The organism is Stieleria maiorica, from assembly GCF_008035925.1.
GTDB lineage: Bacteria > Planctomycetota > Planctomycetia > Pirellulales > Pirellulaceae > Stieleria > Stieleria maiorica.
This window is the reverse complement of sequence record NZ_CP036264.1, coordinates 1,506,095-1,621,437: the sequence shown is the minus strand read 5'-3', so window position 1 is coordinate 1,621,437 and position 115,343 is coordinate 1,506,095. Positions and strand designations below refer to the sequence as shown.

General features: G+C 60.3%; 72 protein-coding genes and 5 tRNA genes (2 of these 77 running past the window's edge). 48 read left to right on the top strand and 29 right to left on the bottom strand.

Annotated features, from left to right (window positions below; all coding sequences use genetic code 11):
* Window positions 1-3,659: the 3' portion of a CRTAC1 family protein gene (locus Mal15_RS05315; RefSeq protein ID WP_167546644.1), read on the top strand. Its footprint begins 235 nt before the window's first position; only the last 3,659 of its 3,894 coding nucleotides appear in the window; the start codon falls outside the window, past its left edge; the stop codon is at window positions 3,657-3,659.
* A gap of 47 nt (window positions 3,660-3,706) precedes the next feature.
* Window positions 3,707-4,012, top strand: a complete 306-nt coding sequence (locus tag Mal15_RS05310) for a flagellar basal body-associated FliL family protein (RefSeq protein ID WP_147866811.1) — start codon at window positions 3,707-3,709, stop codon at window positions 4,010-4,012.
* Window positions 4,013-4,158: 146 nt separating this feature from the next.
* Here Mal15_RS05310 and surE read toward each other — a convergent pair whose 3' ends face one another.
* Entirely contained in the window at window positions 4,159-4,920 is a 762-nt protein-coding gene (surE, locus tag Mal15_RS05305) for a 5'/3'-nucleotidase SurE (RefSeq protein ID WP_147866810.1), read from the bottom strand.
* Window positions 4,921-5,333: 413 nt separating this feature from the next.
* Between surE and guaA the strand changes: the two genes are divergently transcribed.
* The 5 genes from guaA (at window position 5,334) to Mal15_RS05275 (ending at window position 14,420) form a co-directional block, all read left to right on the top strand.
* A complete protein-coding gene (gene guaA, locus Mal15_RS05295) occupies window positions 5,334-6,947 on the top strand; it encodes a glutamine-hydrolyzing GMP synthase (protein WP_147866808.1) in 1,614 nt (537 codons plus the stop codon).
* A gap of 18 nt (window positions 6,948-6,965) precedes the next feature.
* Complete coding sequence (gene ettA, locus Mal15_RS05290; protein ID WP_147866807.1) at window positions 6,966-8,642, top strand: energy-dependent translational throttle protein EttA; 1,677 nt, start codon at window positions 6,966-6,968, stop codon at window positions 8,640-8,642.
* An 88-nt stretch (window positions 8,643-8,730) separates the two neighbouring features.
* Entirely contained in the window at window positions 8,731-8,994 is a 264-nt protein-coding gene (locus tag Mal15_RS05285) for an RNA polymerase subunit sigma (protein WP_147866806.1), read from the top strand.
* A 90-nt stretch (window positions 8,995-9,084) separates the two neighbouring features.
* The gene (locus tag Mal15_RS05280) at window positions 9,085-13,227 is read left to right on the top strand and encodes a hypothetical protein (protein WP_147866805.1); all 4,143 of its coding nucleotides are present in this window, start codon (window positions 9,085-9,087) and stop codon (window positions 13,225-13,227) included.
* 467 nt (window positions 13,228-13,694) lie between these two features.
* The gene (locus Mal15_RS05275; protein WP_147866804.1) at window positions 13,695-14,420 is read left to right on the top strand and encodes a hypothetical protein; all 726 of its coding nucleotides are present in this window, start codon (window positions 13,695-13,697) and stop codon (window positions 14,418-14,420) included.
* A gap of 70 nt (window positions 14,421-14,490) precedes the next feature.
* Here the strand turns inward: Mal15_RS05275 and Mal15_RS05270 are convergent, their stop codons facing one another.
* Complete coding sequence (locus Mal15_RS05270) at window positions 14,491-15,480, bottom strand: peptidoglycan-binding domain-containing protein (protein ID WP_147866803.1); 990 nt, start codon at window positions 15,478-15,480, stop codon at window positions 14,491-14,493.
* A gap of 446 nt (window positions 15,481-15,926) precedes the next feature.
* Here Mal15_RS05270 and Mal15_RS05265 point away from each other — a divergent pair, with 446 nt between their 5' ends.
* From Mal15_RS05265 to Mal15_RS05235, 7 genes are all read left to right on the top strand, one after another.
* On the top strand, window positions 15,927-17,459 hold the full coding sequence (locus tag Mal15_RS05265; protein WP_147866802.1) for a rhamnulokinase: 1,533 nt from the start codon (window positions 15,927-15,929) through the stop codon (window positions 17,457-17,459).
* Window positions 17,460-17,774: 315 nt separating this feature from the next.
* Entirely contained in the window at window positions 17,775-18,371 is a 597-nt protein-coding gene (locus Mal15_RS05260; protein WP_147866801.1) for a 5-formyltetrahydrofolate cyclo-ligase, read from the top strand.
* Window positions 18,372-18,472: 101 nt separating this feature from the next.
* The gene (locus Mal15_RS05255; protein WP_147871853.1) at window positions 18,473-19,486 is read left to right on the top strand and encodes a ketoacyl-ACP synthase III; all 1,014 of its coding nucleotides are present in this window, start codon (window positions 18,473-18,475) and stop codon (window positions 19,484-19,486) included.
* Between the two features lie 86 nt (window positions 19,487-19,572).
* Window positions 19,573-20,133, top strand: a complete 561-nt coding sequence (locus tag Mal15_RS05250) for a YqgE/AlgH family protein (RefSeq protein ID WP_147866800.1) — start codon at window positions 19,573-19,575, stop codon at window positions 20,131-20,133.
* A gap of 13 nt (window positions 20,134-20,146) precedes the next feature.
* Complete coding sequence (locus Mal15_RS05245) at window positions 20,147-20,932, top strand: metallophosphoesterase family protein (RefSeq protein WP_147866799.1); 786 nt, start codon at window positions 20,147-20,149, stop codon at window positions 20,930-20,932.
* Window positions 20,929-22,377, top strand: coding sequence for a sensor histidine kinase (locus Mal15_RS05240; RefSeq protein WP_167546643.1), 1,449 nt, complete (start codon window positions 20,929-20,931; stop codon window positions 22,375-22,377). Before Mal15_RS05245 ends, Mal15_RS05240 begins: the two co-directional genes overlap by 4 nt.
* A gap of 183 nt (window positions 22,378-22,560) precedes the next feature.
* A complete protein-coding gene (locus Mal15_RS05235; RefSeq protein WP_147866797.1) occupies window positions 22,561-23,250 on the top strand; it encodes a response regulator in 690 nt (229 codons plus the stop codon).
* Between the two features lie 13 nt (window positions 23,251-23,263).
* Here Mal15_RS05235 and Mal15_RS05230 read toward each other — a convergent pair whose 3' ends face one another.
* Complete coding sequence (locus tag Mal15_RS05230; protein ID WP_147866796.1) at window positions 23,264-24,151, bottom strand: AraC family transcriptional regulator; 888 nt, start codon at window positions 24,149-24,151, stop codon at window positions 23,264-23,266.
* Between the two features lie 259 nt (window positions 24,152-24,410).
* Here Mal15_RS05230 and Mal15_RS05225 point away from each other — a divergent pair, with 259 nt between their 5' ends.
* From Mal15_RS05225 to Mal15_RS05215, 3 genes are all read left to right on the top strand, one after another.
* Window positions 24,411-25,637, top strand: a complete 1,227-nt coding sequence (locus Mal15_RS05225; RefSeq protein ID WP_147866795.1) for a DUF1559 domain-containing protein — start codon at window positions 24,411-24,413, stop codon at window positions 25,635-25,637.
* A 102-nt stretch (window positions 25,638-25,739) separates the two neighbouring features.
* Window positions 25,740-25,940: a lipoprotein gene (locus Mal15_RS05220; RefSeq protein WP_147866794.1), complete on the top strand. Its 201-nt coding sequence runs from the start codon at window positions 25,740-25,742 to the stop codon at window positions 25,938-25,940.
* 52 nt (window positions 25,941-25,992) lie between these two features.
* Complete coding sequence (locus Mal15_RS05215) at window positions 25,993-28,995, top strand: FG-GAP-like repeat-containing protein (protein ID WP_147866793.1); 3,003 nt, start codon at window positions 25,993-25,995, stop codon at window positions 28,993-28,995.
* A 205-nt stretch (window positions 28,996-29,200) separates the two neighbouring features.
* On the opposite strand, the gene Mal15_RS05210 is transcribed toward Mal15_RS05215, so the two are convergent.
* From Mal15_RS05210 to Mal15_RS05160, 11 genes are all read right to left on the bottom strand, one after another.
* Window positions 29,201-30,754 (bottom strand): DUF1559 family PulG-like putative transporter, encoded by a 1,554-nt coding sequence (locus Mal15_RS05210; protein WP_147866792.1) that lies wholly within the window; start codon window positions 30,752-30,754, stop codon window positions 29,201-29,203.
* A complete protein-coding gene (locus Mal15_RS05205; RefSeq protein ID WP_147866791.1) occupies window positions 30,754-32,247 on the bottom strand; it encodes a hypothetical protein in 1,494 nt (497 codons plus the stop codon). The genes Mal15_RS05210 and Mal15_RS05205 overlap by 1 nt, the downstream gene beginning before the upstream one ends.
* Before the next feature lie 34 nt (window positions 32,248-32,281).
* The gene (locus tag Mal15_RS05200; RefSeq protein WP_147866790.1) at window positions 32,282-32,890 is read right to left on the bottom strand and encodes a hypothetical protein; all 609 of its coding nucleotides are present in this window, start codon (window positions 32,888-32,890) and stop codon (window positions 32,282-32,284) included.
* 6 nt (window positions 32,891-32,896) lie between these two features.
* Entirely contained in the window at window positions 32,897-33,409 is a 513-nt protein-coding gene (locus Mal15_RS05195) for an RNA polymerase sigma factor (RefSeq protein WP_147866789.1), read from the bottom strand.
* A 271-nt stretch (window positions 33,410-33,680) separates the two neighbouring features.
* Window positions 33,681-34,931, bottom strand: a complete 1,251-nt coding sequence (locus tag Mal15_RS05190; protein ID WP_147866788.1) for an HD-GYP domain-containing protein — start codon at window positions 34,929-34,931, stop codon at window positions 33,681-33,683.
* Window positions 34,932-35,126: 195 nt separating this feature from the next.
* Complete coding sequence (locus Mal15_RS05185) at window positions 35,127-36,746, bottom strand: outer membrane protein assembly factor BamB family protein (protein ID WP_167546642.1); 1,620 nt, start codon at window positions 36,744-36,746, stop codon at window positions 35,127-35,129.
* Between the two features lie 163 nt (window positions 36,747-36,909).
* A complete protein-coding gene (locus Mal15_RS05180; protein WP_147866786.1) occupies window positions 36,910-38,238 on the bottom strand; it encodes a hypothetical protein in 1,329 nt (442 codons plus the stop codon).
* Between the two features lie 127 nt (window positions 38,239-38,365).
* Window positions 38,366-39,142 (bottom strand): hypothetical protein, encoded by a 777-nt coding sequence (locus Mal15_RS05175; protein ID WP_147866785.1) that lies wholly within the window; start codon window positions 39,140-39,142, stop codon window positions 38,366-38,368.
* 7 nt (window positions 39,143-39,149) lie between these two features.
* Complete coding sequence (gene xseA / locus Mal15_RS05170; protein ID WP_167546641.1) at window positions 39,150-40,382, bottom strand: exodeoxyribonuclease VII large subunit; 1,233 nt, start codon at window positions 40,380-40,382, stop codon at window positions 39,150-39,152.
* A complete protein-coding gene (dapF, locus tag Mal15_RS05165) occupies window positions 40,379-41,233 on the bottom strand; it encodes a diaminopimelate epimerase (protein ID WP_147866783.1) in 855 nt (284 codons plus the stop codon). The genes xseA and dapF overlap by 4 nt, the downstream gene beginning before the upstream one ends.
* Window positions 41,234-41,377: 144 nt before the next feature.
* Window positions 41,378-42,055, bottom strand: a complete 678-nt coding sequence (locus Mal15_RS05160; RefSeq protein ID WP_233903289.1) for a TVP38/TMEM64 family protein — start codon at window positions 42,053-42,055, stop codon at window positions 41,378-41,380.
* Window positions 42,056-42,731: 676 nt separating this feature from the next.
* Here Mal15_RS05160 and Mal15_RS05155 point away from each other — a divergent pair.
* Complete coding sequence (locus tag Mal15_RS05155; protein ID WP_147866782.1) at window positions 42,732-43,580, top strand: DUF547 domain-containing protein; 849 nt, start codon at window positions 42,732-42,734, stop codon at window positions 43,578-43,580.
* Between the two features lie 141 nt (window positions 43,581-43,721).
* Here the strand turns inward: Mal15_RS05155 and Mal15_RS05150 are convergent, their stop codons facing one another.
* A complete protein-coding gene (locus Mal15_RS05150; protein ID WP_147866781.1) occupies window positions 43,722-44,705 on the bottom strand; it encodes a D-2-hydroxyacid dehydrogenase in 984 nt (327 codons plus the stop codon).
* A 262-nt stretch (window positions 44,706-44,967) separates the two neighbouring features.
* Here Mal15_RS05150 and Mal15_RS05145 point away from each other — a divergent pair, with 262 nt between their 5' ends.
* From Mal15_RS05145 to rplK, 15 genes are all read left to right on the top strand, one after another.
* On the top strand, window positions 44,968-48,069 hold the full coding sequence (locus tag Mal15_RS05145; RefSeq protein WP_147866780.1) for a PSD1 and planctomycete cytochrome C domain-containing protein: 3,102 nt from the start codon (window positions 44,968-44,970) through the stop codon (window positions 48,067-48,069).
* A gap of 3 nt (window positions 48,070-48,072) precedes the next feature.
* Window positions 48,073-49,479 (top strand): DUF1501 domain-containing protein, encoded by a 1,407-nt coding sequence (locus Mal15_RS05140; protein WP_147866779.1) that lies wholly within the window; start codon window positions 48,073-48,075, stop codon window positions 49,477-49,479.
* A gap of 99 nt (window positions 49,480-49,578) precedes the next feature.
* Window positions 49,579-50,559, top strand: coding sequence for a dihydrodipicolinate synthase family protein (locus tag Mal15_RS05135; RefSeq protein WP_147866778.1), 981 nt, complete (start codon window positions 49,579-49,581; stop codon window positions 50,557-50,559).
* A 64-nt stretch (window positions 50,560-50,623) separates the two neighbouring features.
* On the top strand, window positions 50,624-51,565 hold the full coding sequence (locus Mal15_RS05130; RefSeq protein ID WP_147866777.1) for a hypothetical protein: 942 nt from the start codon (window positions 50,624-50,626) through the stop codon (window positions 51,563-51,565).
* Window positions 51,562-52,389: a TrmH family RNA methyltransferase gene (locus Mal15_RS05125; RefSeq protein ID WP_147866776.1), complete on the top strand. Its 828-nt coding sequence runs from the start codon at window positions 51,562-51,564 to the stop codon at window positions 52,387-52,389. The genes Mal15_RS05130 and Mal15_RS05125 overlap by 4 nt, the downstream gene beginning before the upstream one ends.
* A gap of 238 nt (window positions 52,390-52,627) precedes the next feature.
* Complete coding sequence (locus tag Mal15_RS05120) at window positions 52,628-53,389, top strand: MBL fold metallo-hydrolase (protein ID WP_233903288.1); 762 nt, start codon at window positions 52,628-52,630, stop codon at window positions 53,387-53,389.
* A 270-nt stretch (window positions 53,390-53,659) separates the two neighbouring features.
* Window positions 53,660-53,732 (top strand) — tRNA-Thr (locus Mal15_RS05115).
* Between the two features lie 233 nt (window positions 53,733-53,965).
* A tRNA-Tyr gene (locus Mal15_RS05110) sits at window positions 53,966-54,047 on the top strand.
* 61 nt (window positions 54,048-54,108) lie between these two features.
* Window positions 54,109-54,179, top strand: a tRNA-Gly gene (locus tag Mal15_RS05105).
* Window positions 54,180-54,188: 9 nt separating this feature from the next.
* Window positions 54,189-54,260, top strand: a tRNA-Thr gene (locus tag Mal15_RS05100).
* 341 nt (window positions 54,261-54,601) lie between these two features.
* Window positions 54,602-55,798, top strand: a complete 1,197-nt coding sequence (gene tuf, locus Mal15_RS05095; RefSeq protein WP_147866775.1) for an elongation factor Tu — start codon at window positions 54,602-54,604, stop codon at window positions 55,796-55,798.
* 137 nt (window positions 55,799-55,935) lie between these two features.
* A tRNA-Trp gene (locus tag Mal15_RS05090) sits at window positions 55,936-56,008 on the top strand.
* 157 nt (window positions 56,009-56,165) lie between these two features.
* Window positions 56,166-56,624 (top strand): preprotein translocase subunit SecE, encoded by a 459-nt coding sequence (gene secE / locus Mal15_RS05085; RefSeq protein WP_147866774.1) that lies wholly within the window; start codon window positions 56,166-56,168, stop codon window positions 56,622-56,624.
* Between the two features lie 107 nt (window positions 56,625-56,731).
* Complete coding sequence (nusG, locus tag Mal15_RS05080; protein WP_233903287.1) at window positions 56,732-57,484, top strand: transcription termination/antitermination protein NusG; 753 nt, start codon at window positions 56,732-56,734, stop codon at window positions 57,482-57,484.
* Between the two features lie 55 nt (window positions 57,485-57,539).
* The gene (rplK, locus tag Mal15_RS05075; protein WP_147866773.1) at window positions 57,540-57,965 is read left to right on the top strand and encodes a 50S ribosomal protein L11; all 426 of its coding nucleotides are present in this window, start codon (window positions 57,540-57,542) and stop codon (window positions 57,963-57,965) included.
* A gap of 82 nt (window positions 57,966-58,047) precedes the next feature.
* Here rplK and clpB read toward each other — a convergent pair whose 3' ends face one another.
* Together clpB and dnaK are read right to left on the bottom strand one after the other, a co-directional pair.
* Window positions 58,048-60,693: an ATP-dependent chaperone ClpB gene (gene clpB / locus Mal15_RS05070; RefSeq protein ID WP_147866772.1), complete on the bottom strand. Its 2,646-nt coding sequence runs from the start codon at window positions 60,691-60,693 to the stop codon at window positions 58,048-58,050.
* A 131-nt stretch (window positions 60,694-60,824) separates the two neighbouring features.
* On the bottom strand, window positions 60,825-62,762 hold the full coding sequence (gene dnaK / locus Mal15_RS05065) for a molecular chaperone DnaK (RefSeq protein WP_147866771.1): 1,938 nt from the start codon (window positions 62,760-62,762) through the stop codon (window positions 60,825-60,827).
* Window positions 62,763-63,250: 488 nt separating this feature from the next.
* Between dnaK and Mal15_RS05060 the strand changes: the two genes are divergently transcribed.
* The 3 genes from Mal15_RS05060 to Mal15_RS05050 all read left to right on the top strand — a co-directional run bounded on the left by Mal15_RS05060 (window position 63,251) and on the right by Mal15_RS05050 (window position 67,540).
* On the top strand, window positions 63,251-63,919 hold the full coding sequence (locus Mal15_RS05060; protein ID WP_147866770.1) for an RNA polymerase sigma factor: 669 nt from the start codon (window positions 63,251-63,253) through the stop codon (window positions 63,917-63,919).
* Window positions 63,919-65,463 (top strand): serine/threonine protein kinase, encoded by a 1,545-nt coding sequence (locus Mal15_RS05055; protein WP_167546640.1) that lies wholly within the window; start codon window positions 63,919-63,921, stop codon window positions 65,461-65,463. The genes Mal15_RS05060 and Mal15_RS05055 overlap by 1 nt, the downstream gene beginning before the upstream one ends.
* 280 nt (window positions 65,464-65,743) lie before the next feature.
* On the top strand, window positions 65,744-67,540 hold the full coding sequence (locus tag Mal15_RS05050) for a hypothetical protein (protein ID WP_147866768.1): 1,797 nt from the start codon (window positions 65,744-65,746) through the stop codon (window positions 67,538-67,540).
* 172 nt (window positions 67,541-67,712) lie between these two features.
* Here Mal15_RS05050 and Mal15_RS05045 read toward each other — a convergent pair whose 3' ends face one another.
* Both Mal15_RS05045 and Mal15_RS05040 read right to left on the bottom strand, forming a co-directional pair.
* Complete coding sequence (locus Mal15_RS05045) at window positions 67,713-69,170, bottom strand: sulfatase family protein (RefSeq protein ID WP_147866767.1); 1,458 nt, start codon at window positions 69,168-69,170, stop codon at window positions 67,713-67,715.
* Between the two features lie 119 nt (window positions 69,171-69,289).
* Window positions 69,290-70,579, bottom strand: coding sequence for a hypothetical protein (locus Mal15_RS05040; RefSeq protein ID WP_147866766.1), 1,290 nt, complete (start codon window positions 70,577-70,579; stop codon window positions 69,290-69,292).
* 280 nt (window positions 70,580-70,859) lie between these two features.
* On the opposite strand from Mal15_RS05040, the gene Mal15_RS05035 reads away from it, so the two are divergent.
* The 3 genes from Mal15_RS05035 to feoB all read left to right on the top strand — a co-directional run bounded on the left by Mal15_RS05035 (window position 70,860) and on the right by feoB (window position 75,018).
* Window positions 70,860-72,260 carry a dicarboxylate/amino acid:cation symporter gene (locus Mal15_RS05035; RefSeq protein WP_147866765.1) on the top strand — a complete coding sequence of 467 codons (1,401 nt, stop codon included), beginning with the start codon at window positions 70,860-70,862 and terminating at the stop codon, window positions 72,258-72,260.
* Window positions 72,261-72,564: 304 nt separating this feature from the next.
* Complete coding sequence (locus tag Mal15_RS05030) at window positions 72,565-72,864, top strand: FeoA family protein (protein ID WP_147866764.1); 300 nt, start codon at window positions 72,565-72,567, stop codon at window positions 72,862-72,864.
* Between the two features lie 39 nt (window positions 72,865-72,903).
* Window positions 72,904-75,018 (top strand): ferrous iron transporter B, encoded by a 2,115-nt coding sequence (feoB, locus tag Mal15_RS05025; RefSeq protein ID WP_147866763.1) that lies wholly within the window; start codon window positions 72,904-72,906, stop codon window positions 75,016-75,018.
* A 73-nt stretch (window positions 75,019-75,091) separates the two neighbouring features.
* Here the strand turns inward: feoB and Mal15_RS05020 are convergent, their stop codons facing one another.
* From Mal15_RS05020 to Mal15_RS05005, 4 genes are all read right to left on the bottom strand, one after another.
* Window positions 75,092-76,168, bottom strand: coding sequence for an HD domain-containing phosphohydrolase (locus tag Mal15_RS05020; protein WP_167546639.1), 1,077 nt, complete (start codon window positions 76,166-76,168; stop codon window positions 75,092-75,094).
* 265 nt (window positions 76,169-76,433) lie between these two features.
* Window positions 76,434-78,599 (bottom strand): HlyD family efflux transporter periplasmic adaptor subunit, encoded by a 2,166-nt coding sequence (locus Mal15_RS05015; RefSeq protein WP_147866761.1) that lies wholly within the window; start codon window positions 78,597-78,599, stop codon window positions 76,434-76,436.
* A gap of 5 nt (window positions 78,600-78,604) precedes the next feature.
* Window positions 78,605-80,551, bottom strand: a complete 1,947-nt coding sequence (locus Mal15_RS05010) for an efflux RND transporter periplasmic adaptor subunit (protein ID WP_147866760.1) — start codon at window positions 80,549-80,551, stop codon at window positions 78,605-78,607.
* A gap of 6 nt (window positions 80,552-80,557) precedes the next feature.
* A complete protein-coding gene (locus Mal15_RS05005) occupies window positions 80,558-81,391 on the bottom strand; it encodes an efflux RND transporter periplasmic adaptor subunit (RefSeq protein WP_147866759.1) in 834 nt (277 codons plus the stop codon).
* A 468-nt stretch (window positions 81,392-81,859) separates the two neighbouring features.
* On the opposite strand from Mal15_RS05005, the gene Mal15_RS05000 reads away from it, so the two are divergent.
* Window positions 81,860-82,489: a transposase gene (locus tag Mal15_RS05000; protein WP_147866758.1), complete on the top strand. Its 630-nt coding sequence runs from the start codon at window positions 81,860-81,862 to the stop codon at window positions 82,487-82,489.
* A 171-nt stretch (window positions 82,490-82,660) separates the two neighbouring features.
* Here Mal15_RS05000 and Mal15_RS04995 read toward each other — a convergent pair whose 3' ends face one another.
* Window positions 82,661-84,583, bottom strand: coding sequence for a TolC family protein (locus Mal15_RS04995; protein ID WP_167546638.1), 1,923 nt, complete (start codon window positions 84,581-84,583; stop codon window positions 82,661-82,663).
* Window positions 84,584-84,895: 312 nt separating this feature from the next.
* Between Mal15_RS04995 and Mal15_RS04990 the strand changes: the two genes are divergently transcribed.
* The 5 genes from Mal15_RS04990 to Mal15_RS04970 all read left to right on the top strand — a co-directional run bounded on the left by Mal15_RS04990 (window position 84,896) and on the right by Mal15_RS04970 (window position 100,798).
* Complete coding sequence (locus Mal15_RS04990) at window positions 84,896-95,014, top strand: DUF4347 domain-containing protein (RefSeq protein ID WP_147866756.1); 10,119 nt, start codon at window positions 84,896-84,898, stop codon at window positions 95,012-95,014.
* Window positions 95,011-97,965 (top strand): ATP-binding protein, encoded by a 2,955-nt coding sequence (locus Mal15_RS04985; protein ID WP_147866755.1) that lies wholly within the window; start codon window positions 95,011-95,013, stop codon window positions 97,963-97,965. Before Mal15_RS04990 ends, Mal15_RS04985 begins: the two co-directional genes overlap by 4 nt.
* Window positions 97,966-98,178: 213 nt before the next feature.
* Window positions 98,179-98,664, top strand: coding sequence for a CBS domain-containing protein (locus tag Mal15_RS04980; RefSeq protein WP_233903286.1), 486 nt, complete (start codon window positions 98,179-98,181; stop codon window positions 98,662-98,664).
* 195 nt (window positions 98,665-98,859) lie between these two features.
* Window positions 98,860-99,117 (top strand): DUF4404 family protein, encoded by a 258-nt coding sequence (locus tag Mal15_RS04975; RefSeq protein ID WP_147866753.1) that lies wholly within the window; start codon window positions 98,860-98,862, stop codon window positions 99,115-99,117.
* A 148-nt stretch (window positions 99,118-99,265) separates the two neighbouring features.
* Complete coding sequence (locus tag Mal15_RS04970) at window positions 99,266-100,798, top strand: sulfatase family protein (protein WP_147866752.1); 1,533 nt, start codon at window positions 99,266-99,268, stop codon at window positions 100,796-100,798.
* Window positions 100,799-100,800: 2 nt separating this feature from the next.
* Here the strand turns inward: Mal15_RS04970 and Mal15_RS04965 are convergent, their stop codons facing one another.
* From Mal15_RS04965 to Mal15_RS04955, 3 genes are all read right to left on the bottom strand, one after another.
* The gene (locus Mal15_RS04965; RefSeq protein ID WP_147866751.1) at window positions 100,801-101,403 is read right to left on the bottom strand and encodes a hypothetical protein; all 603 of its coding nucleotides are present in this window, start codon (window positions 101,401-101,403) and stop codon (window positions 100,801-100,803) included.
* Between the two features lie 63 nt (window positions 101,404-101,466).
* Window positions 101,467-102,576 (bottom strand): AAA family ATPase, encoded by a 1,110-nt coding sequence (locus tag Mal15_RS04960; RefSeq protein WP_233903522.1) that lies wholly within the window; start codon window positions 102,574-102,576, stop codon window positions 101,467-101,469.
* 16 nt (window positions 102,577-102,592) lie between these two features.
* Entirely contained in the window at window positions 102,593-107,815 is a 5,223-nt protein-coding gene (locus Mal15_RS04955) for a vWA domain-containing protein (RefSeq protein WP_147866749.1), read from the bottom strand.
* Window positions 107,816-108,600: 785 nt separating this feature from the next.
* On the opposite strand from Mal15_RS04955, the gene Mal15_RS04950 reads away from it, so the two are divergent.
* Window positions 108,601-110,910: a redoxin domain-containing protein gene (locus Mal15_RS04950; RefSeq protein ID WP_147866748.1), complete on the top strand. Its 2,310-nt coding sequence runs from the start codon at window positions 108,601-108,603 to the stop codon at window positions 110,908-110,910.
* 118 nt (window positions 110,911-111,028) lie between these two features.
* On the opposite strand, the gene Mal15_RS04945 is transcribed toward Mal15_RS04950, so the two are convergent.
* Window positions 111,029-112,843 (bottom strand): phospho-sugar mutase, encoded by a 1,815-nt coding sequence (locus Mal15_RS04945; protein WP_147866747.1) that lies wholly within the window; start codon window positions 112,841-112,843, stop codon window positions 111,029-111,031.
* Between the two features lie 183 nt (window positions 112,844-113,026).
* Between Mal15_RS04945 and glmM the strand changes: the two genes are divergently transcribed.
* Window positions 113,027-114,367 (top strand): phosphoglucosamine mutase, encoded by a 1,341-nt coding sequence (gene glmM / locus Mal15_RS04940; protein WP_147866746.1) that lies wholly within the window; start codon window positions 113,027-113,029, stop codon window positions 114,365-114,367.
* 140 nt (window positions 114,368-114,507) lie between these two features.
* Here the strand turns inward: glmM and Mal15_RS33925 are convergent, their stop codons facing one another.
* Window positions 114,508-114,918, bottom strand: a complete 411-nt coding sequence (locus tag Mal15_RS33925; protein ID WP_167546636.1) for a ComEA family DNA-binding protein — start codon at window positions 114,916-114,918, stop codon at window positions 114,508-114,510.
* A 367-nt stretch (window positions 114,919-115,285) separates the two neighbouring features.
* Between Mal15_RS33925 and nadC the strand changes: the two genes are divergently transcribed.
* A protein-coding gene (gene nadC, locus Mal15_RS04930; protein WP_147866744.1) for a carboxylating nicotinate-nucleotide diphosphorylase crosses the window boundary here: on the top strand, window positions 115,286-115,343 show its beginning. The gene runs 872 nt beyond the window's last position; the window shows 58 of its 930 coding nt (coding positions 1-58); the start codon lies at window positions 115,286-115,288; the stop codon falls past the right edge of the window.

Genomic DNA, 115,343 nt, shown 5'->3' with positions numbered 1-115,343 from the left:
TGGAACCCGATCAGGCCGAACAGCTGTGGGCGGAACTTCGAACTCAGTTCGCCCAGGACCCCTCGGTGGCACTCAACCGCGCGCTCAATGCCGTGCTGGCGGTCGACATGCTGACCGCCGCCGCGACCGATTCGGTAAAGACCAGCGAGGAAAAATCCGCCGCCCGTGCACTGCTACCCGACGCCATCGAAGCGGCACGAAAGGCGATCGACCAGTACCAGGAAAACTCCGGCGATGCAGTCACCAAACTGTGGCTGGATAGCCGCATCGATGCCCACGAAGCCACGCTGCTGGGCGCAACGCTTAGCAAGTCGCTGCGCCGCGACCTGTTCACGCGGCTGACGCAAGCGATCGACGGACCGATGGGAGAGGATCCGCGCGCCGTCATCTTGGGCGGCCCGCTGATCGAGCTGTTGGAGAAAATGTCTGACCCCATCGATGGGCTGCCCGACGCGGTGTTGAAACCTGCCGCCAAGTCGCTGCAACGACTTTCCGATCAAAACGAAGACAACCTGTTCCTGGCGCTGCGGGCGCTGCGGTTGGCGATCGACGATCAAGACGCCGCGGCGGCCGAACTGGCGGATCGCACGTGGCGCTTGGCCAAAGCGGTCGAGCCGACGTTGGCCGCGTACACCAAACCGATCGGGCTGTCGCCAGAGGATCTGGTGGATCGGATTCGTGATGCGGTCGGCGCCGGAGACTGGGCCAAGGCTGATCAGTCGTCGGTGTTGTGGTCCAACGTCTTGAACCCGCTGGAAATCGTGCGGACCGACCGACGCCGCACGTCACCGCACCCGCTGGACCGATTGAACTTTGACACCGTCCGCGAACTGAGCAGCGAAATCGCGACCGCCAAGCCGATCACCGGCGACACCTCGGGAATCTCGTTCGCCTTCGAAACGATCACTGACGGGGCGATGGTCTTGCCGTTGGATGCCGATCTGGACCTACGGATCGATCTGGCCACCGTCTCCTCCGACGGACAACTGCAACTGTTTCTGCGTCAAGACGACACCTGGGAATCGGTCGCGGACCTCAAGCTGGACGCGGTACCGAGCGGGCTGGCAGCCGCCGATCTATTCATGGTCGACAGCAGCGATTCGGACCGTATCAAACGCAGCCAGCCGGCCGACCAGGACGACGATGCGGAAGAGGGCACGGCACGGGACGAGGTCTCGCCAAAACGGCACGACACTTTGCCAACGCTGATCGCGTACGGACCGCAGGGCGTGCAATTGGTTCAAGTCGACATGCGCAACGAAACCCCGCGCGCCGAGCGTTTGACGTCGGTCGAAAAAGCGACGGGCCTGGAAGAACTGCCGGCGATCGCGGCGGTGACGATGGGAGACCTGGAAGGCGACGGCGATTTGGATCTGATCCTCGCCCCCGTCGATGGCCAAATCCGTGTGATGATCAACCGTGGCAACCGCACGTTCTTTGAGGCTGCGATCGGGACCAGCACGGTGGACGACGATGACCCGATCGCCGACTTGACGATCGCCGACCTGGATCGCGACATCGACCTGGATGTGCTGGCGATTCACGAGTCCGGACGCGTCAGCATGCTGGAGAACCTGCTGCACCTGCAGTTCCGCTTCCGCAACCTGGACGCCGTCCCGCCGCTGCCGGTCGCGGCCGATGATCCGTCGTTGAGCATTGCGGTCGAAGACGTCGACGCCAATGTCGGCTGGGACGTCGTCGCGACGAGCAGCAAACAGTCGTCGATCGCCTTCGGAAACTCGTCCGACATCGGCGTCTGGACGGTTGACCGTGTCGAAACCGGACCGGGGTTCCAGTCGCGGCCCGCGCTGAGCGACTTTGACAACGATTCCTATCTGGAACTGATCGGGACCGGTCAAACACTGAAACTTGGCCCCTGGGGCATCAACGTGATGGACCCGGCAGCCGAACTGCCTGAGGGTCTGATCGACGCGAAAGCGGTCGACGTTGACAGCGATGGACGGATCGACCTCGTTTCGCTGGGTGCCGATGGCGTCGGCGTCGGGATCAATCAGTCCACCGGCGACGCCCATCAACTCTCGGTCCGCTTCAAAGGCATCGCCGACAACGCGGCGGCCAGCGGACGCGTGAACCACTATGCGATCGGATCCGTTCTGGAGTTGCGTTTCGGACCGCATTATCGCAGCCGCATCGTCCGCGGCCCCGCGACGCACTTCGGCATGGACGGGATCGATTCAGCCGACTCGATCCGTGTCATTATGCCCAACGGTTTAACACAAACGATTCGCGACCCCGAAGTCGATTCGATCATCGAAGAAGAACAAACGCTCAAGGGTTCGTGTCCGTATCTGTACAGCTGGGACGGACAGCGGTTTGCATTCGTCACCGATTGTTTGTGGGCCGCACCGCTGGGGCTGCAGGTCGCCGCCGGCGTGGTCCAGGCCGATCGACCCTGGGAGTACCTGAAGATCGACGGCGATCATGTCCGGCAAAACAAAGACGGCCAGTATGAGCTTCGATTGACCGAGGAATTGTGGGAGGTCGCTTATGTCGACAAGATTGCACTGACGGCGGTCGACCATCCCGCCGATGTCGCGGTCTATTCGAACGAAAAGGTCGGGCCGCCGAGTGTCGCGACGCCGACGATTTTTGCCTTCGACGAAAACGAATTGCATCCGGTCGCCGCCGCCGTCGACACCCAGGCCCGCGACGTGACCGAGTTGCTGACGAAGGCCGACGAACACTACGTTCAAGGGTTTGATCGGCGGATCCGCCAGGGATTATGCCCGCCGCACTGGATCGATTTGGATTTCGGTCAAGCCGTCAAGCAATCGCTGGCCGACCACGATGACGCGTCGATTCACCTGGTGCTACGCGGTTGGATCCTGCCGACCGACACGTCGCTGAACATTCAAATCGACCAGAACCCCGAATTGCCATCGATCGAGTTCCCGTCGGTTTGGGTTCCCGATGCGTCGGCCGAGTCCGGCTGGCAACTAGTGATCCCATTCATGGGCTTCCCCGGCGGTAAGACAAAAACCATCGTCGTCGATGTTTCCGAACACATCCGGCACGACGATCCGCGGATTCGCGTGCGGACGAGCGCGCAAATTTATTGGGACGCCGCGTCGCTGGCGATCCAATCCGCTCCGGCATCCAGTGTCACCCAAGCCGTCGAATTGATCGATGCCGAAGTCGCCTTTCATGGTTTTTCCGAACGCATCAAAGCGGATCACACGCGTCCGGAAACCTACGACTACAGCCAAGCCGACGCCCAGCCGAAATGGCCGCCGCTACGGGGTTCGGTCTCACGCTACGGTGACTGCACCGAGCAGTTGCGACAATGGGACGACTCGATGGTGGTGATCAGCGGCGGCGACGAAATTCGCATGCGGTTTGCCCCGCCGGAGCAGGACGTGCCCGAGGGCTGGAAACGCGACTTTATTCTGCACTGTGTCGGCTGGGACAAAGACGCGGACCTGAATACCCTGACCGGCCAATCGATCGGACCGCTGCCGATTCGCGACATGCGAGGCTATCCCCCGACGGCCCAATCGGCCGAACAATTTGAAGCGGTGGAGCAAAAGAACGCGGATTCACTGCGACGACGCCAATCGTTTCGAGCGTTCTGGAATCGCGGACAACGCCTTGAGAAACCGTTCTTGAGTACCGTCAACGACTCGGTGATTGCGTGGTAGACTCCGGCGACGTTTTTTCTCGACGATCCCGTATCATTCCTCTTTGCATGACCAACCTGCCGAACGACCCCGCCGACGACCAGGAGCGCGGCGCCGCGAAAAACGTGGGGATGCAATCCGCGTTTCGAAGCCTGCTGCTATTCATCATCGTGATGATGCTGCCCGTCATCGGGTTGCTGGTGTTTCTGAATGTGCGCAAGAAAAACCAGGAGGCGGCAGAGAATCAGCCGGATGCGGTGCAAGCCGAACAGGTGGAACCGCTCGCGCCAGCGTCAGTCCCGGTGGTGGGTCGGGGCCAAGAGACAGAGGGCCAAGAGACAGAGGGCCAAGACAGATCGGACGCGGAAGAATGAAAACCCACGGATGGCAAGGCGTCCCCACGGACGTCATCCGGACTGGAATCCGTGGGTATGCTTTGCCATCCGTGGGACTCGTTTAAACATCGCTCCCTTCGCAGGGAGGTGGATCCCCGTTGTTCCCCACGCTCTGGCGAACGTAGCTACAGCTTTAGCCCCCAAGTGGCCATGTCGTCGGTCAGCGAGTGGTTGGTCATGTCGAACTGCAAACTGGTCAGCGTCACGTTGCCTTTGCGTAGTTCGGTGATGTCGGTTTGTTCCCGCGGGGGCTCGTTGGGTTCTTCCCACAGTGCCCAGTAGTAATCGCGTCCACCGGGGTCTTGGCGTTTCTCGTAACGATTTCCGTATTGGGCCAATCCCATCGGCACGATCTGCAGTTCGGCCGGGGACTGTGTGGCGGCGGTGGGGATGTTCAGGTTGAACAGTTTGCCTTTGGAGGAAGGGTGTTTTGCGATCCCGCCGATAATTTTCTTGGCGATCACGGCGGCGGACTGGAAGTCGGCGTCCGGGTCGTATTCCAGCGAGACGGCGACGCTTGTGGTTCCGAAAAACGCGCCTTCGATGGCGGCGGCGACGGTGCCGCTGTACAGCACGTTGATCCCGGCGTTCAGGCCGTTGTTGATGCCGCTGACGACCAGATCGACCGGGTTGTCGCGCAACAATTCGGCGATCGCCAATTTGACACAATCGGCCGGGCTGCCCTCGACCGCCCAGGCCCAGTGACGTCCGTCACGATGAATCGACTTGCCGACCAGAGGGGTCAAAAACGTGATCGAGTGACTGACGCCCGATTGTTCGGTCGCCGGCGCGATCACGATCACCTCCCCGAGATGGCGGAGTTGTTGTTCCAGTGCGGCCAGTCCGGGCGCGAACACACCGTCGTCGTTGGTCAAAAGGATTCGCATGGGAATAATCGAGGTGACATCGTGGCAAAAAAAACAAAGACGCTCGGTCGATCCATCGGCGATACCGACCGATGGTCCGTTGCGGTGTTCTGCCGTCGAAACGGGGGGGCGGCAACCGCAGAACACGCCGAAAGGGCGCCGACGCTCGGTCGATCCGATGGTCTTCTGGGACATCGCCGCGAAACGATAAACACGGTGTCGGCGGTTTAGCCCCTTGGGAATTACCGGTGCATTTTCTACACTCCCGGTTTGGCATTGGCGACTACGGCACTCGCGACAATGTCGATGCGGCCTGGCGGCGGCGGCCGAATCGGCTGCTGCGGAATCCTGTTCGGTCGCCCGGTGCCCCCCTGGCCTCCTGACGCCCCCTACGCCCTGCCACCTCGGCATCCCTTTAATCCATTCACACCTGCATGAGTGTTTCCAGCGCCCACTCGACGGGCAACTCCACCGCTTCAAGCCTTTCCGAGGCCGGGGCTTCGGCACTGACCGACCAACGGATCGTGGTCCTGGATTTCGGTTCGCAGTACGCCCAGTTGATCGCCCGACGCGTTCGCGAGCAGAACGTGTACTGCCAGATCCTGCGGCACGACCTTGCCGCCGAACGGATCGCCGAACTGGCCCCCAAAGGCATCATCCTGTCCGGCGGCCCGTCCAGCGTGTACGAAGACGGCGCGCCACGCTGTGACCCGGAACTGTTCAAGCTGGGGATTCCGGTGCTGGGCATTTGCTACGGATTGCAGGTTGCCTGTGAAGCGTTCGGCGGCAAGGTCACCAACACCTCGCGCCGCGAGTACGGCCACGCGATGTGTGAAATCGTCCAGTCGGGCACGCTGTTCGATGATCTGCCGGGCGAGATCGATGTCTGGATGAGCCACGGCGATCAGATTTCGGCGATCAGCGAGCAATTCGAACCGCTGGCCCGCACCAGCACCTGTCCGTTTGCGGCGATCCGGCACAAGGAGTTGCCGGTTTACGGGATGCAGTTCCACCCCGAAGTCACGCACACGCCTCAGGGCGGCAAGGTGCTGGAAAACTTCGTGCGGCGGATTTGCGGCTGCGAACCGAATTGGCAGCTGAGCGATTTTGCCGACGCGACGGTCCGCCAGATTCGCCAACTGGTCGGCGACCGACGCGTGATCTGTGGGCTCAGCGGCGGCGTGGACTCCTCCGTCGTCGCGGCGTTGTTGTACAAAGCGATCGGGCCCCAGTTGACGTGCATCTTGATCGACAACGGGCTGCTTCGCAAAAACGAACAAACGCTGGTGATCGACGAATTCACCAACCACTTCAAAACCGACCTGCACGTCGTCGACGCCGAAGACCGCTTCCTGGCTTCCCTGGCCGGGATCGTCGAGCCGCAAGAAAAACGTCGGCGGATCGGCCACGATTTTATCGAGTGCTTCAAAAAGGAAGCCGAATCGATCGAGAACGCGCACTTCTTGGCTCAAGGCACGCTGTACCCCGATGTGATCGAAAGCGGTGCCGATCCCGACGGACCGGCCGCGACGATCAAATTGCATCACAACGTCGGGGGGCTGCCGGAAGAACTGGGCTTTGAACTGATCGAACCGCTGCGTGACCTGTTCAAGGACGAAGTGCGTCGGTTGGGTCTGGAACTGGGGCTGCCGGAAAAACTGGTTTGGCGCCACCCGTTCCCCGGCCCCGGGTTGGCCGTCCGATGCTTGGGCGAAGTCACCCGCGACAAACTGATCGTGCTGCGTGCCGCCGATGCGATCGTGATCGAAGAGATCGAAGCCGCCGGGCTGTACCGCGAGACCAGCCAAACGTTCGCGGTCTTGTTGCCCGTCCAAAGCGTCGGTGTCATGGGCGATGCACGCACCTACGACAACGCGATCGCCGTTCGCAGCGTCAACACCGACGACTTCATGACGGCCGACTGGAGCCGGCTGCCGTACGAATTGCTGGCACGCATCAGCACGCGAATCATCAACGAAGTCCAGGGCGTCAATCGAGTCTGCTATGACATCAGCAGCAAACCGCCCGCAACGATCGAATGGGAATAGGATAGGAACCACACAGGCATGGGAAGGCAATACATCTACCAGGTCGAAGACTTGACGAAAAAGCACGGTCAAAAGACGGTGCTCAATGAAGTCAATCTGGCGTTCTACCCCGGTGCAAAGATCGGCGTGCTCGGCCCCAACGGTGCCGGAAAGTCGACGCTGTTGCGGATCATGGCCGGCCAGGACACGGACTTTGACGGCAGCGCCAAGCTGACCAAAGGCTTCACCGTCGGCTACCTGGAACAGGAACCGCCCTTGGACGAATCCAAGACGGTGTTCGAAAACGTCCAAACCGCCGTCGCCGAGCGACGCGCGATCGTCGACCGCTTCAACGAGATCAGCATGCTGCTCGGCGACGTCACCGACGACGACGAAATGCAAAAACTGTGCGACGAAATGGCGTCGCTGCAGGACACGATCGACACCTACAACCTGTGGGAACTGGATCGCCAAGTCGAAATGTCGATGGCGGTGATGAACCTGCCGCCCGGCGACGCCAGCGTGACCAAGTTGTCCGGCGGCGAACGCCGACGCGTCGCCCTGTGCCAACTGCTGATCCGCCAGCCCGATCTGTTGCTGCTGGACGAACCGACCAACCACCTGGATGCCGAATCGGTGTCCTGGCTGGAACAACACCTGGCCAAGTACCCCGGAACCGTCGTTGCCGTGACGCACGACCGCTACTTCCTGGACAACGTGGCCCAGTGGATCTTGGAAATCGACCGCGGCCGCGGCATCCCATTCGAAGGCAACTACACCGCTTGGCTGGAAGCACGCCAAAAGCGGATGCAGTTGGAACAACGCCAAGCCAAGGCGCGCGAGCGAACACTGGCCCACGAATTGGAATGGATCCGGATGAGCCCCAAGGCGCGGCAAGCCAAGAGCAAGGCGCGGATCAAGGCGTACGAGGAACTGGCGGCCGAGAAGTTCGAAGATCGGCCCGACGAGCTGGAGATCCAGATTCCGTCCAATCGTCATTTGGGCGAACTGGTGATCGAAGGCAAGAACATTCACAAGGCCTTCGGCGACAAAGTCCTGATCGACGACCTGTCGTTCCGCTTGCCCGCCGGGGGGATCGTCGGCGTGATCGGACCCAACGGGGCCGGAAAGACGACGCTGTTCAAGATGCTGACCGGACAGGAACCGGCCGACCAGGGTGAATTCCGTGTCGGCGAGACCGTCGATCTGGGCTACGTCGACCAGAGCCGCGATTCGCTGGACGACAACCACACCGTGTTTGAAGAGATCAGCGGCGGAACGGACACGATCGTCCTGGGCGGCCGCAACGTCAACGCGCGGGCCTACGTCTCGCGGTTTAATTTCAAAGGCCCCGACCAGGAAAAGAAGGTCGGCAACCTGTCCGGCGGTGAACGCAACCGAGTCCACTTGGCAAAACTGTTGCGTCGCGGATGCAACGTGCTGCTGCTGGACGAACCGACCAACGACTTGGACGTCGACACTCTGCGTGCCCTGGAGGAAGCGATCATCCACTTCCCGGGCTGTGTCGTGGTGACTTCGCACGACCGCTGGTTCCTTGATCGGCTCGCAACGCATATCCTGGCGTTCGAAGGCGACGGCAAAGTGATGTGGTGCGAAGGCAACTTTGAAGTCTACGAGCGTGGATTGCGAGAACGGATGGGCGAAGATCCCAACGAAATCAAGCAGGCTCGTTACAAGAGCATCCACGCCGGTTAATGTGGATCGCGCAGCACTCGACGCGATCAGCCTGTCAATCACGCCGCCCCCTGCGGCGGTTCAGTTTTTTCTCTAACCCTACCCAGCTATGACTATTCTTCGGATCGGAACCAACGAACAGTACTCGAACAATTGGGACGACGTTTTTGGCGGCAAGAAAAAGAAGGCGACCAAGAAAAAGGCTGCCAAGAAAGCTGCCAAAAAGAAGGCTGCAGCCGATAGCGTGACGGTCAAAAAGTCGACCAAGAAAAAGGCCGCTCAGAAAGCGGCCAAGAAGGTCGCCGCCAAGACGGTGACTGCTAAAAAGACCGCCAAGAAGAGCGTCAAAAAGAAAAAGACGGCCAAAAAGTAATGCCGGCGGCGGCCGGTTTCCGTCGAAAGACTGGCCGCGGTTGGATACCCATGATTCGGTGAGTCGCCCTACGTTTTTCTGTCCCGCCCCATGTCCAATCTTCCTCCACCGGAGTCGATCAGCGATTCGCTCAAGCGGTTGGCGGGGTACCTGAATTTCTCCAGCGGCAGCAGCGATCCAGCGATCGCTGCGCTGTGGAACGAAGCGTATTACCACGCCAGCCAAGGCAATCCTTTGACGGGAACGCCGGCATGGTTGGTCCTGAACAACTGGATCGAACAGACGCTCGTCTCGATGGCCGAGTCGACATCGGCGTTTGCCGAGATCACCCAGGCCCGCGACGTCTCCAGGCTGTTGCTCAGCGAATTGCTGCCGGCCTACATGGACTACCATCGCGACCTGCTGTTCCACCAGGAACCCGAAGTCCTGTTCAACGGGTTCTTTCTGGCCCGGGCCGCCGAATCGCTGCTGCGACTTTACAGCGAACAGCCCCCCGGCGGCGATGATTCCTCGACGGCCGGCTTGGTCCAACAAGCCATCTTGGAATTGAACGACTTCGTCGGCTACCGCCCCGTCGCGGTGCTGGAGAACCGACGCTGCCAGCCCTATCCGAACGAGTTCGTTCGCCCGATCCCGTTGTACGTCCGCGGCGCCGGCGTGTCGGCCGGACCATATTTCGACCTGATCACGCAAACGATTTCGATTCTGCACGACACCGATCCCGATGTTCTGCGCAGTGCTTCGTTTGAATTCGATCAACTGGCCGAACTGGCGCTCGATCCCCGCGCGTATGATTTCGATCATCCGGTCAATCGACGCCCCAATTACCACTTCGGTGGCTGGGACGAACGCAGCGTCAATGCCGAAGGCTACTACGAACGATTCGTGGTGCGACAGGTCACGCTCGATTCGCTGCTCTCTCGGGTGGCCGATCAAAGCCAGGTCGAAGCCGAAGGGGTGTCGCCCGAGGAGCTGATGACCGAAGCGGCGACCGTTCTGGCCGGCACGATTCTGATGGCCAGCGGGATCAGCGGTTGGGGACCGACGGCCTATTCCAGCGACGTCACGTTAAGCACGTTGATGAAGCCGATCGCGGAATACCGCGATGCGTTCTACCTGGATCGGCTTCACAAGTTGACCGGAGACCATCGCGAGCGGTTGGATGCTGAACAGCAAGTCCGGCGTCAGCCCTTTGGCGCCGCGCGCCAGAACTTGAACGCCGCCTTGGCCGAACGTCGTGCCGCACAAGTCCAACATGTGCAACTGGCGCGTCTGTATGCCCGCATGGGCTACCCCGACGCCGCCGGTCGTCAGATCGATGTGGTCCCGGCCGCGTCGGCGCGGATGATCTGCCGGATCGATTGCGAAACCACACTGGGACTGCGGGCGTTGCGGTTCGGCAAGCTGGACGAGGCCATGGAGGTGCCGCAGCGTGTCTACGACCTGATCAAACGGGCCATCCGCTGTGGTGCACTGGCCGACCCCTGGGATCTGATCGGATTCGCAGGCCAATTCAGTTTGCACCCCAGCCCGGAATGCAGCGTTCACGATTCACGCGCCGACGATCTGCTGTACTTGATCGACCAGTTGTTCAGCTACATGGCCAAGGTCTGGAGCGAAGCCGCGGCGCGAAACGATCCCCAAGCTTACAAAGCGATCAGTGCACTTTATCGCGAAGTCGCCGAGTGGTGGCGTCAGTTCGGCGCGCACACCGTCGAATCGCTCGAAGCGGCCGACCCGCTGGAATCCTACGATTCGGCTCGCTTGGTCGCCCAGGCCTTGCGGATCTGGCACGAAGGCGGTGCGGCGGCCGGGGATGTGAAATTCTGGGCGCCGCACGCAGAGTTTTTTGATTCCCCACGCGCTTACTCGCTGGTGATTTCGGCGCTGTTGGAACGCTACGATTTCCTGCCCGCGATGGCACTGCTGATCCATTGGCTGGGCAACGCCAGTGAGATCGGACTGCGCCAGGGCGGTAATTCGCTGCCGCGATTGGCCGAGCGCTGGCTGATGCGACTGCGTGGGCAATTCGATGAAGAATCCGCCGACGCGCCCCAGCACCCCGGATGCGAGCCGTCGCAGATTTGGCCGCTGGCGCGAAAATGCTTCGACTACCTGGAAGCCAACGCCGAAGACTTTTGGTCCGCACCCCGGTTCGAACTCGGTGACAACGCCAAACCGCCGCGCGACTGGGAACGCGAACTGGCCGGCGAAACCGGCGACGACGAAAGCGATCCGGAAGAAGGCGGATTGTATGACGCCGCCTACGACGGTGTTTCCTACCGCGACACCACCGATGACGGAGTCGATGGCGCGGTCTTTGAATACTCCGGCGACGGCAGCCGCGACGAGCTGGAAGCCGAATGGAAACGGCTGGTCGATCGGCTCGCGTTCCTGCAATCGCTGGCACGCATGTGGTCGGTCGCCGCCGACATCGTCATCACCGACGGGCAAGACCGGGACGCCGATCGGGTCAAAGACCAGCTTGTCGCCCTTCGCGGTTGGGCGCAGCGGGCCAAAGAAAACCGCATCGGCTTGCTGGAATTGCTCGACGCCGTCCGCGAGTACAAGATCACTCCCGGAGGCAGCGACAAGGAGTCGATGCGCGACTACGACCGCTCCCGCGTGCTCCGCGATTCGCTGATGGAGCGGATCATCGGGACGGCGGTGGAAATGTCCGACGCGAGGCGGTTGATCTGCGGCGCGATCATCGCCCACGTCGCCAACCACGCCTCGTTGCTCGCCGATTCACCGCAAAACGATGCGTCGACCGATCAGGTGGCCGGCGAAGAAGCGGGGCTGGACGAGATGTCCGCCGATGACGTGCAAGCGGTCAAGCTGTACGCCTCGTTGATCGCCGGCGATGTCGAATCGACTCGCAAGCTGTTCCCCGAATACGTCGACGCGATCAGCCGCGAAAACCTGCTGTACATCCCGATCTCACGCGGCGGCGACCCGGTCAAGATTTACCTGGCACGATTGCGGCAACGCGTGCTGCGTCACCTGATGCACTGGCTGCCACGGCGCGGGCTGGTCAGCGAAGCGTGCCGATTGATCGAAGTGTCGCGGTTGATGGAACAGCAAAACAGCGTCGGGATCGGCGCCGTCACCGAATTTGACAGCTTGTTCCGTGACGGATTCACCGCGCTGGTCGACGCACTGACCGCCGCGGTACGCCAAGACCGCGAGTTCGACGAATTGAACCGCGACGAAACCGCGATCGGCGAAGTCTTGATCCCGTTGGTCGAACGGCTGACCGAAACGATGCTCGGTTCCTGGCTGGCACACAGCCAGACCTTGCGGTTGTCGCCGCTGGAGACCGTCAACGACCGCCAAAGCTGGGATCGATTGGTCGAGTTCATTCGCCGCTACGGCGATCCGATCTTCACCCAGGTGTTCCTGCAACTGGGCAACGTCCGCGCCATCCTGCACCAAGGCGTCGCGGACTGGTTGCAACGCGTGATCGACGAAGACGACGCACAGATCGCTGACATGCAACTGTTCGAAGACTTGCGCAGCGGCAAACTGTCGATGAACCAGGCCAACCGCTGGATCACGCTGGTCTATGAAGCCCTGATCGATCATCACGCCGAATACCAGGATTACAACAGCACGACGACGCAAAGCGACCGCGGCGACCTGGTGTACATGTTCATGGACTTTTTGCGCCTGCGGGCCAGCTATGAACGCATCGCGTGGAACTTAAAACCGGTGATGTGGGCCCATGAAGTGCTGGTCGGAAATGGGCTGGAAAACGCCGCGATGATGTGGCGGCGCAGCTTAAGCGAACGGATCGGCGCCGAAGCGGACAAGTTCGTCACGCGGCTCCGCAAGATGCAAAAAAACTACTCGATGCGGATGCCCACCGTCGCCGACCGGATCCTGGAACGCTTTGTTCAACCGATGACGATCGCGCGGATGCGGGCGCTGGTCAAACCCGCGATGCGGGATGCCGAAGCCGGGCGGGAAAGCCCGCGATTCGTGCTGTTGGAAGAGGAAGCGGAGTTGTTGTCACGAACGCCCACCGGCGCCGGTCTGGATGTCCCGGCGTGGCTGGCGGCACTGGAAGAGGAAGTCGAGCAGCTGGCCAAACGCAGCGCCAGCAGCGAGATCGACCCCGAATCGTTGATGACGATCCCGATCGTCCCGTTAGACGTTGATGACCTGAACGCCCAGCTGGACGTCGCCCAATCCCAAGGCCGCCGCCTGCCACACATGCGGTCCAAAGAGTAACCGTCAAGAGCTCAATCGCAGCTCGCTCCACTCAAACGTAGCTACCTTCGCCAGAAGGTGGATCCCCGGCGTGTCTCAGTAGGTCCCTCAGAAGATCGTGGCAGAATGTTGGTCAAAAAATGAAGAGACCTGTCGGCTCGGAAATCAGCCCGCCCAGCACTGACATTTTTTGACCAACCCATTTTTTGACCCTATTCCCGCTCAACCGTGAACCCGTGCTGCCGCAAAGTCATCGCGGCGGCTGAGCAGCGAGGGGTGATGCTTCTTGCAACGCAGGACCCTGTCCACGCGTACAGACCGCCGTAGCGCGAGATGCGATCGGATTGCGAAGATCGCATTTCAATTTGGTTTGCGGATGATTAAGGTAAGGAGCGAAGCCGGCTCCAAGTTCGCCGGTGCCGCGTCCATGCAGGTCAACGGGCGCTCGCGGTCGCGTCACTCGCTTCGTTTTCCTAGGCATCGCTCCAGTGCTCATCAAGACACCTCAACGTCAGACCACGGTGACGGTCAGCCGGCGAATGCCTTGGTTCCTTGCATTGATCGCCGGTGTCTTTGTGGTGTCGACCGCGGCGGCCCACTTGGTCGTTGGAGCGGGGACGGCGTCGTTGATGGGATTCCGTCAGCTGATCGATGTGGACGCCGAAGGCAATTTGCCGACCTGGTTTTCATCGGCGCTGTTGCACTTTGCGGCACTCATCGCGTGGGCGATCGCATCGGCGGACTCGGCCGAGAATCGGCGCAGCTGGCAGGCGATCGCGTGCCTGTTGTTGCTAATGGGGATCGATGAAGTCGCGTCGGTGCACAATGCGCCCAGTCGAATCGTCGGCGAATTGTTCGGGACACGCAGCGGCATCATGATGAACGCCTGGGTCATCCCCGCAGGCATCCTGTGCCTGGCCGTCGCCATTTCCTTCCTGCGGTTTTTAGTGCGTCAGCCGAGGTGGTTGGCGAGCGGATTGATCCTCGCCTCCGGGCTGTTTGTCTTTGGCGCCCTCGTGCTGGAAATGGCCAGCACTTACGTCGAGTATGAAACGGCGGGTTTCGACTACGACGGGGACGAGCACTACTCGTTGACGTTTGAATTGATCGCGGTCGGCGAAGAGCTCTTTGAGTACGCCGGCGTCATCTTGACGATCGGACTGTTGCTACGACGTGGCCGTGAATTGAATGCGGAAATCGGCTTGGCGGTTTAGTGACGATCGACGGCGCGAAAGGGCCGACGTACAGGGGCAGGTGACCAAGCGTGCTATCGGCCGGTGCCAGCTACAGATGCGGCGGAATGTGCGGCCCGAGCTTGGGTTGGCTTTTGACCAGCCGCGCGCGTCCGAAGTGGACGTGGGACGTAAACACCGCATAGTTGTCCGCGTTTCGCATCCGTTTTTCGTGCGGGATGCTGAAGATCCGATCTCGGTAGCAGTGGTCGCGGATGTACAGAAAGGTTTCATCGTCGATGAAATGAAACAACTCATGCATCAAAATATGGGTGAACTTGTCCATCTTCGGCTTGCCCATCTTTTGACACAGGTAGATGTATGCCGGATCGGACCCCGGACCGCGGTCTTTGGTCTTGGCTTCGGTGCGTGGAACGTACGCGAAGTGGTTTTTCCCAAGCGGATCGATGGTGAAGATCGAGATGCCGACAGGGTTGGAGCCGGTCAGCGGGATCGGAGGGACCTGGAGCGCGGCATAGGCTCGCCGCAGCGTGGTCCGAATGGTGTCCAGTTTGCGAAGCGTCTGGGTGCTGGAAAGTTTGCTGAAATCGAAATACAGATCAGCCAGTTCGTAGTCGCGTTTGGAAGTGAACAAACCATCGCCCAGACGCACATAGTCGATCGCACCTTCGATCGTTCGGCGAGCCTTGAGCGACATTTGATTCAGATCGGGCATCGCAGCGGCAACCCTGGCCAACAGCGTGGCGTTTTGGGCCTTCATGCGATGTTTCGGAATCTCGTTCATCCGCTTGAGCGTCGGGCCGTGCGGGTCGACGCGGCCGTCGCTGCCGGTGCCTTGAAAACGCTGAAAGTCGAGAATCGCCTTGTTGGTCTTCGGCCCGATCCAACCGTCCTCCTCCAGCGCGACCACCGGGCCGCCGTCCTGCGGATCGATCAGATTGAGCAACCGTTGAATGGTGCGAACGTCGTCGCGATGGTTGCGACCGCCCTGTCCCACCGAGGCGCTGATTTTCCACGTCGAGACGCCTGATTCAAAACGATCCTCGACGCACGCGCGACCGGTATTGGCAAGAATCTTCATCGCTCAGCTCATGACGCCTGGTGGAAAGAAGTCAACACAACCGCGTTTGACCACAGTTGATCCACTACTGAACCGGCACTCAATTGTCTCGCACGGGGCGGAAAAACGCGAGCTTTTTTCTCGGTTGAGGACGGGACAGACGCCCAAATCGGTCACCACCGCGTTCAAGGCATGATGTTCTTTCGACGTCGTCGATGTCTCTCGCGCGACAGCCCGGAAGGGCGGTCGAACTGTGGCGCGACGGCCCGGAAGGGCCATCGTACAGGGCCATCGTACAGGGCCATCGTCCAGGGCCATCGTCCATCGGCGGTACCCGGTACTCCGGTCCCGCACGAAGATTTATATTGACCGTGCTCCCCGCCAAGATTTCAGCGTTCCGGCCCCAAGCATTGGAAACTTGAAACTTGAAACCTGAAACATCTAACCTTCTCCACTGAGGCACTCCCATGACTGACACCCCCGTCCACCTTGCCGTTGACTTGGGCGCCTCCAGCGGCCGCGTGATCGCCGGACGGATCGAGGACGGACGGTTGCAGCTTGAAGAGGTGCATCGTTTTGCCAACGACCCGGTGATGATTCAGGATTCGCTGCAGTGGAACGTGCACGGGTTGTGGGCCGAAATTCTGGAAGGGCTGCGGATCGCGAGTTCACGCTTTCGTGTCATCGCTTCGGTCGGCGTCGACACCTGGGGCGTCGACTATGTGTTGGTCGACGAAAACGACCAGATCGCGGCACCGATCCGTCACTACCGCGACGCACGCAACAACGGCATGCTCGAGCGTGCCTTTGAAATCTTGGGCGGCCCGGAGGAAGGGCGGCGGCGGATGTTCCAGGCGACCGGGTTGCAGTTCATGCAGATCAATTCGGTGTTCCAATTGCTTTCGGCCGTCACCCACAACGAACGGTCGCTGGAGATCGCCGACGGCTACCTGATGATGGGCGATTTCTTCCACTGGTTGCTCTCGGGAAAACGCAGCATCGAAGCGACCAACGCCTCGACCAGCCAGATGCTCGATCCCCGGACCGGCAAGTGGCAGATGGAGATGATCGGGGAGTTGGGGATTCCGACACAGTTATTCCGCCCGGTGACGTTGCCGGCGACCGTTCTGGGCAACGTCCAGCCCTCGGTCGCCGAAGCGACAGGGCTGAAGGACGTTCCGGTGGTCTTGCCGGCCACGCACGACACCGCATCGGCCGTGCTGTCGGTGCCGGTCGACTCGTTCGCCCCCGAGCAACCGGATTGGTGTTACATCAGTTCGGGCACGTGGTCGCTGATGGGATGCGAACTGGCCGCTCCCTGCGTCACCGACCTCTGCTCGGAATTGAACTTCACCAACGAAGGCGGCGTCGGCGGCAGCACACGATTACTGAAGAACATCGGCGGCTTGTGGATTTTCCAACAGCTTCGCAAATCGATGCAACGCCGCGGCAACGAGGTGACTTGGGAGTCGATGGTCAGCGAAGCCGAATCGGCGACGCCGTTCCAGTTGTTGATTGATCCGGACCACGCGGATTTCGCGGCACCGACCGACATGCTGGATGCCGTGGACGCCTTTGCGGAAAAGACGGGGCAGGGCAAGCCGCAATCCGACGGAGTCTATTACCGCGCCGCATTGGAAGGGCTGGCGCTGCGGTACCGCGTGTGCTTGGGAATGTTGGAGCAATTGGTCGACAGCGAGATCAAAACCATTCACATCGTCGGCGGCGGAACGATGAACGCCTTGCTGTGTCAGATGACCGCCGACGCATGCAACCGAACCGTGGTCACCGGACCGGTCGAGGCGACCGCGATCGGCAACATTGCGATGCAGATGGTCGGCACCGGGGTGATCGGCAGCGGTAATCCCCAGGACCAAGCGACGGCGGTCTTGCAGGCGCGGAAGTTGGTCCGTGAGAGTTTTGAGCTGAAGACCTACACGCCCCAGAACGCAGACCGCTGGGACGAACCCGCCGCTCGCTTCGTCGCTCTGGCGGATTAACCGCTGATCGATCAGCACCGTTAATTCGTGCTGGCGGTCCCGCGTCTTGGCACGTGCGGAAATCGGGTAAGAGAATTTGGGAGGTAAGAAAATGATGAGATGCACCATCCATTCGATTCGAGTAATTTTCCTACCCCCAAAATTTTCCTACCTCTCTACCCAGCCACCACGTCCTGTCGAGCCGGTGCGAATTGCAACATTCTGCACAGCACAGACTCCGCCTTTGGTGATACGGGGCGTGTGGCAGGAGCCACACCTGCAGTGCGTTCCAAGGCGGAGCCTTGGAACGAGGCTAGCCATGGATGGGGGAAGGACATGAGCTTGTCCCGCAAAGACACGATCCGCCGTGCGGTGGCGCAAGCGCGACGTGCCCAGGACGACAAGCAGCGGCTTAGCGGCCAAGTCACCGAGCGGATCACGTCGATGCGGCAGTACATTGATGCTCGCTGCGTGCTGTGGTACGTGCACGTGCGGGATGAAGTCCGAACGCAGGACGCCCTGCGCGGGATGCTGGTGGAAACCGAGCGGGAGGGAAAAAAGATCGTCGTGCCCTACTGTGTCGGCGACGAGTTGGCACTGTTCCATCTGCGTCGCTGGGAGGATTTATCGGCCGGGGCGTTCGGGATTTTGGAACCGTGTGCCGAGCGACGTGGGCAGGCGGATCGTGCGGTGTCGGTAGAGGAATTGGACTTGATCGTCGTCCCCGGCGTCGCCTTCGACGCCCTTGGGGGGCGGCTAGGGCATGGCCGAGGGTTTTATGACCGTCTGCTTGGCAGCGTCGCGGCGGAGACGGTGCTGGTCGGGGCGGCCTTTGAGTGTCAGATCGTTCCGGAAATGCCGCTGGATCGGCATGACGTCGCGATGGATTATGTGGCCACGCCACAGCGACTGATTTGCTGTCGCAGCGACTGAAATGCCGTCGCGGTGGTCCCCGGGTCCACGCTGGGGCCGAACATTGGTACCCTTTCGGGTCTGACAGTTCTTCTTCTCCTGGCAATTTCAGGATGCCGTCTGTGCCGCACGCCCAAATTGGCCCGATCGCCGTTCATTTACCGGAAAAGGTAGAAACCAACACAGAGCTTCAGCAGGAATTCCCGAAGTGGGATTTGGCTCTGATCGAAGAGAAAACGGGGATCCGCCAGCGCTACATCGCCGCCGAGGGTGAAACATCGAGCGACTTGGCCGTCGCGGCATCACAGAAGCTGTTTGCGGAGCACCGGATCGACCCGGCGAGCATCGATTTTTTGCTGTTTTGCACGCAGACTCCCGATTACCCGCTGCCGACGACCAGCTGTCTGATCCAAGACCGGCTGGGTCTGCCCACACATTGTGGGGCGTTGGATTTCAACCTCGGTTGCAGCGGTTACGTTTACGGGCTGGCGGTCGCCGATGGGTTGATCCAAAGCGGAGTGGCCAAGCGAATCCTGTTTTTGACGGCGGAGACGTACACGAAGTACATCGACCGGTCCGATCGCAGTTTGAGAACGATTTTTGCCGATGGTGCAGCGGCGACACTGGTGACCGCGGGCGATCGGCCCTCATTAAGGGGGTTCAAATTCGGCAGCGACGGCAGCGGTGCGGACATGTTGATCGTCGGCGACGGGGGCGCCCGCCCGGCGGAAGACGCCATTCCACCACGGCACCGCAAACGCTGGAAAAGCCGCCTGTATATGGACGGCCCGAGTTTGATCAACTTCACGGTCGACGCCGTGCCCCAGTTGATCGACCAGATTCTGCAGCAGGAACAGATGACGGACGCCGATATTTCGCAATACTTAATGCATCAGGCGACCTGGAAGATGCTCGACGAACTGCGGCTTCGTTTGGGGCTCAGCGAAGAGCGTCTTCCGATCGAACTGGCCGAGATCGGCAACACCGTCTCGTGCACGCTTCCGATTCTGATCGACCAACTCCGCAAGTCTGGTCGACTGGACCGTGAATCCGTTAACATGCTGATCGGATTTGGCGTCGGTCTGTCATGGGCCGGTTGCCTTTGGCAAGATCTGGCGGGCGGAACGGTGAACTGAATCACGGCGTTGTGACTGTTACCCGAGATGCGATCCTTGCGTGATCCATCCGGCATCGGGTCCGACTGAACAGGTGGCATCCAACCATGGTCGAATTCTTAAGCGGCAAACTGCTGATCGCGTCGCCCTACTTGAACGACCCCAATTTTCTCCGTAGCGTGGTGTTGATCGTCAGCCATGATGACGAGGGGGCGTTCGGGCTGTCACTCAACCGGCCCACCGACCAGCGACTCAGCCAAGTCGTGGAACTGTCGATGCCGCAGGGATCGGTTCGCGAAGACGATCAGATTTACGAAGGCGGCCCGGTCGATGGGCCGCTGCTTGCGCTGCATGATTTGATCGGCATCGGGTCACCGATCGGCGAAGAGTCGTCGGGTTTGTGGCTGACCGGCGAGGAGGACCATTTGCGTTTACTGTTGTCGCGTGTCGATGCCCGGGTCCGTTTCGTCTCGCAGTACTCCGGATGGGGCCCGGGACAACTGGACCACGAAATGCAATGCGGCGGCTGGCTTGTCGGTGCGGCCAATTCGGACATCGTCTTCGACGACCCGGAACAAGTGTGGGAGGCAGCGGTGAAACGTTGTGGCCACGAAGTCCTTTCCTCACTCTCGCCCGGATTACGTTTCAACGATCCGTCGGTGAACTAATGCGGTCGAGCGGATGCGGCGTTTTGTAATCGGAGACATTCATGGATGCGACAAGGCGCTGCGAACTCTGATCGAATGCATCGCGCCTCAGCCGGAAGATGAGTTGATCTTTCTGGGCGATTATGTGGATCGGGGTCCGGACAGCCGCGGCGTGATCGACCAGATCATCGAATTGCAATCGCGTTGTCACGTCATCGCCTTGCGCGGCAATCATGAGATCATGTTGTGCAGCGTCGCCTTCGGCGGTTTGGACGGTGAAATGTGGCTCGCCGCGGGCGGCAAGGCGACGGTGACCAGCTACGGCGGTTCGCTCGATAAGATCCCGACGTCGCACAAAAAGTTTCTTCTGTCGCTGCTTCCACACTATGAAACGCAGGAATCGATTTTTGTGCACGCCTGCTATGACCCGCAACTGCCGATGGAGCAACAGCCCGAAGAACTGCGTTATTGGACCCATCTGACGACGACGCCCGGACCGCACTTTTCCGGCAAAAAAATCTTCGTCGGACACACGCCGCAAGCCAGCGGCATCGTGTTGGACCTAGGATACTTGGTCTGTGTGGACACCTATTGCTTCGGGAACGGTTTCTTGACGGGCATGAACGTCGCGACCAATGAGATCATTCAAGTCGACAAGAAGGGATTCCGGCGACGCGTTCCCGCGGCGGCGTTCCTGCTGTTCGTCGCGGAGTCCTGCAAAACCGTTCATCGATGGATCACCCGCCGCGGCCAGAGCGAGCTTTCGATCCCGGTGAAACCGGTCAACGAGCAAGATCGGGACGACCGAGCCAACGGATGAACAACGCATCACAAGACAGGGCCGGCCAGACGAGCGGCGCGGCGTCGCCGCTGGCGAGTGACACGGCACCGCCGGCCGAAGTCCACGATCGTGCCGGCGGTGTCTCGATCGCTCCGGTTCGTGCGTCAGAAACGGAACTTGAGACGGTCACCTCGGTCACCCGTGCCGGTTTTCGCCCCCGGTCGGGCATGATCGTGATCGGCATGGCGGTCATCGTCGCCATCATTTGGGTGACCACGCTGTTGGATGCCAGCCAGACGGAGACGCTTGTCGCGACCGTGGCAATTTGTTTTCTGGTCGGCACCGCGCTGGTGATCGACAACCTGCTTCGATGGGAGCACGCCGAAAACGCCTACGAAAAACAACGCCTCGCCGCCGACACCTGGAATGCACGATTTCGCAAACTGCATTCCGATTCGACACGTACCAACGCCGTCTTGTCACACATGACCGACGGGATCGTGATGCTGTCCCCCAAGACGGAGATCCTGCTGATCAACGAGGCGGCGACTCGATTGCTCGCGATTCCCGGTGATGGCGTTTACCTGGGCCGCAGGCTGGCCGAACTGGTTCGCGTCCCGGAAATCGTCCACGCCGCCCGACGCACCCAAAGCGACAAGGTCGATCAAAACGTGTCGGTCGAAATCGTGGACGGTTCGATCGTGCGGCCGGTGGCCGTCCGGATCAGCCGGATCCATGACGCCGATCCGCCCCACTTGCTCTTGGTCCTCCGAGACGAAACCGAAGCCCAACGCGTCGAAGCGATCCGCCGCGAATTCATCGCCAACGTGTCGCATGAACTCAAAACGCCGCTGGCGGCCATCAAGGGATACGCCGAAACGGTCGAACTGGCAATCGAAGACGATCCCGAATCGGCCAAGCACTTCATCGCACAGATCGATACCCAGTGTCTGCGACTGGAAGACCTGATCGCCGACATGATGCGACTGGCGCGGGCCCAGTCAGGCAAGAGCACGTTGATGGTCCAGAACATCGACCTGGAAAAAGTGATCCAACAGGCCCTGGCTTCGTTCATGCCCGTCGCTGCGGCCAAACAGATCGAATTGACCGTCCGCCCCAGCGACGCCCCGGTCCACGTCTTGGCCGATGAAGAAGCCGCACTGGCGATCACCCAGAATCTGATCAGCAATGCGATCCGCCACACCGACGCCGGGGGACATGTCACCGTGTCCTGCCGCCGGGCCAACGACGGCTGGACGATGGCCGTCCAAGACGACGGGGTAGGCATCGCGGCTGAGTTTCAGGAGCGAATTTTTGAACGCTTTTACCGGGTCAAACGGGGAAGAAAAGCGCCCGATGGGGGAACGGGGATCGGGCTGGCGATCGTCAAGAACCTGACCCGAGCATTGGGGGGCACTGTGTCGGTGGCCAGCAGCCCTGGAGAGGGGGCGACGTTCGAGGTTTGGCTGCCCAAGTCGAAATGATGACCACGCTCTTCACCAAAGCTTCATCGTGAAAAAGTGCTTCAGTAGGGTGTACTTTTCAGCCAATTTCACCACTATGTCGCTTTGCGAGCCGTCCGACGCAACCCCCGTCGTCAACACGGGAGACGATCGGTCGGCGTCCTTTCGAGAATTGTCCGCATGGATCCAGTCAAGCGCTGAGGCATGTCCACCAACACCAAGGTTTTGGTCGTCGAAGATTACAGCCCGTTAGCGGAGTCGCTCGAGTACCAACTCAAGCGCGCCGGTTACGAAGTCTATCGCGCCAGCGACGGACGTGAGGGCGTCGATCAGGCGAAACTCTATCTTCCCGATCTCGTCATCCTGGACATCGACCTCCCGGTCCTGGGCGGCATCGAGGTTTGCAAACAATTGCGGGCCGACCCGAAGACGCGGGAGGCATTGATTTTGATGTTGACCGCGATGGGCGAAGAATCCGACCAGGTGGTCGGCTTTGCCGTCGGCGCCGATGACTATGTCGTCAAACCGGTCGAAAGCTACAAGGTGCTGCTGCAACGGATCAAAGCGCTGCTGCGTCGACGCGAGCCGATCTTGGATGACCATGAATCGGTCAGCCATCAAAACGTCACCGTCGATCGTCGTCGATTCGTCGTCACCGTCGATGAATCACCACTGAAATTGACCAAAAGCGAGTTCCGATTGCTCGACGCGTTGATCCGACAACCCGGACGCGCCTTCGGACGTAGCGAGCTGGTCGATGCGGCGCTGGGTGAAGACACCGTCGTGTTGGACCGCACCATCGACGTCCACGTCCGCGCCCTTCGCAAGAAGATGGGGATCGCTGCCGACCTGATCGAAACCGTTCGCGGCGTCGGTTACCGGTTTAAAGAGTAGCGTCAACAGGCCGTCAACGCGTTTCCGGCAATGACGAACTTTCGTGTCGACTGACAAGCTTGGACGGCGCGACGCCATACACGCGTTTGAATGCCCTGGAGAATTGAAACGGGTCGGCAAATCCCATCACCTCGGCGACATCCTTGACCTTCATCTGCTCGTGCAACAGCAACTCCGCCGCGTGATGCATGCGCAACCGAATCAAGAACTGATACGCCCCGATCGAAGCGTGTTTCTTGAACAGCCGCGACACATAGATCGGCGTGATCTCACAGGCTTGGGCGACCTCTTCGATGGTGGAAAGATCCAGGTAGTGCTTTTCAATAAATGCGCGGACGTGCTCGTAGGTCTGGAACGATTTCGGGATCGACTTTTCGCCGGTGGTGATCCGTCGCTGGCGAATCTTTAAAAGCAGAATGCGGGTGATCAGCTGACAGATGTCCGCCGAGAAACTTGTATTCTCACCGGCTTCGCGATCGATCTTGTCCCACAGTTCGGTCAACTCTCCGACGCGAGCGGTGATCACCGGCTTGCCGCTAAGCAAGCCGGCCGCGGTGACCAGCGACTGTGCCTCTGACCCCGCGATGTCCAGGTAGTACTTGCGCATCGCGCCGGGCGGTGCATTCTCGATGCGATGCTGGATGCCCGGGCCGTAAGCGAACGCGACGCCACGGGAAAGACGAAACCGCTGGCCTTCCAAGACCAACCAACCATGGCCTTCGGTGACCAATTCGATCCCGAAATAAGGAAACCCGGATCGTTCAACAACGTAGTCCGGCAGCATCCGTTCCACGCCGCCACACACCACCGACAATCGCTCCTCCGGCGGAGGATTCAGATCCAGGTAAAAACGCTTTGACTCCCTCGTTTGGCGCGAGATGAAATCGGGATCGCTTGCCATTGCGAGGCTCCAACGGTTCACAAAAGGCGACCGAATCACCCAAATTAAAAGCCAAAAAACAGGTTAACAAAAGCCATCCCCGGTTGAACTTGGCTATGTGAAGAATTCAACAAGGGACAATATTAGAGCCTTCTACTCGTGCCTGAGCGTCTCATCGCACTCTACTGCCACGGAACACCGTTTCCTCACGATGTCAATTGTAGCGGTGTTGCGATGGACCACACCATCTCATTCCCGCTCGTTTTAGAGGTTTTTCACAATGTCCCGGACATGTTCCCGCAAGGGGTTCACGCTCGTCGAATTGCTGGTGGTGATCGCCATCATCGGCATCCTGGTCGGATTGCTGCTGCCCGCCGTTCAAGCGGCCCGCGAAGCGGCTCGCCGGATGAGTTGCAGCAACAATTTCAAGCAGATCGGAATTGCGATGCACAACTATCACGCCGCCTACAAGAGTCTGCCGATGCACGGTGGCGGTACCACCGACACCATCACCCAGCACATCTGGCGTCCTTCGGAGATTTCAAACAACGGACGGCTGAGCTACCTAGTCGGGTTGACGCCGTTCATGGAGCAGCAAGGGATCTGGAATGACATCTCCAATCCTCTGAACCGCGATTCGCTGGGCAATACGCCCCCCAATCCCAGCGGCAACGGCGGCGCACAAGCGCTTCGCAGCGGCGCCGGATTCTCCCCGATGGGCCCCACCCCGGACGAGATTCTGTACACCCCCTGGGCCAGCGAAATCCCGACGCTTCGATGCCCCAGTGACCCGGGCGTTGGACTGCCGGCGTTGGGGCGAACGAACTATGCCGCGTGCCTGGGCGATTCGGCCGAACGAGCCCACCAGGGCGCGTGGGGCAACGGCACCGCGCCACTTGGCCAGCCCAATCAAACGCTTTCGATCGAAATCACCGGGGCCGCACGTGGGGTCTTCATCACCCACAAGTCCACGAAATTCCGTGACATCCTGGACGGCCTGTCCAACACGATCGCGGCCGGCGAAATCGCGACCGACCTGGGCGACAAAGATACGCGAACGATTGCGACCAACCGCGGTTGGTCCTTTATCCGCAACTTCCCGCCGACCGATTGCGATCCTTTGATCGACCCGGATCGTCCCCGTTTCTGGGCGCCGACCACAGCAACCGTCGGAGCGACAAGTGGCCGCGGCTTCCGCTGGGCCGAGCACATCCCCAACTCGTCCGGCTTCTTCACCGCCTCGCCTCCGAACCATGCGATCTGCACCGAACAAAACTCGGGCAATTCGGGCTGGTACACGGCGTCCAGCCGTCACCAGGGTGGTGCTCACGTCCTGATGGCCGACGGTGCAGTAATCTTCATGACCGATTCGGTCGAGTCGGGTGACCAGAACGCGCTGGGGATCAATGCCTATCGCACACCGGGTGCGAAAAGCCCCTACGGTTTATGGGGAGCACTCGGTACCCGCGCAGCCTACGAGACGATCGAAGAACAGCTGAACCAGTGACCGCTTCGGCTACGATTGCCGCCCGCGCGGCGGGCGGCAATCCTCTTTTTCAGATCCGTTCCGCGATCAATTCCCCACTCTCAAAACCTCACACCACAACTCATGTCAAAACTCTTTTGCTCTCTGATGCTCGCCGCATCATGTTTCCTGCTGGTTGGATGCGGAGACGCCGGCCCCTCAAGCGTCGTCGAAAATGCCCAACAGTCCGACGTCGATGAATACAATCGAATGTTGCAAGAGGAACAGGCTCAAATGAAAGAGGGAATGGAAGCGGCCGCCAAGGAAGGCATCAAAGGCTACTGATCGATCGGTGGGGACGACCGAAAAGAGCTTGTCATGAGGAGTGAGATTCGACATGAAGCCAGGTCTTTTCACACTCTCCGTCGCATTGCTGATTTTGGCGGGCTGTGGCCGGCAGGGCGATTCTGCGTCTGACCAGGATGCAGAATTGCCGGCTGCATCGGCCGCGGAAGTTCCCCGCGATGCCGTGATCGATCGCGCGAAACGCGCCATGGCCGGCGGTGACCTCGCCGCGGCAGAGAAACTTGTCCGCGCCGCGATGTTGCGTGCGCCCGACGATGTCGCAACGCTCCGTTTGGCTGCCGAGATCGCGTTCGCCGACGGGCGTCCCTCGGACACGGCCGCGTTGGTCGCCGAAGCCGCCGTCGCAAACGGTTTCGCCGACGAACAACTGGTCCAAAACGCGGTGCTGGCATACGTGGGAACCGGTCAGTTGTTCGAACTGATCGAGCTGCTCGATCAAGTGGTCGCTGCCTTTCCCCAACGGCACGACACGCGGCGGCTGTTGTTCGATTTCTTGGTCAACGCGGAAGATCACTACCGCGCGGCGCCCCATGGCAGGATTCTGGTTCGCCAGCGCCAGTTTGATCGAGTGTTGCTGTTCTCGCTCGCGACGATCGAACAACGCAACATGGAAACCAATTCGATGGTGGAGTTGCAGAAACGCAATCCGGACGACCCGAGATTGCGAATCGCCGAAGTTCGCTCCAAAGTCGACCGGGGTCAGTGGGACGGAGTCGAAGCGACGCTCCTCCAAATCCTGCGGCACAGCCCCGGCTACCCGCCGGCCCAAATCCTGCTGGGACAGTATCTGGTCTATTCCCATCAGTCCGACCGGATCGCCCAGTGGATCGATTGCGTCACCGAGGCAACGAAAGACCGATGGCAGTACTGGGCCCTGCTCGGTGACGTCGCAAGGCAGCGTGGAAACGAACAACAGGCCGCCAGGGCCTATCTGGAATCCGTACGAAAGAATCCCGATATCGGTGAGGTGCTGGCGAAACTCGCCCGGACGCTGGAGCGACTACGGCGCGAGGATGAATCGGTCGATGCGGCGATGATCGCGGCGATCAATCATCGTGCCGAATTGCTCAGTCGGTTCAGCCAGGAAAAGGAACGGCTGTACAAACTCGGCAATCGATCGGGGGCGATCATGGCCCAGATGTCGCGGACGCTGGTGCAATTGGGGCGGTTGTGGGAAGCGGAGGCGTGGACGGCCTACGCCATGACCATCCCCGACGACGACATCGCCGCCGTCCGCGCGACGCGCCGATCCATCGTCAAGCAACTCACCGCCGACACCTCGTGGCAACGGGAACTCGACCCGCTGCTGGCCACGCTGGATCTGAGCGACTATCCGATGCCCGACACCGACCTGATCGCAAGTTCAAAATCGAATCCGGCCGAGGCTCTGATCCGGCCGTCGGTTAAACCCGTCCTCCGGGACGAGACCGACCGACTGGGCTTGGCCATCGACGATGACGCCCGGCGAAATCGTCACACGTCTGACGGAGTGCCCTTGTATGCGCAGATGGAATCGGGCGGCTGCGCGATTGATTACGACCTCGACGGCTGGTCGGATCTGTACGTCGCCGCCGCAGGCGGAACGCCGGGCGAAACGGATTCGGCAAACAATTCGATGTTTCGCAATCTGGGTGGCCGTTATGCGAACGTGACTGCTGGGACAGACACCAACGACACCGGATTTGCCCAGGGAGTCACGTTCGGCGACGTCAATGAAGACGGATTCCCCGACTTGGTCGTGCTCAACTACGGCCCCGACCGGATCTTCATCAACAACGCCGACGGAACGTTCACGCCCCGCGAGGACTGGTTTTCCAGCGACCGCCAGTCCCCCTGGTCGACCAGCGGGGCGATCGCCGATCTGAACAACGACGGGATCTCGGACTTTGTTTGCTTGAAGTATTGCGCCGGAATGGAACCCGCCACCGTCGCCTGCCAAAAAGAGGACGGAACGGTCAGCCTCTGTCTGCCGACCAAGTTTGCCGCCGATCGTGATGCGTTCTTTCGCGGACGCCCGGGCGGAGGATTTGAGGAGGTCACGGACCGATGGGCGGCGACGCCGGTACAGCCGGGGCGTGGGTTGGGGCTGGTCATCGGTGATCTGGATGCGACCGGCGGAATGGACGTGTTCGTGGCCAATGACATGACCCACAACCACTATTGGACTTTCAACGATCAAGGGGAACTGGACGAATCGGCCACCTTGCGTGGGCTGGCGGTCGATGCCCGTTTTCGCCCTCAAGCGTGCATGGGGATCGCCACCGCGGACTTGGACGCCGACGGCGATGTTGATTTTTTTGTGACGAACTTTGAACAGGAACACAACACGTTCTATGAACAAACCGAACACGGGATTTGGGCCGATCAAACGACACCATGGGGGCTGAGGCAGGTGAGTTATTCACAGCTCGGATTCGGCACCCAGGCCGTCGACTTTGACAACGATTCCAACCTCGAACTGGCGATCACCAACGGGCATGTTTACCAAGACGCGGAACCTCCATCGAGCTACGCGCAACAGATGCAGGTACTTCACCGCGTGTCACACGATCTTTTCGAAGCGTTCGAATTTGATACGTCCGACGGCTACGTTGCCGACGATCACGTCGGCCGAGCGATGTGGACCTTCGACGCCGATCGCGACGGGCGCATGGACCTGGCAATCACGCACCAGCGAGAACCTTTTAAGGTGTTGATGAACCGGACTCCTACGGAGCACCCTTGGGTCCGGTTTCGTCTGGTCGGGGTTGAGGGTGCACGGGATGCCGTCGGCGCATCGATCACCGTCCAAACCGAGCACCTGACGCGTTTCGCCCCCGTGGTCGCCGGTGACGGGTTCTATTGTGCGAACGAACGTGTCACCCACTTCGGACTCGGACCGGATCACCGCCGTGGCGACCCGATCAGCGTTTCGGTCCGCTGGCCGGACGGAACCGAAGACGCGTATCAAGTCGGCGAGAATCGAACGTGGCTGATCGTCCAGGGTGACGATCAAGCGTTTGCCGTCTCGCGGAACGACCAGTTGATTTACTAGCCCGCGGCGCAAGCAACGGGCGAGGCAAATCCACTCGCTTGCGTTTCGCGTCAGATAGTCCGCCGCAGCTGAACGTCCGGGCCCGTGTCGTAGCGGAAGCCGCCAAGGCTTTCGGCCACGTAGCGGAAACCGCCAAGGCTTTCGCCCCCCGGGAGACATCGCCGCGCCGGCAGCGAAACTCTTGGCGAGTTCCGCTACAACTCGCTCAGTCGATCGGCTCTTTGCCGTTTCGCGTGAAGCGTGCCCAGAGTGACTTGCCGATCGTTTGGGGCTTGATCCAGTGGATCGATCCGTCGCCATGGACGATCACAGCCTGGTCACCAAAATGACCGCCCAGCACTTCATCCAGGTTCGCCGGCGTCGGCGTGGGGTTGGCGGGCTTGCTCCAGATTTCCGCCTGCTCCGTCGGCGTTTCGAACACCATGATCGTGTTGGAAATTCCGTCGATGACGTCGCCGAACTTTGGCTCGTCCCCGTCGAAGAATAATCCCTCGCCGACGGGGATCACAATGTCCGAACGGTTTCCACTGGCAGCCGACGCATCGATGGCAAAGACGTCTGGCATTTGATCGGCGAGTGGACGGTTGTGCGGGCTGTCCCAGGGTTCATCCAGGTGAAATTCTTGGTACAGCCTGTACTCGTCCTTTCCCAAGAACGGTAACAACGCCACTCGCCAACTGAGCAAGGGCCGCCCCTGATCGTCGGCGATCACCGGCGAGGGTAGCCGGCTGAAGGCGGAGTGATAATTGTGAAGCCCCAGTGCAATCCGTCGCAGCCTGGAATCCGCGATTTTTCGCTTTGCTTCGCTCGACCAGACCTGCAATTGGCGACTACCCGCTTGGGGCCCCAGCTTGAGGCGCAACGTGCGGTCTTCGCCCTGGTCGCTGCTATCCATCTGAAACGGTGCTGGAAGCCGGTCCTTAATGCTTTCGCGAATCGCGCTTCGGGTCACCTTAGCATCACCGGCATCGGCAACATGAAAGACAAACTCCAATCCTGCCTGTCCGTCCGGATAGGCAGACCCGGAAACCCAGTCCACTCCGGCAAGCTGACTGGAGTCGATGGGAAACAGGGTTTCCAATTCGGCGAGACCGAACTCCTTGATAGCGCGGCGACGATCACTGTTTAAATAAACGGCAAACTGCAAAGGCGCCGGACCGAGAGCAGTGAATGCGTCGCGGAAAACATCCTGAGCGGCGGACGGTTTTCCCAATCGATCAACGTTCAATCGCGACAGATTGCCGGTGATGATCACGGATCCGACCTGCTTGGTCTGACCGGGGTCAGCGTCCGCCGTGGGCGGTTGACCGCTTGCCGCGGGGACGACGACGATGGGATCGCGTGTGAAGGGCACCTGACTGGTTTCCGATGCGCTGAAAAGAAGAAACGCTTCGCTGCCCCCCTCGGACTCCAACAGCGGATCGATCGTCTTTCGGGCATGCTGGGGCAACGAGTTTCCGGCCAACCGCAGGTAAGCCTTTTCAGCATCCGGTAGCTGTTGGAACGCTTGCGGGTCGATCCGCACAACAACGATCGCATTCTCGTCAACAACCGACAGCACCGTGGCCGAGTCAACGGCGCTGGCGGGAGTCGCCGTCACAGCCAGCGAAGCGATTGTAGCGAGAGTGGAAAGGATCAATCGCCGTGCGAACGTAGCTACCTTCGCCAGAAGGTGGATCCCCGGCGTTTTCCGCGTACTGGCGAGCGTTGCAACGCCAAAGTGGCGCGGTCCAGCTAGACTCTGGTCGGTTGTGGGCATCACTGATCTCCTTCGGTTTGGATCACAAGTTCGATGGGTTGGAACGTCAGCTGGGGTGACGGATCACGGCGGGTGGCAATCCGAGTGGTCGATCCATCACTGTCGTATTGAAAGGGTGTGCCGGTCGCGGGATCGCTGGGAATCGGCAGAGCCTCGATCGCATCGATCGATGCCGGCGGGTTACCTCCATGGGATGCCGCATGGTTTCGCACCGCTTCGATCATTCGCAGCACGGCGACCTTGCGTTGAACCTTGGCCTGTCGGCGGACCACTTCTTGAATCGAATTGCCCAGCATGTCATCGATCGGAAGCACCGGCGCGGCCGCTACGTCGCGCATCCGTTGCTTCTCCAGACCGGCCAATGCGACCGCCGTCGGCTGATACGCCCAGCGAATCAAGTCTTGGATTCTTCTTTGTTGAGCGTCATAGCTTTGCACCGCGATCGTTTGTGCGACCGAGAACGCTTCGACTTGGGACGCCGGATAGCCTGTCCGGACCAAGGCCGCCTTTGCCTTCGGGTAAGCCTCCAGGACCAGCAGTCCCAAAGCGGGGCGAGAGCGATTGTGTTGGCCGCCGAACAGATCCGACCGATCCCAAAAATCCCGCAGCCCATCGGTCCATTGATCCGACGACCACGCGACGACACCCCAGTTTTGCAGGTACTCTCGAGACGATGCAGCACTGTCACTGCCGAATTGATGGTGGGCGATTCGTCGAGCTTGGGCAAACAACGGATACGTCGATTCCAACCCGATCCTCTCGGCGTCCAGCCCCGGTCGCAGATCGACCAGCGGGTCTGGTAGCTCCGCCAACGCCCAAGCAAGATTGGGTGCACCTGGTTGCTGGACCCAATCGAACAGACAGTCGGCCATCATGTCTTCGATCCCGAGTGCGACGAGCGTGCAAACCAAGGTGTCTCCCTGGGCGACATGTTTGGCCAACGCGAAACCCAGTTGCAGCGACTCGAGGGCGTCTCCGAAACGCTGCTCGGCGATCTGGAACTTCACCCGCAACACGATCAGTCTCGCGTACGATCGTGAACGCTGCACTTCCGGCAGCAAGATTTCAAAGAACGGTTCACCGGCGTAGAGCAGTTGCCAGTCACACTGTCGCGACCGAGCTGCTTTGCGAAGCGAGCCGAACACGCCGCTGTCGATGGGTTGACTGCCGAGCCATGCGAACTGGGGATGACTCTTTGCCATGTCATTTGCGGGCAATTCGATCATCTCACCCATCTTGCTCCACAGCTCACTTTGCTGCATCAGCGCTTGTTGTTCGGCGTAGACCTGTCCATACCAGACCACTGCATTGCCGGGGATCTGTTCCCGAAGCGTCGGCAATAACGATTGTGAAACTGGCGAATCGGCGACCGCCGCGGGGCTGACCGAAAGTGGCTTCGATTCGACGTCCTGTGCAAACGATCGGGCAGACGTCGCCCAACAGGTTATCGCGATCATGCAAGCGAGCCGCCTGCGCCAAAGCTTCGATTTCATTCTGATCTCCTTCATTGCGATTGTGGGCAAGAGGTTAAGATGGTTGCTCGACTTCACGAAACAGGGCGCGGCGAAGTGGGAGCGAAACGTTCACCGACGAGGGAGGCTCCGCGAGGCCCTCTCCTCCAGTCGTCGAAACCGATCGCAATGCCTGCTCGGCACGTTGGTAGTGCGAACGGGTGCTAAGCACTCCATCAAACGGCAGCGTCAGGTCCGCCGAATCGGTGGAGGCGAACGACGGTACCACGGTCGGTATGTCACGAGATTCCGATCCGGCGGGATCGTCGGAGGCAGTACCGATGCTCGTTTCATCCGTGGGTGTGGTGAAGGGCGATGCTGTTCGGGTTCCCTGTGGGCCATTCGTCCTGTCTTGAGCGAACATCAGCAAGACCAGGCTGGCGGCCAGCGCGCCGACGACACCGCCGACGCAGGCCGAGCCGCCACTGAAGCGACGTGATCTCAAGGCAACGATCGGCGTTTCCTGACCGTGGCGAAATCCGTCCTGAAAACCGGCCCGATAGACCAACTGGTCCGTGTCGATCCCCTTGGGCTCGAGTGAACGCAGCGAATTCTCAAGACGCGCGGGTTCTTCTCCGCCACCGGCGTTCTCGATCGGATCCGGCAATGGGTCTGAAGGTTGCATCGCGAACTATCCCCTGGTGAAGTCTTCGAGTTTGATGTTCAGCTGAGACCGGATGGCCTGAAGCCCTGATTGGTAACGCCGCGAGGCCGTCCGCGGTGAAACGCCGACGAGTTGGCCGATTTCATCGAATGAAAGCCCATTCCATAATCGCAACACCAGAACCTCTCGAATCGCCACCGGCTGACTCCTCAAGGCGCGGGTCGCCATTTCACCATCGATTGATTCTTCAACACCGTCGACGAACCAGTTGACGCGTTGGTCGCGGCGGATCTGCTCGTGTTTCTTCCGGCGCGATTGAGAGCGTGACGCATTCAACGCGTCGCGTCGAACGACTTTGAATAACCAGCCGCGCGGTTGATCCGGGAACGGTGTTTGGCGAAACAGTTTCAAAAATGCTTCTTGCACGATGTCTTCCGGCGTGTCACACAACTGCCTGGCCAACAGCGTCAAACCAGGGCTCAAACTGCGCACGATGGCGGCGTATTCGAATCGGGGCGCCGAGTTTCCGTCTGGCGTCATGGGGTGATCTGGCAGGCGAAGTTCAAGTGGAATGGAGTCGGCTGTCAGAAAGAAGACACCGCCGGAATCGTTTTGCGTCAAACAATTCTAAGAAAGGGCGGAAGCACAACAGACTCGCAAGCGGAATGTATGCGTTGAGTGTAGCGGAAGCCGCCAAGGCTTTCGGCCCCGTGCGTTAACGCCGCGCTCATGCGAAACTCTTGGCGAGTTCCGCTACGGGAAAAGCGCATGCGAAACTCTTGGCGAGTTCCGCTACGCCGCGGGCGGCTGACTAAGAGTACTGCTGCAGGTTCGGTAGACTCAGCAGTGTGTCGACGACATCGGCAGCCCATTGGACGCCGCGTCCTTCGCGAAAGATCTGCACGACCTTTTCCAGTTTCATCCCGGGGCGGTAGGGCCGATCGCTGCTCATCGCGTCAAAGGCGTCGGCCACCGCGACGATTTGGGCGTCGCGTGGGATCTGGTCACCGGCCAGGCCGTCGGGATAGCCCGAACCGTCCCAAGATTCGTGATGATGACGGACCGCGGGCAGGATGGGATGAAACTGCTCGATCCCTTTCAAGATGTCGTAACCGAGCACCGGGTGACGTTTGATCTGTTCGAATTCTTCGTCGGTCAGACGCGTGGGTTTGCGCAGCACCGAATCGTCGACGCCGATTTTGCCGATGTCGTGAAGGATTCCGCCCATCCGGATGTTGGCCAGCGCGTGATCGTCATAGCCCAGACGTGCGGCGAGTTGGAACGACAGTTCGGCGACGCGATTGCTGTGACCACAGGTGTAGGCGTCTTTCGCATCCAATGCCGACGCCAGCGATTGGATCATGCTTTCGAACATCCCTTGCATCTGCTGATACTGTTGTTGGTTCAGCAGGTGGACGGCCAGCATGGTGGACGTCGACGACATCATGTTGGCTTCGATCGTCCCGAACTCGGGCTGGTCGGCGGTTCGGATCGCGACCATCTGGCCCAACGAGGTGCTGCCCCGATGAATGGGAACGACAACCGATCGCAGGCGCGTCCCGCCGGCCAGTTGCAGATCGTTGACCAGAGCGACGCCGCCGGCGTCGCCGGTGCGTTCTTTCGACTTCGCTCGGGTGGCTTCAACAATGGCGACCAGTTCGTTGTCGGTCACCGCATGGCCGACGATCTCGAAAATCTCGTCGGAATGTCGCGGTGAAAGCAACCCGGATCGCTGCGTCGGCCGTTGGTCGTGCTCGGCACTCGGGAACAAATGGATCGCCAGAACCGAGGACGTGATGCAGGGCGCCAATTCATCGAGCAGCGAACGGGCGACCTGATGCGACTGCTCCGTCAGCGTCAAACTGCTAGCCAAGCGTTGTGTCAGGCCGTGGATCAGCGTCAATTCTTCGAACCGCGCCGCCAACGCATCGGCCAGCTGATCGACCTCGGACGCCAGAGACGGCTCCTCGGGGTTTTCGACGGAGGAAATCGCTGCCCAGTCGGTGACCGGCGGGGGCGGCGATGCGGGGTCGGTCGATGGCGACGAGGGTGGCAAAGACATGGCTGCACCGCGAATGGGTTTCCGAGGCAGAGGTGTCGACAAAACGAGCCGGATCGGAATCCCGAACCGGCTCGCACGACATGACTCTGAAAGCTAGATGCGCCACAGCATCACCGTGACCGTTCTCCCCCTGCGTACCCGAAATCCCCCTCGCAGGAATTCCGGTTGTGTCGCTTGAACGCCTTGTGGCGACGCTCAATTCCCGAACGGATCGCCACCGAAGGGATCATTCCCGCCGCCGGCCGGGGCACCAAACGGATCGGCCATTTCGCCGCCGCCCGCGTCACCAGCACCGAAGGGATCCGCCCCACCGGCGCCGAACGGGTCCGCCCCACCGGCACCGAAGGGATCACCACCGGCACCAAACGGATCGGCCGGAGCCGCCTTGGGCGCTTCGGCTTCTGGCTTTTCGGTCGCCTCCTCGGCCTCCTCGGGGTCTCCCGTATCAACGGCACGTCGGATGGTGGGGTTGTCCGCACCGATCGCCCGCAAGCACTGGACCGTGCCGATCGCATTGACCAGGTACAGCCGATCGGTGGTTCGGTTGACCAGCAACTTGACAGGTTTGAGCGTGTTGTCGACCTCGATCACGCTGCCGGTTTCCAGGTCGATCGCGGCAAAGCTTTGGCTGAGCAGTCGAACGAACAACATCTGGTCGAACCCGCCGATGATTTCGTCCACATTGGGAATCGGTTGATCCCAGACGCCCAAGCCGGTCTTTTCGTCGATCGCGTACAGGTTGCCGTAGGCCGACGGCAGCAGCACCATGCCGTTGACCAGGAACGGGGCCTTGTAGAACGGTTCGCCATAAGGCTGGCTCCACAGGACACGCCCGGTTCGGGTCGCACGCAAACCATAGACCTGCCCCGACTCGCTGCCGAAGAAGAATCGGTCGCCGTCGGCGGCTGCGATCCGGCCGCTGACGATGCCGTCGGTGTTCAGCCGGAACAGCACGGACGGTTCACCGGAAAGTTCCATCACGTAGACGAATCCGCGATCGGTCGCCCAGGCGACTTTGGTCGACGTCGGTGATTTGGTCGGCGGTTCGAGCGCCAGTCCGGAAACGATTTCCATGAACGGGTCGCGCGTGGTATCGGCCAGCGGATAACCTTCGACGCCGTTGCGGATCGTCGGCACCAACGAAAAATCTCCGGCATGGATCGCTCCGTAAAGCGGCATGCTGGTCGTCCGCACACTGTTGATCGGCTCGCCGTTGGTGGCGTCGATCTTGACCAAGTTGCCGCCGTTGGTGATGGTCACAAACTCGTCATCGATGCCCATCCGTCCAAAGTTCAGTTGCGGGTCACCGACCTGCGACATCCAAATCGGCGTCCCCGTTTCCGCGTCGCGACACTCAAGCGTCCCGTTGTTGGCGGCCGTGTAAAGCTTGATTCGGGGGACCGTACTGGATGTGATCGACAGATCCAACTTGCGGCGTGCCAATCGGCGGACTTCGCGGCGGGCGAGTCGTTCGGCTTCCTCTTTGCCGATCGGCTGGCCGTCCGGGCCGACCTGATCGGTCGGAATGCGGAACATCACCGTCGGCTGCTCTCCCTCGGCCGCCTTGGTCACCACTTCGACGTACTCACGCGGATCGGCCTCGTGCACGATGATCTGCTGATCGACGATCGATCCGGCCCCGGCGGGAACGCGCATTTGACGTCGCCAAACCTCTTCCAACCCCAATCGGGACGCCGTCTGGGGCGACATCAGTTCCCCCGCGGCGCAATTCACCGACGCGCTATCGACCAAGGCTCCGTGCTGCAGTCCTAACGCGAGCAAGACCATCGCCGTGAGATGGGTGATTCGTTTCATCATTCAAAGTGGAAGAGAGGATTTGACAGGCATCGGGCAAACCACAGCGAGAACCCCCTGAATAGGGGCCAGAAGAAGCTGGCGCTGCGGCACCATGAACAAATTTTAGTCGATCTGGCACGCTTGGCCATCAAAAGCCATGCTTTTGCAAGCGGTTCTCCGCTCAAAAGAAGCGATTCTGCTGCCGAGTGCTCGCTGATTCGTCCCAACAGGGAAAGCCGAGCCGCTCCTGTTCGATCAGGGCGGCTTTGAGTTTTTGAAAGGTTCCCGAGGGGAGCGTGGCGATGGAATCGCCGCAAAGGTACTCCGCGACTCTGCCCCGCTGGGCGATCGAAACTCGATAAACCGACTCACTCAGTGACATCCAATTGAGCAGATCGGTCGCCAACACCTCCGGCTCCATGCCGTTTTCCGTCGCCAACGCCGCGAGTGTCCCGTGCAGGGCATCTTTCGCCTGCGAAGACGTGGAATGGAGAAGCCCGCCGAATCGGGGGGCCTGCGGCGCGTAGCGGGCCGCCATCAAGCGGACCAACAACCGCGCCGCCCGTTTCCGCAGCGACGCCGAAGTCACCGCCGATGCGACGCGATCATATCTCGTTTGATCATGCGGCAGGCCTAACCGATGCAGCACGATGCATTGCTCGTCAGCGTCGAACCCCGCCCGGTCGATCGCGGCATGGACCTGTCGCAGTTGGGCGTCATGTTCCTCCTGCGCCTCCAGCCAACCATCGTTCCCCGCCGCCGACACGCCCGAGGCGGGATTGACTGAAGGTTCCAGCCACTCGCGACACGACTGGAGCGAAACATCACCGCGACCGCGTCGCATGACTTCGGCGATCCGACGCATCGAATCGTTGCTGAATTTACATCGGTGCTGCGTCAGAAACTCGATCACGACCGCATCCGACTCCTCGGCCGACAATTGCCGCCCTGCCTCCATCGCGGCCCGCTGCAACACCCACTGCATTTGCGGCACCAACCGGCCGGCCGACAGCGGCAGTCCCAGCTGCCTCGCGTGATCTTCCCCACGAAGGTTCTTGACCGACTCCCGCAGCGATTTCTCCAAGTAGGTCACAAACTTCGTCCGCCGCGATGCATCAAACAACAACAGTGACCGCCCCAGGACCGGGTCTAGCCGATCGGCGTCGATGCCGGTGGATTCGGCGACCACATGCACCATCGGTTGGAAATCGGAGTACAGTTTCCAAAACGACTCGGTCGCCCGCTCTTTGACTGATTCATAGGCGCGACGTTGTTTCGTTTCGAGCGTTATCACGCGGGCGTGGAGAAACGGGATCAGTTCCGGCAAGTAATGAAACCGTTCGGATCGCGTTTGCCCGTCGTCTTCTTGGACCCTGCGTGTAGCGGTCCGCAGGTCGATTCCGAAGGAGTTCCACAAACCGACCTTCAGCACGTCCAGCCGATCCAGGTGCTGCTCGAGCGGCGATCGGCAGCCGTCGCCGACCGGTCGGTCATCAGATTCGTCGTGCATCACAAACCTCCACAGCCTTCAGTCTAAACGACGTGCTTACACAGTGGCAACGCGTTCGTTCGCGATGGGTCGGAATGTGTCAGCCGGTCGGATGCCCCGATCACACGCCGATTTCAGTCTTGGAAACTCACGGCAGCACCAAATGGAACACAAGCAACGTGGCCCGGTTCAGCATCAAAGGAATCGGGGCCAGCACGAACAACCACGTGCAGAGATGTCTTGCCCGCGGGTGTTTCCGAAGCCAACGTCGCTCCAAATACAGCCCGACCGCCTGGAGCATGAAGTAGGCCGTCATCATGCCGAAGACACTTTCTCCGAAGACGTTCCACAACGGCACTGCGATCAACAATTCGTGCCACAGTCCCGACAAAAAGAACACCATCATCAAACCCAACGCCGGGCGACGTCTAAACCAGGGGAACACCGCTTCCCAGAACCAACCCCCGTGCCATGTGTTCCAACGCTTTCCCCAAAATTCCGCCAAGCTCCGCGATCGATACGACTGGTCGATAAACGGTGGCAACCGTCCGCAACACGGCATCAGGATCAACTGCATCACCGTGCCCAGCGACTTCGCAAAGATAAGGAACGGCACCACGGCGAGATAGCCACGTATCCACCAAGCATCCGTCTGTGCCGACAGCCAGCGGGGAAAAAAACAGTACACCGCAACCGCCAGCGGAAACGTCCACGCCGCTTCGGCGATCCAGTGGCCCCAATCACGGCGAGTCGCCGGTCGTCGTTGGTCCCAAATCCGAATCGACAACAGCGGTGAAACCAAGACGCTTCGGACCGAATCCCGATCGTGGCGCAAACGCAACACGATCTGCCAAAGCCTCATCGAGACGAAGCAGGTGATGAACCACGCGATGAATCGGCACGTCATTTCCCACGTCGCGGACATCGGCCAATCAATCCGAATCAATCTTGTCGACGACCGATTCGAACGAACCGTTTGCCAGGCGTGTGGTGACCCGCTGACCGGCTTTCAGCTGGGACGCGTGACTGATCGCGTTGCCGCCGGAATCGCTGGTCACGCTGTACCCCCTGGCCAACGTGTTCAGCGGAGACAACGCCGCCAGGCTTGCCGCCAGGGTCGCGACATCCGATTTGGATTGTTGCAGTCGCCGATCGATTGCCGATTTGGCGCGTTGATCGAGTTCATCGACCAATCGTGAGCGAAGGTGCACGATTTCCATCGGCTTGGTCATCGCCGGATGGCCCGCGAGCGACTGGAGCGCCATTCGTCGTCGTTCGATCTCGTACCGCATCGCCCGCCGCAACCGCCGGTCCAAATCCCTGACCCGCTGCACCATCCCCGATCGATCGGCAAAGACTTTGGTGGCCGCATCGGTCGGGGTCAACGCTCGGACGTCGGCTGCCAAGTCCGACAGCGTGACGTCGACTTCGTGCCCGACCGCCGACACGGTGGGAATGGGGCACTGGGCGATCGCGCGGACCACCGCTTCTTCATTGAAACACCACAGGTCTTCCAAACTGCCGCCGCCGCGGGCCACGATCACGACATCCAGTTTGGGACGAATCATCGCCGCGGCCTTCAAACCGCGAACGATCGTTTCGGCCGCCCCGTTGCCTTGGACTTGTGCGGGGATGACAAAGATTTCCGCTCCGACCATGCGATCATCGGCCGCGACCAGGAAATCATGAACCGCCGCGCCGCTGGGGCTGGTGATCACACCGACGCGTCGCGGGTGCTTCGGCAGCGACTGTTTTCGCTCGATCGAAAACAACCCCTCGGCGTTCAAGCGTGCCTTGAGTTTTTCGAACGCCAGTTGAAGCGCACCGACGCCTTGCGGTTGTGCTTTGCGGACGACGATCTGGTAGGTGCCGCGAACGGTGTAAATTTCCAGCCCGCCGAAGCACAGGATGGACTGGCCGTTTTCCAGTTCGAACCTCAAACGCGAGGCCACGTTTCGCCACATCACCGCGCGGATCTGAGAGTCGTCGTCCTTGAGCGTGAAATAGATGTGCCCGCTGCGTGGTTTGGCCACATCGGTCACTTCGCCGGCGACCCACATCATCGGAAACGTGCCTTCGACGACCGCCTTGAGCTGGTGGTTTAGCTCGCTGACGGAAACGGCTTGGGTCAGGCCATCGGATTCGGACTCCAGGAACTCATTCAACGGACCGGCCACTCACCCGAAAAAACTTCCGTCGCCGGCCCGGTCATCATCACGTGATCGTTTTCGGCCAGCCACTGAAGCGTCAGATCGCCGCCGAGCAGATGGTTCAAGATCTTTCGCTCGGTGCGGCCGGCCAACACGCCGGCGACACAGACCGCCGAGGCGCCGGTCCCGCAGGCCCAGGTCTCGCCCGAACCGCGTTCCCAAGTCCGCTGACGCACCTCGGTCGGCGACAGGATTTCGACAAATTCGACGTTGATGCGATTGGGAAATCGGGGGTCGGTTTCGATTTTCGGCCCCAACCCCAGGACCAGATCGTCGCTGGCCTGTTCGACGAAGATCACGCAGTGGGGATTGCCCATCGACACACACGTCACCTCCAGCGTCTGACCGCCGAATTCGACGGGCGCGGTCACCACGCGGCCGTCGTCACGCGTGCTGGGGATCGTGGTGGGCACCTTGGGACCGACCAGTTCGGGAATGCCCATGTCCACGGTCACCTGATCGACCAAGCCGTCCTCGCCCAGGTGAAGCTTCAAATCCAACACGCCGGCACCGGTTTCGATTTTCAGCGCGTCCCGCTTGGCGATACCGTGGTCGTGGACGAACTTTGCCACGCAGCGGACCCCGTTGCCACACATCTCGCTTTCACTGCCGTCGGCATTGAACATCTGCATCCGCGCGTCGCCCGATTCGCTGGGGCGGATCAGGATCAAACCGTCGCCGCCGACCCCGAAGTGTCGGTGGGAGATTTGGCGAGCCAATTCGGGGGCATTTTCGGGGGCGGGCTGCGAAAAGCAATCGACGTAAACGTAGTCGTTGCCGGCGCCGTGCATTTTGGTGAATTTCATGGTGTGCATGCTAAAACACCGACGCCCAAAAACAAACCGGGGTTCGCGCCGGCCAAACGTCGAGCGAAAAGGGGACGGGGGTCAATAGCCGGCACGGCCCTTCGGGTGCTTCGCACTATTGACCCCCGTCCCCTTTTCGCCGCACTAGCGGAACGCCGCCAGGATCTTCCGCGCCCCCAGCGGGAAAATCCCCAGCAGGGCAAAGGCGACGGTCAATTGCAGCAACTGGGCGGGCGCGATCACGGCACCGACTCCCTCTTCGGCCAGCACGGTCAGGTTGGGGACGCGGGACCCGGCGTAAACATAGACCGCCGTCCCGGCCAACATGCCCAATTGGCTGACCCACCAAAACGTCCAGACCCGAATCGGCGTCAATCCCATCACCAAATTGATTACGAAAAACGGAACGGCCGGGATCAGCCGCAGCGTGAACAGGTAGAACGCCCCCTCGTCAGCCAGCCGTTTCTCAAACGTCTTCATCGATTCGCCGTACCGCTGTTGGACGGCATCGCGAAGCAGATAGCGGCTGCTGAGAAACGCCAACGTCGCCCCGGCCGTCGATGCGAAACTGACCAGCACAATCGCACGGGCGAAACCGAAGTACCAACCGTAGACCAATGTCAACGCCGCCGCCCCCGGCAGCGACAATCCCGTGACGGCGACGTAGACACCGAACGCGATCGCATAGACCGCCAACGGATGTTCGCTTTGAAACGTCCGCAATTGGGATTCACGCTCGGCCAGCGACTGCAGCGAAATCATATCGCGATACAAGAATCCCACGGTCGCCACCGTCACGGCCAGCAGCACAAAGAGGATCAATTTCCACGTCGCACCCGACGGGGACTTGGGCGGTTGGGGAGTCTCGGTTGACGCTATGTCAACGGCCTGGGGATTGGAATGAGCATCTCGCCGGACCGCGTTCGTTTGGCATAGCGATGCTTGTCTAGTTGCAGGACCATTTGATTGATTCTGGCTCCCCTCTCCCCCAAAAAGCTGGCGAGCTCCAGCGAGCCAGTTTTTTGGGGGAGAGGGGCCGGGGGTGAGGGGGATTTCCAGGCGTCGGTGACGCATTGGAGCATGAACGGTCATACGACGAGACTCCCTGCAGAGATAAATTGCTCCAGCAAGAAATGCATTGCAGGATCCTTCAGGATTTGCCGTGTCCATTGATGTGCAGCTGATCGATACCGAGCCCCTCACCCCCAACCCCTCTCCCCAAAACAGATCGCGGTCAAACTCACTCAACGATCGGTGTCGTTCACGCGATCTGTTTTAGGGAGAAGGGGAGCCATTTCACAGAGGCGAAGCCTTCGAATCAGTGTGTTCCCAGGCGGAGCCGGGGAACAAGAGGAATGCATTTCGGCATCGCGTCTCCGCCATGATGATCTCCCTGCGCCTGTCGGCGGAGTCTGTAGCCGGGCGGTCATTGGCCACTGTAGCGGATCGAAACAGCCGCCGGCTACAATCAAGCGTCCCGAAACATAGTCCTTTGCCGATGAATCGACTGATTGTCTCCACTGCAATGATGTTCGCCGCTGTGCTTTTTCCGGGCGGCGTCTCTATCCGGAATGCCGCGGCGGGAACGCCGGTCTACGTCGGCCAGGCCAAGCCCCAATTGGTTCCGATGCACACGATCGACCATTCGGCGTGGAACAAATTGCTGGGCAAATATGTCGATTCCGACGGCAGGGTGGACTACCAAGGATGGCACGCGAGCGGTGAAGATCAGGCGTTGCTTGACGACTACCTGCAAACACTCTCCACGGCATCCATTGCGACAGACACGAAATCCACCCGCTCACCTCGACTGGCGTTCTGGATCAACGCCTACAACGCGCTGACCATCAAAGGGATCTTGCGCGAATACCCGACCACCAGCATTCGCAATCACACGCCGCGGCTGTGGGGATATCACATCTGGCACGACTTGAAACTGCACGTCGGACACCAACCGTTCTCGCTGGACGAAATCGAGCATCAGGTGTTGCGAAAAATGGGGGAACCGCGGATCCATTTCGCGATCGTTTGTGCGTCGATCGGTTGTCCGCGACTATTAAACGAAGCCTATGTGCCGGAGCGGGTCGACGAGCAATTGACGGCGAACGCGAAAGACTTTTTCACGCGGCGTCAGAACTTTCGCCACGACGTCGCCGGAAAACGTTTTTATCTGTCGGCGATCTTGAAATGGTTCGCCGAAGATTTCGGTGACGACCAATCGCAGGTTCTCAAACGCATCGCCGTGTGGTTGCCCGATGAGACAGCGCGGCGTGCGGCGATGGACAACGCCGTCAGCCTTTCTTATTTGGATTACAACTGGCAGCTGAACGCTCAAACCGCTCGATGACGATGCCCGCGCGGCGATACAACCGGTTGAATTCTTCGACGAACGAGGCTTGTTCCTTGATCGGCAACCTCATCGGCCCGACGGGATGATCGTTGCGATAGATGGCCGCTTCACAGGGGACGGCGGTTCGATTGCTGCTGCTCATGCTTGCCCACGGTAGACCGCCGACGGATGGGGAAACCCCAAACGTTTGTCGACACGGTTGTAAACGGGTTCTCCCGCCTGATAGCGTTTCAGATTGATGACCGCCAGAGCGGTCGAGTCGTCGACGCGGCGATGGGACTGCGCTCCGACATGCGGCGAGATCATGACCTTGGGGTCGTCCCACAGCTTGCTCTCAGGCGGCAACGGTTCCACCTCCGTCACGTCCAATCCTGCGCCGGCCAAATGACCGCTGGCCAATGCGTCGCACAAGGCCTGTTCCTGAACCACCGATCCCCGCGCGACGTTGATCAAGTACGAACCGCGTTTCATTTTCGCGAACCGCTCGGCATCAAACACACCCTTGGTTCCGGCGTTCAGCGGCAGCGTCAAGATCACCACATCGCTTTCGGCCAACAGCCGATCCAGTTGGTCGGCCGGCCACAGCTGGGAAACCTCCGGTGGGCAATCGACCGGGTAGTAATCGGTGGCAACCAGACGCACGTCCCAAGGTGCCAGCACACGGGCCAGGAAGCGACCGTTGCCACCTAGGCCGACGATCCCGACCGTTTTGCCACGCAGATCATCGGTGGGCAAGCGGACAAATTCACGCCGTGCTTCGGCGCGAAAAAACAACGGGGCGCGGCGGATCACCCCGAACAGTAACGAAAACGTCTGCTCGGCGACCTGGGGGGCGAACAGCCCCGACGCGCTGCTGACGACGATGGCGTCGTTTTCGATCACGCCGGGCACCAAACAGTGGTCCAGCCCGGCCGCGGAGGACTGAATCCAACGCAACTTGCCGGCCTCGAGCACGCGGTCCCAGTTGACGGGAACTTTGGCGTGCCCGATGAAGATCTCCGCCGTCGGCAGCAACTCGTCGATGCGTTCCTGGCCGGCATTGACCACTTCATAGTCCGGCGCAGCGGCTTGAATCTGGTCGATGTGTTTCTGGCCGACGGGGTAACAAAGAACGATTCGCATGGGGCGGTTCCGTGGAGGTGCAGTGGATTGCACGACGAGTATCCACGACCGGGCACGTCTGCTCAATCCGTCACCGGTTTGGTACGAGCCATGCCAGCGGGACGCGTGAGCGACCGGCACCCCGCGGTGTACGCCCCCCGCCACGTCAACACCGTGCCCCTTGCTGACGCGACGGGCTGGCATCCGATCGATCAAACCTCGCCACATGGGCTTGGGCTGTTACAATACAGTCCCTTCCTCCCTCCCCAACACACCCCCGCCCATGTTTCGACGATTCGCCGCCCTCGCGGTCTGGCTTGCCGCGTTCGGACCGGCCCTGGCTGAAACTGATTCGGAAAGCATCGATTTTGCCAACCAGGTCCGTCCGATCCTCTCGGACGCCTGTTTCGCCTGCCACGGTCCGGACGAAGAATCCCGCGCGGCCGACCTGCGTTTGGACGACCCCGAATCCGCCGCAGCCGTGATCGAGTCGGGCGACGCATCATCCAGCGAGCTGTATGCCCGGTTGGTGGAATCCGACCCCGAGTTGAAAATGCCGCCGCCCGATTCGGGCAAACAACTCGACGCGGCGCAGATCGCCATCTTGAAACGTTGGATCGACCAGGGTGCCGAATTTGAAACGCATTGGGCATTTGTCGCGCCGTCGCGACCGCAGCCCCCACGTGTCGGGCCTTCGGATTGGGTGAAGAATCCGATCGACGCATTCGTCGCAAGAACGCTGGAATCGGAGGGGCTTTTCCCTTCGCCGGTCGCCGATCACCGAACGTTGATCCGTCGTCTGTCGTTGGACCTGACGGGGCTGCCGCCGGAACCGGCATTTGTCACCGCGTGGCTCAAGCGGCTGGAAAACGACGGCGAATCGGCGTACCAGGATCTGGTCGGCGTGCTGCTGCAATCCAGCCACTACGGCGAACATTGGGCGCGGATGTGGTTGGACGCGGCTCGCTATGCCGACTCGGACGGCTATGAAAAAGACAAACCCCGCCAGGCGTGGTTTTATCGCGACTGGGTCGTCGATTCTTTCAACCACGATCGACCCTACGACGATTTTCTGGTGCGGCAAATCGCCGGGGACTTGCTGCCCGGTGCGACCCAAGCGGACCACGTCGCGACCGGATTCTTGCGCAATTCGATGGTCAACGAAGAAGGCGGCGCCGACCCCGAACAGTTCCGCATGGAAGCGATGTTCGACCGCATGGACGCGATCGGCAAATCCATCCTGGGGCTGACGATCCAGTGCGCCCAATGCCACACACACAAATACGACCCGATCGAGCAACACGAATACTACGGCATGTTCGCGTTTCTCAACAACACACACGACGCGATCATCCCGGTCTACACCGACGGCGAACAGAATCGCCGCGATCAAGTGTTGAAGCAAATCGCTGATCAAGAACGTTTGATCAAAACCGCGATCCCCGACTGGCGCGAACGCATGCATGCCTGGGCCAGCGACGTGACGGCTCGCGATCAACCAGACTGGACACCGATCGAGTTGTCGTTCTTGGACCGGACGCTGGGCGGATCCAAGTTTCTGCCGCAAGAGGATCGATCCTATCTGTGCCAGAGCTACGCGCCGACCAACTTTAATCCGCAGGGCACCGGGACGTATCATAGGAACCGGTTGACGGGGTTGCGGTTGGAATTGTTGACACACCCGAACCTGCCGCGGAGCGGACCGGGACGAAGCGTGGACGGAACGTGGGCGCTCAGCGAGTTGACGGCCGAGGTCGCGTTGTCGCTCAGTCCCGATCAAACGACACGGGTGAAATTCAACCGCGCCGTCGCCGACCGGTCTCCTCCGGTCGCGGAACTGAAACCACGCTACGACAACAAGAAGAGTCAGAAACGCGTCACCGGAGGAATCGACTTTGCCATCGACGGCGATGAAACGACCGCTTGGACCAACGAAGTCGACACGCCGCAGAGCAACATCTCGCAAACGGCGTGGTTCGAGTTCGAGTCCCCGATCGAAATCCCCGACGGCCAGCACGCGATCGTCACCGTCCATCTGGCCCAACGTCACGGCGGCTGGAACAGCGACGACAACCAGACGTTCAACATCGGGCGGTTTCGCGTTTCGCTGACCGGCGACGCGATCCCCGAGTTCGATCCGCTGCCGCCTGCGGTCGACTCGATCGTGAGACGCCCGCCGGCGCAATGGTCACCCGATGATGAAGCCGCGGTGTTTGCGCATTGGCGAACAACGGTGCCCGAAGCGGAAAGGTACAACGCAGCGATCGACCAGGCCTGGAAGTCGCATCCGCTCGGGACGACGCAATTGACACTCGGCCGCCGCGACACACCGCGAACAACGTCACTGCTGGCCCGGGGAGATTTTCTCAGCCCGGTGGAACCGGTCACTCCGCACGTGCCGGCGTTTTTGCATCAGCTGAAAACCGACGACGCTCCGCCGCGACTGCAATTCGCACGGTGGCTGGCGTCGGACGAATCACCGACGACGGCGCGCTCGATCGTCAATCGGATCTGGCAAGCCTATTTCGGCGTCGGCCTGGTCGAAACCAGTGACGACCTGGGGACGCAAAGCGCGCCACCCTCGCATCCCGAGCTGATGGATTTCCTGGCCGTGGAATTGGTCGACAACGGTTGGAGCCTGAAGCATTTACATCGCTTGATCGTCAGCTCGGCGACCTATCGGCAATCGTCGCGTTTGACACCCGAGCTTTCTGGGCGTGACCCCTACAACCGCCTGTTGGCCCGCGGGGCACGTTTCCGGGTTCCCGCCGAAACGGTCCGCGACATCACGCTGGCGGCCAGCGGCTTGCTCAATCGCAGCATCGGCGGACCGAGTGTGTATCCGCCGGCACCGGAGTTTCTGTTCAAACCGCCGGTCAGCTATGGGCCGAAGGTTTGGGAGGTCGCCGAAGACGCCCAGCGTTATCGACGGGCGTTGTACACATTCCGGTTTCGCAGCGTCCCCTATCCGATGCTGGAAAATTTTGACGCCGTGCCGGGGAATCTGTCCTGCGTGCGCCGCAGCATGTCCAACACACCGATGCAGGCACTGACGTCGCTCAACGAGCCGATGTTTTTGGAGGCTGCGATCGCGTTGGCCGCCAAAACGATTCGCGAAGTGGCAGAGACGGGCGACGACGCACGAATCCGATTCGCATTCCAGCGCTGTGTCGGACGTGCCCCGAGTGCGGACGAGCGACGAGTGTTGGCTGACTACCTGCATGGTCAACGAACTCGGCTGGAATCGCAATCGCTGTCGGCCGACCAGATTCTGTCGTCCGGCGCGCTGTTGGAGGTCGGTGATTTGGAGGCGGACGAATTAGCGGCATGGTCGCTCCTGTGCCGCGTGATTTTGAACTTGGATGAAACGATCACTCGAGAATAGAAGATGAACCCTTTGAATCGATCACGGCGCTGGTTCTTGCGAGATTGCGGCGTCGGCCTGGGAGCGATCGCGGCGGCGCAGTTGATGGCCGACCAATCGACGGCAACGTCGCCGGGCGACCCGCTGGCGGTCCGCGCGCCGCACTTTCCGGCCAAAGTCAAGAACGTGATCTTTCTGTTCATGGCCGGCGCGCCCAGCCATTTAGAACTGTTCGATCACAAGCCCCAGTTGGCCAAGTTCGATGGCACGTTGCCGCCGGCAGAATTGCTGGATGGTTATCGTGCGGCGTTCATCGATCCGAATTCAAAGTTATTGGGGCCGAAATTCAAATTCGCCCGTCACGGCCAGTGTGGAGCGGAAATCAGCGAGATCTTGCCGCACACGGCCAAGGTCGCCGATGACTTGACGATCGTCAAATCGATGACGACCGACGCGTTCAACCACGCGCCGGCGCAAATCATGATGAACACCGGATCCCAGTTGTTCGGCAAACCCAGCCTGGGATCGTGGACGTTGTACGGATTGGGCAGCGAGTCGAAAGACTTGCCGGGATTCGTCGTGTTCAGCAGCGGCAGCAAAGGCCCCAGCGGCGGCAACAGCAATTGGGGCAGCGGATTCTTGCCGACCGTGTACTCCGGTGTCCAGCTCCGCAGCGTCGGTGATCCGGTGCTGTATCTGTCCAACCCGCCGGGCGTGGATTCGCGGGCCCAGCGTGACGCACTCGACGCGATCACACAGCTCAATGAGCAACGTTTGTCGGTGACCGGCGATCCGGAGATTGCGACGCGGATCAATTCGTTCGAGATGGCTTACCGCATGCAGTCGTCGGCGCCGGAATTGATGGACATTCGATCCGAGACCCGGCAAACGCTGGACCTGTACGGCGCCGACCCCGACAAACCTTCGTTTGCCAAGAACTGTTTGTTGGCGCGCCGGTTGGTCGAACGTGGGGTGAGATTTGTGCAGCTGTTCCATGAAGCGTGGGACCAACACGGCAATCTGGTCGGCGGCTTGAAAACCAATTGCCGAGACACCGACCAGGCCTGTGCGGCGCTGGTCCAGGACTTAAAGCGGCGTGGAATGTTGGACGAGACGCTGGTGATTTGGGGCGGCGAATTCGGACGCACGCCGATGGTCCAAGGCGGCGGCAATGACGGCCGCGACCACCATCCCAACGCATTCACGATGTGGATGGCCGGCGGCGGGATGCGTCCCGGGACGACACTCGGGGAGAGCGACGATTTCGGATTCAACGTCACCCGCGATCGCGTGCATGTCCGCGACCTTCACGCGACGATCCTGAACCTGCTGGGGTTCGACCACACCCGATTGAGCGTCAAGTTCCAGGGTCTCGATCAACGGCTCACCGGTGTCGAACCGGCACGCGTGGTGCGGGAGATCCTGGCGTAGGATGCCCCAAGATTCGTTCACCCCCGGCTAGCGTTGAACTATTCTTTCGAAAACCATCTCGATCCGTCACCTTTGCCCCTCGAATCCGACCATTTTTCGATGCCCAAACCGATCTCTGGAATCCTGACCCCCAACATCACGCCTGTCGATCGTGACGGTCGTGTGGACGAAGACACGCTGCGTCGGTACGTGGATTGGTTGATCGAGAAAGGCGTCGACGGCTTGTACCCCAACGGCAGCACGGGGGAATTCATCCGGTTTACCGCCGAGGAACGCCGGCGAATCGTCGAGGTCGTGGTGGACCAGACCGACGGCCGAGTGCCGGTCTTGGCCGGTGCGGCCGAAGCCAATTCCAAGGAGACGATTGCGGCGTGTGAGGCGTATGGCGCGATGGGTGTGCGGGCAGTCGCGATCGTGGCCCCGTTTTATTACCGGCTTTCCGACCAAGGCGTGTACGCGTATTTCCGTGAAATCGCCGATGCCGTCTCGGTCGACGTCACGCTGTACAACATCCCCCAATTCGCCTCGCCGATTTCCGTCGAAACCGTCGTGCGGCTGGCGTCGGAATGCCCGCGTGTCGTCGGCATCAAAGACAGCTCGGGTGACCTGCCGAACATGATGCGGATGATTTCGCAGATCCGCCCCCTGCGCGAAGACTTTTGTTTTCTCACCGGTTGGGATGCGGCGTTGGTGCCGATGCTGGTGGCCGGCGCCAACGGCGGAACCAACGCGACCAGCGGCGTCGTTCCCGAATTGACCCGTGCGATCCACCGCAGCGTGGTCGCCGGGGACATCGAACAAGCGATGAAGTTGCAATACCAGTTGCTGCCGCTATTCGACGCCATGCTCTCCATCGGCGAATTCCCCGAAGGGTTTCGTGCGGGCGCCCGATCGCGTGGCTGGGACCTCGGCCCGGGACGCGTCCCGATTTCCGAGCGGCAACGTGACGCCATTGCAGCGGCTCAGCTGCAGATCGATGATTTACTGAACGAGTTCGTCGACGCGCCGACACCCGGCGTGTCCAATTTAGTGATCGAAAAAATCGTGCATCAGGTGATGTCGCAACTGAAGACACACTGACCACATCACACTCGACGGAAGTTTCATCTCAACTGGCGGAATCGCATTCGATGGCAGTGTGAGCATGGCAATGACAACAAATGGATTCACCCACCACCTCTCGGTGACGATCTGCAATGGAACATTGTGGCTTGGACTGATCGCCGCTGTGGCAAACGGCGCCGCGACTAATGCCGGAGCTTGGGAACCGAAGAACAAGCCGGTCTTGGCGGGTCAGATCGCACTGGAACTGGACTCCCCGACGCTGACCGAAAGCAGCGGACTGGCGTTTTCGGGCGTCGACCCCCAATGCGTTTGGTCCCACAATGATTCCGGCGACAAGGCCAGACTGTACGCCTTTACCGTTAACGGCCGGCATTGCGGACGCTTGGCGCTGCGTGGGGTCAAGGCTCACGACTGGGAAGACATGGCCTCCTTTGACGACGACGGGCCACGGCTGCTGGTGGCCGATGTGGGTGACAACGACTCCCGCCGCCAATCGGTTTCGATGTACATTTTCGATGAACCCAGCCCCCGCGCGAGAACCCTGGTTGCATCATTCCAGCAATTGGTCGTGCGTTATCCGGGCGGTCCGCTGAACTGTGAATCCGTGGCGGTCGATGTTCCACGGCGGCGAATTCTGCTGCTGGCCAAATCGCCGTTGATGGCAACGATGTTCGAGGTCCCACTGCCGAAACGCGGCAACGCGAGCGAATCATCCGAGCTGGACGGCTCGGTCATCCAGGTGGACGCCAAGCGAGTTCAAACGCTTGCGATCCCATTGGCGACCGGCATGGATCTGTGCGCGAAAACGGGAGACCTGTGGATTGCCAACTACCTGCAGGCGTATCACTTTCCCTACTCCGAACGCCTTCCTCTGGAAACGCGATTGCGACAGATGCCGGGCATCGTCGAGTTGCCGATGTTGAAACAAGTCGAAGCGATCGCGGTCGATGACCAGGGGCGTGTCTGGGTGACCAGCGAAGGCAGACCGGCGAAGATGCAGCGGCTGACGGTTGCCCCATGACCGACCGCGGCCCGCTGGAATGTGTCACGATCGATTCGATCGACGACCCGCGTCTTGCTGACTTTCGAAACCTGAGACGGCGCCCGACCGGACGCGTGTTCGACTCGTCTCACTTTGTCGTCGAGGGGCAATTGATCACACAGCGGTTGATCGCCAGCGATTATCCGCTGCGATCGGTGGTGGTCGAAGACGGCCGCGACCTCAGCGTGCTCGGCGGGCTCGGCGGCCGAATGCCCGTGTACGTGCTTTCACGTGATCAGATGCGTCAGCTGTCGGGGTTCGATTTTCATCGCGGCTTTCTGGCCAGCGCCGATCGTCAACCTCCGGGCGCGATCAGTGACTTCCACGACGATCCGGTGTCACTGGCGCTGGTCCAGACGACGGACATGGAGAACTTGGGCTCAATGGTGCGTACGGCTGCGGCGTTGGGGATCCGCCAGGTCCTGATCGACCCCCGATCGGTCGACCCGTTTTCTCGGCGAGCGATGCGAGTCAGCATGGGGGCGGTCCTGGGCATGCGTTGGCTGGCGATGAACCAACCGGCCGACGATCTGCGAACACTGGCAAGTCGTGGAGTCGTCAGTCTGGCTTCGACGCTGGCATCCGATGCCGTCTCCATCGATCAGGTCGCGCGGAATGCGGATCCGATGGTTTTGGTGATGGGGAACGAGGCCCAAGGGTTGCCGACCGAGGTGCAGCAGGCGGCGACGCGTCGGGTGACCATCCCGATGGCCACCGCCTCGGGTTGCGGGCAGTTGGTCGACAGCCTGAACGTCTCGGTGGCGGCCGCGATCTTGCTGTACGAGTTGACACGACAGGTGTAACGAGCCGGGTTGGTGTGGAATAGGCTTCCAGCCTTTCGACGTCGTACAACCACCCGCGCCCCTCGAGTACGACGGTCCCCTCCGGGCCGTCGCGAGTAGAACTCGCCGCGACGACCTGGAAAGGACGTCGTACATCCGAGCCTGACGGCAAGCGATAGCAAACCGGGCACCGCTTGCACTACAATTGTCGCTCCAGGTCAGCCTTCACCGCTTTCTCCGCTCGCCAGCAACGTCGACCATGCAACTGCATTGCCTCGGAACGGCCGGGTATCACCCCAACGAGGATCGACACACGAGCTGCTATTTCTTGCCGCAAAGCGGGATCGTGCTCGACGCGGGAACGGGGCTGTTTCGGTTGACGGAGCTGATTCGGACGCCGACGCTGGACATTCTGCTCAGCCACGCCCACTTGGATCATGTCGCCGGGCTGACGTTCTTGCTGGACGTTCTGCATCAACGCCCCGTCGATCGGCTGCGGATTTGGGGAGAAAAGGAGAAACTGGCGGCGATCAAACAGCACTTGTTTTCGCGATTGTTGTTCCCCGTCCAGATCGACGCGGAATTCCGAGAAATCGACGATTTGCGTCAGTTTGCGATCGGCGACTGCACGATCGACTGGCGTCACCAGCAACACCCCGGGGCATCGGTCGGCTATCGAATCCGCTGGGACGACGGCACACGGTTGTTGTACTTGACCGACACGACGGGCGACGACAGCGGCGAGGCGATTCGCTGGAATTCGGGGGCGGATCTGATGATGCACGAGTGCTATTTTCCGGACGCCAAAGCCCAGTGGGCGACCAAAACAGGGCACACCTACAGCAGCCGCGTGGCGCGGATTGCTGCCGCGTCGGCGCCGCAACAGCTGGTCCTGACCCACGTCAACCCGGTCGATCCGCAGCCCGATGTGATGCTCCGGGAAGTCAGCGAGGCGCTCCGGCGGCGAAAAATCCCGGTCCGCTTGGCGTCCGATCGCGATGTGATCGAATTCGGCGGCTGAAAACGCGAATTGCCTCATGATCGGCCGCGGGGAACGCCGAAACAGTGCTTCACGCGGTGAACCCGAGCGTTCAACCGGCTGTCACAGAGGCCGGCGGCTGGAAGGTTCCGGCGGCGATCTGGTGGTTTGCGGTCGCCAGACCCCAAATCCGGCTTGCCCCAGAACGATCGATTGCTAAACTCTGCCCTCTCTCGAGGGAAGCTGCGTTGCAGCGGCCCCGAGGGCAGGACAGTGCCGGGACGATGATCCTGGCGATTGGGCGATCGATTCGCCAGCGTAGCTCAGTTGGCAGAGCAGCTGATTTGTAATCAGCCGGTCGTGGGTTCGAATCCCTCCGCTGGCTTTGGCGTGGCCACCACTAACGGGTGACACCACTGCGGGCTGAGAGACTGCGTGCTGAGAGTCCGAAACGGTTCAGGTGGTGCAACCGCGCGGGCCGGCCGGCAAGCCACCTTGCCAGCGACGGCCTGACAAGGCACACTTCCTGGCGAAACACGATCCGACCGAGAATTTACCGATCCATTTGCACGACGAGACCGACAGCAAGACTTAAGCAACACGATCGACAAACAAAAAGGGGGTTTGCCCGAGTGGTTAAAGGGGGCGGACTGTAAATCCGCTGGCTACGCCTACATTGGTTCGAATCCAATAGCCCCCATAGAGAGATAATCGCAAATCGAGAGGCTCGATTTTGCGATTCGTGTCACCGGCACGATCAAGCGGGTGTAGCACAATGGTAGTGCAGCAGCCTTCCAAGCTGAATACGAGGGTTCGATTCCCTTCACCCGCTCTGCCCGTCGCTGCTGTAGCTCAGTGGTAGAGCACTTCCTTGGTAAGGAAGAGGTCATGGGTTCAAGTCCCATCAGCAGCTTGAGCGTCTGGAACTGAGAATCTGGAAAGTTGGTGCGGATCTTGCTGATTTTTTTCAATCAGCAATTGCAAGCGACGCGACTTTTCGCAACAACTACGCACCCTCGCCAGCGGCACTGGATTTTGCCTCCTCTGGCGGGCGTACTGAAGCAACAACCGGGGCGTCCTTGGTGGACGCTCCTGGATACGATTTTCTGTCTGTTTAGAAGAACAAAGTTCGATCGTCGCGACCACTGGGTCGGTGAACCACCGTGGGTGTGAACACGGCACCGCTTTTGTGGGCTCGTCAGGGGCGTATCCCCAGGCAAGTTGCGAAGGCGATCGAGCGCAGGTGAGTTAGAAATGGCCAAGGCAACATTTGAACGGACCAAGCCCCACGTCAACGTCGGCACGATTGGGCACATTGACCACGGTAAAACAACGACTACGGGTGCAATCCTGGCAGTCCAAGCCGCCAAAGGCTTGGCACAGGCAAAGGGATATTCGGATATCGCCAAGGGCGGTACCGTGCGAGACGCGACCAAGACAGTGACCATCGCGGTCGCCCACGTCGAATACGAATCGGACAACCGTCACTACGCCCACATCGACTGCCCGGGCCACGCCGACTTCGTCAAGAACATGATCACCGGTGCCGCCCAAATGGACGGTGCCATCCTGGTCGTCTCGGCCGCCGACGGCCCGATGCCGCAAACCAAGGAGCACGTCCTCCTGGCTCGTCAGGTCGGCGTCCCCTACATCGTCATCTTCCTCAACAAGTGCGACCTGGTCGACGACGAGGAATTGCTGGAACTGGTCGAACTGGAAGCCCGCGAACTGCTCAGCAAGTACGACTTCCCCGGCGACGACGTTCCCGTCATCCGCGGATCCGCACTGCCGGCGTACAACAACCCCAGCGATCCCGATGCCAGCAAGTGCATCACCGAGCTGATGGAAGCACTCGACGAGTACATCCCCGAGCCGGTTCGTGAAGACGACAAACCCTTCCTGATGGCGATCGAAGACGTGTTCTCGATCGAAGGCCGTGGAACGGTCGCCACCGGGCGTATCGAACGCGGCGTGATCAAGGTCGGCGAAGAAGTCGAAATCGTCGGTCTGGGCCCGAATTCGTCCAAAACCACCTGCACCGGTGTCGAAATGTTCCGCAAGGAAATGAACGAAGGCCGTGCCGGTGACAACGTCGGTTGCCTGCTCCGCGGGATCAAACGCGAAGAAATCCAACGCGGTCAGGTTCTGGCCAAGCCGGGTTCGATCACCCCGCACACCAAGTTCGAAGCCGAAGTTTACTGTCTGAGCAAGGACGAAGGCGGCCGCCACACGCCGTTCTTCAGCGGTTACCGTCCGCAGTTCTACTTCCGCACCACCGACGTGACCGGAACGGCCAACCTGCAAGGGGCCGACATGTGCATGCCCGGCGACAACGTCAAAGTCACCGTCGAACTGCACAAGCCGATCGCGATGGACGACGGTGTCCGCTTCGCTATCCGTGAAGGCGGTCGTACCGTCGGTTCGGGCGTTGTGACCAAAATCGTCGAGTAGTCCCCGCGGGACGCTTTGACGCCCTCGCCGGCGTCAATCTCGAAGAAAGACATCGCGAGAACCAACGAATCACCTAGCGGTTCGTTGGTTCTCTGCTTTAAACTACGCGAAGCCGAATTCCGGTTCGGACCGAGCGAAGGAGTGTAGCTCAATTGGCAGAGCACTGGTTTCCAAAACCAGCGGTTGCGGGTTCAAGTCCCTCCACTCCTGCTTGATTTTTCCGCCCATCTCGCTGCTCTGGTGCCAAGACCCGGGGCGGCGGTACGATGTGCTTGACGCGGAGGGCACTGCATTCCTCCGACTTGTACTGGCTGAACAGAAGCCGGCCTTTGAAAAAGCCGGCTGATTCGAACGTAAGGACAATCGAGTGTCTCGAGACATCGCCGGGAGCAAAGCGAACACCGCCGCAAGTGGCAGTTCGCTTTCGAGCGAGCTACTGCACGCCTCCGTTTACAAACCGAACCAAGGACGCATCGTCCGCCAGCTGACCGTGCTGGCGATCTGGTTGATCGTAGCACTCGGGGCCTGGCGTCTTTACGCCACGCTGGACAGCTCCACCGCCAACAAGGCGATCGCCGTCGGGATCCCCGCCGGCATCCTGCTGGCCGGCTTGTGGATCGGCTATCGGCTGATCAATTGGCCTCGCTTTGCCGACTTTCTGATCGCCGTCGAAGCGGAAATGAAGAAGGTGACTTGGCCGAGCCGCGAAGAGGTCAAGCGGGCGTCGGTGGTCGTGATCGTCACGATCGCGATCCTGGCCATCTCGCTGTTCCTGTTCGACGTGTTTTGGCAAGCATTCTTCAATGCCTTGTGGGCAACGGCCTAACCGATTGCCCTGGATCGATTTGCTGGTAGATTTGAGATCTTGTCGCTCGCCGATCGCGCCCCCACCACTCCTGACGTATTCACGCCCAAGCCGTTTTCAGTGCTCCAATGACCGACGAATCCCGATCCCCCAACACCGATGACTCTGAAGTGATTGACGAGTCCAGCGAAGTGCTTGAGGAAACCGATTCCGCGGACGCGGGTGCCGGAGAAAACGAAGCCGTGCAAGCGGCCGAAACGGACGATTCGGGCAGCGAATCCACCGGCGAAGTGTTCCTGGACAGCGACGATGACGACGACGACCAGCCGTCCGATGAAATCGAGATGGACTGGTACATCCTGAAGGTCGCGTTCAACCGTGAAGATTCCATCGCCGACGCGTTGCGCAAGAAAATCGCAATGGAAGGCATGGAGGAATACTTCGGCGACGTGGTCGTCCCCAGCGAAGATGTCGCCACGTTCACCCGTGACGGCAAAAAACGAATCACGAAGCGAAAGCTCTTGCCCGGTTACATCATGGCTCGGATGGCCATCAACGATGACACCTGGTTCCTGGTCCGTGAAACCGGCGGAATCAGCGACTTCACCGGATCGGCGGGCAAACCCATGCCGATGGACCCGGCGGACGTGGATCGGTTCATCAACCGACCGATCGCCGAAGACGAAGAAGAGGCCCCGATCAAGACGGCGATTCCGTTCAAGGTCGGCGATCGTGTTCGCGTCAAGGAAGGCAATTTTGAAAACCAGGAAGGTGATGTCGATGCCGTCGATGAAGCCAACGGCCGAATCACCGTGATCATCAACATTTTCGGCCGCAGTGTTCCCATGGAATTGGATCACTGGCAAGTCGAACCGGTGTAGTTAACCTAACGCCGAAACACCACAACCAACTCAATCGTATAGCAAGCATCCGACCATGGCAAAGCAAGTTACTGGACAGGCAAAGTTTCAAGTTCCCGGCGGTCAAGCCACCCCCGCTCCTCCCGTTGGTACCTCCCTGGGTAAGTTCGGGGTGAACCTGGGCCAATTCGTCCAAGCGTTCAACGATCGCACCAAAGAATACAACGGCACCCCGATCCCCGTGATCGTCACGGTCTACAACGACCGCAGTTTTGAGTTCGTCACCAAAAGCCCGCCGGCCGCTTCGTTGCTGAAGCAAGCCGCCGGAATCGCCAAGGGCAGCGGTGTGCCGAACATCAACAAAGTCGCCAAGGTCACCCGCGCCCAGTGCGAGGACATCGCCACCAAGAAGATGGCCGACCTGAACGCCCGCAGCATGGACCAAGCCGTCCGCATGATCGAAGGCACGGCCCGCAGCATGGGCATCGACGTCGAAGGCTGATACTCGTCGTAGCGGAAGCCGCCAAGGCTTTCGCACCAACGTACGCCCCGCCGCGCCGGGGCGAAACTCTTGGCGAGTTCCGCTACCGGAACACATACCCCGTCCCGTCATGGTCGACCGTGACGGTGCTGCCCTCGGCGTACTCGCTTTTCAGTAGCGCGGTGGCCAGTTCGTTCTGGACTTCGCGTTGGATTACTCGTTTCAGCGGACGGGCGCCGTAGGTCGGGTCGTAGCCGGTCTTGGCGATCTGATCGATGGCCGCGTCGGTTACCTCCAACGTCAATCCGTTGTCCTGCAAACGGCGTCCCAAGTGAGCCAGTTGCAGTTTGACGATCTGGCGAATTTGACGCTTATCCAACGGCCGGAAAATCACGGTGTCGTCGATCCGGTTCAGGAACTCGGGCAGGAACCGTGTCCGCAACGCCTGCTCGACCGCCTCCCGCATCTCCTCTTCGTCGCCGCCGTCGGCCGCGATCTGTTGGATTTCCTGGCTTCCCGCGTTGCTGGTCATCACGATCACCGCATTTGCAAAGTTAACCGTGCGACCATGCCCGTCGGTCAAGCGACCGTCATCCAGGACCTGCAACAAAATGTTGAACACATCCGGGTGGGCCTTTTCGATCTCATCAAGCAAGATGACGCTATAGGGTCGACGGCGGACCGCTTCGGTCAGCTTCCCGCCCTCTTCGTAACCGACGTATCCGGGCGGGGCACCGATCATGCGGGCGACGCTGTGCCGTTCCATGAACTCGGACATGTCGATCCGCACCATTGCGTTCTCGTCGTCGAACATGATTTCCGCCAGTGCCTTGCACAGTTCGGTTTTCCCAACCCCGGTCGGTCCGAGGAACAGGAACGATCCGATCGGCCGGTTGGGGTCGGCCAGACCGCTGCGGCTGCGGCGGACGGCATCGGACACCGCGCGAACGGCTTCGTCTTGGCCGATCACGCGGGTGTGCAACCGCTCTTCCATGACCAGCAACTTGGCCCGCTCGGTTTCCATCATGCGGCTGACGGGAACGCCGGTCCAGGCCGAAACGACCTCGGCGATTTCATCGGCGGTGACTTCACGCCGCAGCAATCTCCGTTCGGGTTCCCCGGACGGCTCCCCGGCCGATGAACCGTCGTCACGTTTTTCGATTTCCTCCAGCTTGGATTCCAGTTCCGCCTGGCGTGATTGCACCTCCAGCATTTCGCGATACAGGTTTTCCGGGTTCTCGCCACGGAGCTGAGTCTGTTTGGCTTCGGCGTCCAGGGTCGCAAAGCGGTGGGCCAGCGTTTCGGCTTCCTGGCGGATCGATTGAACGCCGTCGAGTCCGATTTTTTCGCTTTCCCATTGTTCACGCAGGTCGGCGAGTTCTTTCCCGAGCGATTCCATTTCGTCTTGGATTTCTTCGCGTCGCGAAATGATGGACGCATCGGTGGCGTCTTCGTCTTGAAGTTGTCGTGCCGCGAGTTCCAGTTGTCGCAAGCGGCGTTGGATGCGGTCGATGGGTTCGGGAACACTCTCCTTTTCCATCGCCAATCGGCTGGTTGCTTCGTCGACCAGGTCGATCGCCTTGTCGGGCAAGAAGCGATCGGCGATGTAGCGGTTGGCCAGCGTCGCGGCGGCGACCAGGGCGCTGTCGGTGATCCGCACACCGTGGTGTGATTCATAGCGCGACTTTAAACCGCGCAAGATCGCGATCGAATCCTCCACCGACGGTTCTTCGACATATACCGGTTGGAATCGTCGCTCCAGCGCGGCGTCCTTTTCGATGTGCTGGCGATATTCGTCCAAGGTCGTCGCACCGACACAACGCAGCGCACCGCGGGCGAGTTCGGGCTTGAGCAAGTTGGCCGCGTCGGGCGAACCTTCCGCCTTCCCCGCACCGACGACCAGATGAAGTTCGTCGATGAACAGGATCACACGGCCGTCGGAATCCTTGACCTCACGGAGCACGGCTTTGAGCCGTTCTTCGAAGTCACCTCGGAATTTTGCGCCGGCGACCAGCGCGCCCATGTCGAGTGCGATGACGCGTTTGTTCTTCAGGCTTTGCGGAACGTCGGCTTCGAAAATCCGCAGCGCCAATCCTTCGGCGATCGCGGTCTTGCCCACTCCCGGTTGCCCGATCAGGACCGGGTTGTTCTTGGTTCGTCGCGACAGCACCTGGATGACACGGCGGATCTCATTGTCGCGGCCGATGACCGGATCCAGTTTTCCGCTGGCGGCCAACTGCGTCAGGTCGACGCCGTATTTTTCCAGCGCTTGATAGGTGTCCTCGGCGTTCTGGTCGGTGACGCGTGCGCTGCCACGGATTTCGCTGGCCGCTTTCAACACGTCGTCGGCATTGACGCCGCACAGCGAAAGCAGACTTTGTGCTTTGGTCTTTGCCTTGGCCAGTCCCAACAGCAAATGCTCGGTGCTGACGAACTCGTCTTTCAGGGATTGTGCGGTGGCGGCGGATTCGTTGAGTGCCGATTGCAGTTCGGCGGAGATTCCCGGTTGGCGTCCGCCGGAGACCTTGGGCAGCTTGTCGGCTTCGCTGGCGGTCAATTCGCGCAACTGCTTTGCGTCGGCCTTCATTTTGGCCAGCAGGGCGCCGGTGATGCCGTCGCTTTCATCCAGCATCGCCGCCAGCAGGTGCAGGGAGGTGATTTCGGGATTGCCAGCCGATGTCGCACGCCCTTGTGCTTCGGCGATCAAGCCCTGGGCTTTGGTGGTCAGTTTATCGAATCGGAAGGCCATCTCGATTGCTCCTGCGACAGGTTCGGTCGGTGCGTAAAAAAAGACGGGCGACGTGTCACCCGTCTCTCTTCGTCACGGTGCCGGCGGGATGCCGGCGGTGACGTTTCATCGGTTAGACAAATGGTCGTCGTTTAGCTTTTGACTTCGAAATCGGCGTCGATGGCGTCGTCGTCATCGGCGTCGCCCGCGGGCGATGCCGCTCCGGCGGCTGCGGCGTCCGCATCGCCTCCGGCTGCTGCCGTCTTTTCGTACAGCACCTTGCTGAACGCTTTGGCGGCGGCATCCAATTCCTCGGTTGCCTGCTTGATGGCCTCGACATCGTCGGTGCCCGAAGCCGTCTTGACCTTTTCGATCGCCTTATTCAACGGTTCTTTGTCGTCGTCGGACAGCTTGTCGGCATGTTCGGCCATCTCCTTTTCCAACTGGTGAACCTGCTGGTTCGCCTTGTTGCGTGCTTCGGCCAATTCGAACTGCTTGCGGTCCTCTTCGGCGTTCTGTTCGGCATCGCGGCGCATCTTTTCGATCTCGTCTTCGTTCAGCGCGCCGGCTTCCTTGATCTCGACCTTGGCTTCTTTGCCCGTCTTCAGCTCTTTGGCCGAAACGCTCAAGATGCCGTTTTGGTCGATGTCGAACTTCACTTCGATTTGCGGCACGCCACGCGGCTGGGCGGGGATGCCTTCGAGGTTGAACTCGCCGAGCAGCCGGTTGTTGGCGGCCATCTTTCGTTCCCCTTGGAAGACGCGGACGGTCACGGCGGTTTGGTTGTCCGCCGCGGTGCTGAACACGTTCTTCTTTTCGACCGGAACGGTGGTGTTACGTTCGACCAATGCGGTCATCACACCGCCTTCGGTTTCGATGCCCAGGGTCAATGGCGTTACGTCCAGCAACAAGACGTCGGTTCGGTCACCGGCCAAGACGCTCCCTTGGATCGCGGCACCGATGGCGACGACTTCATCCGGGTTGACGCCCTGGTGGGGCTCTTTGCCGAAGATCTCTTTGACGATTTGGCGGACCTTGGGAACCCGCGTGCTACCGCCGACCAAAACGATTTCGTCGATGTCGCTCGGCGAGAACCCGGCGTCCTTGAGCGCCTGCTTGACGGGGGTCTTGCACTGTTCGACCAGGTCGTCGATCAACTCTTCGAACTTGCTGCGGGTGATCTTCATCGTCAGGTGCTTCGGACCGGATTGGTCCATCGTGATGAAGGGCAAGTTGATGTCGGTCTCGGGCAGCGTCGACAGCTCTTTCTTGGCCTTTTCACAGGCTTCTTGAAGACGCTGCAGCGCCATCGGATCGTTGCGAAGATCGATCGCGTTTTCTTTCTTGAATTCGCCGGCGACGTAGTTGATCAATGCTTCGTCGAAGTCGTCACCGCCCAGGTGGGTGTTCCCGGAGGTGCTGATCACCTGGAAAACGCGGCTTTCGTTTTCTTCATCACCACTGTCAGCGACTTCCAACACGGACACGTCGAAGGTACCACCGCCGAGGTCAAAGACGATGATCTTTTCGTCTTTGGCCTTGTCCAGCCCGTAGGCGAGTGCAGCGGCGGTCGGCTCGTTGATGATCCGTGCGACTTCCAACCCGGCGATCTGACCGGCGTCCTTGGTCGCCTGGCGCTGGGCGTCGTTGAAGTAGGCGGGGACCGTGATCACGGCCTTGTTGACCTTGTGACCGAGGTACGACTCGGCAGATTCCTTCAGCTTGCGAAGCACCTTGGCCGAGATTTCTTGCGGCGTGAAGGTTTCGTCGCCGACTTGGATCTTGACGTACTCGTCGGCCGCCCCGACGACACCGTAGGGGACCATCTTTTCTTCCGATTCGACCTCGTGATGGCGTCGCCCCATGAAGCGTTTTGCCGAGTAAACGGTCCGCTTGGGGTTGGTGACGGCTTGGCGTCGCGCGGGCTCGCCGACGATCGTTTCCTTCTTGTCGGTGAATGCGACCACGCTGGGCGTCAGCCGGTTGCCTTCGGGGTTCGGGATCACCTTGGGCTCACTGCCTTCCATGATGGCGACCACACTGTTGGTCGTCCCGAGGTCAATGCCGATGATTTTTTCGCCCTGAGCCATAACGCTTCGTCTCCGTGAAAAAGTGGATTGTTCGAGTTCGGTTTCGGCCGTGGCGATCAACCGCGTTGGGATTTCCGCTCGTCGGGCCGTGGGTGGGTTGTGCTGAACGTGTCAAAGTTGAGGGTGTTCATGACGGGCGATCGCGGTCCGATCCGCCTGTCGATTTCGCCTTTTGAGGCGTCGGAGTGGTGGAAAAGCAAAGCCCGTGCCAGTCGTCGGTTGGGTCGCGAGAAAAACTCGCTCTGCCAGTTCGAATGATGCGTTTCCGCCGCGAAAACCAAGTTTTGCAGCGAACCAATTCGGCGAAAAACCTTTTTTGGCAGCATCACCAAAACACGAGATTTGGCGTGGTGACAGGGATTGCCAGATTGACAGCTTCGCCGCTTTCTCAACATCCCTAGGTTTTTCTTGTCAGAATTGCCCTCAGGTGGGGTCATGGATGTGTCCCACGAGCATCTTGTCCTCCCTTGTCGCAAGCACCCATTGGCATGTCCCCCTGGCCCGACACCGAATCGAAGCTCGTCCAGCGCTTGGCCGACCCCCGCGATGACGCCGCCTGGAACCGTTTTGATGCGCTCTACCGCCCCGTCATTTACCGCTACGCCCGGGGCCGTGGATTGCAGCACAGCGATGCCGAAACGTTGGTCGCCGAAGTGATGTCGCGTGTGTTTCGCGCCGCCAAACGCTGGTCGGGCGATCCCGACAGCGACCCGCAAGACAGCGGCCCGGAATCACGTCCGCTCCGCTTTCGCGCCTGGCTGCGGCGGATCGCGGAAAACGTTTTGCTGAATCTGGTCACGCGCCAGCTGTCCAAACGTGGCACCGGCGGGACGAGTGCACAGATCAGCCTGTCGCAACGCGCGATCGCCGATGATGTGTCGCGTCGCCAATGGAATCATCAGCACCAGCAGCACCTGTTTGTCACCGCCGCCGGACAGGTTCAATCACAAGTCGACGCCGAACACTGGAAGCTGTTTTGGCAAACGCATGTCGATGGCCTGGCGATCGAACAGGCGGCGCGTCAATCGGGGCGCTCGGTCGGATCGGTGTATGCCATCCGCAGCCGCATCGTCCGCCGGCTCCGTGACACCGTCACGCGGATCGAAAGACTGGAGGAGAGCAACCTCGAGGGTACTGATCCCGTGGAGGTCGAATGATGGAAACGCGATCGAAATGCCCTGACGAAGTAACGTGGCACCATTGGCTGCTCGATGGTGGCGATGTCGCCGTCGACCAGCAATCGCTGCTGGATCATTTGGATGATTGCATGGCGTGCCAAAGCGTCGTCGCCCGGATCTCCGCGGACGACCCGTTTTATTGCCAGTCGCGCGATGCACTGCGTTCGACGGGGCTCAGCAGTCACGACTGGCAGGGCGGCGCCACAACCACGACTGCCCTGGAAGGCGCGGAACAGCAATCCGGTCGGACATCGAACCGTGCGATCGTGTCACTGGTGAAAACACTGCTCGGACCCACCGATGACGATCGCTCCCTCGGCCGCTTGGGACGCTTCGAAGTCCTGGGCATCGTCGGCAGCGGCGGCATGGGCATCGTGCTCAAGGCGCGCAGCATCGACATGGACCGCGTCGTCGCGATCAAGATCCCACAGCCACAGTACTGGCAATCGCCGGAAACCTTGTTGACGCTTGAGCGCGAAGCTCGCTCGGCCGCCGCGGTCGTGCATCCCAACGTGATCTCGATCTATCACGTCGATCGTTACCGCGACGTGCCCTACCTGGTGATGCCCTATGTCGCCGGCCGATCGCTGGAACAACGGATCCGCGATGAAGGCCCCCTGCCGATCGACCAGGCCTTGCGGATCGCCCGTCAAGTCGCTTCGGCACTAGCCGCGGCGCACGCCTGTGGCGTCGTGCATCGAGACGTCAAACCCGCCAACATCCTGCTCGGTGCGGGGACCGAACGCGCGGTGTTGTCGGATTTCGGATTGGCCAAAGTGCAATCCGATGCTACCTGCACCGCGACGGGGACCTTCGCCGGCACGCCGATCTACCTGTCGCCCGAACAAGCCTCCGGTTGCGGCGCGGGCCCGGCCGGGGATCTCTATTCTTTGGGTACCGTGCTGTGGACCATGCTGGTCGGCCAACCGCCGATGTCCGGCATGCACACGCACGCGATCGTTCGCAAGATCGCTGACGCTCAGCTTCCCGTCCTGTCCGACCATTGCCGTGACCTCCCCGACTGGGTGAATCGCTTGATCGCGAAACTGCACGCAACCGTCCCAGCGGATCGGCCTTCGGCGGAACAATTGACCGAGTGGATCGAAGCCTGCCAGCGACATCTTGCCGAAGGCGGATCCGCCCCGATTCCCGAGGAGTTGTCCGTGAACGATCCCAAACCGAAACGCACGGTCGCAATCTCCGCCGTTTGCCTGGCGACACTCCTGATCGCCGGAGCGGGCTGGATGATGTTTGACGCGTCCGGCGGTGTCTCCCGAGCTGCGCCGCAGGCGGAAGAACCCAGTGCAGACCAGTCACCTGCAACTACAGCGAGTGATGAGCACGCGTCTGAACCGCAGGCGCATGAACCAGCAACGCCGCCCCAATCGACGCCGTCGAACTTGGTTGCCGACGAAACCGACATCTATCTCGATCAACTCCAAGCGGAACTTGATCAATTGAACCAAACCACGCTACCGCAATTGGAATCCGAAATGGAATCGTTGCTCTCTGATCCGCCCTAAATCTTCTTACCCCAAAAATCTTCTTACCTCTCCCTTGTATCGACCGTGTCCTGTCGGGCCGGTGGGAATGTGGGGAGAGATGGCAGAATGATGGGGTGCGCGTCGGCTGGCGCCGGCCCAATGGCACCTACTTTATGAGCCGACGGCGCTAGCCGCGGGCCTTGGATTGCTCTTCGAGACTTGTAAGGCCCGAGGCTAGCGCCTACGGCTCAGTTTGTGATCGAAAGTATTCCCCGTTCGAAACATCCCGAATCAACACACGTACCTACGGTGCCTACTCATGAATCGCGCGACACTCTTGATGCTCATTGGATGCCTGCTCGTGTCCCCGCTCGCGATCGCGGAGAACATCACGTTCTTGACCCCCGACGGCAAACCGGCCGGCGGCACCAAGTTCTATCGGACGTTTCAAGATCAAGAGTCGGGTTACGACATGGAGATGATGATGGGCGGCATGGGCGACATGATGATGGACAGCGACGGCGGTGGTGGGGACATGTATGGCATGGAGATGGAAATGGGCGGTGCGATGGGAATGGGCATGGGAGGCGGCATGGACATGGGGTATGGAGAAATGGGGGCGGGAGCACCTCCGTCTGAACCGCACCTCGCGTTCCTCAACGCAGAACCACTGCAACCGATCACGCCGCCGCAGGGCGAAACTTGGACCGCCGCAGACGACGGAACCATTGAACTGAACGAGGGCTCGCGGCGTCGGCGTGGAGTCAGCGTGCACACGGTGTCTGCCTTGGCCGTTCATGAATCGGGATTCAGCTTCATCCCGGCCGACACGACACTCTCGCCAAAGGTCACACTGCGCAGCGGTGGCAAGATCGTGGTCGCCCCGCCGTCGGGCATCGACACCTCCCGGTACCACGTCCTGACCTGTTGGCAAAACGGGTTCGCCTATCCCAGCCTGGAGGAATACAAACAACAACTCGGATCATCGCAAAAGCTTGGCAAACAGCTTGACGACGACGATTGGCGATTCAGCCCGCGGTTTCGCTGGTACCAGACCGCGGACCTGGGCGAAGTGATCTCGGTCCCGCCGGGTGAGGTTCGCGTGACGATCGTGCCCAAACCACACGACGCATCCGACTACGCGGACCTCGGTGCGGCGCAGATTTTTGAGCTTCTGACGTCCCGCGGTCCCAGCACGATCGTTTTGGTATCCGGAAAGACGCCCCAGCCGATCACCGTCGACTTCCCGCCGCTTCGGTCGTTGGTCCTGCGTGCGCCGGAAAAAAGCGATGACGCGCTGCCCGAATGGGGCGACCAACCGCCGCCTCGCTATCACCTGGAACCGTTTCAACGCCAGTCGTACGGGGACACGCCAACGCTGACGTCTCCTCCCGCGTCGGCAGTAGCCTCACGGTCATCCATGGCCAAATTTTTGAACGAACGTCGTGACGAGCGGGCTGCCTATCAAGGCGTGCAATTGCCATCTTCGACCGATGGCAGAAACCTGCGTTTCGATCTGCTTCGGCCCGGTTGGTACGTCATCAACCGGATCGGTGAAGACGGACTCATGACGCGGGGCATTCCGGTGATCGATTGGGAACAGGGCAATGGCGTCACGACGGCAGTCTTGGCCGATGAAAAGATCAAGGGAGTCGACGGCGCGTTGGAATTTGCCATCTCCACGTCCGGGCGAGCCACCTTCCGCACCAATCAGTCCGCCGAAACCACACTCGGTCAGTCCGCCAGCAATCAGAGATCTGACGCCGAAAAACTGAAGTTGATCCGAACCATGCGAAGCGAGATCGAAGCGACGGTGACGAGGTTGGTGCAGCACCGCAAACGGCTGTTGGAACTCGAAGCCAAACTCCAACCCGAACAGACGCCGACCGATCCGCTGGCCGATCCCTTCGGCGGCCCGGATGGGATGAATGATCCATTCGGCCGTGGTGGCAGCGCCAGCGACGATCCGTTCGGCGGTGGAAGCGGCAACGCCAGCGACAATCCGTTCGGTGAAGGCGGATCGGGCGATTCGTTCGGGGGCACCCCCGGTTCTACTGATCCGTTTAGCGCTGGCGATAACAACGGGGCCCCATCTGGTGCGGACCCTTTCGATTGAATGAAGTCAGCCCACGGATAGCAAGGCGTACCCACGGATGAAAACTATCGGGGATCCGTAGGTACGCTCTGCCATCCGTGGGGTTGATCCGTTGTGGCGGACACAAGCCGTTGGCGAACTCCGGTACCCGACGGTGAGTCGTTTGCCCAGCGGCCGTCGCATCGACCGGCCCCTACTTCCCCGGTCGCTTGTTGATCACGATTTCGGCGTCATTGGTTTGCGGCAATCCCGGCGTGCTGCGGCCACGGTTGACTTGTTCTTCCAACAACTCACGCAGTTCGTCGACCTTGCCCGGATAGTCGCGTGCCAAGTTGTGTTGCTCGCCCAAGTCCCCGTCCATGTCGATCAATTGCACCATCGGCAAGCCTTCTTTTTCGTAGCGTGCCCAGGACTTCTTGGACGGCCGCGTTCCCGTCCATCCGCCGGAATCGGGACACAACGAAAGTTTCCATTTGCCCTGCCGGATCGCGAAGTACCCGCTGACGCTGTGATGGATCACGTCTTGCCGCTCATGCTCGACCTCTCCTTTCAATAGCGGCAGGAAACTGATGCTGTCCTCGCCGGCATTGTCGGGGAGGTCCACATCCAAAATATCGGCGACGGTGCGAACGACATCGGACAGACAAACCAGGCCGCTAGATCGTGAACCAGATCGCACCACGCCGGGCCAGGACACCAGGAACGGAACGCGGTGACCACCGTCCCAAATGTCTGCCTTGGAACCGCGCAAGTCGCCACTGGGATAGTGCCCCATCTCCTGCAACTGACCGATCTTTGACGTCGGCCCCGAGGTGCCGTTGTCGCTGCTGCACAGGATCAACGTGTTGTCCAGCAAGCCGGCCTCACGCAGCGCCTGCACGACTCGGCCGAAACTGTCGTCGGTTTGCATAACGAAGTCCGCGTGGGCATTCAGCCCGCTTTTGCCTTGCCATTCTTTTGACGGAACAACGGGGCTGTGCGGTGAGCTCCAGGGGACGTACAGAAAAAACGGCTCGCGCTTGTCTTTGCGAGATTCGATGTAGTCGACGGCGGACTTCGTCAGACGCGGCAGCATCTCGATCGGCTCGATGGTTTCGGTAACCACATCATTGTCGATCCACGTTTCGATTTGCCGTGCGTGGTGAAACCCATGAAATTCGTCAAAGCCACCGCGGTCGATCGGCCCGTGCGTGACCTTGGCGCCGACCGGGACCTTTTTGGGCAAATGTTTTCCATCAAACAACATCCCCAGGTGCCACTTGCCGATGACCGCCGTGTGGTACCCCTGGGCAGAGAGCAGTTTCGCCAGCGTCAACCGATCGGGTGCGATCAACGATGGGCCGCCGGTCAGCACTCCGCTGTGCAGACGCGTCCGCCAGGCGTAACGTCCGGTCAGCAATCCGTAACGCGTCGGCGTGCAGACCGACGAACCGCTGTGGGCGTCGGTGAACACCATGCCGCTCGCTGCGATCGCATCAAGCTGTGGCGTCGGGATTTTGCCGCGGCGGGGATTCAAACACTGCAACTCGCCGAATCCCATGTCGTCGGCCAACATGATGACGATGTTGGGACGTTCGGCCGCGCCGGCGGTGGTGATCAGAACGATCCAACACGCAAGGAAAGCGACGAGAGAGCGGATGGTTTGGTTCATGATGGGCTTTGGAGTGGGGGAGAGAAGAGACGATCGTTGTTCGTTGTACGACGGCCCTTCCGGGCTGTCGCACAGACGTCCCTCGCTCGACGGCCCGGAAGGGACCGTCGTACGGGAACCTAGGCCTGTTTCAGCACGTCGGCGATGTCCAACAGGTACACCTGGCGGCCTCCGTCGTGTGGGCTGTCGATGGCGACCTTGGTGCCGTCGTTGCTGCTGCGGGGGTGCGTGTCACAGCGCCATTCGCCGCTGTAGGCCGGCGGCGAGGGAAAGTGTCCGAGGTCGAACCGACGCCCCGAGGGTACGTGATAAAGATAAACCGTCTGGCGGCGTGTCTTGCGATCGGGGTAGGTGTCGTTGAGGATCCAGTCCTGGTAGGGAGCCGGCAAGTAGGTGTTGTGGCCGTTGGTCGGCATCTTGTCGTGTCCGACCGGGCGGACCTGATCGGTCTTGTCGACGAACTCATAGAATCCCGCCCGCTGGCCGGCCGGTTTGGTCCACATCGTGACCGCGTCGCTGCCTTTCCAGATGAAGTGCGACGTGTAACCGGACGGGTCCAGGACGTATCGATCGCTGCCGTCGACCGCCGCGGTCAGCATCCGGGTGACGAAGCCGCCTTTGAATTGCAACGTCTGCGGATCGAATTCCGGACGATAGCGATGCAAGACGATGAAACGCTGGGAGTCCGGGCTGATCAGCAAGTGATTGAAGTAATGCCAGGCCTGGGCATGCGTGTCGCCATCGGGCCATGGCATCGCGGCGACGTCGGCCAACGATAGAATCAACTCCTCTTCGCCCGTCTGCAAATCGACGCGCCAAATGCCGGAATCGGCCGGCGCGCGATTCGCGACGTTCGGGTCGGCCAGACCATCGTATCCGTAGCCCGGACGCAGATTGTCGATGCGTCGAAAGTCGGCCGACAAGCCAAACGTTCCATCGGGAGAAACGGTGTAGATCGGTTTGCCCAGCGTACGCGTCTTGCCGGTCTCGGTCGAATAAATGCGGGCGACAAACGAGTCGCCTTGGCGGTCATTCCACAAGATCCGTTTTCCATCGTCGCCCAGCCATTGCAGCATGCATCCCTGCTGCCATCCCCAAGCGTTGCTGGTCCCGATCGGGTGCCAACGGTCTTTATCGCTGGTATCCACATAGCCGACCGCGATCGTGTCCTCACCGGTCGGCGAGCGGCCTTCGAAAGAGACTTCGTTGGACAGCACCCGCGTGTTGGTGGGATCAAATTCTCGCTTGTCGTAGTAACCGAACCAGTGGTGTTGGGGGCCTTTGGTGATCGCGCGACAGGGGACGAAGGTTTCCAGCGGTCCGGTCTCGGCCGCCGAAAGAGGTTTCTGGGTCGTGGCGATTGCGGAGGCAGCGGCGATCGCGCCGAATTGACGTCGTGAGAGTTTCATGAACCGGTCGGGTGGCAGGGGCAGGGGAGTCAGGTGGGAAGCCAGTGCTGCGGAAAAGGGGTCAGGTACCAAGAATGCGGAGCACCCTTCGGGCCATTTGGTTTTTGGTACCTGACCCCTTTTCCGCTCGAGAGCAACATAGTTTACCAATCTCGGTGGGCGCGTTGTTTGATCGCATCAATTCGGCAGACGACGACGGGGAAACTCTGGTATGTTGGCAACGATCGATTTCAAGGAATGATCGATCGCCGATTCTCAACCTCGCACCCCTCTGGCTGTCATGTCCGCCGACAATCCAGGTTCCGCTCCGGCCTCTGACAATACTCCGCACAGCAATTGGCTGGCCTATGCGATCTTCTTTTCGATCATCGCTGCGATCGCACTGGCGTTGATCCAGCCCCACTTGGCGGCGTCACTGGAGATCGGCGGGGAAGTCTTTTTGCGGATGTTAAAGATGATCGTCGTCCCGCTCGTCTTCACCTCGGTGATGTGCGGCGTGTTGGGTATGGGGGATGTTCGAAAACTCGGGCGTCCCGGCGCCGCGGCGATCGGATTCTATCTGGTCACGACCATCCTGGCCGTTGTCGTGGGCTTGGTGGTGGTCAACGTGGTGCAACCGGGGGTCGGCACGGTGGACGAAGCGGCGGTCCAAGCGATGAACACGGGTGGTACGGGATCGCCAAAGTCCAAGATCGTCGACGCTTTGGCCGAGTCGACGGGGCTGAGCAAGACGGAGATCGGCGGTGTGCTGGCGGATTTGCCGAAGGGCGAATCGGTACAGCCGGAGATCGGCACGATCTTCAAGAACCTGGTCTTGATGCTGGTGACCGACAACCTGATCGTCTCGGCCGCCAAAACACAGCTGCTGCCGATCATCGTGTTCGCCATCGTGTTTGCCGGCATGCTGACGACGATGCACGAGGACGTCAGCAGCATCACCAAGCTGATCACCCAAGCCAACAAGGCGTTGATGCAATTCGTGATGTTGCTGATGAACTTCGCCCCGCTGGGGATTTTTTGCCTGGTCGCGGCGCGATTCGGCGAAGCCCAGGCCGATGGGAAATTTCTGCAGGAACTTGCCCAAATCGGTTGGTACTTCGGATCCGTTCTCGGAGGCCTCGCGATCCACGCCTTCGTCACCCTGCCGGCGATCTTCTATCTGGTCCGGCGAGAGAATCCCTATCGCTACATGCTGGCGATGTCCAAGGCCCTGCTGACCGCGTTTTCAACGGCCAGTTCTTCGGCGACGTTGCCCGTCACATTGGAATGCAGCGAAGAAGCCGGGATCTCGAATCGTTCCACCGAGTTCGTCGTCCCCTTGGGAGCGACCATCAACATGGACGGGACTGCGCTTTACGAAGCCGCCGCCGCGATTTTCATCGCCCAAGTCGTACCAGGAATCGATCTGGGGTTTTGGCAACAAGTGATCGTGGCGGTCACGGCGACGCTGGCGGCCATCGGGGCGGCCGGGATCCCCGAAGCCGGACTGGTCACCATGCTGATCGTGCTCAACGCCGTCGGATTGCCGTTGGAATACATGGGGCTGATCCTGTCGGTTGACTGGTTGTTGGACCGATTCCGCACGGCGGTCAACGTCTTGGGGGATAGTGTCGGTGCGGCCGTGGTGGAAAAAACGCTGCCGGACATCCCCTCGCCCTCCGGGCTGGCCGCGGGGGCGTAAGGGCGATTCTTAGCCGCTCAGGTTTTCATCGGTCAGACGTAGCTGCCTTCACCGGAAGGCGGATCCCCGCTTGACCACGCTCTGGCGAGCGTAGCTACGAAACCACAGTCTGTTGACTTCTTCTTGTCGACTCGCGTCCGGCTCGACCGCTGCGATTCCTGCCTCCTGGCGGCCGAGTGCGGGCCGACGGTAGCGCTTGACAGGTCGGCAGCCGGCTGCCATTCTATTGAGAGTGATTCTCAATTCCAGCCGCTGTCCCGGTGACAGCCCCCGCCCCGCCAGATGAATCGGATGGTCGAACTCGATGGCAATCGTCCAGGTGCCCGCTTCCTCGCTCGCTGACGTCCCACCCGGTCCCTACGTTTGCCGAGAGGTCCATGCCGAGGGGCAAGACGCGGTCCGGCTGAAGCGTTTGGGCGTCTGCCAGGGTCGCATGATCGAATTGGTCGGACGCGGAGACCCGATGATTGTGAAGATCGGCGCGTCACGTGTCGGCCTGTCGCGTCAATTGGCCAAGTCGGTCTTGGTCGATTCGGCCGGCGTTTCGAATTCGAGTCCCCCGTCCCAGTCCTTGCCGGAAACGCTTCCGGCGTCGGCGTATTGAGGCAGAGTCCGTCCCTTGAGTCTTCCGACTGTTAGTTCGATGCCCGCATCGGACGATGTGACCGCGCCACCGGTGGTGCTTCTGGTCGGCAATCCCAATGTCGGCAAGACGTCGTTGTTCAATGCACTGGCGGGAATGCGTGCCAAGACCGCCAACTACCCGGGCATCACCGTCGACCTGCGAAAAGCGATGATTCACGTCGCGGCGGTGGACAAGGATTCGCGTTGCCAGGCGACCAATGAAATTGAATTAGTGGACCTGCCGGGGCTTTACTCTCTGGAGACGGCCAGTCCGGAGGAAGAGGTCGCCGCGCGGAGCATCCGTGGTGAGTTTCGGGGTGAACTGAGTCGTTTGCCCGATGCCGTGGTGGTCGTCGTCGACGCCACAAACCTGGCCCGCACGTTGGTCTTGGCAGGCGAGATCTTGGATCAAAACCTGCCGACGATCATCGCGGTCAATTTGATCGACGCGGCGGAAGCCTCCGGGACGGAAATCCAGTTTGAGGAGCTGAGTGAAAAACTGGGCTGCCCGGTGATTCCGGTCAGTGCCCGCAAAGCCCGTGGGCTGGGCGAGCTCCGTGAATCGATCTACGAGTTGACCAAACCCAGCAAGCCACAGCTTCCGATCGCCCGCCAGCCCTGCGTGGCGGGTTGCAGCGGCTGTCCGTTCGCGGCTCGGTTCGAGTGGGCCGATGGGGTAGCCGGTGCATCGGTCCGTCAGACGCCGGGCAAGGGCGTCAAACTGGAATGGCTCGATCGGCTGTTGACGTCGCGGGGGATCGGCCTGGCGGCGTTGTTGGGCGTGATGCTGTCGGTCTTCTTTTTGATTTTTTCGTTGGCCGACGTGCCGATGTCGGCGATCGAAGACGGCTTCGGTTGGGCCGGCGAGGTGGTCGGCAACCTGCTGCCGACCAGTCCTTTGTCGACGCTGATCTGGCTTCCGATCGCGACCGGGATCTCGATGTCGGTCTTTGCGTTGGCGTATTGGTTGAATGAAACGAAATGGACGCGCACCTCGACATCGATCGCGGCGGTGACGTCGTTGGTGATCGGTTGTTTGCCGCTGGAGGACTTTCGGTCTCTGGCGATCGACGGTGTGATCGGCGGTGTGGCAGGCGTCGTCGTGTTCCTGCCACAGATCTGCATCCTGTTCTTTTTCATCACGCTGCTGGAAGATTCCGGCTACATGGCCCGCGGTGCGTTCGTGATGGAGCGATTGATGCGACGCGTCGGGCTGCCCGGCAAAGCATTCGTTCCGATGCTGTCGGCCCACGCCTGTGCGATCCCGGGGATCATGGCCGCACGGACGATCGAAACATGGCGTGACCGCTTGGTGACGATTCTGGTCTTACCGCTGCTGACGTGTTCGGCACGTTTGCCGGTCTATGTGATGGTGGCCGCGCTGTTGTTCGGTGACAGCCCATGGAAAGCGTCGTTGATGTTCGCCGGGGCCTATTTGCTGGGGTTGTTGGCGGCGTTTTCCACGGCGTTCCTGCTGAAGAAGACGGTGGTCCCGGGCGAAGCGGCACCGTTGGTGTTGGAGCTGCCGAACTATCGAATGCCCAGTCTTCGCAATGCGTGGTTCACGACGGTGGAACGGGCGACGGTGTTCTTGCGCGGGGCCGGCACCACCATCCTGTTGATCTCGGTCGTGCTGTGGGCCTCGGCAACGTATCCGAAACTACCCAACGACCGAACGTTTTCCTCCGACCAGGAACAAGCTCAAGCGGCACTGGAGTACTCGATGGCCGGACGCGTCGGCCAGATCGTCGAACCCGTGTTTAAACCCCTGGGATTCGACTGGAAGATCGACGTCGGCATCATCACTTCATTCGCCGCCCGTGAGGTCTTGGTGTCCACGCTGTCGATCGTCTATGGACTGGGCGAAGACGGCGCGGAGGAACCGGCTGGGTTGGTCGAAACGCTCCGACGACAACGAAACCCCGATGGCACGCTGGTGTTCTCAACCGCGACCGGGTTGAGCTTGCTGGTGTTCTTTGTGTTGGCGATGCAGTGCTTGCCGACCCAGGTGGTGACCAAACGCGAAACGGGAAGCTGGCGGTGGGCGATCTTCCAGTTCGTCTACATGACCGTGATGGCTTACGTCGCGGCACTGATCGTCTATCAATCGCTCGCCGCAGCCGGTTACGCCTAACGCTCTGTCCGCATCATGTTTTCGCATTGCGTTTGTCGAGCGGAATCGCCTAAAGGCTAAACACCAACGTGCGCTATTGGTCGGCCAGGCTGACGACGATCTGGGAGGCTTCGTCGATCCTTGCCAGGAACGCGTCCAGGACCTTGGGATCGAAGTGCTTGCCGCGTTCCTTGCGCATGATTTCGATACATTGCTCCAGCGGCAATGCGTCTTTGTAGCAGCGTTTGCTGCTGAGTGCATCGAAGACATCGGCGACCGCTGTGATCCTGCCGACGATCGGAATCTCTTCCCCGGCCAGTTGCTCGGGGTATCCGGTTCCGTCCCAACGTTCGTGATGCGTCCTCGCGATCACCGACGCCATTCGCAAGACGGGTGAACGCGTCACGGGACGACGACTGTGCAACAGAAACGGTTCGCTTTCATCGCTCGGCTGGGCTTTTAGAATCCGCTCGCCGAATTCACAGTGCCGTTTCATCAACTCAAACTCGTCGGGCGACAGCCGACCCGGTTTCAACAGGATCGAATCGGAGATGCCGATCTTGCCGGCGTCGTGCAAGATCGCGGCGTGTTCGATCAGTTCGGAATCGGATTCCGAACAGCCCAATTCGCGCGCGATGATTCCCGCGAACCGTCCGACACGAATGACGTGGTTGCCGGTTTCTTGGTCACGGTACTCGGCCGCACAGGCGAGCACATGGATGACTTCTTCGCGTGACTGGGCCAGATCGGCGGTCCGCTGGGCGACTTCGGCTTCCAGTCGTTTGGAGTAGGCGGCCATCTGGTCGTGGTGCGCCTTGAGCACCAGCGAGTTTCGCACCCGCGGCAACAACTCGGTCGGTTTGACCGGTTTATGCAAAAAGTCGGTCGCCCCCAGTTCCAACGCATCGATCTTGGTTTGCTCGTCGGTCGATGCGGTCACGATCAGAACCGGCAGATGAGCCTGATCGGGATCGTTGCGGATGATCTCCAGGATGTCCAACCCCGTGACGTGCGGCATCACGACATCGAGAATCAAGATATCGGGCCGCGTCGACCGCACCAGATCAACCACCTCACGCGACTCGCTCGTCGTGACAAACTCGTGGTACCCCGCGCTGCGGAGGTACTTTTGAATCAACTTGATGTTGATCGGCTCATCGTCGGCGATCATGACACGACCGGACTTCGTGCAGCCGGTCTCCTTGGACCTCTGCGAAGCGACGGGTGCCGGGGGGGCCACGGCACAGGCCAACGTTGATGGAGTCGTCGCGTTCATCCGCTCTTGGGGTTGCCTAGAAATCATCGCGAGAGCTGCTCTCGCAGGAAACCGTAAGTCAATCTGTCGACGTTGGAGGTGATGTTGCAAATTCGCACTGGGCTAACAATTTGGATTCTTAAACGGTGTCCGCACGTTCGATACGACCCGCAAAACCGAATCAGCGGTCTGTCGCTTGAACCGCCTGGTCGATCCACTCCGCCGTCACCCGCCACAGGTGCGATCCGATCGTCCGGTCGAGTCCCCCGATCGAGACACTGGCTCGTTGTCCGCTATGCAAACCGGCGCCTTGCGACGCATCGAGCGGAACGATGGCTTCGAAGTGGGGCACCAGCAATTCGAATTCCGCAGCAGCTTGCGATGCATCGTTGGAAACGTGTTTGACCGCCAGCGGACCTCCGTTACTGGCCAGCAACGACGGATAATCCACCTCGGTCCGCGCCCGCGGGATGATCGTTGACAACGCAGACATTTGCGTCGGCTGTCCGGGGGCGCGAAACCGAACCGCGGTACCGGCCTGATCGCGAAACTGGTCGTATCTGTCCTGCGGAATCAGCAGCCGAAGTTCCTTTTGTGATTCGTCTCCGATCACCAGCAACTCATCGCCCTGGGCGACATAGGTTCCTTGCAACTCCTGCAATCGTCGGCGAACGACCACGCCGGAACGGGACGCACGGACGACCAGTGAATCGATTTGTTCGTTCGCGTCTTGCAGCCGTCTTGTCAACGACTCCCACTCGGTCGCCTCGGCTTGCGCGGCGGCGTGTTTCCCTCGAAGCGTCTGTTGGCGCCTGCGCAACGTCGATTGTTGAATCTTCGTTTCCAACTGCTCGGCTTCGAGGACCAGTTCCGGGTTGCGAAGCGTCAACAGCTGCTCGCCCTCGGACACCCACTGTCCCGTGTCGACATGGATCGCGTGGACAAATCCCGGCACCTCGGCCCGCACCACTTCGTGCGGCGAATACTCCACCACCGCGTGGACCGGCGTCGCTCCCGGCCAGGGGACCACCACCGACAGGGCACCGGCCAGCGCCAGCGATCCGGCCGCGGCCAGCGCGAACCGTCGCCGCCCGGACCGTGGGGCCTTGCGAATCATCGAAAAACCACGCCACGCCGGACCGCCGATCCAGCACACACAGGCGACGACCGCCAGCAGCGTTCCCAGCCCGTGAAAGAGTTTCGTCGCGGCAAGCGTCAGCCCCAGACATACAAAACCTTTCCAAAACAATGCCAGCGGTGCGTAAACACCGACGGCAATCCGATAGCCGGGTGTCCATTGAGGCTCTTTGACCTCGCCGCCCAGAAACAGGCGTCGCAGCAATCGTCGCAACTGGTTCTGGCTGTCCGTGTACAAGTTCGGCGCCCGGGCCCAGTCGACCAGCATGAAGTAGCCGTCGAACTTCATCAGCGGATTGGCATTGAACACCAGCGTCGCGACGCCGGCCGAGAGCATCACGCTGGTGCACACGTGTCGGACCAACGCTGAATCGGCGGAGCGCCAAACCAACATCGCGATCGCGGCGACTAGCAGTTCCAGATAGATCCCCGCCGACGCGACGTGAATGCGTTGCCAGCGGCGACGGAACCGCCAAACCGAGCTGACGTCGACATAGGCCAGCGGTGCCAACAAGATCAGCAACACCCCCATCTCGCCGACGTCTCCGCCGTAGCGTTTGCAAACGATCGCATGGGCAAATTCGTGAATCACTTTCAAGCCAACGGTCACAGCCAGCAACAGCAACAGCGACAGCGATGATGGCGCAAACAAATACTGTGTGGATGCGGTTAGTTGCTCCCAGTGCATCAGTGCCAAGCATCCACTGAACAGCATCACCAGGACGCCGACGGCGGTCGCGGGCACCGAGAAGATCCAACCCGTAAACTGCACTAAGCTGCCGACCATCCGATCGGGATGTAGCAGCGGGATTCGGATCGCGATCGGGTTGACGCGTTGTTTGAACCGATCCGTTTCGGATTTCTCGGCCGAGCGATGCAGTCGTGCCGAGGACTTGGACGACTCGGTGTGCGCCAATTGGTTGTCGATCAACCAGCGGCACAGATCGGCCGCATCGTCCTCGGACACGCGATGGTCAGGGTATTGCTCGCACACGTCCCGATAGGCCTGGGCGATCGTCCGCGAGGCGGTCAGGCGAGACGCCAACGCGTACTCGATCCGGCCGAGCCGATAAAACGCTCCCGCAACCGGATCTTCGACGACCACGTGGGGCTGCCGTGCATCCTCACACGGCGTCACCCGCAAATCCTGGCGAAGCACCACCGACGTCGTGCTTTGGTCGCTTGCAAAATGCTGCTGGTCGTCCGACATGGCGGCTACCACCAGAACCACTGTGAAACGGCTTCGGCGGGTCGGTGAAACCAAACCCAGCCGAGCGCACGACGGCCACAGTCGATTTTGAGCGTCCCTTTCATCCCCGGACGCAGCAACTGTTGCTCGTTGGGCAGCGTGCACTGGGCGATGAACACGTTTTCTTCATCGCGAATCTCGCTGCGTGGATTGACGATTTCGATCCGCGCGTCCCAGCTGCGTTGGGGATAGGCGTTCAGCCGCAGTCGGGCGGGTTGGTCTTTTTGGACGTACGCGATCCGGTCGTCCCTGACGGACGCTTCGATGATCATTTCGTCCAGCGGCGCGACCTCGAACAGCGACTGCCCGGTCGTCAACGGAGCGCCCGTGGCACGCTTCAGATCCCCCGCCACGACCATCCCGTCGACGGGACTGCGCAGCTGCAATTCACTCAAACGAAGGTCCAGCAGATTCAGTTCCGACCGCAGAGCGTCGATCTCCAGTTGTGCGATCCGTTGATCGGCGTAGGCCCGTGATGCCTGGGCGGCATCGCGTTTCTTGACGGCCTGATCATGATCGGCTTGCAGCGACTCTCGTTTCCATTTCAATTCCCGGCCGTCCAGCGTTGCCAGCAGATCGCCCTGACGGACCACATCGCCCGGTTCAACGAAACACTCTTTCAGCGTCGCATCGAACGGGGCCGCCACGAATCGTTTGGTACGCGGTTCGACTCGCACGTCGCAGGTTTCGCGGTGGGGAATGCGTATGAACAGCGACGCCAGCAGCAGAACACCGGCCGCGATGGCAAGGCTGCCGGATCGCGATTTCACGGCGCGGCCCAATCGTCGAACCGTTTGAGAGGAACGCGGTGTTTGCAGTGCATTCAAGACAGCGCCGAGCGAGTTTTGCGCCGCGTGCAAAAACTGCCGAACCGGCTGGACCGACCGATCCGAATCGATGATGGCCAACAACACAGCGCGGGGTTGTTCGGGCGCGTCGGCCAACGGCACAACCAGGACGGTTGCGGCGTGTAGGCGGGCCAGTTCGGCCGCGTTGCGCGCCGCGTCGTGTCCGCCGGTGGCCGAGCCGGCCATCGTGATCGCCCCCGAGAGCAACGCTTCGTCCATCACGTTCTCGATCAATCGGGTCTGGGCGGTCGAGGCATCGATTCGAGTCGAATCGCTGAGCGCCACCAGCCGGCAACTTCGTGATCCCTTCGACGTCATCCCGATCGCCGCCCGCCGCAGTTGCAAGTGATCGGCCAGTTCCGTCACGATCACCTGACAGGCCTCCTTGTGATCCTCGGTCGCCAACGCGCGGGTCAACAGTTCAACGGTCGCGGCGGCATCGGATGCGAGTTCCGCCTGCCGTTGCAAACGATGCTGAAGATGATCGATGGCAAACTGTTCGGTCAACCCAAGGACGGATTGGGTGAAACGCTGCAGGTCGTCCGGCAACGCAACCATCAGACCGAGCACCTGTGGCAAGTCCGATCCCGTTGCGATCGGAAATGCAATGAGGACGCGTTCTGGGGAAAGTTGACGTCGAGAGTGAACTTGGCCGCTGCTGGCGGTTTGTTGACAGACCGACATCAACTGTGCCAACTGCGGTTGCGCGTTTCGGTCGCTCGGATCCAAACGCAGCGGTTGGGGAAGAACCAGTTGGTCGTCAGAATCGATGCCAAAAATCACGGCCGCGATAACGACCGAGAGTTCGTCCAGCCGTTCCAACAGACGCTCAGAAGCGTCCTGGTGGTTGACCGCCGATCCGAACGGAGAGTTCGAAGAAGCGATACCGGCGACGTCGGCCGCGCGGCGACGCGGTGCAGCAAGACCGTCACAACCATCCGGTACGTCCGGATCCGGTACAGCGAGCTTGGGTGCAGAGAGTTTGGGGCCGGTAGAATCGGGGCCGGCGCCGACCAGGATCGGATCGCCGGTGCCGGATCCGGTGTTGGAGATCTCGGTCGCCACGTTTGCTCAATCCTTCAATTGGATCGCGCAGCGGGCGCCGCTGCGGATCATCCCGTCGGCATTGTCGATCGCGATTTTGACCAACACCGTTCCGCTTTCGGCGTCGGTCACCGGCGAGATGAAGTGGACCTTGCCGGAGGTCACTTGCCCCGATTCGGAGAACTGCAATTCGATTTCCTGCCCCGTCGTCAGCTGTTCGGCTTGGGAGCCAAGCAGGGCAAAGTTGGCCAGCAAGGTGTCCAATTGAACCAGGGTAATGATCTCCGGCTTATTTGGAGCGACGAACTCCCCGGGTTCCTTGTGCAGTTCGGTGACGATCCCCGTGACCGGGGCGTGAATCACGCGGCGACGCATTTGCGTGAGCAGACGGTCGTGTTCCAGCCGTCGAGTCTCCATCTCTTCGACGACACTGCGCAGATTCGCCTCGGCAACCTTGAATTCTTTCGCGGCGCGGTGAAGTTCGGCTTGGCGGGCATGCCCCGATTTGCGCAGCGACTCGAGTTTTTCCAACCGTGCGGACGTCAATTCGACCTCCGCCTTGGCGGCATCCAACCTGCCCTGGGCGTTCATCTGTTGCTTGGCAACTTCGATCTGGGCCAGGTGGACTTGACTGTTCAGTCGCAGAAGTGGTTGGCCTTGTTCGATCTTCTGGCCCAAATGCACCAACACCTCGTCCACCGTTCCGGTTTCATCCGACGCGACTTCGATGGTCCGGACGGGTTCGGTGTACCCTTGGACCTCGGTCGCGAGGGAAGACCGACAGACCAATGCGATCCCCGCAATCAAAACGGTTTGGAACGAGAGCAATCGCACGTCAGCGGAACGGTGGCAGGATTTCATGGCGTCGCGGAAAGCAGGAAGGGTGCCGGTGGGAATGGAGGTCTGGCTGCATGAAACAGCTCGCCCGAGGCAAGTTTAGGACACCAATAAGCGACACAACCCGAAAAAATGCCCCCCGACCCGCGGCTGTCGCCTCAAGGCTAGACACCAACGCGCTGGTGTTCAGGCTTTAGCCGCACGGGGGTCGCTGCTTCGCAGCGAGAGGAATCGCCTCAAGGCTAAACACCAACATGCGCTGGTGTTCAGGCTTTAGCCGCACACACTCGCTGCGAAGCAGCGACAAGAGAGTCGCCTCAAGGCGAAACACCAACGCGCTGGTGTTCAGGCTTTAGCCGCACACGCTCGCTGCGAAGCAGCGACGGGGAGTCGCCTCAAGGCGAAACACCAACGCGCGCTGGTATTCAACCTTTCACCGCGATAGAATCATTCGTTCCGAATCGATGATCCTTCTGCTGCACGGGGGAAGTGATGCCGCAAGATCCCGAATCGATGTACCGATGGCGGCGCTGGACACCACAGCAGCGTCAGAAGATTCTCGATGAACGGCGACAGCGAAATCATCCGCCCCATTCACCGGCACACATTCAAAGCGATCGCACGTCGCTCTACATGATCACCGCAGCGTGCTTCGAACATGTGCCGGTCATCGGCATCACCGATCGACGAATAGAAGCGTTTTCAAACAGTTTGTCTGAATTGCTGGAAGAGTTTTGCCAAACCCTGTTTGCGTGGGTCGTGCTGCCCAACCATTACCACGCTCTCGTCGACGCACCTGATTTGACGCACGTCCTCAAACAAATTGGAACGCTACACGGTCGCTCATCGTTCGATTGGAACGGTGAAGAATCACAACGTGGTCGCAAGGTGTGGTGCAACGCAGCGGAGACCGCGATGAAATCCGAGGGTCACTACTACGCGACGTGGAACTACATTCTGCACAATCCCGTGCACCACGGATATTGTCGGAAGTGGACCGAGTGGCCGTACAGCAGTGCAAACGAGTACGTGGAACATGTTGGTCGCGAGCATGCGCTGCGGATCTGGCGTGCATACCCGATTTACGACTATGGCCAAGACTGGGATCCGCCCGAGCTTTGAACCGAGCGCGCTGGTGTCCAGGCTTTAGCCGCACACGCTCGCTGCGAAGCAGCGACAAGGGAGTCGCCTAAAGGCTAAACACCAACGCGCTGGTGTCCAGGCTTTAGCCGCACACACTCGCTGCAAAGCAGCGACAGGGAGTCGCCTAAAGGCTAAACACCAGCGCGCCCGTTAGTTCGCCGCACCGACCGGTTGGATCTGCAGCAGCGTGCCGGTGGCGCGTTTCAGTCGCGAGGTGCTGAGCGTGTAGTCGATTTGCGCCCGAGCGAATCCGACCTCTTCCAACAACAATCGATCCTGGGCATCCAGCAGGTCCTCCAACAGGGAGTTGGCCGAAAAGCCGTCGCCGGGCAGTTCACGCCAGCGATTGGATATCAGATCGACATACTCTTGGGCAGAAACCATCGCGACATAGCGTGCGCCGAGTTCTCGGTGGCTGGTTTCGACTTCGCGGACTGCAGCGGCCACCTCGGCGTGCAGTTTGGCGATCGTTTCGCCCAAACGGCCGGCCAGCTTACGCAGTTCGGCTTGACGACGTATCACGTTGGCCTTAGCCGCGCGGCGTTGCAACGGCACTTCAAAGAGCAACCCGGCGCTATAGCTGGGCTCACCGACGCTGAATTGGTCGATCCAGGAACCGCCGATGTCTTGGCTTCCCCGCAAACCGCTGACATAGGTTTCCAGCACCAGATCCAACATCGGCAACAATTCGTTGCAGGCGACGTTCAATCGGACGCGTGCGGTGTCCAATTCGCGGGCGACCTCATTCATTTCACTCCGCTGCTGCAGTGCCGTGACGACGGCGTCTTCCATCGACACCGGGACGAGCGTCAGCGAGGGCGGTCGAGCGGGAATGATCTCCACGGTCTTGTCATCACTCAAGCGAGGCGAATTGACAAGCATCCGCAGTTGGTCTTCCGCGTTACGGATCGCCGTCACCGCCCGAGCCAGTTCAGAATTCCGCGTCGCAATCGCCGCCTCGGCGCGTTTGAGCTGGCTCTGCAAAGCGTCCAAGTCCTGTCGATTCTCCAACCAGTCGTGAATCGATTTGGCTTGATTCAAATGGCGGATCCGCAGCAACAAAGACGCCCGCTGGTAGTACAGGTTCCACATCGATTCCTGGACACGTAGCAAATGATCTTGAATCGTGGTCGTCGCCGCTTCGTTGGCGATCTGGGTGTCCAGCTTGGCCAACACGATCAGGCTTTGGTTGTATGCTTGACCGGCGCCGTTGAGCAACGGTTGGTTGAAACTGAGCGTCAGCCTGGAATTGCCCTGGTTGTCCGGGGTAAAGAATTGCGAGCTGCTGTCCCGCAACCCGATCTGCTGTCCGATCTCAAATTCCGCCCCGGTCTGGGTCTTCCGTCGCAGACCGCCGGAGAACGAAAAGTCTTCTTCACGCAGCCGATCGACGTTAGTGCCCGCGTCCAGATCGCTTCCCGTGGGCACGCTGGTGCGAACGAATTTTGATTCGACAAACGCGGTCGGGTCAAAATCCGCCGCCGCGCGTGTGATGCCTGTCCGTGCGATGCAGATGTTTTCGTTGACCGCCGCGATGCGAAAGCTGTGGCGAAGGGCTTCCAAAATCAAACTGTCCCCGTCGACGACCACCGATGATGCGGAAAGTTCAAACGGCGCCGTTGCGGTGGCTTCCCACCAGGGCCGGTAGGTATCGGAGATCGGAGACCGCTGCGCCATCGACCTTAGGAATTGCTTGACCGAAGCGGATGTCACCTGGGTCGGGCCGGCGGACGTCGAAATCGTCGTTTCGTTCAACCATTCCTTCGGCACATCACCGACGACCAATGGGTCCGGATTCATCGCCACGTACGAGGGTGGCGTGGCCTGCGAGGGGGCCGCGTCAGGATGTTCATCCGATTGATCGGCAAGCTGCAGCGCGGCCGCCATCGGGATCTCGGGCACCGGCTCGGCATAGACTTCCGTCAACTCGGGGGCCGGCGCGTCTTCGGCCGCCGATGGGACCGTCGATTCGGTCAGCCAGGAGGGCAAGTCCCGCGTTTGCGCACCCACCGATCCCGCGACCGAAAAACAGGTCGCGATCGCGATGAAGAAATTGCAAACGGTCCGTCCCATGGGGCACTCCATCCGTGGAGTTTGTTGATGCGGGGCGCACTCCCGCCAATTCTCTATCCGCATGTCGTTCATCGGTTCTCAACCCGCTCGCGGACTCCCACCGGCGGAGACAAGTGCCCCGCAAATCCGCCGCCGCGATGAATCCTCGGAATGCTCGGCAGGCTTGACGGGATCGGTCCATTGGGAACAACCGTTAAAGACCGCCTTGGCGTTACGAGTGTTTAGGTGAAGCGGACAAGCCGCCGGCGGAATCTGACCTACCTTTAAGTGACGAATTCTCGCTTTCTGTCCCAAACCAACTGAGATCCCGCAATGCCGTGGCGCCGACGCAAACGCAAGCACGATTCATCGTCAATCCTGCGTGGCGGCCACCTGCTCGACGCGGCCGTTCTGGAGAAGCGGTTGCTTTTTAGCGCGACACCGATCGCGCCACCGGTCGATCACGTCGACGCTGATCCGGAGACGCAGCAGCCCTTTCCTGACGGCGCCACTGCGGCAGACGCAACGACTCATTCGGGGCAGGGGGATCCGACGCAGGACGATCAACAGCGGCAACGGCGATTGGAGGTCGCCTTCGTCGACGCCAGCATCGGGGATTATCAACCGTTGGTCGATGCCCTGCGATCCGAGAGCGGCAACGCGGACCTGGAGATCTACCTACTGGAAGGATCACGCGACGGGATCGAGCAAATCGGTGAAATCCTGTCGGCCTACAACCACTCGGCCTACAACGACATTGACGCCGTGCATCTGCTCACTGACGGCGCCGACGGACAACTCCGTTTAGGGTCTTCCCTCGTGAACGCCGGCAATCTGGACGGATCGGCGGGAGACTTCGCGGCGTGGGGTTCTTCTTTGTCGCAAGACGCGGACCTGATCCTGCACGGATTTCAATCGTCCCAATCGCCGGAAAGCCGCACGATGCTGGAGGCCATCTCGGAGCTGACCGGTGCGACCGTCGCGGTCCCGACCTCAGATGCTGTGCGAGCGGAGAGTGTTGCGGCCGACAGCAGCGCGGACGTCGCCTCGGCGGACGAACAGCACACCTCGCGTGAAATCGTGCTCGTGGATCAAACCGCCGAGGACTACCAGCAGTTGCTGGCCGATCTACAGAGCGAACGTGGCGACGGACGGTCGTTCGAGGTGATCCTGCTGGATGGTCACAGCGACGGGATCGATCAGATCAGCCGAGCGCTCGCGCAGTATGACGACGTCGATGCGATTCACTTGGTCACGCACGGTACCGCAGGCCGATTGAAACTGGGAAACACTTGGCTTTCGCTCGACAACCTGAACGAACATGCCGACGCGATCGCTCTGTGGGGCGATTCGCTTGGCGACGGCGCGGACTTATTGATCTATGGCTGTGATCTGGCAGCCGACGAAGACGGACGAACACTGTCGACTTCCCTGGCAAGCCTGACCGGGGCTGACGTCGCGGCCAGCGATGACAACACGGGATACGCGATTTTTGGCGGCGACTGGGATCTGGAATACTCGACCGGAGCGATCGAAACCAGCCTGGCCTTCAGCCTGGACGTGCAACAAAACTGGGCACATTTGTTGAACGTAACGATCGACAACACTACAACGGACACCGCCGGGACCGGTGCAGCAAGCACGTCGTTCGCACACGCGACCGCCGGAACGGACCGTTTGATGTTGGTTGGCATCTCTTTTGGTCAGGACATGGGTGACGTTGTCAGTTCGGTGACCTACAACGGTGTCAGTCTAACCTTGGTTGGGACCCAGGAGCACGCGGATCCGTCGAAGTCACGCGTGGAAATCTGGTCGCTGGTCGCACCGGACGTGGGCACCCACAACATCGTGGTCAACTTTTCCGGCACGAACCACCAAGGAGCGACCGTCGGTGTGATGACCTTCACCGACGTCGATCAAACGACTCCTGTGGGAACGTTTACCGGCGACCAAGGAACATCGGGAACGCCCTCGGTAACCGTTTCTTCGACCAACAACGATCTGGTATTCGGCGTCGTCGGCGTGGACGACAACAGCGATTGGGACTTCACGCCCGGATCGGGTCAGACCGAGCATTGGGACCTGTTTTCTTCTCAAGCCAACGGTTCCGGAACCACCGAAGACGGTGCGGCATCGGTGGTGACATCGTGGACCTATGGAGCTTCCACCCCATGGGCCGCCGGTGCTGTGTCGATCAAGGCGGCGCCCCCGGCCAGTGCGATCACCGTCGACACGACCAGTGACACCGTTGACGGTGACACGTCATCGATCACCGCCTTGCTGAGCAACAAAGGGACCGACGGATTCATCTCGCTGAGGGAAGCGATCCTTGCGGCCAACAACACGTCGGGGACCGATGACATTTATCTCGGTGCGGGCACACATACCCTGTCCATTTTGGGGGACGGCGAAAACCTGGCAGCGACCGGTGACCTGGACATTACCGAAAGCGTCAACATTCATGGTGATTCGGCTTCCACAACGATCATCGATGCCAGCGGAATGGGGGCATCGCCCGACCGTGTCTTTGACGTGCTGGCCGGAACCGTCGTCAACTTCACGGACCTGACCATCACGGGTGGACAGAGTGGTGGCAGCGGTGGCGGCGGCGTCTACATTGCAACCGGAGCGGATTTGACGGTCACCAACGTCGTGCTGGAAAATAACAACAGCAACAATGGTGGCGCCATCCAAAACGACGGCATGTTCACTGCCCATACCACCGTCATCAGAAACAATACCGGCAACAGCGGCAGTGGCATCGACAACAGCGGAACGCTGGTTCTGGCCGATGTGGCCATCACCGGAAATAATGCGGGCAATGCGGGCGGCGGTCTTCGGAACAATGGGACGGCCACGCTGACCAATGTCACGCTCAGCGGTAACTCCGCGACGGCCGGAGCAGGCATTCACAATGGCGGCGGTTCGGCCGCGATGACCCTGACCAACGTCACCATCAGTACCAATACGGCGACCAACTCGGGCGGTGGCATCTGGACAAACCAGAACATCGACGCGACCAACGTCACGATCACGAATAATCAGGCCACGACGCCTTCGACGGGAACCGGCGGCGGCGTTCACATTGCCGGTGGCGGCGGTGACGTCACACTGAAAAACAGCATCTTGTACGGCAACACTGCGGCGATCGGCCCAGATGCGGATGCGGAATTGACATCGTCCGGATACAACATCGCCAGTGCCGCGGCGATTGTCGAGGTCGGATCCGACGATTCGGTCAGCGATCCGATGCTGGGTGCGCTGACCGGCAACGGGGGATTCACCGAAACACATGCTTTGCTCGTCGGAAGCGCCGCGATCGACCCTGCGGGATTGACCGGCGCTCCCACGACGGATCAACGCGGCACCACGCGCGATGCGACGCCCGACATCGGAGCCTTTGAATACGTTGCAGCCGGCAACGCTTCCCCAACGATTTACAACTTGGCCGGGGACACGTTGAATTATAGCGAAGGCGACTCGGTGACGGTCATCGAGCAAGGCGGAAACGTCACCGTCGGCGACGTCGATTCGGCCGACTTCGACGCCGGCAACCTGACCGTAGCCATCATAACCGGCGGTGACTCGGGCGAAGACGTGCTCGCCATCCGTGATCAAGGTGTCGGTGTGGGCAACATCAGCGTCTCCGGCAGCGACATTCGCTACGACTTCGGCGCCGGACCGGTCGTGATCGGGACCTTCACCGGAGGCACCGCGGGAGCGGATCTGGTGGTGACCTTCAACGCCAACGCCAACACCGCGGCGGCGGACGCATTGATCGAAAACATCACCTACCGCAATACCGATACCGACAACCCGACGACCTCCGCCCGTACGGCTCGATTCACGCTCAATGACGGTGACGGTGGCACCAGCGCCGCCCACGACACCACAGTCAACGTGGCGACGCAAAACGATGCCCCAACGATCAGCAATCTGACCGGGGACACGTTGAATTATAGCGAAGGCGATGCGGCGACGGTCATCGAGCAAGGCGGAAACGTCACCGTCGGCGACGTCGATTCGGCCGACTTCGACACCGGCAACCTGACCGTGGCCATCACAACCGGCGGTGACTCGGGCGAAGACGTGCTGGCCATCCGTGATCAAGGTGCCGGTGTGGGCAACATCAGCGTCTCCGGCAGCGACGTTCGCTACGACTTCGGCGCCGGACCGGTCGTGATCGGGACCTTCACCGGAGGCACCGCGGGAGCGGATCTGGTGGTGACCTTCAACGCCAACGCCACCACCGCGGCGGCCGACGCATTGATCGAAAACATCACCTACCGCAATACCGATACCGACAACCCGACGACCTCCGTCCGAACGATTCGATTCACGCTCAGCGACGGTGACGGCGGAACCAGCGCCGCCCACGACACCACCGTCAACGTGGCTCGGATCAACGACGCACCGACGGCCAGCAACAAGACGGTCAGCATGGACGAAGACGGCGTCTATACCTTCTCGGCGTCCGACTTCAATTTCTCCGACGTGGACATCGGTGACAGCCTGACCCAAATCAAGATCAAGTCGCTGGAATCCGTCGGCACTCTCAAGTTGAGCATGTTCGACGTGACCGACGAACAGGTCATCTCCGTGGGGCAAATCCCCAACTTGACCTTCACGCCGGTGTCGCAGAATCATGGCGCCCCCTACGACAGTTTTGCGTTCCAAGTCTATGACGGAACCGAGTACAGCGCCGCGACCTACACGATGACGATCGACGTCGATCCGAAAGCGGACACGCCGACGTTCAACGGGCCGACCAATACTGACGAAGACGTGCTTTCGACGGGCTTTCAACTGCAACGCAACGCCGCCGATGGCACCGAGGTCACGCACTTCAAGATCTCCGGCATCACCAACGGAACACTGTACAAGAATGACGGCGTGACGGTGATCAGCGACAACAGCTTCATCACGTTTGCCGAAGGCAACGCGGGCGTCAAATTCAAGGGCACGTCCAACTACAACGGCGCGGCCGGATTCAGTTTCCAAGCATCCGCGACCGGTAACAATTCTGACTTGAGCGCGACCGTCTCGGCGGGAATCACCATCGATCCGGTCAATGACGCCCCGATTCTTGGCAACAACCAACTGGTCATCTCCCAAGGCGGCAGCGTCGTTCTTTCGGCGAACGCACTGTCGGCGACCGACGTCGACCACCCCGACGCGGGACTCACGTTCACGGTGTCGAGCGTGACCGGCGGCAGTTTCGAGCGTGTGTCCGCTCCGGGGGTTCCGGTCTTCACCTTCAATCAGAGTGAAGTCACAGCCGGTGACATTCAATTCATCCACGACAGCAGCACCTCGGCGCCAACCTTTGACGTTGCGGTTTCCGACGGGACGGATTCCGATGGCCCCGACGCCGCAACCATCTCCTTCATTCGCGAAGCGGTCTGGTTGAGCACCAAGGGCGACGAAAGCGGAAGCGGAACGCTTGGGCTGACAAGCTGGGATAAGGACACGTTACTGGAAGTCGCCGACCCAAGTTTCTCGTTGGAACCGGGCGTGACCAACGGCTCCTTTTCCAGCGTTTTTGATCTCACCGATCATTTTGGAGCCAGTGGCGCCACCGAACTGACAGGCCTCCATGTCGTCACCCGATCGATCACCGTCGGCGCTCCGGGGAACACGATCAGCCTTCAGCAAGGTGATGTATTGTTCTCCGTCAACGGATCGCAACCGACGCTGACGAGCACCAATTCGGTCACGATCGACGAAAGCGATGTGGTCCGCTTCCGACCGGACACACCGGGTAACTACTCCACCGGAACATTCGAAATCGTGCTCGATGATCCCTTACTCGGTGACACGAACATTGGCGGCATCAGCCTCGTTGAAGAGACGATGACCATCGGTGGCCAGACACTCAATGCAGGTAACTTTTTGCTCGTCGAAACGAAAGGAACGGATAACGTCATTTATTACTTTGACGTCACGAGTGCGGGGGACACAACAACTGCGGGGACATCAGCGGTGTTCGTTGACGGTACCGACATCGGAATCGGGTCGAACGATTTCACCTCCGTTCAACTGGTCGCAAACCCCATCACCCTCGGTGGCGCCGGATTGACGCAAGGCCAAGTCCTTGTGTCACTTGATGGCGACATCGGAAGCGGTTTTGCTGGCATCGCCGGAGCAGTCAACCGGCAAGATATTGTTGCACTGACGGTGACGACAGCGGGCACCAACACCGTGGCGACGGGCACGGTGATCTTTGAAGGCGTCGATATCAAACTGGATGCATCGGCCGAGGCGATTGAGGCGTTTTCCTTTTCATCCGCCGCCAGCGGCTGGGTGAACGCATCTCCGACGATCAGCAATCTGGCCGGGGATACTTTGGCCTATCTCCCCGCATCCGGCCCGCTTGCGATCGAATTTGGCGGTGATGCGACGGTCTCTGACGTCGATTCGGCCGATTTCGATTCGGGCAGCCTGACCGTTTCGGTCGCCGCCGGGTTCGATGCCAGCGAAGACGTTCTGGCGATCCGGAATCAGGGGACGGATCCCGGTCAGATCAGCGTTTCGGGCTCAAACGTTTATTACAACTTCGGCGCCGGAGCGGTGTTGATCGGAACCTGGTCCGGCGGATCGGGAGGACCGGCCCTGGTCGTGACACTAAACTCAGCGGCCGATGCGGCAGCGACCACCGCACTGGTGCGAAATATTACGTACGAAAATACCGACACCGTGGCGCCGATCACCGGTGCACGCACGATTCGCTTCGCTCTTAACGATGGCGACGGCGCCGTCAGCTTGAACCACGATGCCACCGTCACGGTCGTGAAAGGCGCTCCGGGCGGAGTGGCGAACGGTCTGACGTTGTGGTTGAAGGCCGATGCCGGTGTCACGATCGGACTGGGAGGAGTCAGCCAATGGGAAAACCAAGTCACCAACGCGACGCTGTCTGATCTTCAACAAGCCCTGTCCACGCAACGCCCCGATCTGATCGCATCCGGATTGAATTTCAACCCGATCATTTCGTTCGACGGCATTGATGATCACTTGTCGGACCTCTCGGTTTGGGGAGCCGACCTGTTCGGATCCGATTCCGCCTCCCTTTTCCTGGCTGGAAGTACGAACGGGTCCAACGGAGTGATGCTGCAGTGGATCGACACGCTCAGCAACCGGGTCAACCTAGAGGACGACCTGCGATTCGACTTTGGCGATTTGAACAACGATCAATTGACCGCTCCGCTTCCGAGCACGGGGTACCACATCATCAACGCCCAAGCGTCACCGGGTACGCCGGTCGGTTTGAGCATCGACATCGATGGCCAGCTAACCGCTTCGGGTAGCGCGAGCGTCGGCAGCCCCCTGGACAACAACCAGTTCGGACAGTTCTTCCTAGGTGAGTACCCCGGCGGTGGGTTCAATGATGACCTGAACCTCGGCGAAGTCGTTATCTATTCGACAGACCTCAGTACCATCGACCGTTTGAAGGTGGACTCTTACCTAGCGATTAAGTATGGCATCACACTCGGTCAAGTGAGCCCCGCAACCTATCGCGACTCCACCGGTACGGCGATCTGGAATGCGGCAGCGAACTCCGGGTTCGAACATGACGTCGCGGGAATCGGCCAAGACAACGCCTCCTTACTTGCCCAGAGTCAATCTCGATCGATCAACGCCGATGCCATCGTGACCATGTCCGGGGCTTCGGACCAAAACGACCGTGAATTCATGTTCTGGAGCAATGATGACGGGGCATTAAGTGAGGTTGCCGCTGAACCGGCGGGCATCGCAAACCGACTCGATCGAATTTGGCGGGTCAGCGAAGCAGGCGATATCGGCACGACGACGATCTCATTTGATCTAAGCGGATTGACCTATAGCGGGGCGACGGCCGCAGATTTCAATCTGATCGTTGATAACAATACAGACTTTAATCTTGGAGCGACCTTGGTTTCCGCAGCGAGCTATGACGCCGGGACGGGAATCGTCACCTTCACCGGCGTGGATCTCGCTGACGGGAACTATTTCTCACTGGGGACATCGGTTCCGACCAATGCCGCGCCAACGATCAACAATCTGGCGGGCGATACGCTCAGCTACACCGAGGGTGACGCCGCGACGGTGATCGAACAGGGCGGCAACGTCACCGTCACCGACGGTGACTCGGCAAACTTCAACACCGGCAATCTGACCGTGTCGGTCTTCGCCGGCGGTGACAACACCGAAGACGTTTTATCGATCCGCGATCAAGGCCCCGGCGTCGGCAACATCACCGTCTCGGGCGGCAACGTCTTGTACGATTTCGGCGGCGGCCCCGTCGTGATCGGAACCTTTGCCGGTGGCAGCGGAGGTGCGAATCTGTTCGTCACCTTCAACGCCAGCGCCACGGCAACCGCCGCCGACGCGCTGATCGAAAACATCACCTACCAGAACACCGACACCACCGATCCGGCGACCTCCGCACGCACGATCCGCTTCACGATCAACGACGGGGATGGCGGAACCAGCGTCGCCCATGACGCCACCGTCAACGTGGTGCCGCAAAACGATGCACCAGTGATCGGCAATCTGGCCGGCGACACACTGAACTACACCGAGGGTGATGCCGCGACGGTGATCGAACAGGACGGCAACGTCACGCTGACCGACGGCGACTCGGCAAACTTCGACACCGGCAATCTGACCGTGTCGGTCTTCGCCGGCGGTGACAGCGCCGAAGACGTCTTGGCGATCCGCGATCAAGGCCCCGGCGTCGGCAACATCACGGTTTCGGGCAGCAACGTCTTATACGACTTCGGCGCTGGCCCCGTCGTGATCGGAACCTTTGCCGGCGGCAGCGGCGGAGCAAATCTGGTCGTCACCTTCAACGCCAGCGCCACGGCAACCGTCGCCGACGCGTTGATCGAAAACATCACCTATCAGAACACCGACACGACTAATCCGACGACCTCCACACGCACGATCCGATTCACGCTGAACGACGGGGACGGCGGAACCAGCGTCGCCCATGACGCCACCGTCAACGTGGCGGCGAGCAATGCGGCGCCCGCGATCGACCTGGACACGAACGATTCCAGCGGCGCGAGCGGAGCAGACTTTGCCGGGACGTTTACCGAAGGCGGCCCGGCGGTGTTGATCGCCGACGCGGCCGACGCAATCCTGACCGACGTCGACACGTCGAACTTGACCCATTTAACCGTCACGATCACGAACCTGATTGACGGTGCCAGCGAGACGCTTGCGGCCGACACCAGCGGAACGTCCATCACCGCGGCCTATGCTGCGGGAACGCTAACGCTTTCGGGAACAGACACGGTCGCCAACTACCAGCAAGTCCTTCGCACCATCACCTATCACAATGCTTCGTCCAATCCCGATGGAAGCACTCGGGTCATCCAGGTGGTCGCCAGCGACGGTGGCTTGAACAGCAGCGTTGCGACGGCGCGAATCGCGATCACGACGGTCAACGATCCGCCGACGGCCATCGATGACAGTTTTTCCATGCAGGCGGGGAAGACGCTGACGATCGGGGTCGGCGGACTGCTCGCCAATGACGTCGACTTGGACGGGAACTCCCTGACCGTGATTCCCGTCTCGGGCCCGATTTCAGGAACGTTGACGCTGGCCGCCGACGGCTCCTTTCAATTCACGCCGGCGGCGAACTTCAGCGGACCGGTCACCTTCACTTATGCCGTGACCGATGGCATCGCGACAAGCGCGCCGACGACCGTCACGATTCTGGTGGCCAAACCCAACAACCTGAGCGAAGTCACCCCCGGAGACCTTGCCAGCATCGCCGCCGACCCGGCCCCGGAAGTGGAAACCGTGCCGGAGGTGCCGGCCGAAGAAGAGAATACGGAGGAAGACGTCGAGACGGAATCGGCAACGCAGATCACGCCGGTCGCCGAAGCGGACGTCGACGTTCCTCCGGCGTTGACGCGAGGGTCGGTCATCCAGACAACCGACGATGAACTTTTGACGCTCAGCATGGTCCCCCTGAGCATGCCGGATCTGAGCGACGGCGACCAAGATTCGGAGCGGATCGCGAGGATTGACGACGGTCAAAACGGCTACGCAAATCGACAAACGCGGACCCAATCGAATCGCCCAAACGTTTCGACCCTCGGGATCGTCAAATTTGACAGCAAGCTGCTTTGGGGCGACATGGAAGGCATGCAGGACGATATCAAACAATCGGACGCCGCGCCGTACTACTTTGCGGGGACCTTCGCGGGTTTCTCGGGCGCCCTGTCGGTCGGCTATGTGATGTGGACCGTTCGTGGCGGGTTGTTGGCGACCAGCTTGTTGGCCCACTTGCCGGCATGGAGCCTTGTCGATCCGCTGCTGGTCCTGAACGAACTGGACGATGACGACGACGGTGACGACGACTCGCTGGAAGAACTGTTGGACAAGACCGAAAAAGAACGCGAGCAGAGCACACCGACCGAGACTGCTTCCCAGTCATCGGCTTCAGGGGAAACCCTCACATGAATTTTTTGAGACTGGACGCCAAAACTCGGATCTCGCTGGGCCTGGTCTGCATGCTCCTGTCGGTCTTGTCGGCAGCGATGATGCTGGGGATGGTGCCGGAGCGAGAATCGGCGATCCGCGAAGGTCGCGGCAATCTGTGTGAAACGATCGCGCTTGCCAGTTCGGAATACATCTCCTATGGCGAGACCCGTCGATTGGACCAGTTGCTCGAAGCGGTGGTCGACCGCAACGACGATGTCGTCTCGGCAGGCGTCCGACGCGCCAACGGTGATCTGGTTTCGGTGTTCGGCGACCATGAATCGGTCTGGCCGGCGGAGGAGTCGCGTCGATCGACCGATACTCACGTCCGCGTTCCGATTCGCAGCGGCCGAGACAGCTGGGGCGTGGTCGAGCTGTGTTTCCGTTCGCTGCAAGATGACAGTTGGTGGGCGACGATCACCGACCCTTGGATGCTGATGTCCGGATTCGTCTGCCTGGCCAGCTTTCTGCTTTTCCAGCTTTACCTGAAAAAGATGCTGGCCCATTTGGATCCTTCCAAAACGGTTCCCAAACGGGTACGCACGGCACTCGACAATCTGGCCGAAGGCTTGCTGGTTTTGGACCGACAAGGGCGCGTCGTGTTGGCCAACCAGTCCTTCGCCGACTGGGTCGGCAGCGGCCCCGACAAACTGTTGGGCAAGAAGGCCGACGAGCTGCCCTGGAACTTGGATCACCTGGAAGGTTCGCCCTGGCACGAGGCCGTGATCTCCGAATCGGTCGTCTCGGGCGGCATGATCGAACTGGCACAGCCCGGCCAACCGTCACGCACTTTGATCGCCAACGCGTCCCCCGTGCAGGGAGCCGAAGGAAAGTGTCGCGGCGTGTTGGTCAGTTTCGACGACGTGACGCAATTGGAAGAAACCAAACGCGACCTGACGGTCGCCAAACGCGCCGCCGACGACGCCAACCAGGCCAAGAGTGAGTTTTTGGCGCGGATGAGTCACGAGATTCGGACCCCGATGAACGCCATCCTGGGATACACCGACGTGCTCCGCCGCGGTTTCGACACCTCGGTGGCCGACCGACAAGAGTACTTGGATACAATCCACGGCAGCGGCGAACACCTGCTGGCGTTGATCAACGACATCTTGGATTTGTCCAAGGTTGAATCCGGGCAGATGGAATTGGAACTCGGCCCCTGCTCGCCCTACAAACTGATCAAAGAAGTCGTCTCATTGCTCCGCAGCAAAGCAGACGAAAAAGACATCGCACTCAAGTTTCGCAACGACGGGCTGTTGCCCAAGACCATCCAAGGCGATTCGGTACGGCTGCGTCAGGCGATCATGAACCTGGCCGGCAACGCGATCAAATTCACCGACGAAGGTAGCGTCGAAATCATCGCCAGGATCGATCAGGAAGCCACCAAACAACGCACCGACAAGAACCTCGTTCTGGCGATCGATGTCGCCGACACCGGAATTGGGATCTCTCCCGAAGCCCAAGCGAAAGTGTTTGAACCGTTCGCCCAAGCCGACACCTCGATCACCCGACGGTTCGGCGGAACCGGCCTGGGACTCGCCATCAGCAAGCAACTGGCCGAAGCGATGGGTGGCGACATCTCGCTGGTCAGCACGCCCGGCGAAGGTACGACGTTCACGATTCGAATCACGATCGGCAGCCCCGACGAATTGGAACTGATCGACCCGGCCGACCTGGCCGAATCGGAGACGCAATCGACCGCCGAGAGAGCCAAGGTGCGGCAATTGCCTCCGTGCAGGATTCTGGTCGCCGACGACGGTTCGCCCAACCGAAAACTGCTGCAACTGGTCCTGGGCCAAGCCGGCGCCGAAGTCGTGGCGGTGGAAAACGGCCAACTGGCGATCGATGCGACGACCGAACAATCCTTCGACATCATCTTGATGGACATGCAGATGCCGGTGATGGACGGCTACACCGCGACACGCACGTTGCGCGCCGACGGGTACACCAAACCGATCTACGCGCTGACGGCAAACGCGATGCAGGGCGATCAAGAAAAATGCTTTGACGCCGGCTGCAGCGGATTCCTGTCCAAGCCGATCAAGATCGATCACCTGCTGGAAACCCTTGCTGAAGAACTTGCTGAAGAACTCGGTGAAGAACTCGATGGGGAACCGTACGACGATTCCAGCTCGAAGTCCGCTGCTGCACCGGACACCCCGTCGGAGGTGACAGCGGAGACCGAGACACGCGAGATCGAGACGCCGACCGCCGCGACCGAATCGTCCGCATCGGACGTCGAGAAAGTCACCTGCAGTTATCCGCTGGACGACCCCGACTTTTTGGAGATCGCCCAAGACTTCGTCGATGCCTTGCGATCGCGATTGCCGGGCTTGGGGCAACTGCTGCAGCAACAACAGTTCAGCCAGCTGGCCGCCGAAGCCCACTGGTTGAAGGGCGTCAGCGGCAGCGCGGGTTTTGAACAGTTTGTCGATCCCGCCTATGCGTTGGAGCGGCAAGCCAAGGCCCACGATGCCGACGCCTGTCAGGCCCCCCTGCAACAGCTGTATAACCTGGCCTCACGGATCGACCTGCCCGGCGATGTGGCCGCGTCACCGATCCCGTTGGCCGCCCCGGTCAGCAGCGCAGAGCCGTCCGACCGATCGTCGGCGGCGGATCCCGATCAACATCCGATCCATTCGGCGCTGCCGATGGACGATCCGGAATTCCGCGAGATCGTGGTCGACTTCTTGCAACGCCTGGATGACAAATTGTCGGAAATGGATCAGGCGATTGATCAGCATCGCTGGGACGACGTTGCCTCACTGGCGCATTGGCTGCGCGGCACCAGCGGCTCGTTGGGACTGCCGCAGTTCAACACGCCGACGTTGGCGATGGAACGCTTTGCGGAATTGGGGGACGAAGGCACCACGCGACTGGTGATGCAAGACATCCACTCGATTGCCGGTCGGATCGTCGTCCCCGTCGCCTGATGTGCGTCATAAACGCTCAGCGGATTCATCGCAAAGCGGGCTTCGACGCACAGCCTGTGACACCCACGCACGCATCTGTGCTGTAAACAGCGAACATTCATCTTTGCCGCCTGCTGGCACGCGATGTGCGGACATCGATGGCTTATCACGGCTTGTTGATTGAGCCGATCACGAGTTCTGCTCACGTCGATGTTTTTTCTCACAAGGGACACAATGATGGTTGCCCAACAAGATGTTTATTCCCGCCCCATCAAAGACATCATGAATCGCGATGTGGTCACGATTAACGCGGCCGGAACGATTCACGAAGCGTTGATTCTGATGGAAGAGAATCGTGTCTCCACGCTGCCGGTGGTCGACAACGACGATCATTGTGTCGGAATCCTATCGACATCGGACTTGGTGGACATGACCCGCGATGTCGACGACGACGTCTACGAACTGGACCATGCCGATCCGGCCAGCCAACGCTTTTTGGTCGAGAAATTGATCCACAGCATGGGCAGCGAATCGATTCAATCCTTCATGAGTGAAACGGTTTGCACGGTCGACGCCAAGGCCACCATCCTGAAAGCCGTTCGCACGATGCTGAAGGACCAAATCCATCATTTGCCGGTACTGGATGACAACGGCCGTCTGGTCGGGATCATTTCGACCATGGATATCCTGGGGGAGTTTGCAGACGCATTCCCAGAATAGTCTAATAGGATTCAGGCCCCTCGTGCTTTGTCAGCGTTAAATTTTCGGGTTGCGTTTGTCGAGCGGAAAAGGGGTCAGGTACCAAAAACCAAATGGCCCGAAGGGTGCTTCGCATTTTTGGTACCTGACCCCTTTTCCGCGGCCGCCCCCTCGGGCCCACCAGTGATGAGCGATTTGGCGAGATAAAAACCAGCGATGCGAAACGAACTCGAAGAAGCCCTCCGACAACTCCACACGGCCCTGGAGTCGATCGAGACCCTGGAGCCCGATGAGGCGGAGCGGCTGCGGCGGGCCGCCGAAGAGATCTCCAGCACGCTGGACGAACAAGAAGTGGATTCGGCGTCGCTCGCCAAACGGTTGCAAGAGCAAACCGAAGCGTTCCAGGAATCGCACCCGGTACTGACTCGGACGGTCGGCCGCATCGCCGACATGCTGGCGCAGATGGGGATTTAGATCGTCCAACACCTGCCAGCGGGAAGCGTCAGCGAACGGCCCACGTCGAAACCACACCACCGCCGGCCACTCGTCCACTCGACGCTGCGGATTCGACTAGAATATGGAGCCTTCGGTTCCCCCCTTCCGCCCCGCACACAAACCTCCGATGCTCGCCCGAATCTCGCTTTGCCTCCTCACCGTCTTCACTTCGTCACTCCTGCTGACAACGGCCAGCCTCGCCGCCGAGCGGAACGTCATTTTCATCATCACCGACGATGAAAGCCCGACGCTGGGGTGTTATGGCGACACCGCGGCGAAAACTCCGGCGATCGACGCGTTGGCCGCCGACGGCATGGTCTTTCGCAACGCGTTTGCGACGACCGCCTCCTGCAGCGCCAGTCGCAGCGTCGTGATGAGCGGTTTGCACAATCACCGTAACGGACAATTCGGACACCAGCATCACTATCACAAATTCGCCTCCTTTCACGACGTCGTCTCCCTCGCCTTGCCACGGGTGATGCAGCGAGCCGGCTACCGCACCGCCCAGATCGGCAAATACCACGTCGCCCCGGAAACGGTTTATCAGTTCGAAACCTACCTGAACGCCAACTCGCGAAACGCGGTCGAGATGGCGGAAACGTCGAAGGCGTTCCTGACCGACAACGAAGATGACCGCCCGTTCCTCCTGTACTTTGGGACCTCCGACCCCCACCGCGGCGGCGGGGTCGATCGGACCAGCGAATCGGAATTGAAACCCAACCTGTTCGGCAACAAACCGAATCGAGGCTCCTTTCCCGGCGTCGAGGAAGTCTTCTTTGATCCCGCCGACGTCACCGTCCCTCCGTTCTTGCCCGACACGCCCGAAACGCGTGAAGAGCTGGCTCAGTACTACCAGTCATGCTCGCGAATCGATGCCGGCGTCGCACGACTGGTCCAGATTTTGAAAGAAGCCGACCTGTACGACAAAACCATGATCGTCTTCACAAGCGATCACGGGATGGCGTTTGCCGGTGGAAAGACGACGGTTTACGAAGGCGGTTTGCGGGTCCCGTTTGTCGTTCGCGATCCGTATCAACCCGAGCGAGGTGTTGAATCGGAATCACTGGTCAGCCACATCGACATCACCCCCAGCCTGCTCGACTTCGCCGGCGGCTTGGATCCCGAAACCAACGGTCCCAAAAATCCCTTGAACGCCAACAAGTTTTGGAAGCAGCGTGGCGAGGCACTCAAGGAAAACCGCAACGGAAACAAACCGTTTGTGTCGTACCATGGCAAGTCCTGGATGCCTGTGTTGGCCAACCCCGACCAACCGCACCATGAAACCATCATGGCGTCGCATACATTTCACGAGATCCAGATGTACTATCCGATGCGTGTCGTCCGCGACCAGGATTTCAAATTGATCTGGAACATCGCCCACCCGCTTCCCTATCCGTTCGCTTCGGATCTGTGGGCCGCCAGCAGCTGGCAAGCCCAATTGGCCAAGGGCGAGGATGCACCCTACGGCCAGATGACGGTCGGACGCTACGTCCAGCGTCCCGAATTCGAGTTGTATGACATGCGGACCGACCCCAACGAATCAACCAACCTGGCGACCAGCGCGGGGCACGCCGATGTGTTGGAGAAGTACAAAGCGAAACTGAAGGCGATGCAAAAGGAGTTTGACGACCCCTGGATCCTGAAGTGGACGTACGAGTGATTTTAGTGCTCGTCGCTGATCTGAGCCGCCTGCCACAACTCGCCGAACTTTTCGGCGACGTAGGGCTCCAGGGTCTCGGCGTAGTCTTGGGGCAGGTCGTTGGCACGAATCAGGTTCATCACGTCAGCCATGTCTTGCATCCGATGCGGAGCCGTCATGCCGCTGGCCAGTTTCAGCTCCAGCAAGGTCTTCAACGAAACAAACGGGATCCCGTCTTCCTTGACCTCCCAGACGCGTTCCGGTTCGGGGAAGGCGACCGGCTTGGGTAACCCGTCGCCGGGGTAACCGCCGACGATCAACGCGTCGATGTCGACCGCGCGCACCGCATCGCGAAAGTTCTTGGAACCCTCGAATTTGTTGACCCAACCGCGACCGATGTACTGCTGCTTGAATTTCTGCAGATCCTCATCGCGGAGCAGGATATTGATATCGGCTGTCGTTCGCCGGTGACCATGGGCATTGGCAGCCATCGCGCCGGCGATCGCGAAGGGGATTTTCATTTCGCCGAGAGCTTTGGTCAGACGCAGCATCGCCTGATGAATCGGTGATTGCCCCATGAAGAATTGCCCCGCGCGCTCGGCGACTTTTGAAATCGATTCGGTCATTGGATCATTCACGAAGAAAAAAGTGGTCCCGCCGTCCCATCGGGAACCATTGCCCGCCGCCCATCAAGCCTCTTTCGTCGCCCCCCGCTGGATCAATGCCCACACGGCACCGGCATCGGTCGTGACGTCATCCCAACGTCCGGCGAAGCGGCCGCAGAAAGACGACTTCAATATCTCGGGCAGGTCTTTGTGCGGCTGCTCGGCAAACAGGGGATGCTTCAGATAAACGCAAACTTCGTCGGTCGCACGAACCGACAATCCGCCCGAAATCTCGGCCGCCTGACGGACTTTTGCCGCGAGCGAGACGATCCGTTTCAAGATCGCTTCACTCAATTCGGGGTGCCGCGACTTCAACAATTTCACCTCCTCGTCCGCGGGCAGGTAATCCATTTGGACCGGCGCGAATCGATCCAATTGGGCGGCGTCGATCCCAAAGGTTGCCGAAAACTCGCCGCCACGATTGACCGCCGCGACGAATTGAACGTTGTCACCGATTCGGATGAACCGGTTTTCGATCGGGTGAAAGAGTCGACGGGATGAATCGAGTGCGGGCATCAACGCGTTGCGGGCGCTTTCGGGACAGCGATTCAACTCGTCCAGAAAGATCAGGTAACGCTTTTCCGGCGATTCGAGGGCATCCTCCAGTGCCTCCAACACCTCGGTTTTGGTAAAGTCGGTCACGGGTGATCCGGATTCCGACGCGCGAACTTGAATCGTCGCCAAAAAGTCGCTGGCATCGATGACCGCGCCACAGTTGAAGAACACAAACTCCATCCCCAAAGTCTGGGCGATCGAACGCGCCGTGACCGTCTTTCCACATCCCTGGGGCCCGTCCAGCAAGATGTTCAGCCCGCTCTCCAACAACACTTGAAGTTTTTTGGAGACCACCGGATCCAGGTACACGCCGTCGAGCCGGAACTCCATCAAACGATCGAACTCGACTTCGATCGAACCGCGATCCTCGCGTGCCGGTTTCTTGATCGCTTTGATTCTGACACGACACGGCGTTCCGGGGACGATCCGCATGTCGTCGCAAAGCACCACCTTCGGGGCACGGCGCCCGTCGAGATGCGTTGCACGAAAGCGAAAGTCGCTCGTTTGGACCGGATTAGCCCAAAACGTGGCTTCGACCAGCATGCCGACTGACAGGTCATCGATGTTCCATTTTTCCATATTCACGAATCCACGTTTACAGAATGCTTTTGACCAGTCTGGCGACGATCGCGCCGAAGCGTTGGACGGAGACCATTGTGTCCGCGTCGGTCAACTCGATGTAATGTGAAAAACAAACTTCTTCCAACGATTGCACGGCGACTTGGGCGCAAACCAGATCCCGACGACGCGACAGACGAGCGACCAGTGCCTTGAGTGCTTCGGTGCTGCATTCGGTGGGCAAGCCGTCGCTGATCATCACCACCACTTTGGCACTGCGTTTGGACTTTGATGCCACCTCCGCCGCGTGCCACAAAGCGGCGGCATCGTTGTTCCCACCGCCGGGCCGAAGTTCCGCGACCGCTGGCCGACGTGCATCGCCGGCGTCATAGATCTCCGCGTCGGTGAATCCGAACAGACGCAAATCGACGCCCTCGAGTTCACGACAGGCTTCGGCCATCATGGCGGCAAACAACTTTGCCTTTGACATGTTGTCGCCGAATTCCATCGACCCGCTGCAGTCGACGACAACCGACAAGAACAGATCGTTGTGATAACGCATCTCGCGTGCCACCAACACCCGCGGATCACCCTTGATCACGAGCTGCTTTAGACTCGCCCCGTCGACCTGACGCCCCCGGATCCGTCGCGGACATCGCACATTACTGAGCCCGAGATCTCGCAGGAAACCGCGAAACCGTCTGGAAGTGGCGGCAACTTGTCGGGCGTACGGTTGATACGTCGCCGGATGAAACGGCAAACGACGAATCTGGGTGATCAAATCGAATTGCACGTCCTCACCGACGTTGATCGCACGGACACCCCCGCTGCCGCCAGACTCCGACGACTCGCTCGGCTTTCGATGTATGCGTTGAATTTCCGACTGCAGTTCGTCATTGGACAGACCATCAGCTTTGACGACCACGTCGCCATCGGGGTCGGAAATCAAATCGTCGACCGACAGGCAACGTTGCATACAGGCTTCATCGCCAAAGATTTCACGCAGACGTTTGCAAATCTCCAACAATTGTGGCATCTGCAACTTGCGAAACCCCTTGTCAAACAGTGCCAGCCCCTCGGCGACTTTGGGATCATCGTGTCGATTCCCCAACCCCAGACGCAGCGCACGAAAGAACCGCGAAAAACTGCTCCCCGATCGTTCCAGTTCCTGCAACAACGCTCCACCGCGAACGCGCAAACAAGCGGGATTGCGGGCGACACCAGGCGGATGCATTTGAAAGACCGCCGCGATGTGCCGGCCGAGCAGGTTCAAGACATAGTCCACATCGAATTCCTTTGCGCTTCGATTGAACGCATAGGCCCCCAAACGTTTCAACTGGTCGCCGTAAGACCGATCGAGCGCGCGGAGATTGCGTTCCAGGTGTTCGTCGGCCACCAGATTCAACAGCTTGCCCATCCCCATCGAATCGGCTCGCTCCCAAACCGCCTGCTGCTGCTCGCCTCGGTGGTAAAGGTGATGACCGAGTTCGTGCAGAATCAACCCTTCAACAATGTCTTCGGCATTGGCCGTTCCGTTAAGCAGCGGCATCGGATTGATAGACACACGGTCGGCGTTCAATCGGGTGTAACCGAAATCGGACCCGCCGATCATTTCGATTGTGAATAATCTTCCGGTCAGCTCGCGTCCGAGCCGGACGCCGCGTTGAAACACGGTTGCGATCCGGCGCAGCTTGGCTTGGCGATGGACGTCGCTGCGCATCAATTGAGCCGCTGTTTGACGAACGTTCTCGTTGATCGCTTCACGCATGACCAAACGCCCCGCGGCAACGACGTTTTCGCTGCTTCGATAGAAATCGACCAGCGACGCGATAGTCGTCTCCGCAACCGCCTTGGGTCCCGCCATCAGCAGCGACTGAGTCACTTCGACCACAAGCTCGTCGGGGCAGAACTTTTCCGGCATGGATTCCAGTGGGTCGTATGGCTTTCCAAACTCCTTTGAAAGCCGATGTGACAACAGGATCGGAAACCCGATCCAATTCCCACGCCGTGCGAGTGCCACCGATGCCGACAAACGCGAGGTGGAATCGCGATCGGTCCCGTGCTGCAAAAAACGCACCAGGGCCGCTTCAACCGAACGGACCTCGGATGTCGCTTCGTCATCGATCATGTTCAGACGGGCAATGTTGTGGGCGACGGCAAATCGGTAGACATTCGGATGCGGGGAATCCACCCACATTGCCGCGCAGGTGTCCTTGGCAGATGGCGAAAACCACTGAATCAAGCGTTGCATGTCCAGCACATGGACCCACGAGACATCACACGGTCGCAGTAACCATTGGGCGACAGCATCCAGCGTCGCGTTGATCGGGATACCCGGAGCGTCGGCGTTTTCTGCACCAAACGCATCCAACGCTTCCAATGCGACGAGAAATCGGACCGAATCGGGCAGCGGGCGATCTCCATCGATCAACTCCCTCAGGAGTTCGATCGATTCGGTCGGCCAAAGTGCAATGGTTTCCGCGATCATCGATACGCAGCGCACCGGATTCGGCTTGGTCAAAGTGGAAACCAAGCTCCAGATCCCTGCCTGACCGAGTTCCACCAGACGCACGGCGGCATCACTGACGCCCCCACTGTTTCGATCTTCAAGCCAATCGGATAGCCGCTGCAGGTCTGTACATTCGGCGATCTCACTCGCAAGATCGGGACTGCTGGGTTCCTTGCGAACGCGGGCGGTGATCGCCATCGAACCAAGGTCGGCCGCATCGACCCACGGTCGAAGTGCAAATTGAAGTTCATCCGACACGTTGGGCAGAATCTCGGCGGCTCGATCACGCAGTGCGGCCATTGCCGATGGGTTCAATCCTGCCTTGAACGTCCGCATCAGCACGCCGGCGGCTTGCTTTCCGCCGCTCGTTGGTAACCGTTCCAGCCAAGCCGCCAGATGAGATTCGGTGAGCAGTTCGGTCGCACGGGGCGAATCCCGCGCGATCAACAAGGCCAGCACGCGCGCGAGACATTGAACGACGTCATGGGCGAGCGTCTTCGAAACCAGTTCGTCGGCGAAACGAATCCAGCCGATGCATTCATCGTCCTTCCGCATGCACCGCTGGGCGAACGCGAACGCGGCAGCCTCCCAGCGATACATCACGACCAGGCCCAGAGTTCCGAGATTGGCAAAATCCCCCAGCGATGTCAGCTCATTGGCGGCCGCGTTAATGATGCCGTCTTGGTCCAGTGAATAGCGTGCAACGCCCGCCGCAACGTCATCGATTCCGTCCCCGGAACAGAGCAGTGCGACGCACGCCCAAACCCTTTCGTCGTGGTTGACCGGGTCGGCACGATCGGCAAACGCCGCCGCGATCCCGCGACGACGCCCCGTCCCCAACGGTCGCACAACCGACTCCAACCGATGCGGGGCCGCGGTACGGATTTCTTGGGCCAAAGCATCCGATATCGGCGTCATCCGGCTCGTTTCATCGATTTCGGCGAGCGTTTGATGATGACTCGTTCCCCGATCGGCGATCACGACACGATCACCGGCCCAGCGGGCAATTGCCGGGTCCGCATGCCCCGCCAATTCCTGCGCTAACGCGATCTCCAGTGCGTACGACAGACCGCTGCAGCAAGGCATCAACGACAAAAACCTTGCGATCGTCGCCGGCGGTAGCGTTTCGCGAATCCACTTGGCAATGTCCGCGGTGTCCATCCGTCGCACGACGTCGGTCATCACGTCAACGGCGACCGAAAAGTCTGCGCAGTGACGCACAACCCGATGGTCAGAATCGACTGCGATCTCGTCCCGGAGACGATCCTGGACATCGCCAAACGATGACCACTCGCCTTGCAGCCACTGATTCAGGAAGGTGGCAAAGGCGTCATGATGCAAGGTGTCCCCGACGAAGAATCGCCGAGAGAGCTGATGGGAGATCGCTGCCGATTTGTTGGCTGAAACCGACCACCCCTGGCGCACACACAGTTCCGCTAGGGCGCGCAGTGCCTTGACCGTCTCATGCGCCGTCAAACGCGCGGCAAAAGCCAGTCCGTCGGCCGGCAACGCGCACATCATCACTGCGACCGCCAAGGGATCTTTTCGGCGCCGCGCGAAAACCGCCTCAATCAGATCGCTGCGCTGGCGAGTGGCCCCGGGATACGAAAACAACCGCACCGATTCCTCGGGATGTTCGTCAAATCCGGCGGCGATCTGAGAGGATTTGTAAATGCCGAGCAATCGTTTGAATCCGTCTCGGCGGCGCAAATGCAGGATCGCGCCGAGTGTCCACAAGTCGAGTTGCCCGCTCGGTCGTCGGCAAAACGGCAACTGCAGAAGCTGGTCGACGATCGTCCCGCTGACTTCATCGCGGGCGAGCCCACGTTCGTAAAGCACTTCCATGGAGGTTCGAAAAACATCCGCGGGCAATATTTTCTCGTACAACCACGCCGCTTCCTGTGCCATGTCCAACACACAAATCCGGGCGATCTCCAAATTCCAATGCCCGCGTTGTCTCGCGATGTCTTGGCATAACAGGACAAAGTCTTGGTCCAACCACCAACCACGCTTGGCGGCGATCGATTCGCACAACGATGCAAACACACCACGCGGGAAACGCGACGAAGTGTATTCCACGTCGTTCAGATCGCCCGCCTCCCAAAACAGATCGATCAACCAACCGACGTCGGGCTTGCTGCTGTCGGCGGACAGCCCCTCGCGAATGAAAATCAGCAGATCGTCAACCGACGACCTCAATACCAACCGCCGGGCGATTCCATCATCCAGATGACCGGTGCGATGCAAATCGATCAGCAAATGAAACGGAACATGGTCCAGTTGCAGTTCGTCCAAGTGGTCGACAACGACGCCCTGGCTGTCGACATCGGCCAGCAAGAACAACGACAGATCGGCGTCGTGGGCCTGGGGGCGGCCCTGTGAACCGCCGCCCATCGCAATCGCCACCGCGTCACGACGCACTTCAGAGCGTCGATGAAAGAGGGCATGCGCCCATGTGGACCGTCGCGGGGCCGACGCGATCACGTCAAGCGCCGTCGAGACGACCTCGGGTGCTTCATCGTCCAACGCCACCACGCATTCACGCCGCACCCGCAACCCATCGCAACCGGCAAACGTTTTCAGCGTGGCCCGACGCACCCCCGGATCCGCGTGACGCGCCAGTGGCAAAAGCCGAGCGAAAAACGGTGTGCGGCGGTGCAGCGGCGCATGGGCAAGCGCATCGATCTGAATTGCCAAGTCGGCAACCGAATCGCTATCGCCCAAGGCAAGCCAGAGATCGAGATCACGCATGGACGATTCCTACAACTGCAATTCGGTCGTGCACGCGGAGAAGTCCACGACACGACAATTTTTTATCAGAAGCGACCGATGGGCTGGCCCGCTGAGGCGAAAGAATGTGCCGTTTCGCCACAGCGAGCAACAAGCCATCGGCATAGTTTGCATCGAGTCAGCGTTCTCGTCGCGATCGAATTCCTGTCCCCAGAAAACGATGGTCCAATGTTCGCCGGGAACGCCCGTTGCGTTCTCAGCGATGGACTCAACCGCCCGTCTTCCTGGCCCCCGGTAAGCGGCATGCGCCTGATCTTGCCGGTGGCATTCGTTCTGTTTTCAGGATTCGACGCATGATCAACCTGTCTGAATCGGTTCACAGTTGGGGCGAAGCCCCGAGACGATGCGGCGCATCGTATCCAAACGGACTTCATACGAGTGGTCTAATGAAATCCGAGATTCCGTATCCGGCTGCTCCCACACGAGTAGCCGCTGTGATGACACGGCCCCGCGGGATTCGCCGTCGAAAGTCTACCGAGCGACAAACAAATCCCCATGAATCAGACAAGTCGGGGGCCGGTCAAAGCCCCTTTTCAACACTGTCGGTAGCAAGGATCGCTACCGATCGGACACCCCCGGTCCAAAGGGGTTCGCGCTGCGGACAAGGCGTCTGGTGATGAAATGCGCGTGGGTAGCGCGGGAAAGCGGTAAGAATATTTGGGGGGTAAGAAAATGAATTTGGCAATCGATTGCACTACAATTCGCTTCCCACCCAATCTCCCCACCTCGATCGCTTGCACCGTCACATGTCTTTTTTTCGTGTCTTCTGCATCGTTTTGCTCGTCGGTTCGACTGCGTCACCTCTTGATGCCGCCGACTCTGCGGCAACCGATTCGGTCGCCGCCGGTCACAGCTACCACGGCGAAGCCTTCAACCAAGGCCCACGCCAAGCCGCGGTGATGATGCCGGGGATGGCGAAAATCGAGTTCCCCACGTCGACAGAGTCCGAAGCTGCCCAAGGTTTTATCGAACAAGGGATCGCTCAGCTGCACGGGTTCTGGTACCTGGAAGCCGAACGCTCGTTTCGCCAAGCCGCCAAGGAGGATCCCGATCTGGCGATCGCGTACTGGGGCATGGCGATGGCCAATGTCAACAACGACGATAGGGCCCGGGGGTTTATCGACGAGGCCAAAGAGAAATCAGCGAAAAACACGTCCAAGCGAGAGAAACTCTACATCGATGCTCTGGATCGTTTCCTGCCCAAGCAGGACCAAACAGACGATGACGACGAGCCATCAAAAGACCGGAAAGAACGCGAGAAGGAGGAAAAGACGAAACGTGGTGAACGTTACATCGCCGATCTGGAAAAGATCTTGCACGAGTCTCCCGACGACATCGAAGCCAAAGCATTCCTGGTAGTCCAGCTGTGGATGGGGGACCGCTACGGCGTCAAACTGACCAGCCGCTATGCCGTCGAAGCGTTGCTGGCGGAAATCTTTGCCGCCAATCCGGATCATCCGGCCCATCACTATCGAATCCACTTGTGGGATTCGGCACGCCCGGAAAACGCGTTGGTCTCGGCGGCCGAGTGCGGTCCGTCCAGTCCGGGGATCGCCCACATGTGGCACATGCCCGGCCACATTTACTCCAAGCTGAAACGATACTCCGATGCCGCCTGGCAACAAGAAGCCTCCGCACGCGTCGACCACTCACACATGATTCGCACACGGCTGATGCCCGACCAGATTCACAACTTCGCGCACAACAACGAATGGCTGGTCCGCAATCTGAATCACATCGGACGCGTCGACGAAGCCGTCGATCTGGCGCGAAATCTGGTCTCCTTACCGCGGCACCCCGAGTACAACTCGCTGGAAAAACGCGGCAGCTATCAATACGGCCGGCAACGTCTGGTGCAAACGTTGACCGGTTATGGATTGTGGCAACAACTGATTGATGAATTGGGCGGCCAGTACTTGCCGCCGACCGAACATCAAGAGACACGCCAAAACGAACTCGGCTGGCTGGGCGTGGCACAGTTCATGACGGGGGCCAAATCCGACGGTGCGAAATCGCTTCGCAAACTGCAACGCCAGCGAATCGAATTGCAATCGCGTCTGCTGGACGCCGCGGACAGTGAAACCGCGGACAGTGAAACCGCGGACAGTGAAACTGCGGAAGACAACGACGCACCGAAGGAGTTGAAGAAGGAACTGGAATCGTTGCGCCAAGTCATCGCCCGAGTCGCAGCAGCAGCGGCGGTCAAACGCAAGGACGTCGCGGCGCTGAACAAGCACCTCAAGGCCGCCAAACTGGACGCGACCATGGAGGCCCGGTGGTTGGGGATGGCCGGTGACCGCGCCGCCGCCATCAAAGCGGCCGAGCGGGCCGTCAAATCGGGTCCATCCGAGGTTCGCCCGCTGGCCGTTCTGGTCGACCTGTTGTGGAAAGACGGCAAACAGGACCAGGCAAAAAAGCGGTTTGAAGAACTGCGAACCGTCGCCGCCGAAGCGGACCTGAACACCCCCTTACTGGCCACGCTGGCCGACGTGGCCGAATCGGCCGGCGCCGAAGCGGATTGGCGCAAGAAGCCCGCCCCGGCAAACGACCTCGGCGCGCGGCCTCCGCTCGATGAACTGGGCCCGTTCCGCTGGCAACCGTCCATGAGTGAATCGTGGCAAGCGAAAACGCCCGAGGGTGATGTCGTCACGGACGTCGAACTTGGCAACCGCCCCAGGATCCTGATTTTCTATCTCGGCTTCGGCTGCTTGCACTGCGTCGAACAACTGCACGCGTTTTCGCCGCACGTGGATGCCTTTCGCAAGGCCGGCATCGATCTGGTCGGCATCAGCACCGAGTCGCCCGATGATTTGATGACCGGAATCAAGGCCTTTGACAAGAAACTCGACTTGCCGCTGTATTCTGATGGCGAGCAACAGGTGTTCAAAACATTTCGTTGCTGGGATGATTTCGAAGACCAACCCTTGCACGGAACCTTCTTGATCGACGGGCAAGGACACGTGCGTTGGCAAGACATCAGCTACGAACCGTTCATGGACGCCGAGTTTTTGTTGGAAGAGTCCAAACGGTTGTTGGCATTGCCCGACGAATTCTAGTGGTCGCGGAAGTCGTCAAGGGCTTGTTGATCTATCCGACACGCCAAACCGCTGACGAGTTCCGCTACGCGAGATTGAGACCCGTACGGACAGGCTGGAAGCCTCTCCCACCGATCCCTCAGCTATTGGCTTTGGCGAAGGCTCGCATGTCGGATTCGAGTGCCTCGAGTCGCTGGCCAAGTTTTTCCGCGGCGGCATCCAGGTCTTGGGACTCCTCGGCGCTCAGTTTGGTGAACACGTAGAGCTTGATTTTGGGCTCGGTGCCGCTGGGCCGGGCGGCGACGTAATTCCCTGCTTCGGCCAGATCCATGATGATCAGATTGCCGACCGGATCACCCAGCGGCGACGATTCACCGGTCGCGGTGTCCGTGGCGACACTGTTCAGGTAATCGCGGACGCGCGTCACCGGGATGCCGGCCATCGCCTCCGGCGGCGATTCACGGAACGCCTTCATCAAACGCTGCATCGCGGCCATCCCCTCGCTGCCTTCCATGAACAGATTGATCAGCTGTTCGCGGTGCAGCCCGTGTGTTCGGTAGAGCGTGGCCAGATGTTCGTGCATCGACACGCCGCGTTGTTTCAAATCGGCCGCCAATTCGCTGAGCAACATGCAGGCGACCGCGCCGTCTTTGTCGCGGCAGTACTGGCCGACCAGGTAGCCGTGCGATTCTTCGGTGCCGAACGCAAACTTGTCCGGGCCGTTGGCATCCATGGCCTGGGCGATGTACTTGAATCCGACCAACAGATCCCCGACGCATCGCACGCCATAGCTGTCACACAGGCTGCGGACCAGCTCGGTCGTCACCAGGGTCTTGATCACGTAGTGGTCGGCCGACAGCGTGCCCGCTTGTTTGCGTTTGCCCAAAATGTAGTCGGCCAACAGCGCGCCGATTTGATTTCCGTTGAACGTGCCCCAAGGGCCGGACGGATCCAACGTCAACGGTGCGGCGACGCCCAATCGGTCACAATCCGGGTCGGTGGCCAAGACCAAGTCGAAACCGCCCGCTTGGGCGTATTCGACGGGAGCATCAAAAACGGCTTTGTTCTCGGGGTTGGAAACATGCCCCGGGACATTGGGAAAATCACCGCTCTTTTCGGCATGCGGACCATACACTTCGACGTCCGAAAAACCGTCGGCGGCCAACAACGGCATCACGGCTTCGGCGCCCACCCCGTGCAGCGGCGTGTACAAAATACGGACGTCACGCGAACCTTCGAACGCTTGCTCGGAAGCAACCTTCACAAAAGCTTCGTCGATTTCTGCGGTAATGATCTCGACCTTGCCTTCGGCTTGAGCCTCTGCGAAGGGTGTGACGCGGATCTCTTCGCAGCTCATCACTCGATCGATGATGGCTTTGTCGTGCGGCGGCAGGACTTGCGCGCCGCTGGACCAATAGACTTTGACGGCGTTGTCGCTGGGCGGATTGTGGCTGGCGGTGACCATGATGCCGCAATCACAGTTCTTGTACCTGACGGCAAACGACAGTTGGGGTGTGGCGCGATAGTCGTCGATGAAATAGACCTTGAACCCGGCCGCGACCATGATTCCGGCACACAGTTCGGCGAAATGTCGCGATTGGTGCCGCGTGTCGTATGCGATCACGCACGACAGATCCTTTTGCCCCTTGTGGTAGTCGACCACATAGTCGGCAAGCCCCTGGGCGCTTTCACCGATCGTGCGGTCGTTGATGGCATTGGAACCGATCGGGTGCATGCGACCGCGGCGGCCGCCGGTTCCGAACGGGATGATGGTCCAGAACGCGTCGTCGAGTGCTTGCCACTTCTGCTGCCTAATCTCTGTGGCGACCTGATCGCGGTACTGCGCGTAACGATCTTCGGTCAGCCAACGCTGGATATTTTCAACAGCCGTTTCGCTCAGTTTTCCGTCGGAAACCGCTTGTTTCGCGGCGGCCAGGGCGTCGGTAGCGTTCATCGAGAGGGTGCCTGTGGTTCAGCGGAGAGGCGATCACGTGTTCTTGCCGATACGGTCGCCGGCGATTCTATTTATTTACCGGTGTGCATTGCAACGACCGGTTGACTCGACCGCCGGTCGAACCAGAGTCATGGGGGGCAACGGCGCCTTGTACCGAATCTTTAGCGCAATCGGAACCATTGGATGAGCAAGTTAATCATCAGTGTCAGCGGACTTCGCGGAATCGTCGGCGAAACGTTGACCCCCGTCGTCGCCGGCGGCTACGTGGCGGCATTCGCCGCACAACTGCCGGCGGGCACGATCATCGTCGGCCGCGACGGACGCAGCAGCGGCCCGATGCTGCGTGACGCGATCGTCGCCGCGCTCCGGGCCTGCGGTCGCAACGTGATTGACGCCGACGTGGCGTCCACACCCACGATCGGTGTGCTGGTCAAACACACCGGCGCCGCCGGTGCCGTCCAGATCTCCGCCAGCCACAACCCGCCGCCCTACAACGGGATCAAGCTGTTCGGCGGCGACGGCCGAGTGCTCGACGCAGACACCGGCGCTAAAATCCGTGACGCCTATTTGGCCGGAACCGCCGCCTGGTGCCCCTTCGACGAAATCGGCGACGTGAGCACCGAGTCCGATCCGCACCAAGCCCACCTAGATGCCGTCCTCAAGACCGTCGCTGTCGATGCGATTCGGGCGGCAAAGTACCGGGTCCTGATCGACAGCAATCATGGTGCCGGGGGCTTGTTGGGCGTGCGTTTGCTGACGGCACTCGGTTGCGACGTGACCGCGCTCGGTGCAACCCCCGACGGCCAATTCGAACACGTCCCCGAACCGACCGCGGAAAACTTGGCCGGTGTCGCCGAGACGGTTTCCAAATCCGGGTGCGCCGTCGGATTCTGCCAAGACCCCGACGCCGACCGGTTGGCGTTGATTGATGGCGAGGGTCGCTACATCGGCGAAGAGTACACGTTGGCATTGTGCGTTCAACGCGCCCTGACCGACGATGCGACTCGCGGCCCGATTGTCATCAACGGGGCGACCAGCGGGATGAGCGAACGGTTGGCCGAAGCAGCCGGCGTCCCGGCCTATCGCAGCGCCGTCGGTGAAGCCAACGTGGCCGACAAAATGATCGCCAACGGAGCCACCTACGGCGGCGAAGGCAACGGTGGGCCGATCGACCCGCGGGTCGGTTACGTCCGCGACAGCTTCGTCGCCATGGCCCAGGTGTTGGACCTGATGGCCTCGACCGGCAAATCGTTGGCGGAGCTTGCCGATGCGCTCCCCAAACTGGCCATCTGCAAAGACAAAGCAGCGGTATCGACCGATCGCTTACCAGAACTTTTTCAACAACTTTGCGAAAAATTCTCCGACGCCAGCGTCGACCAAAGTGACGGGCTGCGACTGGCCTGGCCCGATCGCTGGTTGTTGGTCCGCGGCAGCAACACCGAACCGATCGTGCGGATGATCGCCGAGGCGGAATCCGAATCCCAAGCCCAATCACTGTGCGACGCGGCCAAGCGGCTGATTTGATCGCCGGGCGACTCCGCGTACGATCGCCACGCTGCCTCACTGCCTCGTTCCCGGGCTCTGCCTGGGCTTGCTCACGGTGTGTGGCGGGAGCCACACCGGCAGCGCGTTCCAAGGCGGAGCCTGGGAACGAGGCAACGTTGCTACCGCTCGGCCACCAACCGATCGCCCGACGGACCGCCCGAGTCGGTCACCGGGCGGCAATGCGGCGAAATCTCTTGGATCGTTTTTGGGCCGATTCCGGGCACCCGCTGCAGATCATGAAACGAAAGAAACGGACCGTTGCGCTCGCGATCTTCCAAAATCCGTTCGGCCGTCCGCTCCCCGACTCCGGGCAACAGCATCAATTCACGCTTCTCGGCCCGGTTGAGATCGATTTGGAAGGTCGACTGGACGGCCCGGGCGGCTTCCCGATCGATCGGCCGTCCCGAGATTCCGGTCCAATACGCCAGCCCGGCGATCGTCACCATGGCAACCAATGACAGCGTGGCGGTGGCGTTTTGAATCGCCGGATGCAACAGCGATGGTAAACTCCGGTCCGTTTCCGCGTTCATCCGCCCCTGCCTGTGCACTGGAGACCGGTTTGTCACCCGCCAATCCCATTGATTCACTAATCGGCCGCGGCAGCTTGGTTTTCGGGTAGCGGAACTCGCCAAGAGTTTCGCACTGGCGCTGCAACGCCGCGCCGGGAGGCCGAAAGCCTTGGCGGCTTCCGCTACGACCCGAGCCATGAGCTGCGGCGGACTGCTAGTTGCGACCGAGACGCCCGCTTGGACGCCGACACCGAGTCGCGTTAGAGTTTCCGCCACCGATGTCATGGTTTTGCATCGCATCGGCGGCCGCAAGACGTTTGATACGATCTTGGGCCGACTTTCTTCAAATAGATATTGCTAGCGTCTTCCACCCACCCGCCCAATCATCATGCCCGACTACGTCACCGTCACCGCGGATTCATCTCTGGAGAACGATACCCGATTGC

Excerpts from the sequence above, each read along its gene's own strand:
- Mal15_RS05310 (WP_147866811.1), top strand. The coding sequence starts at position 3,707 with ATGACCAACCTGCCGAACGACCCCGCCGACGACCAGGAGCGCGGCGCC.
- surE (WP_147866810.1), bottom strand. The coding sequence starts at position 4,920 with ATGCGAATCCTTTTGACCAACGACGACGGTGTGTTCGCGCCCGGACTG.
- guaA (WP_147866808.1), top strand. The coding sequence starts at position 5,334 with ATGAGTGTTTCCAGCGCCCACTCGACGGGCAACTCCACCGCTTCAAGC.
- ettA (WP_147866807.1), top strand. The coding sequence starts at position 6,966 with ATGGGAAGGCAATACATCTACCAGGTCGAAGACTTGACGAAAAAGCAC.
- Mal15_RS05285 (WP_147866806.1), top strand. The coding sequence starts at position 8,731 with ATGACTATTCTTCGGATCGGAACCAACGAACAGTACTCGAACAATTGG.
- Mal15_RS05280 (WP_147866805.1), top strand. The coding sequence starts at position 9,085 with ATGTCCAATCTTCCTCCACCGGAGTCGATCAGCGATTCGCTCAAGCGG.
- Mal15_RS05270 (WP_147866803.1), bottom strand. The coding sequence starts at position 15,480 with ATGAAGATTCTTGCCAATACCGGTCGCGCGTGCGTCGAGGATCGTTTT.
- Mal15_RS05265 (WP_147866802.1), top strand. The coding sequence starts at position 15,927 with ATGACTGACACCCCCGTCCACCTTGCCGTTGACTTGGGCGCCTCCAGC.
- Mal15_RS05260 (WP_147866801.1), top strand. The coding sequence starts at position 17,775 with ATGAGCTTGTCCCGCAAAGACACGATCCGCCGTGCGGTGGCGCAAGCG.
- Mal15_RS05250 (WP_147866800.1), top strand. The coding sequence starts at position 19,573 with ATGGTCGAATTCTTAAGCGGCAAACTGCTGATCGCGTCGCCCTACTTG.
- Mal15_RS05245 (WP_147866799.1), top strand. The coding sequence starts at position 20,147 with ATGCGGCGTTTTGTAATCGGAGACATTCATGGATGCGACAAGGCGCTG.
- Mal15_RS05240 (WP_167546643.1), top strand. The coding sequence starts at position 20,929 with ATGAACAACGCATCACAAGACAGGGCCGGCCAGACGAGCGGCGCGGCG.
- Mal15_RS05235 (WP_147866797.1), top strand. The coding sequence starts at position 22,561 with ATGTCCACCAACACCAAGGTTTTGGTCGTCGAAGATTACAGCCCGTTA.
- Mal15_RS05230 (WP_147866796.1), bottom strand. The coding sequence starts at position 24,151 with ATGGCAAGCGATCCCGATTTCATCTCGCGCCAAACGAGGGAGTCAAAG.
- Mal15_RS05225 (WP_147866795.1), top strand. The coding sequence starts at position 24,411 with ATGTCCCGGACATGTTCCCGCAAGGGGTTCACGCTCGTCGAATTGCTG.
- Mal15_RS05220 (WP_147866794.1), top strand. The coding sequence starts at position 25,740 with ATGTCAAAACTCTTTTGCTCTCTGATGCTCGCCGCATCATGTTTCCTG.
- Mal15_RS05215 (WP_147866793.1), top strand. The coding sequence starts at position 25,993 with ATGAAGCCAGGTCTTTTCACACTCTCCGTCGCATTGCTGATTTTGGCG.
- Mal15_RS05210 (WP_147866792.1), bottom strand. The coding sequence starts at position 30,754 with ATGCCCACAACCGACCAGAGTCTAGCTGGACCGCGCCACTTTGGCGTT.
- Mal15_RS05205 (WP_147866791.1), bottom strand. The coding sequence starts at position 32,247 with ATGAAATCGAAGCTTTGGCGCAGGCGGCTCGCTTGCATGATCGCGATA.
- Mal15_RS05200 (WP_147866790.1), bottom strand. The coding sequence starts at position 32,890 with ATGCAACCTTCAGACCCATTGCCGGATCCGATCGAGAACGCCGGTGGC.
- Mal15_RS05195 (WP_147866789.1), bottom strand. The coding sequence starts at position 33,409 with ATGACGCCAGACGGAAACTCGGCGCCCCGATTCGAATACGCCGCCATC.
- Mal15_RS05190 (WP_147866788.1), bottom strand. The coding sequence starts at position 34,931 with ATGTCTTTGCCACCCTCGTCGCCATCGACCGACCCCGCATCGCCGCCC.
- Mal15_RS05185 (WP_167546642.1), bottom strand. The coding sequence starts at position 36,746 with ATGAAACGAATCACCCATCTCACGGCGATGGTCTTGCTCGCGTTAGGA.
- Mal15_RS05180 (WP_147866786.1), bottom strand. The coding sequence starts at position 38,238 with ATGCACGACGAATCTGATGACCGACCGGTCGGCGACGGCTGCCGATCG.
- Mal15_RS05175 (WP_147866785.1), bottom strand. The coding sequence starts at position 39,142 with ATGTCCGCGACGTGGGAAATGACGTGCCGATTCATCGCGTGGTTCATC.
- dapF (WP_147866783.1), bottom strand. The coding sequence starts at position 41,233 with ATGAAATTCACCAAAATGCACGGCGCCGGCAACGACTACGTTTACGTC.
- Mal15_RS05155 (WP_147866782.1), top strand. The coding sequence starts at position 42,732 with ATGAATCGACTGATTGTCTCCACTGCAATGATGTTCGCCGCTGTGCTT.
- Mal15_RS05150 (WP_147866781.1), bottom strand. The coding sequence starts at position 44,705 with ATGCGAATCGTTCTTTGTTACCCCGTCGGCCAGAAACACATCGACCAG.
- Mal15_RS05145 (WP_147866780.1), top strand. The coding sequence starts at position 44,968 with ATGTTTCGACGATTCGCCGCCCTCGCGGTCTGGCTTGCCGCGTTCGGA.
- Mal15_RS05140 (WP_147866779.1), top strand. The coding sequence starts at position 48,073 with ATGAACCCTTTGAATCGATCACGGCGCTGGTTCTTGCGAGATTGCGGC.
- Mal15_RS05135 (WP_147866778.1), top strand. The coding sequence starts at position 49,579 with ATGCCCAAACCGATCTCTGGAATCCTGACCCCCAACATCACGCCTGTC.
- Mal15_RS05130 (WP_147866777.1), top strand. The coding sequence starts at position 50,624 with ATGGCAATGACAACAAATGGATTCACCCACCACCTCTCGGTGACGATC.
- Mal15_RS05125 (WP_147866776.1), top strand. The coding sequence starts at position 51,562 with ATGACCGACCGCGGCCCGCTGGAATGTGTCACGATCGATTCGATCGAC.
- Mal15_RS05120 (WP_233903288.1), top strand. The coding sequence starts at position 52,628 with ATGCAACTGCATTGCCTCGGAACGGCCGGGTATCACCCCAACGAGGAT.
- tuf (WP_147866775.1), top strand. The coding sequence starts at position 54,602 with ATGGCCAAGGCAACATTTGAACGGACCAAGCCCCACGTCAACGTCGGC.
- nusG (WP_233903287.1), top strand. The coding sequence starts at position 56,732 with ATGACCGACGAATCCCGATCCCCCAACACCGATGACTCTGAAGTGATT.
- rplK (WP_147866773.1), top strand. The coding sequence starts at position 57,540 with ATGGCAAAGCAAGTTACTGGACAGGCAAAGTTTCAAGTTCCCGGCGGT.
- clpB (WP_147866772.1), bottom strand. The coding sequence starts at position 60,693 with ATGGCCTTCCGATTCGATAAACTGACCACCAAAGCCCAGGGCTTGATC.
- dnaK (WP_147866771.1), bottom strand. The coding sequence starts at position 62,762 with ATGGCTCAGGGCGAAAAAATCATCGGCATTGACCTCGGGACGACCAAC.
- Mal15_RS05060 (WP_147866770.1), top strand. The coding sequence starts at position 63,251 with ATGTCCCCCTGGCCCGACACCGAATCGAAGCTCGTCCAGCGCTTGGCC.
- Mal15_RS05055 (WP_167546640.1), top strand. The coding sequence starts at position 63,919 with ATGGAAACGCGATCGAAATGCCCTGACGAAGTAACGTGGCACCATTGG.
- Mal15_RS05050 (WP_147866768.1), top strand. The coding sequence starts at position 65,744 with ATGAATCGCGCGACACTCTTGATGCTCATTGGATGCCTGCTCGTGTCC.
- Mal15_RS05045 (WP_147866767.1), bottom strand. The coding sequence starts at position 69,170 with ATGAACCAAACCATCCGCTCTCTCGTCGCTTTCCTTGCGTGTTGGATC.
- Mal15_RS05040 (WP_147866766.1), bottom strand. The coding sequence starts at position 70,579 with ATGAAACTCTCACGACGTCAATTCGGCGCGATCGCCGCTGCCTCCGCA.
- Mal15_RS05035 (WP_147866765.1), top strand. The coding sequence starts at position 70,860 with ATGTCCGCCGACAATCCAGGTTCCGCTCCGGCCTCTGACAATACTCCG.
- Mal15_RS05030 (WP_147866764.1), top strand. The coding sequence starts at position 72,565 with ATGGCAATCGTCCAGGTGCCCGCTTCCTCGCTCGCTGACGTCCCACCC.
- feoB (WP_147866763.1), top strand. The coding sequence starts at position 72,904 with ATGCCCGCATCGGACGATGTGACCGCGCCACCGGTGGTGCTTCTGGTC.
- Mal15_RS05020 (WP_167546639.1), bottom strand. The coding sequence starts at position 76,168 with ATGATCGCCGACGATGAGCCGATCAACATCAAGTTGATTCAAAAGTAC.
- Mal15_RS05015 (WP_147866761.1), bottom strand. The coding sequence starts at position 78,599 with ATGTCGGACGACCAGCAGCATTTTGCAAGCGACCAAAGCACGACGTCG.
- Mal15_RS05005 (WP_147866759.1), bottom strand. The coding sequence starts at position 81,391 with ATGAAATCCTGCCACCGTTCCGCTGACGTGCGATTGCTCTCGTTCCAA.
- Mal15_RS05000 (WP_147866758.1), top strand. The coding sequence starts at position 81,860 with ATGCCGCAAGATCCCGAATCGATGTACCGATGGCGGCGCTGGACACCA.
- Mal15_RS04995 (WP_167546638.1), bottom strand. The coding sequence starts at position 84,583 with ATGGGACGGACCGTTTGCAATTTCTTCATCGCGATCGCGACCTGTTTT.
- Mal15_RS04990 (WP_147866756.1), top strand. The coding sequence starts at position 84,896 with ATGCCGTGGCGCCGACGCAAACGCAAGCACGATTCATCGTCAATCCTG.
- Mal15_RS04985 (WP_147866755.1), top strand. The coding sequence starts at position 95,011 with ATGAATTTTTTGAGACTGGACGCCAAAACTCGGATCTCGCTGGGCCTG.
- Mal15_RS04980 (WP_233903286.1), top strand. The coding sequence starts at position 98,179 with ATGATGGTTGCCCAACAAGATGTTTATTCCCGCCCCATCAAAGACATC.
- Mal15_RS04975 (WP_147866753.1), top strand. The coding sequence starts at position 98,860 with ATGCGAAACGAACTCGAAGAAGCCCTCCGACAACTCCACACGGCCCTG.
- Mal15_RS04970 (WP_147866752.1), top strand. The coding sequence starts at position 99,266 with ATGCTCGCCCGAATCTCGCTTTGCCTCCTCACCGTCTTCACTTCGTCA.
- Mal15_RS04965 (WP_147866751.1), bottom strand. The coding sequence starts at position 101,403 with ATGACCGAATCGATTTCAAAAGTCGCCGAGCGCGCGGGGCAATTCTTC.
- Mal15_RS04960 (WP_233903522.1), bottom strand. The coding sequence starts at position 102,576 with ATGGAAAAATGGAACATCGATGACCTGTCAGTCGGCATGCTGGTCGAA.
- Mal15_RS04955 (WP_147866749.1), bottom strand. The coding sequence starts at position 107,815 with ATGCGTGATCTCGATCTCTGGCTTGCCTTGGGCGATAGCGATTCGGTT.
- Mal15_RS04950 (WP_147866748.1), top strand. The coding sequence starts at position 108,601 with ATGTCTTTTTTTCGTGTCTTCTGCATCGTTTTGCTCGTCGGTTCGACT.
- Mal15_RS04945 (WP_147866747.1), bottom strand. The coding sequence starts at position 112,843 with ATGAACGCTACCGACGCCCTGGCCGCCGCGAAACAAGCGGTTTCCGAC.
- glmM (WP_147866746.1), top strand. The coding sequence starts at position 113,027 with ATGAGCAAGTTAATCATCAGTGTCAGCGGACTTCGCGGAATCGTCGGC.
- Mal15_RS33925 (WP_167546636.1), bottom strand. The coding sequence starts at position 114,918 with ATGAACGCGGAAACGGACCGGAGTTTACCATCGCTGTTGCATCCGGCG.